General features: G+C 62.5%; 112 protein-coding genes (1 of these 112 running past the window's edge). 67 read left to right on the top strand and 45 right to left on the bottom strand.

What is annotated here, in order from left to right:
• From LB533_RS27445 to LB533_RS27420, 5 genes are all read left to right on the top strand, one after another.
• Positions 1-677: the end of a beta strand repeat-containing protein gene (locus LB533_RS27445; RefSeq protein WP_318012512.1), read on the top strand. 6,766 nt of this gene lie to the left of the window's left edge; the window shows 677 of its 7,443 coding nt (coding positions 6,767-7,443); its start codon lies off the left edge, out of view; its stop codon occupies positions 675-677.
• Between the two features lie 76 nt (positions 678-753).
• Positions 754-1,122, top strand: coding sequence for a hypothetical protein (locus LB533_RS27435; protein WP_140642681.1), 369 nt, complete (start codon positions 754-756; stop codon positions 1,120-1,122).
• A gap of 470 nt (positions 1,123-1,592) precedes the next feature.
• Entirely contained in the window at positions 1,593-2,792 is a 1,200-nt protein-coding gene (locus tag LB533_RS27430; RefSeq protein ID WP_140642680.1) for an ABC transporter substrate-binding protein, read from the top strand.
• A 30-nt stretch (positions 2,793-2,822) separates the two neighbouring features.
• Positions 2,823-3,521, top strand: a complete 699-nt coding sequence (locus LB533_RS27425) for a thermonuclease family protein (RefSeq protein ID WP_140642702.1) — start codon at positions 2,823-2,825, stop codon at positions 3,519-3,521.
• Positions 3,522-3,626: 105 nt separating this feature from the next.
• Positions 3,627-4,373, top strand: a complete 747-nt coding sequence (locus LB533_RS27420; RefSeq protein WP_140642678.1) for a GGDEF domain-containing protein — start codon at positions 3,627-3,629, stop codon at positions 4,371-4,373.
• Between the two features lie 122 nt (positions 4,374-4,495).
• On the opposite strand, the gene LB533_RS27415 is transcribed toward LB533_RS27420, so the two are convergent.
• The 5 genes from LB533_RS27415 to LB533_RS27395 form a co-directional block, all read right to left on the bottom strand.
• Positions 4,496-5,308 carry a formylmethanofuran dehydrogenase subunit C gene (locus LB533_RS27415; protein WP_140642676.1) on the bottom strand — a complete coding sequence of 271 codons (813 nt, stop codon included), beginning with the start codon at positions 5,306-5,308 and terminating at the stop codon, positions 4,496-4,498.
• Positions 5,305-6,213 (bottom strand): formylmethanofuran--tetrahydromethanopterin N-formyltransferase, encoded by a 909-nt coding sequence (gene fhcD, locus LB533_RS27410; protein ID WP_140642674.1) that lies wholly within the window; start codon positions 6,211-6,213, stop codon positions 5,305-5,307. The genes LB533_RS27415 and fhcD overlap by 4 nt, the downstream gene beginning before the upstream one ends.
• On the bottom strand, positions 6,201-7,832 hold the full coding sequence (locus tag LB533_RS27405; RefSeq protein WP_140642672.1) for a formylmethanofuran dehydrogenase subunit A: 1,632 nt from the start codon (positions 7,830-7,832) through the stop codon (positions 6,201-6,203). The genes fhcD and LB533_RS27405 overlap by 13 nt, the downstream gene beginning before the upstream one ends.
• Positions 7,826-8,914 (bottom strand): tungsten formylmethanofuran dehydrogenase, encoded by a 1,089-nt coding sequence (locus LB533_RS27400; RefSeq protein WP_140642671.1) that lies wholly within the window; start codon positions 8,912-8,914, stop codon positions 7,826-7,828. The genes LB533_RS27405 and LB533_RS27400 overlap by 7 nt, the downstream gene beginning before the upstream one ends.
• Before the next feature lie 118 nt (positions 8,915-9,032).
• On the bottom strand, positions 9,033-9,413 hold the full coding sequence (locus LB533_RS27395; protein ID WP_140642669.1) for a 4a-hydroxytetrahydrobiopterin dehydratase: 381 nt from the start codon (positions 9,411-9,413) through the stop codon (positions 9,033-9,035).
• A gap of 157 nt (positions 9,414-9,570) precedes the next feature.
• On the opposite strand from LB533_RS27395, the gene LB533_RS27390 reads away from it, so the two are divergent.
• The 7 genes from LB533_RS27390 to fae all read left to right on the top strand — a co-directional run bounded on the left by LB533_RS27390 (position 9,571) and on the right by fae (position 16,057).
• Positions 9,571-10,542: a beta-ribofuranosylaminobenzene 5'-phosphate synthase family protein gene (locus LB533_RS27390; protein WP_140642667.1), complete on the top strand. Its 972-nt coding sequence runs from the start codon at positions 9,571-9,573 to the stop codon at positions 10,540-10,542.
• 30 nt (positions 10,543-10,572) lie between these two features.
• Positions 10,573-11,466 carry an NAD(P)-dependent methylenetetrahydromethanopterin dehydrogenase gene (locus LB533_RS27385; protein ID WP_140642665.1) on the top strand — a complete coding sequence of 298 codons (894 nt, stop codon included), beginning with the start codon at positions 10,573-10,575 and terminating at the stop codon, positions 11,464-11,466.
• A 46-nt stretch (positions 11,467-11,512) separates the two neighbouring features.
• A complete protein-coding gene (locus LB533_RS27380) occupies positions 11,513-12,574 on the top strand; it encodes an ATP-grasp domain-containing protein (RefSeq protein ID WP_224557157.1) in 1,062 nt (353 codons plus the stop codon).
• Positions 12,571-13,527, top strand: coding sequence for a methenyltetrahydromethanopterin cyclohydrolase (gene mch / locus LB533_RS27375; RefSeq protein ID WP_140642663.1), 957 nt, complete (start codon positions 12,571-12,573; stop codon positions 13,525-13,527). The genes LB533_RS27380 and mch overlap by 4 nt, the downstream gene beginning before the upstream one ends.
• Positions 13,528-13,578: 51 nt before the next feature.
• Entirely contained in the window at positions 13,579-14,526 is a 948-nt protein-coding gene (locus LB533_RS27370) for a RimK family alpha-L-glutamate ligase (protein WP_140642661.1), read from the top strand.
• A 15-nt stretch (positions 14,527-14,541) separates the two neighbouring features.
• A complete protein-coding gene (locus LB533_RS27365; RefSeq protein ID WP_140642660.1) occupies positions 14,542-15,402 on the top strand; it encodes a triphosphoribosyl-dephospho-CoA synthase in 861 nt (286 codons plus the stop codon).
• 148 nt (positions 15,403-15,550) lie between these two features.
• Positions 15,551-16,057, top strand: a complete 507-nt coding sequence (gene fae / locus LB533_RS27360) for a formaldehyde-activating enzyme (protein WP_140642658.1) — start codon at positions 15,551-15,553, stop codon at positions 16,055-16,057.
• 135 nt (positions 16,058-16,192) lie between these two features.
• Here fae and LB533_RS27355 read toward each other — a convergent pair whose 3' ends face one another.
• On the bottom strand, positions 16,193-16,984 hold the full coding sequence (locus LB533_RS27355) for a HisA/HisF-related TIM barrel protein (RefSeq protein ID WP_140642656.1): 792 nt from the start codon (positions 16,982-16,984) through the stop codon (positions 16,193-16,195).
• Between LB533_RS27355 and LB533_RS27350 the strand changes: the two genes are divergently transcribed.
• A complete protein-coding gene (locus tag LB533_RS27350) occupies positions 16,934-17,980 on the top strand; it encodes a hydantoinase/oxoprolinase family protein (protein WP_140642654.1) in 1,047 nt (348 codons plus the stop codon). The two genes, LB533_RS27355 and LB533_RS27350, sit on opposite strands and share 51 nt — an antisense overlap.
• 21 nt (positions 17,981-18,001) lie before the next feature.
• Here the strand turns inward: LB533_RS27350 and LB533_RS27345 are convergent, their stop codons facing one another.
• Genes LB533_RS27345 through LB533_RS27325 form a run of 5 tightly spaced genes read right to left on the bottom strand, consistent with a single transcriptional unit; the run spans position 18,002 to position 22,609 of the window.
• A complete protein-coding gene (locus tag LB533_RS27345; RefSeq protein ID WP_140642652.1) occupies positions 18,002-18,586 on the bottom strand; it encodes a DUF447 domain-containing protein in 585 nt (194 codons plus the stop codon).
• Positions 18,587-19,981: a DUF6513 domain-containing protein gene (locus LB533_RS27340; protein ID WP_140642650.1), complete on the bottom strand. Its 1,395-nt coding sequence runs from the start codon at positions 19,979-19,981 to the stop codon at positions 18,587-18,589.
• Positions 19,974-20,525 (bottom strand): flavoprotein, encoded by a 552-nt coding sequence (locus tag LB533_RS27335; RefSeq protein WP_140515154.1) that lies wholly within the window; start codon positions 20,523-20,525, stop codon positions 19,974-19,976. The genes LB533_RS27340 and LB533_RS27335 overlap by 8 nt, the downstream gene beginning before the upstream one ends.
• A 3-nt stretch (positions 20,526-20,528) precedes the next feature.
• Positions 20,529-22,355, bottom strand: coding sequence for a (5-formylfuran-3-yl)methyl phosphate synthase (locus tag LB533_RS27330; RefSeq protein ID WP_224557154.1), 1,827 nt, complete (start codon positions 22,353-22,355; stop codon positions 20,529-20,531).
• A complete protein-coding gene (locus tag LB533_RS27325) occupies positions 22,352-22,609 on the bottom strand; it encodes a hypothetical protein (RefSeq protein ID WP_140642647.1) in 258 nt (85 codons plus the stop codon). The genes LB533_RS27330 and LB533_RS27325 overlap by 4 nt, the downstream gene beginning before the upstream one ends.
• Positions 22,610-22,647: 38 nt before the next feature.
• Between LB533_RS27325 and LB533_RS27320 the strand changes: the two genes are divergently transcribed.
• The 6 genes from LB533_RS27320 (at position 22,648) to LB533_RS27295 (ending at position 27,700) form a co-directional block, all read left to right on the top strand.
• Positions 22,648-23,877, top strand: a complete 1,230-nt coding sequence (locus tag LB533_RS27320) for an ABC transporter substrate-binding protein (RefSeq protein ID WP_140642645.1) — start codon at positions 22,648-22,650, stop codon at positions 23,875-23,877.
• Between the two features lie 21 nt (positions 23,878-23,898).
• A complete protein-coding gene (locus tag LB533_RS27315) occupies positions 23,899-24,870 on the top strand; it encodes a YVTN family beta-propeller repeat protein (protein ID WP_224678665.1) in 972 nt (323 codons plus the stop codon).
• Positions 24,871-24,899: 29 nt separating this feature from the next.
• The gene (locus LB533_RS27310; RefSeq protein ID WP_140642642.1) at positions 24,900-25,343 is read left to right on the top strand and encodes a hypothetical protein; all 444 of its coding nucleotides are present in this window, start codon (positions 24,900-24,902) and stop codon (positions 25,341-25,343) included.
• Positions 25,344-25,413: 70 nt separating this feature from the next.
• Positions 25,414-26,202 (top strand): ATP-binding cassette domain-containing protein, encoded by a 789-nt coding sequence (locus LB533_RS27305; protein ID WP_140642640.1) that lies wholly within the window; start codon positions 25,414-25,416, stop codon positions 26,200-26,202.
• A complete protein-coding gene (locus LB533_RS27300) occupies positions 26,199-27,074 on the top strand; it encodes an ABC transporter permease (protein ID WP_140642639.1) in 876 nt (291 codons plus the stop codon). The genes LB533_RS27305 and LB533_RS27300 overlap by 4 nt, the downstream gene beginning before the upstream one ends.
• The gene (locus LB533_RS27295; RefSeq protein ID WP_140642638.1) at positions 27,074-27,700 is read left to right on the top strand and encodes a hypothetical protein; all 627 of its coding nucleotides are present in this window, start codon (positions 27,074-27,076) and stop codon (positions 27,698-27,700) included. The genes LB533_RS27300 and LB533_RS27295 overlap by 1 nt, the downstream gene beginning before the upstream one ends.
• A 104-nt stretch (positions 27,701-27,804) precedes the next feature.
• Here LB533_RS27295 and LB533_RS27290 read toward each other — a convergent pair whose 3' ends face one another.
• Positions 27,805-28,737 carry a LysR family transcriptional regulator gene (locus LB533_RS27290; RefSeq protein WP_140642637.1) on the bottom strand — a complete coding sequence of 311 codons (933 nt, stop codon included), beginning with the start codon at positions 28,735-28,737 and terminating at the stop codon, positions 27,805-27,807.
• Between the two features lie 124 nt (positions 28,738-28,861).
• On the opposite strand from LB533_RS27290, the gene LB533_RS27285 reads away from it, so the two are divergent.
• From LB533_RS27285 to gph, 10 genes are read left to right on the top strand one after another with little or no spacing between them, the layout of a single operon-like run.
• Positions 28,862-29,908: a class 1 fructose-bisphosphatase gene (locus tag LB533_RS27285; protein ID WP_140642635.1), complete on the top strand. Its 1,047-nt coding sequence runs from the start codon at positions 28,862-28,864 to the stop codon at positions 29,906-29,908.
• A gap of 8 nt (positions 29,909-29,916) precedes the next feature.
• A complete protein-coding gene (locus LB533_RS27280; protein ID WP_140642634.1) occupies positions 29,917-30,789 on the top strand; it encodes a phosphoribulokinase in 873 nt (290 codons plus the stop codon).
• Positions 30,790-30,799: 10 nt separating this feature from the next.
• A complete protein-coding gene (gene tkt / locus LB533_RS27275; protein ID WP_140642632.1) occupies positions 30,800-32,806 on the top strand; it encodes a transketolase in 2,007 nt (668 codons plus the stop codon).
• 11 nt (positions 32,807-32,817) lie between these two features.
• Positions 32,818-33,897 (top strand): class II fructose-bisphosphate aldolase, encoded by a 1,080-nt coding sequence (fba, locus tag LB533_RS27270; RefSeq protein ID WP_140642631.1) that lies wholly within the window; start codon positions 32,818-32,820, stop codon positions 33,895-33,897.
• A gap of 21 nt (positions 33,898-33,918) precedes the next feature.
• Positions 33,919-35,412 (top strand): ribulose-bisphosphate carboxylase large subunit, encoded by a 1,494-nt coding sequence (locus LB533_RS27265; RefSeq protein ID WP_224678664.1) that lies wholly within the window; start codon positions 33,919-33,921, stop codon positions 35,410-35,412.
• A gap of 18 nt (positions 35,413-35,430) precedes the next feature.
• Positions 35,431-35,865 carry a ribulose bisphosphate carboxylase small subunit gene (locus tag LB533_RS27260; protein ID WP_140642627.1) on the top strand — a complete coding sequence of 145 codons (435 nt, stop codon included), beginning with the start codon at positions 35,431-35,433 and terminating at the stop codon, positions 35,863-35,865.
• 8 nt (positions 35,866-35,873) lie between these two features.
• The gene (gene cbbX, locus LB533_RS27255) at positions 35,874-36,812 is read left to right on the top strand and encodes a CbbX protein (RefSeq protein WP_140642625.1); all 939 of its coding nucleotides are present in this window, start codon (positions 35,874-35,876) and stop codon (positions 36,810-36,812) included.
• A 60-nt stretch (positions 36,813-36,872) separates the two neighbouring features.
• Positions 36,873-37,559, top strand: coding sequence for a ribulose-phosphate 3-epimerase (gene rpe / locus LB533_RS27250; RefSeq protein WP_140642623.1), 687 nt, complete (start codon positions 36,873-36,875; stop codon positions 37,557-37,559).
• 21 nt (positions 37,560-37,580) lie between these two features.
• Positions 37,581-38,138, top strand: a complete 558-nt coding sequence (locus LB533_RS27245; protein WP_140642621.1) for a thioredoxin family protein — start codon at positions 37,581-37,583, stop codon at positions 38,136-38,138.
• Positions 38,135-38,836 carry a phosphoglycolate phosphatase gene (gph, locus tag LB533_RS27240; RefSeq protein ID WP_140642619.1) on the top strand — a complete coding sequence of 234 codons (702 nt, stop codon included), beginning with the start codon at positions 38,135-38,137 and terminating at the stop codon, positions 38,834-38,836. The genes LB533_RS27245 and gph overlap by 4 nt, the downstream gene beginning before the upstream one ends.
• Before the next feature lie 48 nt (positions 38,837-38,884).
• Here gph and LB533_RS27235 read toward each other — a convergent pair whose 3' ends face one another.
• Positions 38,885-39,265, bottom strand: a complete 381-nt coding sequence (locus LB533_RS27235; protein WP_140498230.1) for a c-type cytochrome — start codon at positions 39,263-39,265, stop codon at positions 38,885-38,887.
• A gap of 598 nt (positions 39,266-39,863) precedes the next feature.
• Between LB533_RS27235 and LB533_RS27225 the strand changes: the two genes are divergently transcribed.
• The 5 genes from LB533_RS27225 (at position 39,864) to LB533_RS27205 (ending at position 44,371) form a co-directional block, all read left to right on the top strand.
• Positions 39,864-40,850 carry an ABC transporter substrate-binding protein gene (locus LB533_RS27225; protein WP_140642617.1) on the top strand — a complete coding sequence of 329 codons (987 nt, stop codon included), beginning with the start codon at positions 39,864-39,866 and terminating at the stop codon, positions 40,848-40,850.
• A 77-nt stretch (positions 40,851-40,927) separates the two neighbouring features.
• Entirely contained in the window at positions 40,928-41,674 is a 747-nt protein-coding gene (locus LB533_RS27220; protein WP_224557152.1) for an ABC transporter permease, read from the top strand.
• Complete coding sequence (locus LB533_RS27215; protein WP_140642699.1) at positions 41,643-42,383, top strand: ABC transporter ATP-binding protein; 741 nt, start codon at positions 41,643-41,645, stop codon at positions 42,381-42,383. The genes LB533_RS27220 and LB533_RS27215 overlap by 32 nt, the downstream gene beginning before the upstream one ends.
• A 65-nt stretch (positions 42,384-42,448) precedes the next feature.
• The gene (locus LB533_RS27210; protein ID WP_411970908.1) at positions 42,449-43,390 is read left to right on the top strand and encodes a quinoprotein relay system zinc metallohydrolase 2; all 942 of its coding nucleotides are present in this window, start codon (positions 42,449-42,451) and stop codon (positions 43,388-43,390) included.
• A 117-nt stretch (positions 43,391-43,507) separates the two neighbouring features.
• A complete protein-coding gene (locus LB533_RS27205; RefSeq protein WP_140642612.1) occupies positions 43,508-44,371 on the top strand; it encodes a quinoprotein dehydrogenase-associated SoxYZ-like carrier in 864 nt (287 codons plus the stop codon).
• Between the two features lie 42 nt (positions 44,372-44,413).
• On the opposite strand, the gene LB533_RS27200 is transcribed toward LB533_RS27205, so the two are convergent.
• Entirely contained in the window at positions 44,414-44,767 is a 354-nt protein-coding gene (locus LB533_RS27200) for a hypothetical protein (protein WP_140498241.1), read from the bottom strand.
• A gap of 812 nt (positions 44,768-45,579) precedes the next feature.
• On the opposite strand from LB533_RS27200, the gene LB533_RS27195 reads away from it, so the two are divergent.
• The 8 genes from LB533_RS27195 (at position 45,580) to pqqE (ending at position 52,996) form a co-directional block, all read left to right on the top strand.
• A complete protein-coding gene (locus LB533_RS27195; RefSeq protein WP_411908890.1) occupies positions 45,580-47,355 on the top strand; it encodes a methanol/ethanol family PQQ-dependent dehydrogenase in 1,776 nt (591 codons plus the stop codon).
• A gap of 176 nt (positions 47,356-47,531) precedes the next feature.
• Positions 47,532-48,056 carry a c-type cytochrome, methanol metabolism-related gene (locus LB533_RS27190; RefSeq protein ID WP_140515133.1) on the top strand — a complete coding sequence of 175 codons (525 nt, stop codon included), beginning with the start codon at positions 47,532-47,534 and terminating at the stop codon, positions 48,054-48,056.
• Positions 48,028-48,921, top strand: a complete 894-nt coding sequence (locus LB533_RS27185; RefSeq protein ID WP_140642697.1) for a substrate-binding domain-containing protein — start codon at positions 48,028-48,030, stop codon at positions 48,919-48,921. The genes LB533_RS27190 and LB533_RS27185 overlap by 29 nt, the downstream gene beginning before the upstream one ends.
• Positions 48,918-49,478 carry a PQQ-dependent catabolism-associated CXXCW motif protein gene (locus tag LB533_RS27180; RefSeq protein WP_140642608.1) on the top strand — a complete coding sequence of 187 codons (561 nt, stop codon included), beginning with the start codon at positions 48,918-48,920 and terminating at the stop codon, positions 49,476-49,478. Before LB533_RS27185 ends, LB533_RS27180 begins: the two co-directional genes overlap by 4 nt.
• A gap of 413 nt (positions 49,479-49,891) precedes the next feature.
• Positions 49,892-50,830, top strand: a complete 939-nt coding sequence (gene pqqB / locus LB533_RS27175) for a pyrroloquinoline quinone biosynthesis protein PqqB (RefSeq protein WP_140642606.1) — start codon at positions 49,892-49,894, stop codon at positions 50,828-50,830.
• Complete coding sequence (gene pqqC, locus LB533_RS27170; protein ID WP_140642604.1) at positions 50,827-51,585, top strand: pyrroloquinoline-quinone synthase PqqC; 759 nt, start codon at positions 50,827-50,829, stop codon at positions 51,583-51,585. The genes pqqB and pqqC overlap by 4 nt, the downstream gene beginning before the upstream one ends.
• On the top strand, positions 51,582-51,878 hold the full coding sequence (gene pqqD / locus LB533_RS27165) for a pyrroloquinoline quinone biosynthesis peptide chaperone PqqD (RefSeq protein WP_140642602.1): 297 nt from the start codon (positions 51,582-51,584) through the stop codon (positions 51,876-51,878). The genes pqqC and pqqD overlap by 4 nt, the downstream gene beginning before the upstream one ends.
• Positions 51,875-52,996, top strand: coding sequence for a pyrroloquinoline quinone biosynthesis protein PqqE (gene pqqE / locus LB533_RS27160; RefSeq protein WP_140642601.1), 1,122 nt, complete (start codon positions 51,875-51,877; stop codon positions 52,994-52,996). The genes pqqD and pqqE overlap by 4 nt, the downstream gene beginning before the upstream one ends.
• Positions 52,997-53,005: 9 nt before the next feature.
• Here the strand turns inward: pqqE and folP are convergent, their stop codons facing one another.
• Complete coding sequence (folP, locus tag LB533_RS27155) at positions 53,006-53,782, bottom strand: dihydropteroate synthase (protein WP_411908886.1); 777 nt, start codon at positions 53,780-53,782, stop codon at positions 53,006-53,008.
• Positions 53,783-53,838: 56 nt separating this feature from the next.
• Positions 53,839-54,198, bottom strand: a complete 360-nt coding sequence (locus LB533_RS27150; protein ID WP_224678662.1) for a hypothetical protein — start codon at positions 54,196-54,198, stop codon at positions 53,839-53,841.
• A gap of 139 nt (positions 54,199-54,337) precedes the next feature.
• Here LB533_RS27150 and LB533_RS27145 point away from each other — a divergent pair, with 139 nt between their 5' ends.
• The gene (locus tag LB533_RS27145) at positions 54,338-55,177 is read left to right on the top strand and encodes a hypothetical protein (RefSeq protein ID WP_140642597.1); all 840 of its coding nucleotides are present in this window, start codon (positions 54,338-54,340) and stop codon (positions 55,175-55,177) included.
• A gap of 112 nt (positions 55,178-55,289) precedes the next feature.
• Here the strand turns inward: LB533_RS27145 and LB533_RS27140 are convergent, their stop codons facing one another.
• A complete protein-coding gene (locus LB533_RS27140; RefSeq protein ID WP_224557149.1) occupies positions 55,290-55,913 on the bottom strand; it encodes a GNAT family N-acetyltransferase in 624 nt (207 codons plus the stop codon).
• A 61-nt stretch (positions 55,914-55,974) separates the two neighbouring features.
• Positions 55,975-56,871 carry a LysR family transcriptional regulator gene (locus LB533_RS27135; protein WP_140642595.1) on the bottom strand — a complete coding sequence of 299 codons (897 nt, stop codon included), beginning with the start codon at positions 56,869-56,871 and terminating at the stop codon, positions 55,975-55,977.
• A gap of 277 nt (positions 56,872-57,148) precedes the next feature.
• Here LB533_RS27135 and LB533_RS27130 point away from each other — a divergent pair, with 277 nt between their 5' ends.
• Both LB533_RS27130 and LB533_RS27125 read left to right on the top strand, forming a co-directional pair.
• Positions 57,149-57,883 (top strand): SDR family NAD(P)-dependent oxidoreductase, encoded by a 735-nt coding sequence (locus LB533_RS27130; protein WP_140524721.1) that lies wholly within the window; start codon positions 57,149-57,151, stop codon positions 57,881-57,883.
• A gap of 87 nt (positions 57,884-57,970) precedes the next feature.
• Positions 57,971-58,573, top strand: coding sequence for an NADPH-dependent F420 reductase (locus LB533_RS27125; RefSeq protein ID WP_140642593.1), 603 nt, complete (start codon positions 57,971-57,973; stop codon positions 58,571-58,573).
• A gap of 109 nt (positions 58,574-58,682) precedes the next feature.
• On the opposite strand, the gene LB533_RS29960 is transcribed toward LB533_RS27125, so the two are convergent.
• Positions 58,683-58,817, bottom strand: coding sequence for a hypothetical protein (locus LB533_RS29960; RefSeq protein ID WP_263487724.1), 135 nt, complete (start codon positions 58,815-58,817; stop codon positions 58,683-58,685).
• Positions 58,818-58,986: 169 nt separating this feature from the next.
• Between LB533_RS29960 and LB533_RS27120 the strand changes: the two genes are divergently transcribed.
• The 9 genes from LB533_RS27120 (at position 58,987) to LB533_RS27080 (ending at position 69,434) form a co-directional block, all read left to right on the top strand.
• Entirely contained in the window at positions 58,987-59,733 is a 747-nt protein-coding gene (locus LB533_RS27120; protein WP_140642591.1) for a FadR/GntR family transcriptional regulator, read from the top strand.
• Between the two features lie 51 nt (positions 59,734-59,784).
• A complete protein-coding gene (locus LB533_RS27115) occupies positions 59,785-60,768 on the top strand; it encodes a substrate-binding domain-containing protein (protein ID WP_140498327.1) in 984 nt (327 codons plus the stop codon).
• Between the two features lie 79 nt (positions 60,769-60,847).
• Complete coding sequence (locus LB533_RS27110) at positions 60,848-62,755, top strand: sugar ABC transporter ATP-binding protein (RefSeq protein ID WP_140642589.1); 1,908 nt, start codon at positions 60,848-60,850, stop codon at positions 62,753-62,755.
• A complete protein-coding gene (locus LB533_RS27105; protein WP_140642587.1) occupies positions 62,752-63,717 on the top strand; it encodes an ABC transporter permease in 966 nt (321 codons plus the stop codon). Before LB533_RS27110 ends, LB533_RS27105 begins: the two co-directional genes overlap by 4 nt.
• A gap of 15 nt (positions 63,718-63,732) precedes the next feature.
• Positions 63,733-65,688, top strand: a complete 1,956-nt coding sequence (locus LB533_RS27100; protein WP_140642586.1) for a hypothetical protein — start codon at positions 63,733-63,735, stop codon at positions 65,686-65,688.
• 38 nt (positions 65,689-65,726) lie between these two features.
• Positions 65,727-66,713 (top strand): D-erythronate dehydrogenase, encoded by a 987-nt coding sequence (denD, locus tag LB533_RS27095; protein ID WP_140642584.1) that lies wholly within the window; start codon positions 65,727-65,729, stop codon positions 66,711-66,713.
• A gap of 53 nt (positions 66,714-66,766) precedes the next feature.
• Complete coding sequence (gene otnK, locus LB533_RS27090) at positions 66,767-68,032, top strand: 3-oxo-tetronate kinase (RefSeq protein ID WP_140642582.1); 1,266 nt, start codon at positions 66,767-66,769, stop codon at positions 68,030-68,032.
• Positions 68,029-68,682, top strand: coding sequence for a 3-oxo-tetronate 4-phosphate decarboxylase (gene otnC / locus LB533_RS27085; RefSeq protein ID WP_140642581.1), 654 nt, complete (start codon positions 68,029-68,031; stop codon positions 68,680-68,682). The genes otnK and otnC overlap by 4 nt, the downstream gene beginning before the upstream one ends.
• Positions 68,682-69,434 carry a hydroxypyruvate isomerase family protein gene (locus LB533_RS27080; RefSeq protein ID WP_140642579.1) on the top strand — a complete coding sequence of 251 codons (753 nt, stop codon included), beginning with the start codon at positions 68,682-68,684 and terminating at the stop codon, positions 69,432-69,434. Before otnC ends, LB533_RS27080 begins: the two co-directional genes overlap by 1 nt.
• 93 nt (positions 69,435-69,527) lie before the next feature.
• Here the strand turns inward: LB533_RS27080 and LB533_RS27075 are convergent, their stop codons facing one another.
• From LB533_RS27075 to LB533_RS27035, 9 genes are all read right to left on the bottom strand, one after another.
• Positions 69,528-70,169, bottom strand: coding sequence for an HD domain-containing protein (locus LB533_RS27075; protein WP_140642577.1), 642 nt, complete (start codon positions 70,167-70,169; stop codon positions 69,528-69,530).
• A gap of 149 nt (positions 70,170-70,318) precedes the next feature.
• A complete protein-coding gene (locus LB533_RS27070; RefSeq protein ID WP_140642575.1) occupies positions 70,319-71,293 on the bottom strand; it encodes a GlxA family transcriptional regulator in 975 nt (324 codons plus the stop codon).
• Between the two features lie 355 nt (positions 71,294-71,648).
• Positions 71,649-72,086 carry a cupin domain-containing protein gene (locus LB533_RS27065; protein WP_140642573.1) on the bottom strand — a complete coding sequence of 146 codons (438 nt, stop codon included), beginning with the start codon at positions 72,084-72,086 and terminating at the stop codon, positions 71,649-71,651.
• Positions 72,087-72,241: 155 nt separating this feature from the next.
• The gene (locus LB533_RS27060) at positions 72,242-72,898 is read right to left on the bottom strand and encodes an HD domain-containing protein (RefSeq protein WP_140642571.1); all 657 of its coding nucleotides are present in this window, start codon (positions 72,896-72,898) and stop codon (positions 72,242-72,244) included.
• A gap of 73 nt (positions 72,899-72,971) precedes the next feature.
• Positions 72,972-73,961, bottom strand: a complete 990-nt coding sequence (locus LB533_RS27055; RefSeq protein WP_140642569.1) for an NADP-dependent oxidoreductase — start codon at positions 73,959-73,961, stop codon at positions 72,972-72,974.
• A gap of 823 nt (positions 73,962-74,784) precedes the next feature.
• On the bottom strand, positions 74,785-76,347 hold the full coding sequence (guaA, locus tag LB533_RS27050) for a glutamine-hydrolyzing GMP synthase (protein ID WP_140642566.1): 1,563 nt from the start codon (positions 76,345-76,347) through the stop codon (positions 74,785-74,787).
• 55 nt (positions 76,348-76,402) lie between these two features.
• Positions 76,403-77,071 carry a 5'-methylthioadenosine/S-adenosylhomocysteine nucleosidase gene (locus LB533_RS27045; protein WP_140642564.1) on the bottom strand — a complete coding sequence of 223 codons (669 nt, stop codon included), beginning with the start codon at positions 77,069-77,071 and terminating at the stop codon, positions 76,403-76,405.
• A 135-nt stretch (positions 77,072-77,206) separates the two neighbouring features.
• Positions 77,207-77,665: a PaaI family thioesterase gene (locus LB533_RS27040; protein WP_027146613.1), complete on the bottom strand. Its 459-nt coding sequence runs from the start codon at positions 77,663-77,665 to the stop codon at positions 77,207-77,209.
• A 128-nt stretch (positions 77,666-77,793) separates the two neighbouring features.
• A complete protein-coding gene (locus tag LB533_RS27035) occupies positions 77,794-79,083 on the bottom strand; it encodes an RsmB/NOP family class I SAM-dependent RNA methyltransferase (RefSeq protein WP_140642562.1) in 1,290 nt (429 codons plus the stop codon).
• Positions 79,084-79,402: 319 nt separating this feature from the next.
• Here LB533_RS27035 and LB533_RS27030 point away from each other — a divergent pair, with 319 nt between their 5' ends.
• On the top strand, positions 79,403-80,080 hold the full coding sequence (locus LB533_RS27030) for an MIP family channel protein (protein WP_140642560.1): 678 nt from the start codon (positions 79,403-79,405) through the stop codon (positions 80,078-80,080).
• A gap of 76 nt (positions 80,081-80,156) precedes the next feature.
• Here LB533_RS27030 and katG read toward each other — a convergent pair whose 3' ends face one another.
• Positions 80,157-82,355 carry a catalase/peroxidase HPI gene (katG, locus tag LB533_RS27025; protein ID WP_224557148.1) on the bottom strand — a complete coding sequence of 733 codons (2,199 nt, stop codon included), beginning with the start codon at positions 82,353-82,355 and terminating at the stop codon, positions 80,157-80,159.
• Positions 82,356-82,479: 124 nt separating this feature from the next.
• Between katG and LB533_RS27020 the strand changes: the two genes are divergently transcribed.
• Positions 82,480-83,388, top strand: a complete 909-nt coding sequence (locus LB533_RS27020; RefSeq protein ID WP_140642556.1) for a hydrogen peroxide-inducible genes activator — start codon at positions 82,480-82,482, stop codon at positions 83,386-83,388.
• A gap of 227 nt (positions 83,389-83,615) precedes the next feature.
• Here LB533_RS27020 and LB533_RS27015 read toward each other — a convergent pair whose 3' ends face one another.
• The 5 genes from LB533_RS27015 to LB533_RS26995 all read right to left on the bottom strand — a co-directional run bounded on the left by LB533_RS27015 (position 83,616) and on the right by LB533_RS26995 (position 88,943).
• The gene (locus LB533_RS27015; RefSeq protein ID WP_140642555.1) at positions 83,616-84,299 is read right to left on the bottom strand and encodes an SGNH/GDSL hydrolase family protein; all 684 of its coding nucleotides are present in this window, start codon (positions 84,297-84,299) and stop codon (positions 83,616-83,618) included.
• An 88-nt stretch (positions 84,300-84,387) separates the two neighbouring features.
• The gene (locus tag LB533_RS27010; RefSeq protein ID WP_224678661.1) at positions 84,388-85,341 is read right to left on the bottom strand and encodes an ABC transporter permease; all 954 of its coding nucleotides are present in this window, start codon (positions 85,339-85,341) and stop codon (positions 84,388-84,390) included.
• A 3-nt stretch (positions 85,342-85,344) separates the two neighbouring features.
• Positions 85,345-86,307 carry an ABC transporter permease gene (locus tag LB533_RS27005; RefSeq protein WP_224678660.1) on the bottom strand — a complete coding sequence of 321 codons (963 nt, stop codon included), beginning with the start codon at positions 86,305-86,307 and terminating at the stop codon, positions 85,345-85,347.
• 9 nt (positions 86,308-86,316) lie between these two features.
• On the bottom strand, positions 86,317-87,828 hold the full coding sequence (locus tag LB533_RS27000; RefSeq protein ID WP_140642549.1) for a sugar ABC transporter ATP-binding protein: 1,512 nt from the start codon (positions 87,826-87,828) through the stop codon (positions 86,317-86,319).
• A 68-nt stretch (positions 87,829-87,896) separates the two neighbouring features.
• Positions 87,897-88,943, bottom strand: a complete 1,047-nt coding sequence (locus LB533_RS26995) for a substrate-binding domain-containing protein (protein WP_411908889.1) — start codon at positions 88,941-88,943, stop codon at positions 87,897-87,899.
• A gap of 354 nt (positions 88,944-89,297) precedes the next feature.
• Here LB533_RS26995 and LB533_RS26990 point away from each other — a divergent pair, with 354 nt between their 5' ends.
• Complete coding sequence (locus tag LB533_RS26990; protein WP_140642545.1) at positions 89,298-89,948, top strand: SGNH/GDSL hydrolase family protein; 651 nt, start codon at positions 89,298-89,300, stop codon at positions 89,946-89,948.
• A gap of 57 nt (positions 89,949-90,005) precedes the next feature.
• Positions 90,006-91,100, top strand: coding sequence for an ROK family transcriptional regulator (locus tag LB533_RS26985; protein WP_140642543.1), 1,095 nt, complete (start codon positions 90,006-90,008; stop codon positions 91,098-91,100).
• A 70-nt stretch (positions 91,101-91,170) separates the two neighbouring features.
• Here LB533_RS26985 and LB533_RS26980 read toward each other — a convergent pair whose 3' ends face one another.
• Positions 91,171-91,962: a class I SAM-dependent methyltransferase gene (locus LB533_RS26980; RefSeq protein ID WP_140642541.1), complete on the bottom strand. Its 792-nt coding sequence runs from the start codon at positions 91,960-91,962 to the stop codon at positions 91,171-91,173.
• Positions 91,963-92,182: 220 nt separating this feature from the next.
• Here LB533_RS26980 and LB533_RS26975 point away from each other — a divergent pair, with 220 nt between their 5' ends.
• Positions 92,183-93,727 (top strand): alpha/beta hydrolase, encoded by a 1,545-nt coding sequence (locus LB533_RS26975; RefSeq protein ID WP_224557179.1) that lies wholly within the window; start codon positions 92,183-92,185, stop codon positions 93,725-93,727.
• 77 nt (positions 93,728-93,804) lie between these two features.
• Here the strand turns inward: LB533_RS26975 and LB533_RS26970 are convergent, their stop codons facing one another.
• On the bottom strand, positions 93,805-94,758 hold the full coding sequence (locus tag LB533_RS26970) for a DMT family transporter (RefSeq protein ID WP_224678659.1): 954 nt from the start codon (positions 94,756-94,758) through the stop codon (positions 93,805-93,807).
• Positions 94,759-95,018: 260 nt separating this feature from the next.
• Here LB533_RS26970 and LB533_RS26965 point away from each other — a divergent pair, with 260 nt between their 5' ends.
• From LB533_RS26965 to LB533_RS26955, 3 genes are all read left to right on the top strand, one after another.
• The gene (locus tag LB533_RS26965) at positions 95,019-95,975 is read left to right on the top strand and encodes an AraC family transcriptional regulator (protein ID WP_140642538.1); all 957 of its coding nucleotides are present in this window, start codon (positions 95,019-95,021) and stop codon (positions 95,973-95,975) included.
• Between the two features lie 130 nt (positions 95,976-96,105).
• Positions 96,106-96,807 (top strand): nitroreductase family protein, encoded by a 702-nt coding sequence (locus LB533_RS26960; RefSeq protein ID WP_224678658.1) that lies wholly within the window; start codon positions 96,106-96,108, stop codon positions 96,805-96,807.
• Between the two features lie 156 nt (positions 96,808-96,963).
• On the top strand, positions 96,964-97,881 hold the full coding sequence (locus LB533_RS26955; RefSeq protein ID WP_140642535.1) for an NADP-dependent oxidoreductase: 918 nt from the start codon (positions 96,964-96,966) through the stop codon (positions 97,879-97,881).
• A 193-nt stretch (positions 97,882-98,074) separates the two neighbouring features.
• Here LB533_RS26955 and LB533_RS29955 read toward each other — a convergent pair whose 3' ends face one another.
• Together LB533_RS29955 and LB533_RS26950 are read right to left on the bottom strand one after the other, a co-directional pair.
• The gene (locus LB533_RS29955) at positions 98,075-98,209 is read right to left on the bottom strand and encodes a hypothetical protein (RefSeq protein WP_263487723.1); all 135 of its coding nucleotides are present in this window, start codon (positions 98,207-98,209) and stop codon (positions 98,075-98,077) included.
• 67 nt (positions 98,210-98,276) lie between these two features.
• Positions 98,277-99,803, bottom strand: a complete 1,527-nt coding sequence (locus tag LB533_RS26950; protein ID WP_224678657.1) for a winged helix-turn-helix domain-containing tetratricopeptide repeat protein — start codon at positions 99,801-99,803, stop codon at positions 98,277-98,279.
• A gap of 148 nt (positions 99,804-99,951) precedes the next feature.
• Here LB533_RS26950 and LB533_RS26945 point away from each other — a divergent pair, with 148 nt between their 5' ends.
• Both LB533_RS26945 and LB533_RS26940 read left to right on the top strand, forming a co-directional pair.
• Complete coding sequence (locus tag LB533_RS26945) at positions 99,952-100,254, top strand: hypothetical protein (RefSeq protein ID WP_224678656.1); 303 nt, start codon at positions 99,952-99,954, stop codon at positions 100,252-100,254.
• Between the two features lie 57 nt (positions 100,255-100,311).
• Positions 100,312-101,160, top strand: coding sequence for a molybdopterin-dependent oxidoreductase (locus LB533_RS26940; RefSeq protein WP_224678655.1), 849 nt, complete (start codon positions 100,312-100,314; stop codon positions 101,158-101,160).
• Between the two features lie 470 nt (positions 101,161-101,630).
• Here LB533_RS26940 and LB533_RS26935 read toward each other — a convergent pair whose 3' ends face one another.
• From LB533_RS26935 to hisS, 4 genes are all read right to left on the bottom strand, one after another.
• Complete coding sequence (locus tag LB533_RS26935; RefSeq protein ID WP_224678654.1) at positions 101,631-103,403, bottom strand: AMP-binding protein; 1,773 nt, start codon at positions 103,401-103,403, stop codon at positions 101,631-101,633.
• 277 nt (positions 103,404-103,680) lie between these two features.
• Positions 103,681-104,379, bottom strand: coding sequence for an ATP phosphoribosyltransferase (hisG, locus tag LB533_RS26930; protein WP_140763359.1), 699 nt, complete (start codon positions 104,377-104,379; stop codon positions 103,681-103,683).
• Complete coding sequence (locus LB533_RS26925; protein ID WP_224678653.1) at positions 104,376-105,497, bottom strand: ATP phosphoribosyltransferase regulatory subunit; 1,122 nt, start codon at positions 105,495-105,497, stop codon at positions 104,376-104,378. The genes hisG and LB533_RS26925 overlap by 4 nt, the downstream gene beginning before the upstream one ends.
• Before the next feature lie 138 nt (positions 105,498-105,635).
• Positions 105,636-107,138 carry a histidine--tRNA ligase gene (hisS, locus tag LB533_RS26920; protein WP_224678652.1) on the bottom strand — a complete coding sequence of 501 codons (1,503 nt, stop codon included), beginning with the start codon at positions 107,136-107,138 and terminating at the stop codon, positions 105,636-105,638.
• Positions 107,139-107,388: 250 nt separating this feature from the next.
• Here hisS and LB533_RS26915 point away from each other — a divergent pair, with 250 nt between their 5' ends.
• A complete protein-coding gene (locus LB533_RS26915; protein WP_224678651.1) occupies positions 107,389-107,640 on the top strand; it encodes a hypothetical protein in 252 nt (83 codons plus the stop codon).
• A gap of 2 nt (positions 107,641-107,642) precedes the next feature.
• Here LB533_RS26915 and LB533_RS26910 read toward each other — a convergent pair whose 3' ends face one another.
• Positions 107,643-108,281, bottom strand: coding sequence for a DNA-3-methyladenine glycosylase I (locus LB533_RS26910; protein WP_224678650.1), 639 nt, complete (start codon positions 108,279-108,281; stop codon positions 107,643-107,645).
• A 214-nt stretch (positions 108,282-108,495) separates the two neighbouring features.
• Between LB533_RS26910 and LB533_RS26905 the strand changes: the two genes are divergently transcribed.
• Together LB533_RS26905 and LB533_RS26900 are read left to right on the top strand one after the other, a co-directional pair.
• Entirely contained in the window at positions 108,496-109,230 is a 735-nt protein-coding gene (locus LB533_RS26905) for a L,D-transpeptidase (RefSeq protein ID WP_224678649.1), read from the top strand.
• 254 nt (positions 109,231-109,484) lie between these two features.
• Positions 109,485-110,405: a bifunctional 5,10-methylenetetrahydrofolate dehydrogenase/5,10-methenyltetrahydrofolate cyclohydrolase gene (locus LB533_RS26900; protein ID WP_224678648.1), complete on the top strand. Its 921-nt coding sequence runs from the start codon at positions 109,485-109,487 to the stop codon at positions 110,403-110,405.
• 15 nt (positions 110,406-110,420) lie between these two features.
• Here the strand turns inward: LB533_RS26900 and glcF are convergent, their stop codons facing one another.
• Both glcF and glcE read right to left on the bottom strand, forming a co-directional pair.
• Positions 110,421-111,746 carry a glycolate oxidase subunit GlcF gene (gene glcF, locus LB533_RS26895; RefSeq protein ID WP_224678647.1) on the bottom strand — a complete coding sequence of 442 codons (1,326 nt, stop codon included), beginning with the start codon at positions 111,744-111,746 and terminating at the stop codon, positions 110,421-110,423.
• Between the two features lie 11 nt (positions 111,747-111,757).
• Positions 111,758-112,963, bottom strand: a complete 1,206-nt coding sequence (gene glcE, locus LB533_RS26890; RefSeq protein ID WP_224678646.1) for a glycolate oxidase subunit GlcE — start codon at positions 112,961-112,963, stop codon at positions 111,758-111,760.
• Between the last annotated feature and the right edge of the window lie 106 nt (positions 112,964-113,069).

Raw genomic sequence — 113,069 nt, 5'->3', positions numbered from 1 at the left:
CGACAGCCAATGCCGCGACACCGTTCGACATCTCGATCCCGGTCACCGCAACCGATGGCGATGGCGACCAGATCGCGGGCTCGGTCACGGCCCACCTCTCACCCGATGCCAGCACCTGGCAAGGTACTGCCGGCGCCGATACACACACCACAACGACCACGGAAATCGCCCTCTTCGGCGAAGATGGCAACGATATCCTGACCGGCCTTCCGGGACAGGCCGATTTCCTTGCAGGCGGGCGCGGAATCGACACGCTGTTTGGCGACACCGGGAACGACACGCTCTATGGCGGCTCCGGCAACGATACGCTCAACGGCGGCGGAGGCAACGACCTGCTGATCGGCGGTTCGGGTCAGGATACGCTGATCGGCGGCACCGGCGCCGACACGTTCAAGCTCGAGCATCTTGATATCAAGGATCTCATCAGCGACTACAGCGGCGGCGATGGTGACGTGATCGACCTGACGTCCCTCTTCAAGACCGGAGCCGGCAACGTCGCGGACTTCGTGAACTACGACGCGGCGTCGAAAACCCTGAGCGTGGATGCTGACGGCCTGGCCAATGGAGCCGCTTTCGTAGACGTGGCGACCTTCCAGACAACGCCCGTGACCAACACGATCACGCTGCTCTATGATGATGGGACAAGCACGCACACGACCACTGCAAATCTGGTCTAGCGGCATGGCGCAGCGGGACAAACACATGCTATGCATTAGCGAAATCTGTATTAGGGCTATTGAGGGGATTTTTATCATGACGCGTTCTGCAAGACTGCTGGTTTCGGCCGCGGCCCTGTTGTTGACGGCCGGGTCGGCCGGTTACGCCGCCGACATCATCGGCGCGCCGGTCGACTATTGCCGCACTGTGGGAACGTCCAATCTGGTGCTGACCGAAAACACGGCCGACCTCACCGAACAGGTGGTCAAGCTGATGGACGAGTCCATCGCCGTCGCCAAGGATCCGGCATGGATCAACTCGTCCCGGCCGGCCTTCGTCTGGGCTTCGGAGGCCAAGGTCGCGTGCGGCAAGGCCTATGGCTACCTGAAGACGAACTACCGTGACGAAGACTACCTCAACAAATGCGAGTGCTTCCACGATCGCATGGTCGAGTACATGCACTGACCGGATAGGCAACCTGCGCCTGTTGGCCACCATGGCAGCGGACGGATCAATCAATCTTGAAGGCGATCGCCGCAACGATCGCATGACCAGTTTGCCAGGATGTCACGCGGGCTTCTGCCAATGGGCTGGAAGCGCCCTCCATGGTACAATCTCCGTCGTCCGGTTCGGCGCCGTCGATCCACTATGACGCGGCCGCGGTGTGGAGCCGACAGACATTCAAGGTGTTCGCGAGCTGTCAGCCGGCCGTGCCGTTGCGGGCGGCGAGGTTCGGTGTTTCCGCGTTCTCGTCGGACCGCGATACCCGACATGCGCCAACTATAGGACCGCCGGACAAGCAAGACGGATCGGGGCACCGAGAGCCCGGCTTTTCGAGGGCTAAAGAACAACAGGACGGCGCGGCAAGTTCGCCGTAACATGAGCACAAGGCCAGACCGAGAGGATAACCCGGCGGCATACAGGGTGGGACGATCATGGAAGCTGGCCGGCAGGTCTACCGTCCGCGCAGTTGGGCAGTCACCTTCGCGCTCGCCGCGGCGCTGTCGGGCTGCCAGTCGAAGGGCAGCGTTACCGAAGCGCTCGATCCGGCGGCGATTGCCGTGCCTGCCGGGCAGGATGGCGCCGCGGGCGCCCTCCCGGCCCAGGCAACCCAGTCGCTGGGTACCGGTTCGACGAAAATCACGATGCTGCTGCCATTGTCCGCCCCGGGAACGGCGGGGGAAAATGGCCGCAAGATGCTCGATGGCGCCAAGCTCGCGATGACCGATATCGGCAATGGATTGCTTACGCTGACCGTGGAGGACACTAAGGGCGACAGCGCACAGGCCGGCAAATTGGCGCTGCAGGCCCTGACGACCGGCACGAAAGCCGTCATCGGCCCGACCGAACTGCCGGCCGCCCAGCATATCGCCACATTATCGGGATCGAAGCGGCCGCCCGTGCTGGCGCTTGCCGACAATTTCGCGGGCGGCGCCGGCGTTTATGCCGTGCGCCTCGGCGAAGCGGACAGTGCGGCGGCGGGCGCGGCGGGCATCGCCGCGAAAGGCGGAAAAAAATTCGTATTGTTTGTCGCGGGTGGCTCGAACGCCAGCGCGGTCGAGAAGCGGGTCGCCAACAGTCTCAGCATCTATGGCGCGACGCTCGCCGTCACCGTTCCATATTCGGCCGGCGACGGCGCCGCCAAGGCGGTCGACGAAATGGCCTCGCTCGTGGACACTCCCGACGCGGTCATCATTGCCAGCGGCGATGCCAGCCCCTCGCGTATACTTGCCGCCCTCAAATCAAAGGGCATTGCGGGCAAAGCGACCTCCGTCGTCGGAACCAGCCGTTGGCTGGAGCATCCCATGGAGCCGTCATTCGAGGGAGCCTATATCGCAGCGCTCGATCCGGGCGAAACGGGGCCGATCGCCGACCGCTTCAGGACGACTTACAACTATCCGGCCGACGTCAACGTAGCCTACGCTTATGATATGGTTGCGCTGACGGCAGGGATTGCCAGCGCGGTCGGACCTGACGGTTTCAGCAAACAGGTGCTCGAAAATCCGAGCGGATTTCGCGGATCGACCGGCCTGTTCCGCTTTCGCGCCGATGGATCCAGCCAAAGATCGATGCCATTCTATCGGATAGAAAAGGGTGCGCTCAAACTGGTTGCCAAATCGACCTCGGGATTCTGACCGCCCGGTAACGAACGCTGCGCTGGCGTGATGGTTGTGCCAGGGCGTATCCGCCTGGTTATTGCGGTCGGAGGTCTCGAGCTGCTGTTCGGGATTGCCCTGATCATGCATGCCGGAGCCTTGCTTGCGACCGACCGGCCTGCCCTTGCGACCCGTGTCGAGAATGCCGGGCAAGCAACCCGGTCGGAGACGACTGTTCTCGTCGGAAGATGGCGAGAAGCGCGCAGGGTTGCCGAGGATGTTGTCGCACCGCCGCCAATTGACCTGTCCGAGATCGAGCGGATCGAAGCCCGGCCCCCGCTCGGCGATCTCGGCCTCGCCGTGCCCCCTAAAACGCCGATGCCAGGCGATTGGGGTGAAACCCTGCTCTTCCGGCCAATAGCAACGTCATCGGCGACTTTCGAATCCATGGGACGCAAAGTGGCCGTCAGTGGTGTGGCCAGCATAGAACCGAAAGCCACCTGCTCGTTTCACGATGTCGCCTGGTCTTGCGGCCAGCGCGCACGCGCCGCCTTCAATTCCTGGCTGCGTGGACGCGCGCTGAAGTGTGTCGTGCCGCCGGAGATCGAGCGTTTTGCCATTGCCGCGCCGTGTAACCTTGGCAAGCAGGATGTCGGCGCCTGGCTCGTGTCCAACGGCTGGGCGATCGCGCTGCCCACCGGCATCTATGGCAAGGCGCAAGCAGTCGCCGAGGACGCGGAGGTGGGAATTTTCGGCCCGCCGCGATAGGCCAAAATCGATTCACGTTTCGCACATCGATCAAATTGTATGGTTTGCCGCAACTGAAATTGCGCTTGCCGGCGCTATGCTCGCCGATCTGACAGGAGATTGGTAATGGCACAAGCCGAAACGACCGCCACCGAGCCGGTATGGAAGGGTGTCGCGTGGCTCGCCTTCCTGGGGACCGTTGGCAGCCTTGCCCTCTCCGTAGGCCTCAATTACCTGCTGTTGTTCAGCGATGTCTTGACCCCGTTCGGGCGTAGCATGGTCACTGCCGTGCTGCTGCCTCTGATCATCGGTCTGCCGCTTTTCGTATTGATCGGCTTGAAGCAGGCCCAGATCCGCGGCTACCGGCGGGAGCTCAACAGGGCCGAGACCTACGACCGGGTGACAGGCTGCCTGAACGGTCCGGTTTTCACCTCGATGGTCGAGCGGCGCGCGGCGAGGCCGTCAGCGCCAGGGCCACGCTCGGGCGCCTTCCTGGTGATCCATGCCGAACACCTTCGCTCCATAAATCTTCGCTTCGGCCCAGATTGGGGCGATGAGGCCTTGCGGCTCGTCGCATCGGCCATTCAGTCTTCGGTCCGCAAGGAAGATATGGTCGGTCGCATAGGAACATCGATGTTCGGGGTCTTTCTTCCAGGTACGACCGAAGCGGAGGCCGCGGAAATTGGCGAGCGCATTCGAGCAAGCGTCGCGCAGGTCTATTTCGCGCCCAAGGGGACCGAGGACGCTCTGACGATCAGCCTGGGAAGCACCGTGTTTGAAACCGAGCTAGCATTCGAGGACATGTTTCGCTCAGCGGAAGCGCAATTATCCGCCCGCGCACCTGCCGAAACGCGCTCTACAGGTCTCCAGTAGCCCGGTGTAACGTGACGAAACCAATAACTGGCGGCAAATCGACGTTTGGACACATTCCTAAAGCTCGGCGAGCAGGGCCGCTCGACAGGCACAAGCACTTGATCGATCTCGTTGCCGGAACCTCACCGGCGCGGAAAAAGAACCTCGCCCATTCCAAGCACCGCGTTGTCGCCGCCATATTTATGTGGTGCGCTCCCCAGCAGCGGCCGTTTCAAAATGCCTTCGGCGATCAGATGACGATCGATGATGGTGGCAAAAACGCTCTCGGGCGCGCCACACTCGACGAAGCTCGGCGACAGATGTCCTGGCGCGCGATCAAGAAGGATCGAACCGCGGCGCATTAGGTAGCCGGGCATTTCACCGATGCCGCCGGCTACCACCAGCGTGCCCGCGATCATGCGGCTGCCTGCATGGTCGCCTGAGCCTTTCAGCACCGAGATCAGACCGCGCCGCATCCGGTCTGCGGCGAAGGCGCCCGCCCTGCCCCTGACGATCAGCACGCCGCCATTCATGCCGGCCAGTTCGCCGACGAGCGGCGCACCAAGGTGATCGCCGGCATTACCTGTTATCTCCAGCCTGCCGCCGCGCATGCCGGAGCCGGCGTGCGGCCCCGCATTGCCTTCGATCGTCAGCTTGCCCCCGCGCATGGCGCGCCCGGCCTGCGCGCCAGTATTGCCGATCACGCGAACCGATCCACCTCCCATGCCTTGCGCCACCCGGTCGAGGCGCGCGCTTCCACCTTCGAACACGATGCTTAGCGGATCGCTGCCGGCGAGGCGAAAAATGTCGCCCACCTTCGATCCGTGCTTCGACATGCCGATTCGGATTTTTTCGATATCCCGTGTTTCGCTCCCAGCAAGCCGCTCCGGCGTCAGCGGCGACAGGTCGAGGCGTTCAGGCGGTTCGGCAACAAGAGTGAAGGTCAGCGCCTTCATGGCAACATATCCTTCAGCGAATAGATGAACTTACCGAGCTTGCCGCCATAATTGCCGGCGCCGATGCGAACCGCGCCTTTCTTCGGTCCGAGCTGGACGACGGCCTTTATGCCGGCCTTCATCGCCGCGGCAACGGCATCATTCGTCTCACCATCAATGACGATTTCCAGGACGGCGTTGATGTCGGGGCCGAGTTCACTCGCAACCACGCCGCGCAGTGTCGGCGCGTAGGCTTCGTTGGCCGAGGCGATCATGCCCTTGTATTTGCCACCTATCTTGGAACCCGAACGGGCGATGCCGCCGGGGAACGGCACGATGGCACCGGGCACCATTCCGATCGCGGCGACCGCGGCCTCGGCCGCGACCAAAGCGTTGGCGCTGCTTTCGGCCATGACAAAGAAATTGCCGCCGCCGACGGCTTCCTTTGTCAGTCCGGTTGTTGCCTCGCAGAGGAATTCACCATCCATGACGGGAATGCGCCAGAAATGCCTGTCGCCGATCTTCTTGGAGATTTGCCACCCATCGCCGAAATAACGCAGCGCCGAACCGAGCTTGAGCTTAGCGCTGCCCTCCAGTCCGGCAAAGCAGGCGGAGCCCGGCGAAGTCAAGACACACTGCCCGACGCGATTGAGCAGTTGCTTCTGCAATTCATCGGTTCCCATCGCGAAGATCATCACGCGGCAGCCGGGCCGGCCATCCGGGGTGGCTGACGGCGGCAGGTCGGCATCGATTGCCGCTTCGCAGCCGCAACCGATTACCGAGGTGGCGAAGCCGGTCATCGTGATCGCCGCCTGCCGTGCCCATTTCCGGCTCGACGCAGTGATGATGATGGCGGTTGCCCGCATCCCGAAGGCTTCGGCAAAAGTATCGTCGATCGTTACGCCATTTACGCTCACGTTCGGCATGGCACCTCGCCGAATGGCTGTTCACGCGCAATCGCGGAATCCGGGAAATTGAACCAATCCAAGGACAGGCCGTAGCGCTGCTGGTGATAGTCCTCCAGACGCCGCACCATCGCCTTGTCCACAGGTGGATTAAGCCTGAGGGCCTTGCCCCAGCGGTAATGGATGATCTCCCCGTCCTGCACGACGAGATCGCCATCCTTGAAAACATACGCTGCCTGTCCGAGCATTTTCGCGATACTTTCGTTCCTGCGATAGACAGCGATGTCGGCTATCGCGCCGACACCGAGATGGCCTCGATCCGTCAACCCGAGCAGCCTGGCCGGCGCTGCACGCGTCATGATGGCGATTTCCTCGAACGTGTATTCGCGGTCGATTGCGGACAGGGTAGAGAGCGCTAAGGCGGATCGTGAAAGTCCGGCGGCCATTTCGGTGCGCGCTTCCCGCCTCATCAGCAGCTCGAACAGAGCCGGATAAGCGGTAAAGGGTGCACCGTTGGGGTGATCAGTGGTGAAGAACACACGCCAGGGATCGTCGATGAGGAGAAAAAGCTCGAGCCCGATCGCCCACTGCATCGTGCCATAGAAGTCCTTGCCATAGCTGTAGGGCACGATGCCGCCGCCATTGCCATCCCCGTCATGAATGACGGACTTTTTCGGATGTGCGCTGCCCCGCGCCGAGAACTGCCGCATGACGTCGGAGGAGACCGTGACCGTCTGACCGAACATCACCTGACCGATATCGATAGTGACTTCCGGAGTCGTGTTGATAAGCTCGGCAAGCCGCGCAGCGGCGGAGGAAAATCTGCGCTTTCCCTCCGTGCCATAGCCATAGAACTGGAGGTGGGCGAGATGCATCGGCAGCCCATCCGCCGCCGCAATCGTCGCGGCCGCCGTGTCCGCAGATCCGGGAATGCCCAGATTGTTGCAATGGACATGCAAAGGATGCGGCAGGCCAAGATTGTCGACGGCGGCCTGCAGCGTCTTGACGATGTTGCGCGAGCTGACGCCGTAGGACGGCACGACATCGTCCAGCGCGAACGTGCGTGCGTTTTCCTTGAAGGCGGCCGCTGCACCGGCGTTGATCACCTTGACCCCGAGCGCTCGCGTCGAGGCGACCGTCCAGGCGACATAGTCCTCGATCATTTGAGGAGTGGCGGCGTCACGGATCATTGACAGCAGGAAGTCGTCGTTGCCGAGAATGGCGAGCGTCGCCTTGTCGATGATCGGGATATCGGCCAGTTCGAGATGGGTGTGGAGTGCAGATCCCGGCGACATCGCCGGTTCGACGACCGTCGTGAAGCCCATCTTGGCGTAGAGACAGCCAGTCTGGAAGGTCGACCAGCCGGCATTTGAGAGCGGCGTCGTCGCCGGTCGCGCCTGATGGGCGGCATGCTGTTCGGGCAAGAGCAGCCGCGCGGTATTCACGTTACCACCGCCAATGTGGGAGTGGATGTCGATGGCGCCCGCCATCACGATGCAGCCGGCGGCTTCGATGGTCCGGTCGGCCACCCCCTCAGCCGGCGCAGCGACAATCTTGCCGTCCTTGATCCATAGGTCGCCCTTGCCGAGACGGTTGTTGACGGGGTCGATGATGTCGCCGTTGGCGATTTTCGTCAGCATGGCAATGCCTCGGCGAAAACCCGACTGGCGACCAGGCGAATGATCGTCGCGGCGGAGGGCAATTTCGAAGCAGCGCGGGTATCAGTCGACTTCAGCGAGCCGGTACGGCTGGAATAGACAACTGCATCGTGATCGACCCCAGCTTCGCCAATGGCGATGGTGACCGCGGCGCCTGCGACCGGCTCTTCCGTTTTAGCCAGCGCAATCAGTGTCATGCGCCCCCTTTTTCTCGGGAGTTGGGCAACCGTGGCGGAGATCCGCAGGTGCAGGTCGGCTTCGCCGGCGGCGATCATGCGCGCCACATCGTAACGCCAGGGATCGAATTCCGGGAAGCCCCGCGCAAAGCCCGTGCGCAATGGAAAACCTGTCATCCAGGTCGAGGCGAGCGCGCTTCCCCACCCGTTTTCGCTCGCCGGCAGATGAAGGCCAGATGCACGTGATTTGCGATTGAGATCGGCGATCAGCCCCTGCAGCATCTCCAACGCCAACCCATCGGTCGCATGGCCTGAAAACAGGAACACGGGAAAATGCGCAGCCGCCAGAGCCTTTGCGAAATCGTTGAAGTTCGACACCGGTCGCGATGTTTGCCGCCCCTTGTACTGCGCCCTCAGCGCCGCCAGCGTGGCGCCGAGGCTAGCCTGGCCACAGGAAAGGAGCGTTGCCTTGCGCCCGTTTTTCAACGGCGGCACGGACACCCCATTCGATCCCACCAGGAAGAACTCGCGCTCGCTCCTGGTCGAGAGATCGGGAACCGTGCCAGCGAGCTCCGCAACAAGATCATGATGGGTTTGTGCGAGCTCGCCCACGATCACCACGATATCGGCACGCCGGCGCGTCTCCCCAGGGGCGACGGTCATCGCGCCCTTGTCGGTAAAAAGCATGGTCTCTCGGGCAAGTGCCGCGCCGTCGGCGTGATCGTATGCCGCGCCAAGCCGCTCGGCCAGCGCGATCGCCGCCCTCGTGCCGTGTATATCCGTATCAAAGCTGAAAACCGGGCACCGGCTTGACGATAACAGCGACGCGGCATGCGCAGCCGCGCGCTCGACCAGCGCTTCCCGGTTGCCTATCCAAGCAACCGCCATTCGCTACACTACTTTCTGGTGCCAGCCCGATCCTAGACGAAACTGGATTGGCCGTGAACCCCGCTTGCCAGCAGATTAACGAATGTTTTCATACGCTATCAACAAACTCCGACCGCGCTTAATCATATTTGATGTAAGCGAAGCGTTGATCGGTCGCCGGAGTTCCCTCCAGCGCTCCGCCTTCCTTGGCCGGCTGCCACTGGACAACATCCTCGATCTTTCTCGCCAACTCGAAGTCCTTGTCGGTGATACCCTTCGCCGCGTGGTTCATCAGGCGTACCTCGACCCAGGCATAGGAAGCGGTGATATCGGGATGGTGCCACGCCGCCTCGGCGAGATGGCCAACCGTGTTGATGACCATCAGCGTCGACTTCCAGCTGTGGGTCTTGTATTTGCGCCGTATCCAGCCGTTTTCGTAGCGCCATTTCGGCAGCTCTTTCTCAAGCCGGTCGGCAATCTCGGCGTCCGAATAGATCTTCTCCTTGACCGTTTCGCTCATCTCGACCTCCCCGAATTGCTCGGTCCGTCAACACGACAGGCCAAAGCGGAAACATGAATGCACTCTCTTTGGCTTGCTCCCTCGACGAAAACAGTTATCATCGTGGCGGGCACCTAAACTTCCATGATGCATCCATGATGCACCCATCGGGGGGCAGATGTCGAATTTTGTTACCGTACGAGTGCCCGCTCGCCTTCACCTTGGCTTCCTCGATCTCAATGGCGATGCCGGACGTCGCTTTGGCAGCGTTGGGCTTCCGTTGAGTGAACCCGAAACCGTTGTCACCCTGTCGCGGTCCGGCGAGACCATAGTCGAAGGTTCCGAGAGCGTTCGCGCCGGTGAGCACTTGTCGACGCTCCGCAGGCATCTCGGCATTCGCGGCCAGCACCATTTGGTGATCGAACAGTCGATCCCGAGTCACGCCGGCCTTGGGTCCGGCACGCAGATCGCCCTTGCCGTCGCCTCGGCACTGCGAACGCTCCACAACCTGCCTCTCGATGTCGCCGGCGACGCGACCGTGCTCGAACGAGGCGGCCGATCTGGAATCGGCATCGCAAGTTTCGAAGACGGCGGCGTGATTGTCGACGCGGGCAAGGACGAGCGTGGCGGACCGCCTCCGGTCGTGGCGCGGCTGCCGTTTCCCGAAGAATGGCGCGTCATCCTCATCCTCGACCATGCCGGGCATGGACTGCATGGCGAGGCCGAGGTCGCGGCGTTCCGTTCACTGCCACCCTTCCCGACGGCGGGCAGCGGCGAGATCTGCCGGAGGGTGCTGATGGGTATCATGCCGGCCTTGGTCGAGCGCGATCTTGCGGCATTCGGCGCTGCCGTCACCGCGATACAGATGCTGATCGGCAGCCATTTCGCTCCGGCGCAGGGCGGCGTGTTCACCTCAAAGCGGGTCGAGATGGTCGCTCACCGTCTCAATAAAGCGGGCGCCGTCGGGATCGGCCAGAGTTCCTGGGGACCCACAGGCTTTGCCTTCGCGCCGTCGCATGACGCCGCGCTCAAATTCGTCGGCGCGGTTCAGAAGACAGCCGTTGAAGACGGCCTTCAGATCAAGATCGTCAAAGGCAGGAACTCCGGCGCGAAGATCAGTTCGACCGGACTCGGTCTCGTCGGCAGCTGACGCTTCAGATTCCAAGCAGAAAGGCGAGAAATGGCCCGCAAACATATCCTGCATATGCTGACGCCGTTGAAGCACATGAGCCCGTTCGACGTGAACATGGCGCTCGACGCGGGCTTCGACAGCGTCGTCCCCTATGTCGATGTTGGCCTTGGTGAGGTGACAGGCCTAGTTCAGGACGCGATCTTTTCGCGTCCGCCGGATGCCGGCGTCGATACCGGCATCTTTATCGCCGGGAAGGATGCTTCGTTGGCGCTCGACATGTTCGATGCCGCGAAAAAGGCGATGGTGCCGCCTTTCCAGGTTTCGGTATTTGCCGACCCGGCCGGCTCGTTCACCACGGCCGCGGCGATGGTGGCCAAGGTCGAAAAGGCGTTGGAGAAGAAATTCGAGCGCGGGCTGAAGGACACGAGGGTGGCTGTTTTCGGCGCCACCGGCGTGGTTGGCTTCTGCACCGCCGTCATCGCGGCAAGGGAGGGCGCCCGCGTCACGCTTGTCGGCCATGACGGCATCGAAAGGGTGAAACAGATCGCTGCCGAGATCAAAAGCCGATTCAAGATCGGTGTCGATGCGGCTGACGGATCGAGCGATGCCCGGAAAACCGATCTGGTCGAAGCAAGTGAGGTCATACTGGCTTGTGCGAAAGCCGGCGTCCAGGTGGTTTCAAAGGCCCAGTTGAGAGGCAGCGGCTTGCTTATCGCCGCCGACGTCAACGCGGTCCCGCCCGCAGGCATCGAAGGATTGGCCGTCAATGCCAATGGCGACCCGCTAGAAGCGGCAAAGGCCGTCGGGATTGGCCCGCTTGCCATCGGCAACGTCAAATATAAGGTCGAGTCCGGCCTTTTCAAAAGAATGATCGAATCCGAAAAAACGATCGCGCTCGATTTCCAGGAAGCCTTTTCCCTTGCACGCGAGACTGCCAAATAGCGCCAGATCTCTGCTGATCGCGGCGATTTCAGGCCGGGCATTGGCCATGGCTGCGCGGCGTGCGGGCTATCGCCCGTTAGTCGCTGATTTCTTCTGCGATACCGATACGGTTGCGGTGGCAGAACGAACGACCAAGCTGCCGCGCAACCTACAGGACGGCATCGACGGCGAGCGCATTATCGAGACGCTTCGGGACCTGGCCGGCGAAGACCGGCCGGTCGCTGTCGTCCTGGGCTCGGGTTTTGAGCGGATGACGGAGACTGTCGACGCCGTCGCTCGCCATTTTCCGCTTGCCGGCAATCGCGGCGCGGCGATCAGCAGGATCAAGGACCCGCAATTGCTGGCCGCGGATTGTGCCGAACTCGGTATCCCACATCCGGAATTCCGGTGGGATCGGCCGCCTGAGCCAGACAGCTGGGTGGCCAAGACCGTGGGCGGCGCCGGGGGTGGGCATATCAGACAGGCGGCCGGAGAAAGCCAGACCACCGGCCGCTATTTCCAACGTTTCGTCGCCGGACGCAGCGTCTCGGCCCTCTTCGTCGGCGACGGCCAGGCCGCGCGCATCGTCGGCTTCAGCCAACAATGGACTTCCCCCGTCTCCGCGGCACCCTATCGCTATGGCGGGGCCGTGCGGTTGAGACGCTTCGACCGCAGGCAGGCGGCGCTCATCGGCGGCTGGCTTTCAGCCCTGACGCGCCGTGCCGGCCTGGTTGGATTGTGCAGCGCCGATCTCATTCGCGGATCGGACGGCTACACGCTCATCGAGATCAATCCGCGGCCAGGCGCTACGCTGGACATTTTTGACGAGGACGAGGCGCCCCTGATCGAAGCACATCTGCGAGCTGCGGCCGGAGGAACCTTCCGTTTGCCACGCTTCGTCGATTCGATGGCTTCAATGGTGACCTACGCCGCGACCCCAATCGCCCGGTTTCCGTCGATTGTGTGGCCCGAATGGACTGCGGACCACCAGTCACCCGGCACCCGTCTGATTGCCGGCGACCCCGTCTGTACCATCTTCGCGCGCGGTCCGAATGCCGGTTTGACCAGGCGGCTCATCAAGGGGCAAGCCCGCCGGTTGCAACTCCAATGGGAAGGAGACCGGACATGAAGAACGGTTCGGCATTCCTGAACGACAATGCACAGCGCATCGCTGACGGCATGATCAGCGATGCCGAACGGTTGCGGATCGCCGCTTCCAAGGGAACCTTGGGCGAGCTCCTTATCGATGTCGGCGCCAAGGCGCTCGGCAGCGTCGAGGCCGGGCTGCGCATGGCGGAGGCAGCGATGGGTGGTCTCGGCAGCGTTTCGGTGTTCATGGACCGCACGGAGCGGAAATGGCCGTTCACCGTCGAGGTGCGCTCGTCGCAGCCCGTACTGGCCTGCCTAGGCAGCCAATATGCGGGCTGGAACCTGTCTGCCCAGGACTATTTCGCCATGGGATCGGGACCGGCGCGGGCACTCGCCCGCGTCGAACCACTGTTCGACGCGCTTTCCTATCGAGACACCGCATCGTCGGCCGTGCTTATCCTGGAGACTGCCAAACCGCCTCCCCCAGCAATCGTCGAGAAAGTGAGCAAGGCAACCGGACTGGCAACCGACAAGCTCACCTTCATCTACGCGCCGACGCAAAGCCTTGCCGGCAGCCTGCAGATCGTTGCGCGCGCGCTCGAGGTTGCCATGCACAAGGCCAACGATCTCAAATTTCCGTTGGAGAACGTTGTCGACGGCATCGGAGCGGCGCCAATCCCCGCCCCCCACCCGGATTTCCTGACCGCCATGGGCAGAACGAACGATGCCATCATCTATGGCGGCAGCGTCCAGCTCTTCGTAAAAGGGTCGGCAAAAGAGGCCAGCAACCTCGCGGAGAAACTTCCGAGCCGCGCCTCGCGGGACTACGGTCAACCGTTTGCCGAGATCTTCAAGCGGTTCAAGGGGGATTTCTATGCCATCGATCCGCTGTTGTTCAGCCCGGCCGAAGTGATCGTGACGGCGATCGAAACCGGCGATACGTTTCGCGCTGGCCGGCGTGATCCAAAGATGCTCGAACGGAGCCTCGGTTAGCATGGCGGCACAAAGAGACCCGTCCGTCGTCCGCCACATCCGAGGCGCCACATGATCCATCGCATCCTGATCGTCAGCGACAATTCGGACACCGGCTCCAAGGGCCTTGCAGCAAGGCTTGGTCGACGGGGTGCTATCGTCGCAACCGTGCCGCTGGCGGCGATCGCGTTCGACACCGGCAGCCCGAGCGGACTTTCGATCCCCGGTTTCGGCGGTGTGCTGCCCGATGCCGTGCTCGTCCGTTCGATCGCCGCCGGATCGTTCGAAGCGATCACCCGGCGCCTCGGGGTGCTGCACGCGTTGAGTCGGCTGTCGGTTCCCGTGTGGAATTCGGCGCAGGCGGTGGAACGCTGCGTCGACAAGTCGATGACGACTTTCCTCTTGAAAAATGCCGGCCTGCCAACGCCACCGACGTTCGCCGTCGAAGGCCTTGCCGCCGCCAAGGAGATCGCGGCGCAGGAGCTTCCGGAGGGACCGCTGGTTCTGAAACCATTGTTCGGGGCGCAAGGCCGCGGGATAAGGCTGATCCGTACGCTCTCCGACCTTCCCGCCGCAGACGAGGTGAACAGCGTCTACTATCTCCAGCATTATGTGTCGCGCGCCGGCCCGCCTTTCCGGGATTTCCGCGTTTTTGTCTGCGCCGGCGAAACCGTCGCGATGATGAGCCGCAGCAGCGACGACTGGATCACGAACGTCAACCGGGGTGGCATGCCGGAGCCGGTTTCGGGACATGGCGAGGCAGAACTGGCAGCGCTGGCTGTCGCCGCGTCGGCAGCCGTCGGCGCGGATTTCGCCGGCGTGGACATCGTGCGAGCCGACGATGGCAGCTTGTTCGTACTCGAGGTGAACAGCATGCCCGCCTGGTCCGGGCTGCAATCGGTGGTCGCTGTGAACATCGCCGAAGCGATCGCCGATGCCCTGCTGAAATTCCTGGCCGATCGCATCGAAGCGACCGCCGCGCCGCGGCCCTTCCGTTTCACCGCGCCGGCGAATTCGTGACGGAGCGGCGGCAGGATGACGTTATCGCGTGAACGCCTCCGGGCTAGCTACAAGGATGCCTGCCGGATGGAGATCGAAGCTCTGAAGCCAGGCAACGTCCACCTGTTCGCCGACGGACACGGCATGTCCGCCGCTCAGTTCATGATAAGTGCCGAAGTTTCGTCCGAGCCGCTGACCGATCCTCGCCTCTCGGCCGGGCAGCGCATGCTGGAGGCGGTGCGTGCAACACGTCTGGCCGTAGCAACCAATACAAATCTCGGTATCATCCTCCTGGCGGGGCCTCTGATATGCGCCGCCGAAATGAGGAGTGGCAGCTTGCAGGATAATCTCGACTCGCTGCTGCGCGCGTTGAGCATGGACGATACCAGGGCAGTGTTCGAGGCGATCGCCATGGCAGCGCCAGGTGGCCTAGGAGACGCCGCGAATGATGTGCGGCAGGAGCCGAAGGTTCATCTCTTGGAAGCAATGCGGGAGGCTGCCGACCGCGATATGATCGCACGCCAGTATGACACCTGTTTCGGCGACGTGTTCGGGGTCGGGCTGGCGGCGCTGGTAGGGGCGCTAGCACGCGGAGAAAGCGGCATGTGGCCGACCGTGTTCGCCTATATGGCGTTTGTCGCAGGCTTCCCCGACAGTCACGTGGTGCGCAATCACGGAATTGAAGTCGCAAATCAGGCGCGACAAGACGCTCTTGCCGTTCAGGCGGCGCTCCATGCCAACGGCGACGAGCCGTCACGCATTCGCCTGCTCATGGAGTTCGATCGCCGGCTGAAGGCGGACAAAGTCAACCCCGGCACCTCTGCCGATCTGACCGTGGCTACTCTTTTAGTCCACACCTTGGGCGCTCGCTTGCATAATCGCGGCGTTGGTGCTTGACTTCCAAAAGCGGGAGCTGTGCTTCCGCGGCTATCTAGCCAACCGGTCCGGGCAATCCGGGCGCTGCCAACAAGGATAGCTGTCCATCGAGCGCCTGCTCGGTTGCAGCGTCCGTGGACATCATAATTGTGTCTTGGAGGAAATTGGCATGGCAAAAATCTCGAAGGTAATGGTCGGTGAATCGCTGGTAGGGGACGGCAACGAAGTCGCGCATGTCGACCTGCTCATCGGCCCGCGAGGGAGCGCGGTCGAAACGGCATTTTGCAACGCGCTTACCAACAACAAGGACGGTTTTACCTCGCTTTTGGCGGTGATCGCGCCCAATCTTCAATGCAAGCCCAATACGGTGATGTTCAACAAGGTCACGATCAAGGGCGCCAAGCAGGCTGTACAGATGTTCGGGCCGGCGCAGCATGCCGTTGCAAAGGCCGTGCAGGACAGCGTCGCGGACGGGACCATTCCGGCTAACGAAGCGGACGACGTGTTCATATGCGTCGGCGTATTCATCCATTGGGACGCGACCGACGACGCCAAGATCCAGAAATACAACTACGAGGCGACAAAGGAGGCCATCCAGCGCGCTATCGCAGGAACCCCGACCGCCGCCGAAGCCACCGCTCAGCGCGACAACGTCAAGCATCCGTTCGCGGCCTAGACAAGAGACAGCCCCGCACAGGAAAAGCCATCTTCCGAAACGGATGGTCTGTTGCGCCGGTTGAAAAAGGTTCTGGGCTTTTGAAGCGACACTCCCGAAGGGCGCCCGCCTTTCGGGAGTGAGGAGCAACTATGATCAGGCGCCGAGCGACGCCAGGTGACCAGGTGTGAGCGTGGCGTTGTGCAGTGAGGTTGCGACCAGCGCTGCGGCGATGCCCATCGCTGACAACGCTCGTATATCGTTGTCATCGCGGACGCCGCCTGCCGCGATGACGGCGCGATTTCTCGCTTTGGCCTTGACCTCCTCCAGCCGCCTGAAATCCGGACCGGCGGCCGCACCGACTTTGGCCAGCGTCATGACGATCACCTTTTGCGGCCAAAGCTCGGACTCATCGAGAAGAGAACGCGGTCCGCAAAAATCATCGCCAAGGAAATCAAGGGACAGGATGAGATCGGGATGATCGCGAAAATGCCGGAGCAGCACATCGTCCTGCTGCGATTCGGAGCCCAACACGGGGTATACCGAACGTTCAGCAAGCGCCGCCGAAAGCGTTTTCCTGTCTGCTACGCCGGCATCGATCCAAAGCTCAGGCGGCTGCGTCATCGCCCTCAACCGGGCGAGTGCGTCGCTGTTTGGAGTCCCGCCTTCGATGGCGTCCAGATCGGCGATGTAGAAGGTCGAAAAGGGATAAAGTGTACGCAACCCTTCGGCGACGGCGACGACATCGGAACTTCGGCTGAGCGGCGTAACGATCGGCCGGTAGCGATCGCGTTTTCCTTGCTGGGCGCGAACCACCTCGCCGTCTTTCAAGTCGAGAACCGGAATGATGCGCAACGCTTTTCTCGCCGACCAACTGCTGTCATGAAAGCTTGAAGTGTGGAAAAAAGAAAGAGCATCATTGCGGGCTTCGACATTGGCGGCGCGCATCTGAAGGTGACGCGCGCGCAAGGCGGCCGCATCGTCGGCGCGGTAACGATCGCCACGCCGCTTTGGCAAGGGTTGCACAGCCTGACCTCGGCCCTCGACGAAACAGCCCCGATCTATGCGGAAGCCGATCTCAACGCGTTCACCATGACGGGCGAACTGTCCGACATCTTTGCGTCCCGGGATATCGGCGTGACGACGCTGCTGGATCAGATTTCCAACCGTTTTCCCAGAGGCGAAAAGCTGATCTATGCCGGATCATCCGGCTTTGTCGAGGTCGAGCAGGCGGCGCGGCTGAGCACCGATGTCGCCTCCGCCAACTGGCACGCGACAGCCTCTTTGGTGGCAAAACTGGCCGGCGATGCCCTGTTCGTCGATATGGGCTCGACCACCACCGACATTATCGCAATCAAGAATGGCGCCGTCGTCAATGAGGGCTACACCGATGCCGGACGGCTTCTGACTGGCGAACTGGTCTATACGGGATTTACCAGGACATTCCTGTTCGGCGTAGCCTCGTCTGCTCCTGTCCATCGAAGACTGACGCCATTGATGAACGAGTATTTCGCCTCGATCGCCGACGCGCACCGGATCCTGGGCGTGCTCGATGAGGAGGACGACATGCACCCTTCCGCCGATGGCAAGGAAAAGACCGTCCACGGTTCGATCGCGCGACTGGCGCGCATGGTCGGGCGCGACGCCGCTGAACTTTCGCCGCCGGAATGGGGTGAAGTCGCACGCTGGTTCAGCGAGCAGCAATTGCGGAAAATCCACGACGCAGCATCCCTGGTGGCCTGGGGTCTTGCTCAAGATGTTCCGATCGTCGGCGCCGGAACGGGCCGCTGGCAGATCAGGCGGCTGGCCGAGCGCATGGAACGTCGCTTTGTCGATTTCGCCGACATCGTCCCCGCTCATGACGCTGTTCGCGGCGAGGCCAGCCGCGCCGCACCAGCATCGGCGGTGGCGCTGCTGGCTGGATATCGATCACAAGCAGCGTAGCGGCGCTCGCGCCGTCATGGCTCACGCGTCCCCGCTGCTGGACCCTTTGGCGGCCAGGTGATCGCTGACACGCTGCATCAGCCAACCCCAGGCTTCCCGTTCGTCGGCGCCGGCTGTCTTTTCGATAGAGATCGAAAGATACGCGATCTCGGCCTCGATCTTGTCGCGGGATAGCATGCCGAGCCGGCTGACCAGGATGGCCAGTTCCAGAACAGCCGCCTTGGCTCGGTTAAGGCCGGTGAAGGGCGCATGCATTTCCTCTCGAACCACGCGGCAGAAATGGCGAGGCCGCACGCCATCATCGTCAACGCTCTCGACTTCGAGAACCGAATGCGCCAGCGCGGTCGCCAACCGGGGAACCAGAAAATCTTCGACGGGAACGGTCGGCCAGTCCTTGCGCCCGGTCAGGCATCCAGCGAAGACGCGCACGTCGTCGGTGTAGTTGGCGATGGCGAACGGCACCGCCGCCAGATTGTCGAGCGTAACCGAGGGACGAAACGGTGCGATGACCCAGCCGTCTTTTTCGGAGATTATGCCGATCGGTGCGATATGGATCTTTCCTGTCTTGTCGACAGTGGTGATGATTGTCTCGCGAATGTAAGGCACCTAGCCCTCCTTCTTCGCGCGAAGCGTCTCGCCCGGTTCGGCAAGACGGGTACGGTCGGTTTCGAGAGCCGGTGCGGCAACGCCCCATGCGAGCGGCTCGTCCTGAACATAGCGCTTGCCGAGGCGCCACGCGATCTCGGCTTTCGTCAGTTCCGCGCCCAGATAGAAAGCATGCGCACCGTCGGTCTCCACGCCAAGTCCGGCGAAAAATTCGAAGGCATCCTTAGCAACCGCGTGCCCTTTGCCATTGAGAATATGGATGCCGTCCTCCGCTGCAGCGATACGGTAGTTGGCGTCGCGCACCGCGGCCGCCAATGCAGCGATATCATCGGTCGAGGCCGTGAAAGGCTTGCGATCGTGGATCTGCAGCAAGCCTGGGTGATAGCTACGCGGCAGTGCACCGTCATTGCGGGCGGCAAACATCACGCGGCGGGCAATGTCGTGCTCCTCGATCGTCCGCACCGTGTGCGGGCTGACATGCACAGCTAGCACATTTCGAACCCCGAGCTCCGAGCAGAGGCCCGTTAGAACGGCCGTAACGCCGGAACTGTCGGCATCGGTAAGTTCGGTGAGATTGCCGGTGCCCATCAGCAATTCGGCCTCCGGCCAGCGGCGCCGCGCCTCGATGAAGCGGCCGATCGATTGGGCAAAGCCGAAGTGGATCGGATCCAACACGGGGTCCGCGATGAAGGGAATGCCAGCGCTTTGCGCCGCATCGATAGCGCGACCAAGCGAATCCAGATCGCCAGGGGCGGAAGGGATCAACACCGCCGTAGCGCCATGACCGAAGATCAACGGCAGCGTGTTCTCGTCGAGGCTGAGAAGATAGTCCGCGCCGGCGCGCGCACCGATCGACAGTTCGTCCGCGCTGGCCGAATCGACGCTGACCTGAAATCCCTGTGCCTTGAGCCCGCGCACTGCCTCCGACAGCAACGGAAATGGCGTTTCAGGCAGGCAGCCAAGATCGATGACATCGGCGCCGGCCGCAGCTAGCGTCCCCGCCCGCAGCATGAGCGCTTCGATCGACAGCATTGGCGCATCGACGATCTCGGCGAAGATGCGCATATCGTGTCGCGTAAGATCCGGCGGCTCGCCGACACGGCCGAGAAAGGCCGGCAGGTCCGCGATCTCGTCAGGACCGCGCGCAAAGGGCACGCCGAAATGGTTCGACAATTGCTCGATATCGCCGCGATAGCGCCCTGGTAGGATAAAGCGGTCAACGGCGTTGGGCGCGATGAGACGCCGCTTTATGATGTCTTCGGTCATCAGTGCGGCGACCTTGACACCTATGTCGACCACCTCCCACGAAAACTCCGTCTCGCCCAGACCGGATAGCAGCTTTTCCAACCGTGCCCTGGCCAGATGTCCTGTGAGAAAGACCAGCCGCTCAGCCATGGCCGGACAGCTCGGCCCGGCGTTGCTGGACCGCCGCGTTGAGGTCCGCGAGCGACTCGACGACCTGGGTTCGTTCGAACCCCTTCAGCCGCTCGGTGTTTTCCAGGTCAATCCTGCGCGGATAGACTTTGACCAGGCCATGCGGTGCCATGGTTTCGAGTTCGGGTGCGGTGTCGCAGGCAAAGACGATGATCGGCACGCGGCACTTTCCGGCTTGCGCAAAGACGTTGGTGGCAAGCGTATCGGAAATACCCCAGACGCATTTGGCAACCGTGTTGGACGAGGCAGGCGCCACCACGACCGTGTGGTAGACGCCGTGGTAAAATTCGCCGACGGGAATGGCGCTCGCCGTCTTGTCGTGCAGCACGCGCGTCGTCTCCGGAAAATCGAGTTTGAGCTTATACATGCGCAGCACTTCATTGGCGGCTTTCGACACGAAAACATCGCAATGTTCGAGTTGGCGAACAAGTGCGAAGCTCTCCGTGAAAAAATGCCCGGAGCCCGTCAAAACCCACGCCCAGCGCGGCACGTGCAGCTTCACCATCGGCTAGCCTGCCTTCTTTGCCGAGCGGGTCGAAGCCACGATCCCGATGCCGGGCAGCTTGCCCGATGCGAGTAGCGCGCCCGCCTCGGCGGCATCCTTCGGACCGGCGAGACGGAAATCGATGCCGTCGGGCAGCATGGCGGCAAAGCCTGCGTCGACAATGCCCCTGGCCTTCAGGCTGTCAGGGGTATCGTTGTCGAAGAATGCATCAGTCTGCTTGATAAGCAACAGCGCGTTCGCGCCAAGCTTCCCGGCAAGCCAGGCGGCCAGGGAATCGGAGGTAATGTCCCAAGAGGCCGGAACGTCCGGTGCCGGCAGCGCCAGTGACGACGGCAGCCACACCGGGACCTTCCCTTCGTCCAATGTTCGCACAATCTCCTCCAGCGATCGTGCCGGCGTCAGTCTTTCGTCCCGATCGAGGATGACGTGGCCGAACTGCTCCATGGCGAGGATCGCCATGGCATGTGCGGCGGTGTCGGAAAAATCCATGCGGGTCTGCGTCTCGCGCACCTGGTCGGCAAACAGGCCGCCGCCGGGCACGATGACGATCGGTAACCTGGAACCCGCCAGCGCCGCGATCCAGCTCGTCATTTCCGCCGCATGGGCAGTGCTGCCGCCAAGCTTGACGACGGCCCGCCCGAGGACGTCGGAGCCTTGCTGGCGCGGCCGGGAAATACTGCTTCTGTCTTTCCGGCCGGCAGAGCCGGAGGCGACACCGCGTCTTGCCGCTTGGCGCTTGCGTTCGATCTCGACGCCGACACCGCCAGGCCCGAGCTCGAGTTTTTCCACCCTTACCGTGACGCGCACGACGCGCTGGTTCTCCAGAACGTGCGCCGCCACTTGCTCGGCCAAAGCCTCGCTGAGCTGAATGTGTCCCCGCGCGACGATGGTGCGAATGCCATCCATGATGATGTCGTAGGAGAACACATGGCGCATGTCCTCGGGATGGTCGGTGACTTGCAGCACGTCGGCGATCACATCAAAGCGCACCTTTTGAGTATGGCCATGCTCGAAGCTGTAGGCACCGATCTGGACCGGCAGAACAAAATCCCGCACGAAAATCCTATCCGTGCCCAGTGTCGGATCAGTGCCCGGCGAATAGCCTCTCGCTGCCAACAGGCGATAGTCGATGCTCGATTTACCGCCTGTCCCAGGCTCTGCCGGGACCAATTCGCGAATCTGCGAGACCGCCTCGGCGCTGATTGAACCCGCGCGGCCGGCATCGCCACACAGCGCGCCGCGAAAGCCGAGGAAATCGGGAGCGAAAGGCAATAAGCGTGGAATATCCGGGGCTTCGAGCGATCCGCTCAGGCCAACCATCAGACCGAGCGACTTCGCTCGATCGACGAATCCCGGAATGCGCTCCGGTGGCAAATGGTCGAGCAGCCGGCCCTTCCCCTTCTGCGCCGTATCAACCATCACGCCGTGGAAGCGGTGCCTGCCGAACACCGGCAGGAACTCGAAGTCCGGTGCAAGATCGGCAAAGAGCACAGCGATCAACTTCGTTCGCGCGGCGAGCGGTTCCAGCGCCTCCGCGCAGGCAGGGATGTCAGCCGATGGGAAAAACCCGATCTTGACATAATCCACGCCGGTCGCCGCGATCTCTTCAGCCTTGGCGCGGATCGTTTCGGGTTCCATCGGCAGGTCGCCGCAGACCGCGCTGACCGGAGCCCGACCAGCGATGAACGAAATCGTTCGGCGGATGGTTTCGGTGGACACCGCGCCCAGCGCTCCCGCCTTCGGGTCCTTCAGATCGACGATGTCGACACCGCCCGAAAGAACGATCTCCGCCTCTTCGATACCGGTGACGCTGGCCAACATTCTGGTCATTTGAACAGTTTCTCCAGCTTGGAGGCCAAGATCTTTTTTTGTTCCTCGTCCGCGCGATTCTCACGCACATCGCGGATGACAAAGCTGCGAACGACCTCGAAATCGAAGGTGGCAATCTTTTCAGCCGCCATGGCATGTTTGTCAAAAAGACATCGAGCCAGGGCAGGCGCGAAAAGTCGTCCGATAGGGTTTGATAAATTTTGCGGGTCGGCTAAGTTGACCATGGGCACCTGGACTTGGCGCTGCTCCGACAACCGTCGGATCTCAGCGCGAGAATGGGTAATTACTATCGATGACGAGCGCGGTGCCGGGCACTCTCGCCGCCTTTTTGTGCTTTTTTTTCCTGACCGTCAACGCTCCGGGGGCGATAGCCCAGGAAGCGGCGGCGAAGCCGGAAAAAAAGATCACTGAAATCAAGATAGGTTATTTGCGGGCCTACGCGCCGCAACTGACGCTTTCCATGCTCGACCTGCCGCCGCGTGACGAAGGTGTCGCCGGCGCCAATGTGGCAATCGGCGATAACAACACGACCGGAAAGTTCACCGACCAGAAATTCAGCCTCGACGTGACCGAGATCAAACCCGAAGCCGACGCGGTCCAGGCATTCGAGGACCTGATCGCCAAGGGTGACCACTATGTCGTCGCGGACCTCTCGGCCAAACAATTGCTGTCGATCGCCGATATCGCCCGCGACAAGGGCGTGCTGATCTTCAACATCGGTGCCACCGACGACAGCCTGCGCGAGGAGGACTGCCGCATCAATGTTTTTCATATCGCACCGACGCGCAGCATGCTTGCCGATGCGCTGGCGCAGTATCTCATGGTGAAGAAGTGGCCGAATTGGGTGCTGCTCTACGGCTCGCATGAGCAGGATCATCTCTACGCCGACGCGTTGCGCCGCGCGGCAACCCGTTTTGGTGGCCAGATCGTCGCCGAGAAGGAATTCAAGGACACCGGCACGGCCAGACGTACCGATACCGGCGCCACGCAGATACAGCAGCAGATTTCCGTATTCACGCAGGATCTGCCGGAGCACGACATTGTGCTTGTCGCCGACGAAAGCGAGGTGTTTGGGACCTACGTGCCCTACCGGACCTGGACGCCGCGGCTGGTCGCCGGCACGGCCGGGCTTGTTGCATCGTCATGGCATCCCGCCAGCGAGCAATGGGGCGGCATCCAGATGCAGAGCCGCTTCCTGAAGACAGCGGGCCGGCGGATGCTTTCAAAGGACATGTCGGCGTGGACAGCAGTGCGTGCCGTCGGCGAAGCCACCACGCGCACCAAAGGCGACGATGCGAAAAAAATCAGCGACTACATCCGGTCGGGCGATTTCTCGGTTGCCGCCTTCAAGGGACAGAAGCTCACCTTCCGCAAATGGAACCTCCAGCTTCGCCAGCCGATCCTGCTTGGCGACACCAAGTCGGTCGTGTCGACATCGCCGCAGGAGGGCTATCTCCACCAATTCTCCGAACTCGATACGCTCGGTATCGATCAGCCGGAAACGAAATGCGTCCTCAAGTAGGGCCAATGGGGAGGAATTTGCGTGCAGACACGAGCTTGTGCATTCGCCATTCTCGCGGCCGGCCTCACGGCCAGTCCGGCATCGGCCTATACGGCCTACGTTTCCAACGAGAAGGACAACACGATGACGGTCGTCGACACGGCCACCATGCAGGTGGTGAAGACCGTCGAGGTCGGCCAGAGACCACGCGGCATCACCATCTCGCATGACGGCAAATTCGTTTATCTCTGCGCCAGTGACGACGACACGGTCGAAATCATCGACACCGCGACGCTGCAGATCGTCGGCACGCTGCCATCCGGCCCCGATCCCGAATTGTTCGTGCTCTCGCCTGACGGCAAGACGCTCTATATCGCCAATGAGGACGACAACCTCGTCACCGCCATCGACGTCGAGAGCAAGCAGGTCATGGCCGAGATTCCAGTCGGCGTGGAACCGGAAGGCATGGGTATCAGCCCTGATGGCAAGACCATGGTCAACACCTCGGAAACCACCAGCATGGCGCATTTCATCGACACTGGCACCCACGATGTAACCGATAATGTATTGGTCGACACGCGCCCGCGCTTTGCCGAATTCAAGCCGGACGGCTCGCAGGTCTGGGTCAGCGCCGAGGTCGGCGGCACCGTCAGCGTCATCGATAACGCCAAACGCGAAGTGGTGAAGAAGATCCAGTTCGCGATTCAGGGATTGCGGGCTGAGACCATCCAGCCGGTAGGCATCGCCATCAGCGCCGACAGCAAGAAAGCCTATGTCGCGCTCGGCCCGGCGAACCATGTCGCCGTGGTCAATACCGACACCTACGAGGTCGAGAAATACATCCTCGTCGGCCAACGCGTCTGGCACCTGGCCTTCACACCCGACCAGAAAACGCTGATCACGACGAATGGCAACTCCAACGACATCACGTTCATCGATACGGCGACCGACGAGCCGGTCCAATCGCTCACCGTGGGCCAGCAGCCTTGGGGTGTGGCCATTTCGCCCAAATAGCAGACATTGATCTAGGGGAGGATCGTGACATGAAATTTCGCCATAGGTTTATCTTCGCCGCGCTCGCCGGATTTGTACTTGCTCCGATCGGCGCAAGCGCGGATGACGCAACGCCAAAACCCTCGCGTGCCAGCAAGAACCTGCCGGAATTGATTATCGGCTCGGCCGATTCCACCTATGCCGTCAATCAGAAGGATTTCGAACTGATCGCCGGCCAAGGCTATCGCTGGAAGATCACCTCCAAGAGCGGTTTCGAATACAAGTTCGTGACCGACCTGTTCCGCAATGTGTGGATGGACCAGATCGTCATCGACGATCTGGAGGTGCATATGGACGGCGGACCGGCCTGGCTGGAATTCGACCACGCGGGAACGATCCAGGTGCAATTCCACACAGTTCGCCCGGGCGAATATACCTGGTCGGTTCCCGACCTCGCCGACAAGGGCCTGAAGGGCAAGATCACGATCAAGTGAGACCAAAGGCAACCAGGCGCGCTAGATAGCAGTGCGTCCTGCCAACGCGTCCTGAAGGAGCGATCCGGGCATGCAGCATGTGAGGACAAGCGGACCGGGAGACGAGGCGCCGGCGCTCGAGGTCAGTGCCGTCAGCCACTCCTATGGACCGAAGCGGGCACTCAACGAGGTTTCGTTCTCGATCTTGCCGGCGACGTTCACCGTCCTGCTCGGCCTCAACGGGGCTGGCAAGACAACGCTGTTCTCCCTGATCAGCCACCTCTACGACACGCGTCACGGGTCGATCCGCATCTTCGGCCACGACATCCGCAGCGCGTCGGGCGAAGCGCTCAGACGGGTCGGCATCGTGTTCCAGGCGCGCACGCTCGACCTCGATCTCAGCGTCTACCAGAATCTCTCCTACCATGCCTCGCTGCATGGCATTGGCGGACGCGAAGCCCGGCAGCGCATCGCCGCGCTGCTTGACACTGTCGACATGCAGGGCCGCCAGCATGACAAGGCGCGCAGCCTCTCCGGCGGTCAGATGCGGCGCATCGAGATCGCCCGGGCGCTGCTTCACCGACCTTCCCTGCTCCTGCTTGACGAAGCGACCGTCGGCCTCGACATCGAGTCGCGCGCCGGCATCCTCGCCACCATCCGCAAGCTCGTCGAAATCGATGGTATCGGCGTGCTCTGGGCCACGCATCTGATCGATGAAGTCGACGATACCGATCATGTCGTCGTGCTGCGGCGGGGTGACCTGGTCGCCAGGGGCAAGGTGTGGGATGTCGTCCAGGCAAATGGAGGAAATTCCATTCGCGATGCCTTTTCGAAGCTCAGCCGCGTCGACGCGGCAGGCATGGCGGAGACATCGTCATGAGCGCTCCTGCGATGCCCGGAAAAGGCGTCGGCATCAAACCGGTAGGGTCTGAACCATTCGGCCTCCGCCACTATCTCATTTGCCTGAAAGGCATCGTCCTGCGCGAGTGCCTGCGCTTCCTGCACCAACGCGAACGGTTCATTTCCTCACTGGTGCGGCCGCTCGTCTGGCTGTTCATCTTCGCCGCCGGCTTCCGCCAGGTGCTCGGCGTGTCGATCATCCCTCCCTACAAGACCTATGTGCTCTACGAGGTCTACATCACTCCGGGTCTGTGCGGCATGATCCTGCTGTTTTCCGGCATGCAGTCTTCGCTGTCGATGGTCTACGACCGCGAGATGGGCAATATGCGCATCCTGCTGGTCAGCCCATTTCCGCGCTGGTTCCTGCTGGTGTCGAAGATGTTGGCCGGCGTGGCCGTGTCGATCGTGCAAGTCTACGCATTCCTGATCGTCGCCTGGTTGTGGGGCGTCAGGGCGCCGCCGCTCGGCTATCTCTACGTGCTGCCGGCACTGTTTCTGTCGGGCATGATGCTTTGCGCGCTCGGCATGCTTTTGTCGTCCATGATCAAGCAGCTCGAAAACTTCGCCGGCATCATGAACTTCGTCATCTTTCCCGGCTATTTCGCGTCTCCGGCGCTGTATCCTTTGTGGCGCATCCAGGAGGCAAGCCCCCTGCTCTACAAGATCTGCCTCGCCAATCCGTTCACCTATGCCGTCGAACTGATCCGCTTCGCCTTCTATGGGCAGATCGACTGGCTGTCGCTGGGCGTCGTCGCCGGTTGCACTCTGTTGTTTCTGGGCGGCGCCATCATTGCATATGATCCTTCGCGCGGCCTGATGACCCGCAAACAGGACACGGGAGGAAACGGCTGATGGCGCGAATGAGACTTGTGCACACCCTGGTTCTGGTCGCCATGCTTGTCCCGATGGACGCCAGGGCGGCAAACACCGATCCCGACTGGCCCTGCATGCAGCGCAAGGTGCCGCAGCTCTCGCTCGGCCAGATCTGGAACGGGCCGGAGCTTCCCCCGGCGGCGAAGGATTGGTCGAAGGATTCGGGCGTCTCCGCGCTGGTCGAGGCGGTGGCGGCCCGACGGACGCCGATTGCCGAAGCCCAGAAGGAGATCAAGGACTTTGCGGCTTCTCTGCCGGCGGAGCAGGTCGCACCAAAGATGGCGATGCTGGTGCAGGGAATGTTCGATCACATGGACGCCGAGCGTTCGCACGTGATTTCCGGCATTTCCCGCTATGCCCACAAACAGCTCGAAATGGCGGCTGAATTGCGCAAGGAAGCATCCGACGTCGACGCCCTGCGTGCCAAAGCCGACGCCGATCCGGACGAAGTCGAACGGCGTACCGACCAGTTGAATTTCGCGACGCGCATTTTCAACGAACGTGTCCAGTCGCTGACCTATGTCTGCGACGTGCCGACGATCATCGAGCAGCGGCTCTATCAATTATCGAGGACCGTCTCGGAAACGCTCGGTCAGAAGAAATAGACCTTCAGTCGACCTCGCGACGGATTTAACGTCCCTTAGGCCATCGACACGTCTGGCGTCTCGCTCTGGTAGATCTGCGAGCGTCGTGCGGCAGCCCATCCCGCTCAGGTATCGGGATAAAGCTTACCGAACAGGGGCAGATACATCGCGCCCTTGCGCATCAGGAAATCGTTGAACGTAGCCATGGCCGGCGAGATTGCGTGATCGGTTCGTATCACCGAGAACCATTGTCGGCGGATCGGCATGCCGACAACGTCGAGGATGACAAGCCGGCCAGCTTCCGTTTCCGCGGCGATGGTGTGGGCAGAAATGAAGGCGATGCCCAGACCAGCCATCACCGCCTGCTTGATCGTTTCGTTCGAGCCCATCTCGACACCGAGTTCGTCGATGCGGCCAGGCACGTCGCTCAGGAATATTTCCAGCGAGATGCGGGTTCCGGAGCCGGGCTCGCGAATAAGGAAATGCTCCTCGGCGATGCGCTCCTTGGAGATATCGCGCGCCGCCGCCAGCGGGTGTTCGGGCGGCGCGATGATGACCAGCGGGTGATCGCCGAAGACCGAAGCACGCACCGGCACCTCTTTCGCCGGGCGCCCCATCAGCGCGATGTCGATGTCGTGATTCTTGAGGTTGTCGATCGTCTGGGCACGATTGCCGATGGCAAGCCGCATGTCGATGTCGGGATGTTCCTTCATGAACGCAGCCATCAACCGCGGCGCGAAATACTTGGCGGTGGAAACGACGCCGAGCCTCAAGCTACCGGTACGAACGCCCTTGATGGCGTCGATCTTGTCTTCGAGCAGACCGAGATGCTCCTCGATCGCCTGCGCCGCCTCAACGACGGCCAAACCTGCGGCAGTGGGACGCATGCCGTCAGACGTCCTGTCGAACAGAGCCAGTTGGAATTCTTCCTCCATTTGCCGCAACTGAATTGTCAGTGCTGAAGGAGACAGACCTAACGCCTTGGCCGCACTCACAATTTTTCCGTGCTTGATGATGGCCTGGATGGTCTTGAAATGCTTGAGCGTGAGGTTTCTCATGCCTGATACTAAATTATTTTTAGTATCAACGTAAAGTTATTGAATTTTACTTATCGAGTGTCGTTTGTTTTCATTCCCCCGATCCAGCCGATCCGAGGAGACGCAGCTGGATCGGGAGGTTACGATGCCAGCGGCAACGCTCGACGCTTTTCTGAACTCCTATCTCGGCCCGCCGGACGAACTCCGCTCCGCGGTCGTAACGACCGTCCGTCAGCTGACACAGGCCGCCAGCAAGGTCCGCAGTACCATCAATCAAGGTGTGCTCGGCGCCGCCTTTGCCGGGACCCGTGGCGCCAACGCCGACGGCGATGTCCAGAAGGATCTCGACGTCTTCTCCGACGAAATCTTCCTCGACGCCATGCGCCACGCTCCGGTCGCGCTTTACGCTTCCGAGGAGCTGGAGCAGCCGGTCCTGCTCGACAGGCAAGCACCACTCGCCATTGCCATCGACCCGCTCGACGGCTCTTCCAACATCGACACCAATGTGTCGATCGGAACGATCTTCTCGCTGTTGCCCATAAATGGCGCGCCGGATGCCGATCCGGCCGCCTCTTTCCTGCAGGCAGGCGCGAATCAGCTAGGCGCCGGTTTCTTCATCTATGGGCCGCAGCTGGCGCTCGTCCTGTCGCTCGGCAGCGGTACGCATATCTTCGTCCTATCGGCCAGGCTCGGCACCTTCGTCCAGGCCTACGAGAGCCGGATCATTCCGCAACGCACCCAGGAGTTCGCCATCAACGCCGCCAACTACCGGCACTGGGACGAGGCCGTGCGGCTCTATGTCGACGACTGCCTGGAGGGCACCGAAGGACCGCGAGAGAAGGATTTCAACATGCGCTGGATCGCCTCCCTGGTCGCCGACTGCTACCGCATATTGATGCGTGGCGGCGTGTTTCTCTACCCCGGTGACCGGCGCAAGGGCTACGGTCAGGGACGGCTGCGCCTGGTCTACGAGGCCAACCCGATTGCCTATCTCATAGAACAGGCTGCCGGTGCGGCCACGGATACGATCAACCGCATCCTGGACATCGAACCCGACAGCCTGCACCAGCGCGTGCCGGTGGTCTTCGGGTCGGCGCGGGAGGTCGCGCGCATCACCCGCTACCACACCGAGCCGAGCAACATCGGCGAACGAGCGCCGCTGTTCAGCCGCCGTGGCCTGTTCAGAGCCTGAGCAGCACCATGTCAGCCAAGCATCCCATCATCACCATCACTGGCTCGTCGGGCGCCGGCACCACCTCGGTCAAGCGTATCTTCGAGCTGATCTTCCGGCGCGAGAACATTGAGGCCGCGTTCATCGAAGGCGACGCATTCCACCGCTACGACCGCGCCGCGATGAAGGCAAAGGTGGCTGAAGAGGAGAAGGCCGGCAATCCGAACTTCACCCACTTCCATGCCGCGGCCAACGAACTCGGGATTCTCGAAGAGGTGTTCGCGGAATACGGCCGCCGGGGATCCGGAAGAACCCGCACCTACGTCCATGACGAGGAAGAGGAAAAGCAGTACGGCACGCCACCGGGAAGCTTTACCGAATGGCGCGAGTTCGCTCCCAGCGACCTGCTCTTCTACGAGGGGCTGCACGGCTGTGTCGTCACCGACACGATCAATTTGGCGAAGCATGCGGATCTCAAGATCGGCGTCGTGCCGGTCATCAACCTCGAATGGATCCAGAAGATCCATCGCGACCGTTCGACACGTGGCTATTCCACCGAGGCGGTGATGGACGTGATCCTGCGCCGGATGCCCGACTATGTCCGCTACATTGTCCCGCAATTCTCGCAGACCGCCATCAATTTCCAGCGCGTGCCGATTGTCGATACGTCCAACCCCTTCATCGCGCGCTGGATTCCGACGCCCGACGAATCGATGCTGGTTATCCGCTTCGCCAATCCGCGCGGCATCGATTTTCCCTATCTGCTGTCGATGATCCACGACTCGTTCATGTCGCGGCCAAATTCCATCGTGGTGCCAGGCAACAAGCTCGACCTTGCCATGCAGCTGATCCTGACGCCGCTCATCCTGCAGTTGATCGAACGCAAGAGCCGTGTGTCGTGAGGAGGACGCCATGACCAGCCAAACAGCACTGAAGCCTGCCGCCGCCGTCGTCTCGGAGCTCGACATGGCGAACGCCATTCGCGTGCTGGCGATGGACAGCGTCCAAAAAGCGAATTCGGGACATCCCGGCATGCCGATGGGCATGGCCGATGTCGCAACGGTGCTGTTCAACCGCTTTATCAATATCGATCCATCCAGGCCGGACTGGCCGGACCGTGACCGTTTCGTGCTTTCAGCCGGCCATGGCTCGATGCTGCAGTACGCGCTGCATTATCTGCTCGGCTATGAAGACATGCCGATCGAGGAGTTGCAGCGGTTTCGGCAACTGGGCAGCCGCACGGCCGGACATCCGGAATATGGCCACGCTCTTGGTGTCGAGACCACCACCGGCCCGCTCGGACAAGGCATTTCCACGGCGGTCGGCATGGCGCTGGCGGAGCGCATGCTTGCTGCCCGCTACGGTGCCGATCTGGTCAACCATCATACCTATGTGATTGCAGGCGACGGCTGCCTGCAGGAAGGCATCAGCCACGAGGCGATCGACCTCGCCGGCCACCTGAAGCTTTCCCGCCTGATCGTCTTCTGGGACGACAATGCGATCTCCATTGACGGGCCAACCTCCCTGTCCACGTCGATGGACCAGCCGGCGCGTTTCAAAGCCGCCGGCTGGGATGTCCAAACGGTCTCCGGCCACGACATGGAAGCTGTCGCCGCGGCTATCGAGGCGGCGCGGCGGTCGGATCGACCGTCGCTGATTGCCTGCCGCACTGTAATCGGCAAGGGCGCCCCCAACCTCGGCGGCTCGGAGAAGACGCATGGCGCGCCGCTGGGCGAGGCAGAGATCGCCGCGACGCGCGAGAACATCGGCTGGACCTTCGCGCCGTTCGAGGTGCCGGACGACGTGCTTTTCGCCTGGCGCGAAATTGCCGGCCGCGGCGAAGCGATGCGGGGCGTCTGGGAGCAGCGGCTTGCCGCCTCGCCGCAGCGAGAGGCCTTCGAGAACGCGGTCGACGCCAGACTGCCCGACGCGGTCTTCGAAGCGCTCGATGCCTTTCGCCGCGAGCATGTCGAGAAGGCAACCAAGGTGGCAACGCGAAAAGCTTCCGAAATGGCGCTGGAGGTCGTCAACGGCGCCACGGAGTTGACCGTCGGCGGCTCGGCCGATCTGACGCACTCGAATCTGACGATCACCAAGGGCATGAAACGCATTGCGCCGAGCGACTATGCCGGCCGCTATATTCACTACGGCATTCGTGAACACGGCATGGCCGCCGCCATGAACGGCATCGCACTGCATGGAGGCTTCGTGCCCTATGGCGGTACGTTCCTCTGCTTCGCGGACTATGCGCGTGGCGCGATACGGCTCTCGTCCCTCATGGGCCAGCGCGTCATCTACGTCATGACGCATGATTCCATCGGCCTCGGCGAGGACGGCCCGACGCATCAGCCGGTCGAGCACCTGGCGATGCTGCGTGCGACGCCGAACCTCAATGTCTTCCGCCCAGCGGATATCATCGAAACGGCGGAGTGCTGGGAACTCGCGCTGAAGAGCAGGGATCGGCCGAGCGTCCTGGTGCTGTCGCGCCAGAACCTGCCGATGCTGCGCGAGGCGCACAGCGATGCGAACCGCTCCAGCCAGGGCGCATACATCCTGCGCGAACCAGCCAGACACCGCGCCGTCACCCTGATCGCCACCGGCTCGGAGGTCGAGATCGCGGTTGCTGCCGCCGAAAGGCTGGAGACCGAGCATGGCGTCGCCGCCGCTGTCGTCTCGATGCCGTGCTGGGAACTTTTCGAGGAGCAGGAAAACGCCACCCGCAAGGCCGTTCTCGGCTCCGCGCCGCGCGTCGCGGTCGAAGCGGCAGCCCGGCTGGGCTGGGACCGCTGGGTCGGCGAGACGGGCGCTGTCGTCGGCATGGCCGGCTTCGGCGCCAGCGCCCCTGCCCCCGATCTCTACCGGCATTTCAACATAACGTCCGAAGCGGTTGCCGCGGCGGCGCTGAAGCTCATCGTCTAGGAGGACCCACAATGGCCCGCATCACCCTTCGCCAGCTTCTCGACCATGCCGCCGAGCATGGCTACGGCGTCCCTGCATTCAATATCAACAACATGGAACAGGGCCTCGCAATCATGGAGGCGGCCAAAGCCTGCGACGCGCCTGTCATCATCCAGGCCTCACGTGGCGCCCGGTCCTATGCCAACGACGTCATGCTGGCCAAGATGATGGAGGCATTGACTGAAATGCACCCGGCCATTCCGCTGTGCATCCATCAGGACCACGGCAACGACGAGGCCACCTGCCTTTCCGCGATCCGCCACGGCTTTACCTCGGTGATGATGGACGGATCCCTGATGGCAGATGCCAAGACGCCGGCAAGCTATGCCTACAACGTCGCCGTAACCGAACGCGTCACACGCATGGCGCATTGGGTCGGGGCTTCCGTCGAAGGCGAACTGGGCGTGCTCGGATCGCTGGAAACCGGCCAGGGCGAGGCCGAGGATGGCCACGGCGCCGAGGGCGCGCTCTCCCACGACCAACTCTTGACCGATCCCGATCAGGCGGTCGACTTCGTGGCCGCAACCCAGGTGGACGCGCTGGCGATCGCCTGCGGCACCTCGCACGGGGCCTACAAATTCACCCGCAAGCCGGACGGCGACATACTGGCCATGCAGGTGATCGAGGCGATCCACGAGAAGCTGCCCAACACGCATCTGGTCATGCATGGCTCTTCCTCGGTGCCACAGGAACTGCAGGACATCATCAACAAATATGGCGGCGAGATGCCCCAGACCTTTGGCGTCCCGGTGGAGGAGATCGAGCGCGGCATCCGCTACGGCGTGCGTAAGGTCAACATCGACACCGATTGCCGCATGGCCATGGCCGGGCAGTTCCGCCGCGTCGCGACGGAGAATCCGCGCGAGTTCGATCCCCGAAAATTCCTGAAGCCCGCCATGGACGCCTTGCACGATCTTTGCCGAGACCGCTTCGAGCGTTTCGGCACGGCGGGTAACGCCTCGAAGATCAAGGTCATCGCCATGGACGAGATGGCCAAACGCTATGCCGCGGGAAAACTCGCGCCACATATCGCAACCGCGAAAGCCGCCTGAGCAACAAACAGGAGACCTGTCATGAACAAGATCGATATGCTGCCAGCGGGCACGCTCAAGGAGGGCAAGGAGCGCTACAAGTCAGGGGTCATCCCTTACAAGAAGATGGGCTACTGGGAGCCGGACTACACGCCCAAGGAGACCGATCTGATCGCCATGTTCCGGATCACGCCGCAACCCGGTGTCGACCACGAGGAGGCAGCGGCCGCCGTCGCCGGTGAATCGTCGACCGCAACTTGGACCGTGGTGTGGACCGACAGGCTGACAGCGTGCGAGCTCTACCGCGCCAAGGCGTTCAGATCCGAGCCGGTTCCAAACACCGGTCCCGGCACCAAGACCGAGCAACAGTACTTCGCCTACATCGCCTACGACCTCGACCTGTTCGAGCCGGGCTCGATCGCCAACCTGACCGCATCGATCATCGGCAACGTGTTCGGCTTCAAGGCGGTCAAGGCGCTGCGGCTGGAAGACATGCGCATCCCGGTCGCCTATCTCAAAACCTTCCAGGGACCTGCAACCGGCATCGTGGTGGAGCGTGAGCGGCTCGACAAGTTTGGCCGTCCGCTGCTCGGCGCGACCACGAAGCCGAAGCTCGGTCTGTCAGGCCGCAACTATGGCCGCGTCGTTTACGAGGCGCTGAAGGGTGGCCTCGACTTCGTCAAGGACGACGAGAACATCAACTCGCAGCCCTTCATGCACTGGCGCGACCGCTTCCTCTACTGCATGGAGGCAGTGAACAAGGCTTCAGCTGCGACCGGCGAGGTCAAGGGCCATTATCTCAACGTCACCGCCGGCACGATGGAGGAGATGTACGAGCGCGCCGAATTCGCCAAACAGCTTGGCTCCTGCATCATCATGATCGACCTCGTCATCGGCTACACGGCGATCCAGTCGATGGCCAAGTGGGCACGCCGCAACGACATGATCCTCCACCTGCACCGCGCCGGCAATTCGACCTATTCGCGCCAGAAGAACCACGGCATGAATTTTCGCGTTATCTGCAAATGGATGCGCATGGCCGGCGTCGACCATATCCATGCCGGCACTGTGGTCGGCAAGCTGGAAGGCGATCCGCTCATGATCAAGGGGTTTTATGACACGCTGCGCGAGGAGCGCACGCCGCAGAACCTCGAGACCGGGCTGTTCTTCGATCAGGACTGGGCCTCGCTCAACAAGGTGATGCCCGTCGCCTCGGGCGGTATTCATGCCGGCCAGATGCACCAGTTGATCCATTATCTCGGCGAGGACGTCATCTTGCAGTTCGGTGGCGGCACGATCGGCCATCCCGACGGCATCCAGGCAGGCGCGACGGCCAATCGCGTTGCATTGGAAGCGATGATCGTGGCCCGCAACGAGGGACGCGACTATTTGCGCGAAGGAACCAAAATCCTCGAGCAGGCGGCCAGATGGTGCACGCCGCTGAAGGCGGCCCTGGAGACCTGGAAGGATGTCACCTTCAACTATGAATCGACCGACACGGCCGACTTCGTGCCAACCGCAACGCCCAGCTTCTAGAAGAAAGGAACCGTCGCCATGATGACCAACCCGGGAAACAAGGTCACGCAGGGACAGTTCTCGTTCCTGCCCGATCTCACTGATGAGCAGATTTCGGCGCAGATCAAATATGCGCTGAAGAACCACTGGGCGGTCAGCGTCGAGTACACGGATGATCCGCATCCGCGAAACACCTATTGGGAAATGTACGGCAACCCGATGTTCGACTTGAGAGACCCGGCGGGCATCCTGCTTGAAGTCAACGCTTGCCGGAAAGCCTGTCCGAACATGTATGTCCGGGTAACCGCCTTCGATTCGACCAAGGGATGGGAAGCGCCGCGCATGTCGTTCATCGTCAACCGGCCGCCCAGGGAACCCGGGTTCCGGCTGCTGCGCCAGGAGCGTGACGGCCGCAGCCAGGGTTATTCGATCGTGCCTTATGCGACCGACAGGCCCGAGGGCGAGCGGAGCTAGCCGAAACCATGCTGGACACGATAGCAAAGGGCGCTGGCGCGCAGGACGAATCGGTTGATCTGCAGGCCGAGTTCGAAGCGTCCAACATCGACGAGGTGATGGACAAGCTCGACCGCGAACTCGTTGGCCTGAAGCCCATCAAGAACCGCATCCGCGAGATCGCGGCTCTTCTCCTGGTCGACCGGCTTCGCCACAAGTTCGGGCTGACCTCGGGCGCACCGACGCTGCATATGAACTTTACGGGAAATCCCGGCACGGGCAAGACCACCGTGGCGCTGAGAATGGCCGAAATCCTGCATCGCCTCGGCTATGTCCGGGAGGGCCACATGGTCGCGGTGACGCGCGACGATCTCGTCGGCCAATATGTGGGCCACACCGCACCCAAGACGCGCGACGTGATCAAGCGTGCCATGGGCGGCGTGCTTTTCATCGACGAGGCCTATTACCTCTACAAGCCCGAGAACGAACGCGACTACGGCCAGGAATCGATCGAGATCCTGCTGCAATGCATGGAAAACAACCGTGACGACCTGGTCGTGATCCTTGCCGGCTACAAGGACAAGATGGATCGTTTCTTCGACAGCAATCCCGGCATGCGTTCGCGCATCGCCCACCACCTCGATTTTCCCGACTACGGCGTCAGCGAGCTGAAATCGATCGCCGAGATCATGCTGGCGGAGCAGAATTACCGCCTCAGCGAAGCGGCCGCCCAGGCGCTCGAAGAGTATCTTCCGATCCGCATGAGGCTGCCGCATTTCTCCAACGCGCGCTCGGTGCGCAATGGGCTGGACCGGGCGCGGCTTCGCCAGGCCAATCGGCTTTTCGCATCGCGAAGCCGTGCCCTGACCAAGGCAGACCTTATCACCATCGAGGAATCCGATATCCGCGGCAGCCGTGTATTCGCGGAAGGGAAGCTCGAAGGCGAACCGGAGACGAAGGCGCGCTGACAGGACGAAGCCGGCTGGCGGGCGACCCCAGACGAAAGACAGAAATTGGAGACGACGACCATGGTCACCAGGACAATCATCGCGCCCTCCGTGCTTTCCGCGGATTTCTCGCGGCTCGGCGACGAGGTCGAAGCTGTCGTTCAGGCGGGCGCCGACTGGATCCATCTCGACGTGATGGACGGGCATTTCGTGCCCAACATCACCTTCGGTCCGCCGGTCATCAAGGCGATCCGTGGCCGAACGGACAAGGTCTTCGACTGCCATCTGATGATCGCGCCGGCCGACCCCTATCTGGCCGCCTTCGCCGATGCCGGTTGCGACATCATCACGGTGCATGCCGAGACTGGACCGCATCTCGACCGCTCATTGCAGGCGATCAGGAATCTTGGCAAGAAGGCCGGGGTGTCGCTCAATCCGTCGACGCCGGAGAGTGTCATCGAGTATGTGCTCGACCGGCTCGATCTGGTGCTGCTGATGACGGTCAATCCAGGCTTCGGCGGCCAGGCTTTCATTTCAGCGGTCGTCGAGAAAGTCAAACGGATCAAGGCTTTGGTTGGCCATCGCCCGATCGACATCGAGATCGACGGCGGAGTCACGGCCGAAACCGCCCCGCTGGTCACGGCGGCTGGCGCCAACGTACTGGTCGCCGGTTCGGCTGTATTCAAGGGAGGCACCGAGGCAGCCTATCGTGCCAATATCGGCGCCATCAGACAGGCGGCCGATGGCGCGATCCGGAAAGCCGCGTAAACCGTTGTCGGGGAGACGAACATGGCTGCGGTCCCACCTGTATGCGATTTCGGCTGGCCCGCCATCGATGCCGTTTTGCCGGGCGTCGACGGCACGTCGCATTCCCTCTTCGGTCACGCCGGCCCGAATGGCCTGGTCGTGGCCTTCATCTGCAATCACTGCCCTTATGTGAAGGCCGTGATCTCTCGCATCGTGCGCGACGCCAATGATCTCAAGGCCGAAGGTATCGGCTTCGTCGCGATCAACTCCAACGATGCCGACGCCTACCCGGACGATTCCTTCGACCACATGAAGCGCTTCGCCATGACGAACGGCTTCAGCTTCCCTTACCTGCACGACGAGGCACAGACCGTAGCGCGCGACTACGCAGCCGTGTGCACTCCCGATTTCTTCGGGTTCAACAGCGAATTGAGACTGCAATATCGCGGCCGGCTGGACGCGTCGCGACGCGAATCCGGACCGCTCGGGCTGCGACGCGATCTGTTCGAGGCGATGAAGCAGGTTGCCCGAACCGGCGATGGCCCGTTCGACCAGATCGCCTCGATCGGCTGCTCGATCAAGTGGAAGGATGCTGCATGAATGTCGGCGCAGGTAGGTCGCTTCGACCGCCGAAGGCGATCCTGTTCGACCTCGACGGCACGCTGGTGGATTCGGCGCCTGATATAACGGTCGCCGTCAACGAGTTGCTGGCCAGCCGCGATCTGCCGCCGTTGCGCCTGGACCAGGTCAAGGCCATGATCGGTGGCGGCGTCAGGAAATTGATCGAGCGGGCATTCGCGGCGTCAGGAGCGCCGCTCATCGGCAACGCGCTGGATGAGGCCAACCGCGTCATGGCGCCGATCTACAGCCGACATCTGACCGGCCTGACAAGACTGATGCCTGGCGTCAGAGAGGTTCTCACACACTTCTACGCGAAGGGAATGGCCATGGGCGTGGCGACCAACAAACCGCAGTTGGCGACTCGCGAGATCCTGCTGCATTTCGGACTGACGGAATATTTCGGTGCGATCATTGGCGGAGACGCTGTGACATGCCTGAAACCCGCGCCCGATGCTCTGCTGCTGGCGCTCGCCCAGCTTGGAGTCGACCCCTGTGACGCGCTGCTGGTCGGAGACAGTGGCGCCGATGCAGGCGCCGCACGCGCCGCCGGCATGCCCGTCATTCTGCTGCGTGGCGGATACACCCATTTTCCTGTTGAAGAGCTTGGCGCCGACCAGGTTTGCGACAGCCTTTTCGACCTGCCTGCGGCGATGCAGGGGCTGCAAGCCGGTGCTTGATCGGGGCGAACGCCGGCCGGACGCACGTTCGAACGGCCGGCGACGCCGCTATTTCGAGAATTGCTTCAAATAGGCGATGACGTTGGCGATGTCTTGGTCCTGCTTGAGGCCGACGAACGCCATCTTCGTTCCTTTGACCATGGCCTTGGGATCGCGAAGATAAGTCGTCAGCGTGGGTTCGTCCCATTTGACGCCGGACTTGCCTGCCGCGACCATCGCTTGGGAGTAACTGAACCCCGGGTGTGTGCCAGCCGTCCGGCCGATGACGCCGTTCAACGACGGGCCGACCTTGTTCTTGTCCTGGTCGGCGACATGGCAGACCTTGCATTTGGCGAAGACCTTCTCGCCCGCCGCGGCATCCTGCGCCTGGGATTGGCTTGTGATAAAGGACACAGCAAACACGACTGCAAAAAATGCGATTGCGCGCATGGGATTTCCTCATGGATCGTCTGGGTGCCCTGGACGATTTTGCGCATGCCGATCTTTCATCCGTTGGCATGCACCTTACGCGGTGGAGTGGAGTATCCGCTTCCCCTTTGTGAAGCGACGCCGCGTGAATCGGAAAGCTAGTTGGCGTGCGGTGAAAGTCAATCGTATAAAGGTATAGAGCTTGGGTACCAGGGTACCGGTATTCGTCTTGTTGACGGCTATCGGGCGAATGCGTAGCTTCAAGACATCCGGTTTCTCCACTGGCACCTCGGGAATCCGGCAACTGGCGATTTTGTCCAGGCTCCTCATTGGGCCGGACCAATCGAGACAGGCGTCCCGGAGCGCAAGAGGTGCTAAATGGATATGGTTGATCTCATATTGACGGTGTGCCTCAGCACCAATCCGGGCAATTGCCGAGACGAACACCTCTATTTCGAGAGCCGCGGCTCTCTGCTCCAATGCATGTTCCTTGCGCCCAGCGAGATCGCGAAATGGTCTCAGGAGCACCCGACCCTCAAGGTCATGCGCTGGAAATGCGCATTTCCGAGCAAGGAACGAGCGATCTGATTGACGTCCTGGAACCCAGGGAGAAGGTGTCATGATGATTTCACGGCGCAACACGCTGCGTCTAGCGGTTCTCGGCACAGTTGCTGCTCTTGCCGCCAGGCCTGTCTTTGCAGCAGCCAGGATTCGCGTCGGTGTCCTGAAGTTTGGAACCGTGAGTTGGGAACTCGACACGTTGAGGCAACACAAATTCGATGTGGCGAACGGGATCGATCTAGAGATCATCGATTTCGCCGGGGAGGACGCGACCAACGTCGCGTTGCTGGCCGGTGCGATCGACATGATCGTCTCCGACTGGCTGTGGGTCTCGCGCCAACGCTCGGAAGGCGGCGACCTCACATTGGCCCCCTATTCGACCGCTGTGGGAGCGATCATGGTGAAGGAAGGATCGCCGATCCGGACGGTCGCCGACCTCAAGCACAGGAAGATCGGCGTCGCCGGTGGCCCGCTCGACAAGAGCTGGCTCCTGATACAGGCCCTGACCAGACGCGACTACGGGATCGACCTGTTGGCAACCAGCGACATCATATTTGGGGCGCCACCGCTGATTTCGGAAAAGGCCATGCAGGGCGAACTCGATGCGGTGCTGAATTTCTGGCATTTCTGCGCCCGTCTCGAGGCCAACGGCTTTCGTCGCTTGATCGGCGTGAACGATGCGACGCGTGCGCTCGGCGCCTTGGGACCTGTGTCGGCACTCGGTTACGTCTTCCATGACCAATGGGCGAACGAGAACCCGGATGCGGCCAGGGGCTTCGTCAGGGCCTCCGCGCAAGCCAAGGACTTGCTGGCGAGATCCGACGAGGAGTGGCTGCGCCTGGCGCCGATCATTCGCGCGGAAGGCAAAGAACTGGAAAAACTGCGCGACCGCTACCGCCAGGGCATCCCAAGACGGTCAGCTGCCGAGGAAGCGGCCGACGCCGGCAGGCTCTATCATGTGCTGGCGGCGATCGGTGGCGCGAAGCTGGTCGGCAGCGCGGCCGAGATGGCGCCCGGCACATTCTGGCAGGACCGCGCGAAATGACCGCACCGGAAACCAGCAACGGCACACGAGGTGCCCCGACGAGCATGTCCGGGCGATCCAGCTTGGCGACAACGCTGATGCCTGCGCTGACCGTGGCGGTTTCCTTGCTCGGGCTTTGCCTGCTGTGGAGCCTTGCGGCGAGTGTCTGGCGGAGCCGTGCCCTCCCGGGGCCGGGACAGGTCTGGCAGGTGCTCCTCAGGGAGGCTGCGAGCGGCGACCTCTTCTATCATCTCGGCGCGACCCTCGGCCGGGTCGCCGCGGCCTATATCGTCGCGATGATCATCGGATCCGTTATCGGCGTTTTGCTCGGCAGCTATCGTCGCGCCGACCGCTTTTTCAACCCATGGATAATTCTGTTCCTCAACATCCCGGCGCTGGTGGTCATCGTCCTCGGCTATATCTGGTTCGGGCTTAACGAGGCGGCGGCGATCGGCGCGGTGGCGGTGAACAAAATCCCGAATGTCGTGGTGACGATGCGTGAGGGCGCCAGGGCGCTTGATCCGAGCTACGCCGAAATGGCCACTGTCTATCGCTTCGGCCCTCTCGATCGCATCCGCCACATCCTGCTGCCGCAGTTGCAACCCTATCTAGCCGCCGCGTCACGATCCGGCATCGCCCTCATCTGGAAGATCGTCCTGGTCGTCGAACTGCTCGGCCGCTCGAACGGCGTCGGCTTCCAGATCCATCTCTATTTCCAGCTCTTCGACGTCGCCGCCATTCTTGCCTACACACTGGCTTTCGTGGCGGTGATGCTCGTCATCGAACTTCTTTTGGTGCAACCCGTTGAACGACATGCAACCCGTTGGCGCCGTCATCCCGCTTAGGGTCGATATCGCTGAAAAGACTTTCAGGTCCGCGCAAGGCGTCTCGATCACGGCGCTTCAGGACCTTTCCTTCGAGGTCCGGCAAGGCGAATTCGCCTGCTTGCTGGGACCGTCGGGCTGCGGCAAAACCACGACGCTGCGTATCCTGCTTGGATTGGACAAGGATTTTTCCGGATCCTTCCAGTTGCCGCAAGGAGGCTCCAGCCGCATCGCGGCCGTGTTCCAGGAGCCGATCTTGCTGCCGTGGCGAACGGTGGAGCAGAATGTCAGGCTGGCGTTGCCGAAAAGCTTGAGAACGAAGAACCTCGACGGTCTGTTTGAAACTCTCGGCCTCGCCGGCATGCGCTCGCTCTATCCTGCGGAACTGTCGCTCGGCCTTGCGCGCAGGGCAGCACTTGCCAGGGCGTTCGCTACCGAGCCGGCGATGCTTGTCCTGGACGAACCGTTTGTCTCGCTCGACCACCAGACCGCCGAGCGGCTTCGTCACCTGCTTCTGTCGGTGTGGTCGGCGCGGCCTACGACCGCCTTGATGATAACGCACGATCTGCGCGAGGCGCTGATGCTGTCGGATCGCATCATCGTGCTCGCGCCGCGACCAGCACATGTGCTCGGCGTGTTCGATGTGCGGCTGCCTCGCCAACACCGCAATTCACAGGTGATGAGCGACCTTCTGCGGTCGTTCCGTCAAAGGTTTCCGGGCGTCACCTGACCGCCCTGATGGCGAAATGCATATCGGAGGACCCCATGCCGATTGATCGGCTACGACGCAGGGTTATGAGTGGCTTTGCCTGCACCGCCGCCAGCGCCGCCTTGCTGCCATGCTGCCTCGGACGAGCCGCCCTGGCCGCGGCCGGCGGCCTGCGGTTCTCGGTCCGCCAAATCGCTGACGGCGTCTTCGCCTTTCAGGGCGTGGATGAATTGATGACCGCAACCAACGACGGTGCGATCTGCAATCTGGGCGTCGTCGTCGGCACCGATGCAGTTGCCGTCATCGACAGTGGCGGCAGCCTGATCGAGGCGCACGCCTTCCTCGCCGCGATCGGAAAGATAACCGCAAAACCGGTTCGCTTCCTGATCAACACCCACATGCATCCCGACCACATTTTCGGCAATGCGGCATTCCGGGAGATCGGCGCGACCCTCGTTGGCCATCGCAATCTGCCGCGTGCCCTCGAGGCGCGTGGCGCGTTCTATCTGCACAATTATCGCGAACAGGTCGGCGAAGCGCTTATGAAGGGAGTCGAGATCGTTTCGCCGGCGATGCTGGTCGACGATCGCCTGGAACTCGACCTCGGCGGGCGCATGCTCGAACTGCGGGCATGGAAGGCTGCGCACACCGACAACGACCTGACCGTCTTCGACCCCGAGACCAGCACGCTCTTTGCCGGCGATCTCGTGTTCATGGGCTCCTTGCCGACGCTCGACGGATCGCTGCTTGGCTGGCTCCGCCAGATGGATGCGCTCGCCGCGATCGGTGCCGCGCGCGTCGTTCCGGGTCATGGTACGGTACCGGCCAACTGGCCGCAGGCGCTGGCAGGAGAACGGCGCTATTTCGAGATTCTGGCGCGGGATATCCGCAAGGCGATCGCCGACGGGACGCCGCTCCGAGAGGCCGTCAAAACCGCCGCCGGAAGCGAACGGGGCAAATGGCACCTGTTCGACGAGTACAATGAGCGCAACGCAACGGCTGCTTTTGCTGAACTCGAATGGGAATAGACCACACCGACATGCGCCAGAGATCATGAAGTGGGGCGATTTGCCAACGCGTCGTCAAAGGCATATTCTAAAAGCAAGCCTGGGCACCACCTCTGTTGCATTGGTGGAGGCATCGAAATGCAAAATCACGCTTACGCGAGCAGGCAGTTCGCCTTGTCGCCTGCATCGTTCTTGGCCGCAATCATCTTGACCATCGGTACGCTGTTCGGCGTCTCCACAACCGCCAACGCACAGCAGACAACGGCTTCTTCGGAGAAGATCTGGGAAGACTTGAAAGGCGACGTGTTCGGCGACCGGGCTATTCTGGTCGATACCGGCGTCATCAGGATCGAAGCGCCAAAGCGGGCGCAAGATGCCGCCATCGTGCCTGTCGACATCTATGTCGACCCAGCCAAGGCTCCGGACGGCATCAAATCCGTGACCTTGATCATCGACGCCAATCCTGCGCCGGTGGCGGCAACGTTCCAGATCGGCAAGGACGCCGGCGTGACACATCTGTCGACACGCGTGCGCGTCAACGACTATTCCTATTTGCGTGCCATAGCGGAGACTCAAGGCGGCCAACTCCACATGGCTCAGACCTTCGTCAAGGCGTCAGGCGGCTGCTCCGCCCCTGCGGTCAAGAACCAGGACGAGGCCATGGCGACGATGGGGCAGATGAAGTTACGCCAATTCCCACCCCAGGAGACGATGAGCAAGGCAGAGGAGTTGCAGTTGATGATCCGCCACCCGAACAATTCGGGCCTGCAGCGGGATCCACTGACCCAGTATTTCATTCCCGCGCATTTTGTTCAGAAGCTGTCGATCTCGCAGGCCGGCCGGCCGATCCTCTCGATGGAAGGTGGAATATCGATTTCGGAAGACCCTAATTTCCGATTCGATTTCACGGCGCACGGCAATGGTGAAATCCAGGTCGAAGCGATCGACACGGATGGCAAGGTATTCCGCAATCAATGGCCGCTGGAGAAAACGGGACTCTGAAGTCTCGAAATACGGTATGCCGCGCTGCCATCGCGATGGGCTTTAGAAGCAACGCACGTCGGCTTCCGACTGCGCACGCTTCAGCTCTGTACGGGCTGCCTTCGCCGGTGCGCTTTCCCGAAACAGACCCGCGTTTTCCCCCGTCGTCAAAGACATGCTCTTGAAGGTCTCGGCCGTCTCATAGTGGTCGTAGGGAAGGATCGAGGCGATGACGTCGATCGAGCAGGAACAGCTTTCCAGCGCCTGACGCGTCTGGCCGTTCGTTCGCATGCAGCCGAGCACGTAGTCGACAACCGTTACTGTGGGATAGTCTCCCGCAGCACCCGCCGGGTTTGCGATGGCCAGTGTCGCGGTGAAGAGCAGCGGCAAGGTCGAAAATCCAACATATCTGATCATGAGGAACCTCCGGTTGGGCCGGGTTCGATGCGCCCGGACGGGATCGGCGTGCCAGTTGGCAACGCGCCGTAAAGCCAGTCAAGCACCCATGGGTTCCGTATACGACCAAAGGAGGAAAGGGCTGTCCACGAGCGATAGCTGTGCATGACGACTTGATGACCGGCTCCGCGCCCGGGCTCCCGCGACCGCTTCGTATCTCGCTCAATACCGGGGAACGACGAGACTTTTTACATGCCATCCAAGATGGGCAGTGATAAACATTAGCAAATAAACTCGGTGTATATTAAAATCAAAAGATCGATAGTAAGACTATTTTAATACGGCTCTCGGTCTCCGCGAGGGCGTAAAACACTTCATATTAAGCTTGTAGTTCTTTTCATTTCTGTATATTGCAGTGCATCATTTAGAATATTGCGGTGCAACAATGCACTAGGCCTTTTTTGCTTGCCTAGCCTTTTGGGATGACATAGCCTTTCCCTGTTTCCGGCTTCAAGGGCGTCACCGTCATTAGGGAGCGGCGACAGTCTTTCGTAGGCCAAAGTGAGGTGGGCAGTAACGGTGCCCTCTGCACATCTGGCTTAGGTCGTGACACGCTGCCGGAAATATTTCCCCCCCGTGAATCGCTTGGGCGAGCCCTTGTGGGCCTAACAGTCGATTCATCACTGTGAACCCCGGGAGGAATTCGGATGCGTGTACTTACGAAAGCTACGTATATTCTAACCACTGCGGCGTTTCTGTCGCTCGGCGCGGCCTATACGGCGTCGGCTAACGAGGATCTTGCAAAGCTCGCTTCGGATGCGAAGAACTGGGCGATGCAGACGGGTGATTACGCCAACACCCGCTATTCCAAACTCAACCAGATTACTGCGGATAATGTGAAGAACCTGCAGGTTAAATGGACCTTTTCCACCGGCGTGCTGCGCGGGCATGAGGGTGGACCGCTGATCATCGGCGATGTGATGTATGTCCATACGCCCTTCCCGAACAATGTCTTTGCGCTCGACCTCAAGAATGACGGGAAAATCCTCTGGAAATACGAGCCCAAGCAGGATCCGAATGTCATTCCGATCATGTGTTGCGATACGGTCAACCGCGGTGTTGCCTATGGTGACGGCAAGATCATTCTCAATCAGGCCGACACCACGGTCGTCGCCCTCGATGCAAAGACCGGCAAGGTCGTCTGGTCGGTCAAGAATGGCGACATGACCGACGGCGGCAAAGGCGAATCCGGCACGGCTGCCCCCGTCGTGGTCAAGGATAAGGTACTCATCGGCGTGTCCGGCGCCGAATTCGGCGTTCGCGGCTGGCTGGCCGCCTACAATCTGAAAGACGGCAAACTTGCCTGGAAAGCCTATTCGGAAGGTCCAGACGCCGACACCCTGATCGATCCCGAGAAAACCACGCAGCTGGGCAAGCCGGTAGGCAAGGATTCCGGCACCAACACCTGGGAAGGCGAGCAATGGAAGACAGGCGGTGGCACGACATGGGGATGGTATTCCTATGATCCCAAGCTGAACCTGGTCTACTACGGCACCGGCAATCCCTCGACGTGGAACCCGGTCCAACGGCCTGGCGACAACCGCTGGTCAATGACGATCATGGCCCGCGATGCCGATACCGGTGTTGCCAAATGGCTCTACCAGATGACCCCGCATGACGAATGGGACTATGACGGCATCAACGAGATGATCCTCGTCGATGGCATGGAGGTCAATGGCGCCAAACACGACGTGCTGGTGCATTTCGATCGTAATGGTTTCGCCTACACGATGGATCGCGCCACCGGCGAGCTTCTCGTCGCCAAGAAATACGATCCGGCGGTGAACTGGGCGACGGAAGTCGTCATGGACCCAAAGAGCGAACAGTATGGTCGCCCGCAGGTCGTGGCGAAATATTCGACCCAGCAGAACGGCGAAGACACCAACTCGACGGGTATTTGCCCGGCGGCGCTTGGAACGAAGGATCAGCAGCCGGCTGCCTATTCGCCGAAAACCGGTCTGTTCTATGTCCCGACCAACCATGTCTGCATGGACTATGAGCCTTACAAAGTAAGCTACACCGCCGGTCAGCCTTATGTTGGCGCCACCGTATCGATGTACCCGGCACCTGGCGGCGACGGCAGCATGGGCAACTTCATTGCCTGGGATGCGGCCAAGGGCGAGATCGTCTGGTCGAAGCCTGAGAAGTTCTCCGTGTGGTCAGGCGCATTGGCGACAGACGGCGACGTCGTCTTCTACGGTACGCTCGAAGGTTACATCAAGGCGGTCGATAAGGACGGCAAAGAACTTTACAAGTTCAAGACCCCGTCCGGCATCATCGGCAACATCACCACGTACGAACATGACGGCAAGCAGTACATCGCCGTTCTGTCCGGCGTCGGCGGGTGGGCAGGTATCGGTCTGGCAGGCGGTCTGCTTTCGCCTGACAACGCTGCTGCCTGGCATGGCGCCGTCGATCAGGGCCGTGCGCAAGGCGATCAGACCGCGGTCGTTGGTACCGCTGGTCTGGGTGCCGTCGGCGGCTATGCGGCACTTGCCGACTATACGACGCTGGGCGGTCAGCTCACCGTCTTCGGTCTCCCGGACTGACGGGCGGGGAACCTTAAGCACGCCTCAGGTCTTTTTGGACCGGAGGTTTGAAGAACGAGAGCCCGGATCATCCGAAACCATGGCCGGGCTCTCGATGCGGTTGCACCCCCGACACACCGATCAATGCCGGCCACGATAGCAAAACCGTGTCCACGGCAAATGAAGGAAGCGTTTGAATGTCCGTTCGCATTGTAATTTCGGCTTTCGTCCTGGCTCTGCTGCCTCTGGCAAGCTCAGGCGTGGCGTGGGCCGAGGACAGCATGGAAAAAGCCAAGGCGGTGAAGCAAGAAGGCGGCAAGTATTTGGATGCGGATGGAAATCCGACCTACAAGATCGAGAACGGAACCGTCGACTGGTACACGTTCAGCGGCTACCGCCGGTATCACTCCGATTGCCATGTCTGTCACGGACAGGATGCGACAGGTTCGAGCTACGCGCCGGCCCTGGTCAACAGCTTGAAAACCATGGACTACGCCACGTTCCTCTCGATCGTCGCCGAGGGCCGCAAGAATGTCGGCGGCGGCAAGGAAAACGTCATGCCTGCCTTTGGCGACAACAAGAACGTCTATTGCTACCTGGACGATCTCTATGTCTACCTGCGCGCGCGCGCCGATGGTGCGGCGCCACGCGGCAGGCCGCCAAAGCACGAAGACAAGCCGCAGGCGGCGAAGGATGCCGAAGCATCCTGCATGGGCGGATGACATGAACGGCTGCGGTGCATTGAAGCTGCGCGTCGTTCTGCCGATTCTCGGCGCGCTGGCCTTGTTGCCATCGAACGCGCAGGGGCAAGGCGCCGGCCTCGGCGCGGCGGGAGAACTGGTCGATCCCGACATTCTGCGCGTCTGCGCCGATCCTTCGAATATGCCCTTCACCGACAAGAGCGGCGAAGGCTTCGAAAACAAACTTGCCGAACTGGTAGCCGCGAAAACCGGACGGAAGTCCGTCGCCTATACCTGGTTTCCACTTGTCACCGGCTTCGTTCGCAACACGCTGGGGGCCAACCGATGCGACATCATCATGGGCTATGCCCAAGGCGATGAACTGGTGCAGAACACCAACGCCTATTATCGCTCCACCTATGTGTTGGTTTACCCGAAGGGCAACGATATGGAGGGCGTCGAAACGATCGAGGATCCCAAACTCACGGGCAAGACGATCGGAGTTGTCGAGCGCACGCCGCCAACCGCCAATATGGCCGCCAACAAGCTTCTGCGGACCGCCAAGATCTATCCGCTTGCGGTGGATACGCGTGTCACCCCCTCCATGGGGGAGGTCATGATCAAGGACATGCTGGCCCACAAGATCGACGCGGCGGTCCTGTGGGGGCCGATGGCAGGCTACTATGCCAAGCAACTTGGAGCCGATGTGGCGATTGTTCCGCTGGTAAAGGAAAAAACCGGCTCGCGCATGTCTTACCGCATCACCATGGGCGTACGTCCGTCCGACCAGGAATGGAAGCGGACGCTCAACCGGGTGATCCGGGAAAACCAGGCGGAGATCAACAGGCTCCTGCTGAGTTACAATGTCCCGCTGATAGATGAACACGACAATCCGATCACCCAATGAAGGGAAAGGAGGCGTTTTTGTTGCTGGTCGCTGCGAGCCTTATGGGTCTGGCCGAACCGACGCGGGCCGGCGAGATCGCCGAACCCAGCGGATACCGGATGGACGACTATCGGGCGCCGGTGCCGCCGACGTTGCGAGGCGCCAGGGTGGTGACGACGGCGGAAGCTGAAGTGCTGTGGCGAGCGAAGAAAGCTGTCTTCTTCGACGTGATGCCGAACACGCCCAAGCCGGCAAATTTACCGGCAGGAACGATATGGAGAGACAAGGTTAGAAAGGACATTCCAGGCAGTACATGGCTGGCCAACGTGGGATACGGCGCTATTTCGCAAGAGACCACCAGCTATTTTCGCCAAGGCCTCGAAGCCAAGGCCGGCACGGACAAATCGCGAGCGATTCTGTTCTATTGCATGACGAATTGCTGGATGTCCTGGAATGCCGCCAAACGGGCGATCGAGTGGGGCTACAGTTCGGTAATCTGGTATCCACTCGGCGCTGATGGGTGGGAAGGTGCAAATCTTCCGCTGGAGGTGAAAAAACCATATGAAACGAACAATTGAAGGAAGATTATGCAATTATTTCCGGTAGTTTTGCTTTTCAATTTTCAAAACCTACTTTTTCGTTTGTCCATTTTGAGACGTGAATGGACGAGCCATTGCTTCGGTGCCCTGCAATGGTTGGCTAACAACAGGGATCGGTCCCTTCGGACTGGTATAAGAGGAGAAATGTCATGAAGAAGAACTGGAAAAAACCGACCATGTGCCAGGTTGCTGCGGGCATGGAAATTTCCCGGTATCTGCCTGCCGAAATTACTCCCAAGAGGTAGGCCGCAGAGGTGCGTGTCCCTGGCAACAGGGGCACGCATCCCCGCAAGGGTTTTGGCGAAAGGTTTTGACGCGTGTAGGGCGCGCGCGGCACTTTTCAGGGCTGCAAATTGCCTGCTGGTCAGAGAAGCCGCGGGGCGGGCATTTTCATGCATTTGAGGATCATCGGATCGGCGGCAGGCGGCGGCTTTCCGCAATGGAATTGCAATTATCGTCTCAGTCGCGCGGCCCGCTCCGGGATGGCTGGCGTGCATTCACGAACCCAATCAAGTGTCATCGCCTCGGCGGATGGGATCGGATGGGTTCTTTTCAATGCCTCTCCCGACATTCGCCAGCAGATCGCGGCAACCCCTGAGTTGCAACCTGCGGGCGACGCGCCGCTGCGCTCGACCCCTATCCGCGCGGTGGTGCTGACCAATGCCGATGTCGATCATATCGCCGGACTGCTCAGCCTGCGCGAGCGGCAGCCTTTCGCCATCTACGCAACGGCGCAGGTCCTGGCGACGCTGGAGGCGAATTCGATTTTCAACGTTCTCGATCCGGCGGTCGTGCCGCGGCGCATCCTGCCGACAGCGAAAGAACTGGTCATCTGCGATGCCGAAGGCAGCGAGACCGGCGTGATGATCGAGAGCTTTCCGGTGCCTGGAAAGGTAGCACTCTATCTGGAGGACAAAGACCATCCAGATGCCAATTTCAGCTCCGACGCCGGTGATACGATTGGAGTCCGAATTGCGGGTATCGGCAGCCGCGATTCTGTCTTCTACATTCCAGGCTGCGCACGCATCGATGCGAGGCTGCGCGCCCGTCTTTGCGATGCAGCCTGTCTTCTGTTCGACGGCACTGTCTACACCGACGACGAGATGATCGTCGCTGGCGTCGGTCAGAAAACCGGCGCGCGCATGGGGCATCTGGCGATTTCGGGAGACGCGGGTTCCATCGCCAGCCTGGCCGATGTGAGGCTGCGCCGCCGCGTCTTCGTCCATATCAACAACACCAATCCGATCCTCGACGAGAATTCGGCCGAACACGCGGCAGTCAAGGCGGCAGGCTGGGAGGTCGCAGGCGACGGCATGGAGATGGAATTTTGAACAATTTCCGCGATGCGGCCAAAGGCGGCCTGTCCACGAGCGATCTCGAAGCCGTGCTGAGGCAGGTCGGCGCCGAGCGCTACCACAATCATCACCCCTTCCATCACAGGATGACCAGCGGCGCGCTATCGAAGGCCGAGATGAAGGCCTGGGCGCTGAACCGTTATTGCTACCAGGCTGTCATCCCGCGCAAGGATGCCATGATCCTCGCACATGCCGAGGATCCGGCGTTTCGCGCCGCCTGGCGCAAACGTATCGAAGACCATGATGGGGAGGACGGCTGGAGCGGCGGTATCGCGCGCTGGCTGCATCTGGCAACCTCGCTCGGCCTGGACGCCGAGGCCGTGAAGAGCGAAAGGCTGGCACTGCCGGCGACACGGTTCGCCGTGGGGGCCTATCTCTCCTTTTGCACCAACCGAACACTGTTCGAGGCGGTCGCGTCATCGCTGACCGAGATGTTCTCACCGCTTATCATCGGCGAGCGCGTACCGGCGATGCTGGCCAAATACGATTATATCACCGAGGATACGCTGGCCTATTTCAAGCAACGACCCGAACAAGCCTCGCGCGACGCCGACTTCGCCCTCACCTACGTGCTCAGCCATGCCGATACGGCGGAACGCCAGCAGCAGGCAATAGATGCGCTGGTGTTCAAATGCGATATACTCTGGGCCATGCTTGATGCGCTTCAACACGCCTATGGCGAGCCGGGAAACATACCGCCCGGCGCCTTCCGCCCCGAGGCAGCCCCATGATGATGCTGCGCGAAAGAGCCTTGGTGTCGCTGCGATCGGTACCCTTCCTGCCGAAGCATGTACGCATACAGTACGATTCCGTGCGGCAGGCATTTGCCGTGCTTTCACCGGAGAGAATATTCTGGCCGAACGATATCAGCCTCGACATATTGCGGCGCTGCGACGGACGGTCCACGGTCGGCGAAATCATCGCCGGCCTTGCCACGGATTATGAGGCCGAGGAGGCGGCCGTGGCGGCCGACGTCATCGCCTTCCTGCAAGAGTGGTCGGACAAGCTGCTGGTGAAGCTATGAGCACGCCCCTCCTCCCTCCTATCGGCATGCTGGCGGAACTGACACATCGCTGCCCGCTGCAATGCCCTTATTGCTCCAATCCGCTCGAATTGCAGAAGGCCAATCGCGAACTCGACACGCAGACCTGGCTCAGCCTGTTCTCGGAGGCCGCCGATCTCGGTGTTCTGCAGGTGCATCTGTCCGGCGGTGAACCGACGCTGCGCCGCGACCTCGAGCAATTGATCGCCGGACTTTCAGCGCGCGGCGTCTACACAAATCTGATTACCGCGGGCGTCGGCATCGCCGAGGGCCGCATCGAAGCATTTGCCGAAGCCGGGCTCGACCATCTGCAATTGAGCTTTCAGGGCGCACGGCCTGAGACCACCGAACGCATCGGCAACCACAAAGGCAGCCACGCCAAGAAGCTGGAGACGGCACGCCGCGCGCGAGCTGCCGGCTTGCCTCTCACCATCAACGCGCCGATCCATCGCCATAACATCGAGGAGGTACCGGATTTCATCGATCTTGCCCTTTCACTGGATGCGGAGAGGCTCGAGATCGCCAACGTCCAGTACGCTGGCTGGGCTTTGATCAATCGCGACCAGCTGATGCCCGAGCGTGCAGCGGTCGACCGGCAGGCGGAGATCGTCGCGGAAGCACGCGAGCGGCTGGCCGGCATTATCAACATCGATTTCGTGACACCGGATTATTTCGCCATCTACCCCAAACCGTGCATGGGTGGCTGGGCGCGTGACGCGTTCATGGTGGCGCCTGACGGCACCGTGCTGCCGTGCCATGCCGCGCAGACGATCCCGTCGCTCAGCTTCGAGCGTTTCAAACCACACACCCTGTCCTCGATCTGGGCCGATTCGCCGGCGTTCAATGCCTTCCGCGGCACGGACTGGATGCAGGAACCCTGTCGCAGCTGTGAACGGCGCGAGATCGACTGGGGCGGTTGCCGCTGCCAGGCGATGGCGATCGCCGGCGATGCCGCCGCAACGGATCCGGCTTGCGCGAAGTCGCCGATCCACGCGCGCATGGCGATGCTGATCGACGAAGCCAAGCGGACCGCGACAGTTCCTTCGGAGAACGAACCATTCACCTACCGGCGTATCGGCGTCGCGACCGAGCCCGCCTGACAGATTCTTTCATTCCGCCGTATTCTCGCGCTCGCGCACTGCGTCGGCGAAAGCCAGGGCATCGCGATTGATCCCGACATTGTGCACACGAAAAATCGAAGCACCCTTCAGTCGCAGGATGACGCTGGTTGCCGCTGTGCCAACGTCCCGCCCTTCGTCGCTTTCGCCGACCAGGTGATGGGCAAGGCGCTTGCGCGAGGTGCCGACGAGCCATGGAAAACCAAGAGCGCGCAGTTCGCCGAAGCGAGCCATGAGTTCAAGGTTCTCCTCTCCGCTCTTGGCGAAAGCGAAGCCTGGGTCCAGCACGATGCGGTCGTCCGGGATGCCGGCGTTGCGCGCGATCTCCAGCGATCTGTTCAGGAACAGGAACTGATCGGCGATTACATCGGCCAATTTTTCACGGTCGCGCCCGGTGTGCATGATGACGAGGCCAGCGCCGGTTTCCGCCGCGACGTGCGCGATGTCGGGTTCGCGCTGCAGGCCATGTACGTCGTTGACGATATGGGCGCCCGCCGCGACGGCGAGACGCGCCGTCTCGGCCCGGTAGGTGTCAACCGAAACGATGCAGTCGCCGTCCGACGACAGCGCCTCGATGATCGGGAGGATACGCGATTGTTCCTCAAGCGCCGAAACGCTGCCGGCGCCGGGCCTGGTCGACTCACCCCCGACATCAATGATCGCCGCGCCCTCGCCGATCATACGCCGGGCCTGTTCGAGTGCCCGCTCCGGCCGATCGAATTCTCCCCCGTCGGAAAAACTGTCCGGCGTAACGTTCAAGATCCCCATCAGTAACGATCTCGCACCAAGATCGAGATGCCGTCCATGAGCAAGTTGCCAGCGCGTCATGCGGCGAGCGCGGCGAGCATCGACGCCATGCCTCCCTGGTGATCGCTCGGACATAGTCTGCCGGGTGCATTCTCGCGAGGGATGCTCACCTCGGTGCCACGCAATACCGCAGTTGGTGTCGTGGTCATCGTCATTGTGGAATTCGTGTCGTATTCGATCTTTCGGTCGCCCAGGCTATCATAACCCCACAGTGCGAGAAGCGAATATTCGGGCACCGCAGATGTGCGAAAAGGCCCCGAGGAGGAACCCGCGGGATGGCAATTTCGATTTTCGGCTGGTGGCGTCAGTTCGCCAGAGACCAACGGAGCCATCGCCCCTAGGCGTGTGCCTTCGCGGGTATGGACGGCTTCACTCATGCGCAATATGTATGAGCATGAGGCCTGCCGTGGCGCTCACATTGTCGTCGCGTCGCTAAGGCAGGTAATGTACGTTCAACGAGGCTGCGCAGGCGGGTAACGCCACCCGCATAAGTGTCGATATCGGGGGATCTGGTCAATGACCGACAACAAGCCAGACGTTACCAAGGATTGGCAGGCGACGCAGGGCCAGAAGTCCTCCGCCACGCGTCTTCGCCTTTTCGCCGCACTCTCGTGGATTGTCGCCATTGGCGGCGAGATCTACGGTATCATGCTGCTTCGCCAGAACAAATTCGACCAGGGACACCTGCCGCTGATCATCGGCCTTCTGGTCGGCATCGCGATTTTCGCAATCGCCGGCAACTTGCTGTGGAAGGCGGCCAACAGGCACGATCCGGCCCGCGCATCCGACACGGCCAGGTTCTTCTTCCAAAACCAGCTCGGCGCAATCATCACGCTGATTGCCTTCCTCCCGCTGGTTTTCCTGATCCTCACCGACAAAAACATGGATCCACGGACAAAGAAGGTTGCCGGCGGCGTCGGTGCTGCGCTGGCCGTGCTCGCGACGGTCATGGGGATCAGTTTCAAACCCCCGTCGGTCGAACAATACACCCAGGACATGAACGCATGCGCAGCCCAGATCAAGTCTGGGCAGCCCACCACTGCCTGTTCGCCCGACGTCGCTGCTCAGGCGCAGGCGATCGCGGCGGACACCGCCGCGGTGGCGGCGGCGACGAAGGACGCGAGCCACCCCGCAGGTCAGGATGTCGTTTACTGGATCGCGCCCGAAAACGGAGCCGCGAAGTCCACCGAGCCGCATGTTTTCCACCTCTGCGCAGGCGTGAGTCCGCTGAAGGACAAGACCGTGAATAGTGGCTCCGTGACGGAAGCCTACGCACAGAACGCCGTCCGCATCACGAAGCAGATCGATATGGAACAGAAGCAGTGCGGCTTCACAGCCACAACCAGCACCAACTGAACGTGGCTGCGTTGGATCGCGTCCAGCCGTTGGTCTTGTCGAGAGAATGGCGCGCAAGCGCAGGTTCAGTATCGATTCGCCGGAGCAACGCTATTGGCCATGGCTCAGAGCCCTAGCAGTTCGGCATCGCGTTGCTCGCCAACAGTGACGGCCCGATGTCCGCGTCGAGCGTAAAGCGCTCGCAACGCTCGCCGTCGGACTCATCGATGAAGCTCTCGACATGTTTGAATCCAAGCTTCGCAAATATCCGCACCGAGGCAAAATTGCGCGCCGCCGCTTCGGCCGTCACCCGTTCAAGCGCCAGGGTTTCGAAAGCGTAGCGGAGAACTTCGCGCGCCGCCTCGCTGCCCAGTCCGTGCCCCCAATGCGCACGTGCGAGCACAAATCCCAATGCAGCTGCCTTGGCGTCGATTGCGCCGAAGGACAGGGTTATTGTCCCGACCGCTTCCGAAACTCCTACTTCATCTATGGACCACTGGATCGCCGTACCGTCAGCGAACCGCTGACGCGAACGGGCGAACCATCGCTCGCCCGCGCTTATGTCGTCGGGAACAGGATCGCCGGCAAGAGAGGCGGATTCGACATCCGTCGCGCGCGCAAACCATGCCGGGATATCCCGTTTTCTCGGCGCCCGAAGCACGAGCCTTGGTGTCGTGAGCCTGGGAAATCGGACAGTTTCCATCGAAGCATTTTCCACCTGAGGCGGCGCCAATGATAGCCGGAAAGCGCCGATCATAAGCAGCCGGCAAGCTCCCCAAGAAAGCCGTCGGCAAGGCAGGCCGTCAACCCGCCAAGGGTCAGTCGCGCGATATGGACAGTCCCGCAAGAAGCGGAGCGTACGCGGCGAGCCTGCGGGATACGAATTCCGTGAAGAGCCGCACGCGCTTCGTCTTGCGTGTCTCCCCCTGCGTGAGAAGCCAGAGCGTTCCGTACATGTGCAGGTCGGTGCCCGGCACCCTCACCAGCAGGGGGTCGGCATCTCCGACGAAGCACGGCAGTGTCGTGATCCCGAGCCCTTGCCGTACAGCAACGATCTGCGCCTCGGCGTCCGTGGTCCTGAATGGAACCCCCGTGGTGCGAACCTCGCCCTCGCGGGCCCAGTCCGGAATTCCATGAACGCTTATGACGATCCACCGGATGGGATCAGCCGCGCCCGCATGCCAGGCGGCCAGTCGATCGCTAGACATATAGACACCGCCGAACAACTCCGGCCCCTTCAGGCCGTGAAGATTGAGCGGCAGGGTTTTGCGGTCATAGACGACGCGGATCGCCACGTCGGCCTCTCGGTTGGTCAGATTTGCCAGCTCCCCGGACGACAAGACGTCCATCTCGATGTCCGGATGCAGACGCGCGAACTCGGCGAAATCCGGCATGAGCAGGTGTGTCGCGAGGGTCGGAGCCAATGTCACCCGCAGAAGCCCGCGCACGCTCTGGTCGCGCCCGAAGACGCGTGTCTCCAACTGGTGCGACGACGCTTCCATCTGGTTCGCGAGCTCGAGCACCTCCTCGCCCGCAGCCGTGAGGCGGTAGCCCGAAGGCAGCTTTTCGAACATCTGCGCGCCGAGGCGTTCCTCGAGCTGTGCAACGCGTCGCAGCACGGTCGAGTGGTTCACACCGAGGCGCTCGCCGGCAGCCCGCACCGAGCCTCCGCGCGCCACCGCCAGAAAATAGCGAACATCATCCCAGTCGATCATGGCGCGATCCCGCACCGCGCGGTGCGCTTTCCAAAGCCCGTATCCAACGCAGTGGTACAGCAGTGTGGGCAGTTATCATAGCTTAGGTCGACGAGCGCGACCCAGTTCCGAACGACGGACACCGATTCGTCGCGGCTGGCGGCAGTCGTCCGACCGGATCGATTTTGCACCACCGATGTGCGCACTTTCGCACTCAAAGCCTGACCCTTGCAGACTTATTTCCAGGCTCTCGGGGTTCTTCCCGAACGATCAAAGGCAGAGCCCGGAAGGAAAAGTCATGGGAAAGCTAAACGGTAAGGTTGCAGTCATCACGGGCGGCGCTACCGGCATCGGCCGCGCCGCGGCGAAGCGCTTCATCGAGGAGGGCGCCTTCGTCTTCATCTTCGGCCGCCGGCAGGAAACGCTCGATGCGGCTCTGGCCGAGCTCGGGCCCAATGCCCGCGCGGTGACGGGCTCGGTCTCGGATGAGGCCGACCTCGACCGACTCTACGCGACGGTGAAGGCCGAGCGCGGAACCCTCGACATCGTCTTCGCCAATGCCGGGGCGGGAAGCCAGCTTGCGCTCGGCGAGATCACCGCCGAGCACATTGACGAAACCTTCGACACCAATGTGAAGGGTACGATCTTCACTGTCCAGAAGGCGCTGCCGCTGATGGGCCAGGGCGGTTCGATAATCCTGACCGGATCGAGCGCCGGCACCACGGGCGCCGCGGCAATGAGCGCCTACAGCGCTAGCAAGGCGGCAGTGCGCAACCTCGCGCGGACCTGGGCGGAGGACCTGAAGGGCACCGGCATCCGGGTCAACGTGCTATCGCCCGGGGCGACCGCGACCGAACTCGCGAAGGAAGCGCTGGGCGAGGAGGGCCAGAAGGTCTTCGCTGCGATGACGCCGCTCCAGCGAATGGCCGATCCGGCGGAGATCGGGGCCGTCGCCGCCTTTCTCGCGTCGTCGGACAGCAGCTTCATGACCGCCAGCGAGGTCGCCGTCGACGGCGGCCTTGCGCAACTCTGAGGCGCCACGCCCGGCCGGTCACTCCATTCAATTGACCAGCGCCGTTGGGGGCCGGGAATCGACATCAACACGGATCGGAGAAGCATTATGAGCCACGCAATTGTAGGATTCGGTAAAATAGGCCAGGCCCTCGCCCACGCCTTCGCCCGTAAGAACATCAAGGTGGCCGTCGCGAGCCGCCGGCCGCCCGAGGCATTGGCGCCGCAGGCTCGGGCGATTGGACCCACGGTCATCGCCAAGTCGCTGCGGGATGCGCTCGAGGCCGACACAATCATCTTGGCGGTCCCGTTCTGGGAGCATCGCGAGGTCGCGAAGGCCCTGCCGAACTGGGAAGGCAAGACGGTCATCGACGCGATGAACACTTTTGGAGTTCTCCCCGAAGAGCTGGACGATCTCCCGTCCTCGGCCTTCGTCGCGAAGGCGTTCACCGGCGCCAAGCTCGTCAAAGGGTTCAACCACCTGGCTGCGGCAACCCTGGCTGCCGATCCGATCATCGAGGGCGGCCACCGGGTCGTCTTTCTGTCTGGTGACGACGAGGACGCGACCGCCCCCGTGGCGGCCCTGGCCAAACAACTCGGGTTCGCCCCCGTCAAGCTGGGAAAGCTCGACGAGGGTGGCGCGCTGGTGCACGCACGCGGCCGCACTTGGGGCCACCTCATCTTCCAGGATTTGTTCAAGAAGGAGCAGTAATCGATTTACGACCGCGTGATCGACGCCGAGAACTGGTCGCGCGCTAACTTCTTCGAGCAGCGCGCGACCGAATATTTGAGGACCACAAGGTCGCGAAGCTGGGGTGGGCCTAGCAGGCTGCTGTTGAAGAAGTCTGCCGTATAGCCTTGAGGATGGCCTCGTCGCCGTTGTGGTAGGTGAATGTGATCTCGATCGAGCCGTCATCGAGCAGTTCGGCGTGGCCGACGCCTGTGCGTTCGTCCATCTCGTCACATCCGGCCCATGTATGCGGGCTGAGTGCGTTCTCACGGCCCCCAAAGCAATATCTCTTGTCAACCGAGATTTGACGGCCGCGTCTCGCTATTGACGCACAGCTGAAGCAGGCCTACTGGTACATATACCGGACCACTAGACCTCTTAGGATGTAAGGACGGATGGATCTACGTGCGATTCTGACCGACGACGGGAGTGCGCTTGGCGGCGTGCCGAAGCATTCGATGAAGGACTTCGTCGTCCAGAAGATCGCGACATTCATTGCGACCGGCATTCTTGACGTAGGCGACCCGCTGCCAAGCGAGCGTGAACTTGCGAGCGCCTTGTCGGTGAGCCGCGAAACGGTGCGCGGTGCGATCCTGATCCTTTCCACAAAGGGCATCCTTTCCGTCGCCCAGGGCACGCGGACAGTGGTGGCCTCGACGGAAGTCGGAGAACTCGCGGTTCAATCGGCCCGCTATCGCGACATTTCCAGATACAGTCTTGACGACGTGCATGAGGCGCGGTTGCTGATCGAAGATCAGGTGGCGCGGGCCGCGGCCGTCCGGGTTGAAGCCGCGACGCTCGAAACCCTGCAAAAGTCGATCGAAGCGCAGGAAGCGGCGATCGACGATCCCGTTCGCTTCCTCATTTGCGATCGCGAATTTCACACGGCCATCTATCGGGCGGGCGGCAATACCGCGCTGGCGGATATCGCCGCCGATCTCTATTCCTACCTTCTCGACCATCGGCGGCGAGCAGTCGCCCAGCCTTCGAGCATCGCAACGAGCATCGCCGATCACCGTGCCATTCTTGCGGGACTTGAGGCGCGCGATTCCGACGCGGCCGCAAGGGCCTTCGCCGTGCACGAAACACGCATCTACACCACGACCAAGCAGCTTCTAACGCAGTCCGCTCGAAAGGGATAAGGATAGGGGCGGATTGCCGGGCAACCATGCAGCACAACAGGAGGAGTTTCCATGCTGACAAGACGCCTTTTTGCCACCGCAGCCCTCGCGGGCGTTGTCGCGCTGACCGGCATTGCCGGGACGGCGACCGCCGCTCTCGCCGAATCCAAGGAGTTGGTCTATTTGACTCCAGGCCTCGACCTTGCCTTCTGGCGATACCTCTCCAAGGGCATCGAGAATGTCGCAACCAAGGGAGGCTACACCTATCAGGCGCTGGATTCGGGCAACAATGCCCAGACCCAGCTTAAAAATGCCAAGGACGCGATCGCCCGCGGCGTCGCCGGGATCATCATCTCTCCGACGGACAGCTCGACCGCGCCGGCCGTGCTCGATCTCGCCAAGCAGGCAAATATTCCCGTGGTCATCGCCGACATCGGCACGGACAGCGGCGACTATGTGTCCTTCATCATCTCTGACAATTATCAGGGCGCGAACGGCGTCGGCAAAGCGCTGGCCGAGGCAATGAAGGCCGCCGGCAAGCAGGACGGCAGCGTGGGCATTGTCGGCATCAGCCAGGCCCGCCTCAACGGCCAGGCCCGCACCAAGGGCTTCAAGGACGCGATGACAGAGGCTGGCATCACCAAGGAAGCCGGGCTGCAGCAGATGCAGACCTACACCGCGGACGAAACCTTCAAGTTCACGCAGGATATGACGACCGCGAATCCGGACATGAAGGGCCTCTTCGTCCAGACCGACGGCCCGACGCTGGGCGCCTTGCAGGCAATCAAGGCGGCCCGCCTCACCGGCGACGTGCTGGTTGCCGGTTTCGACGGCGTGCCGGAATTCGTGCCGTTGCTGCAGTCGGGCGAACTGGTCGTTTCGGGCATGCAGCAGCCATATCTGATGGGTCAGGAATCGGGACGCGCGATGGTTGACCATCTCGGCGGCAAGACTCCCGAAAAGAAAATTCTCGTGCCGATCAAGATCGTGACCAGCAAGAACATCGAGCAGGAGCTTCCAACCATCAAGGAAACGGTCTTCGCCAACGAGATGTAATCGGGGCCTGGCCGACTAGGCCGTCCGGGGGCACGCTCCCCCGGACGCTTTATTCGTACCACTTGGAGTGTGTCCTCGGATGGTAGACAGCAGCAAGATTCCCGAGCCGCTTCTCGTGGCTCGTGGCGTCACCCGCCTGTTCGGGAACGCCTACGCGCTCAGCAACGCGTCGATAGCGCTCTGCCGGTACGAGATCTGCGGATTGCTGGGCGCGAACGGCGCGGGAAAATCGACGCTGTCACGGATCGTTTGCGGACACCTGCCGCCTTCGTCGGGCGAGATACTCTTCAAGGGTGCTCCCTTGACCGTCGGATCCGCGCGCGACGCGCTGCGTTCCGGCATTGCCCTCGTGGCACAGGAAACCAGCCTTGCGCCCGACATGAGCGTGCTGGAGAATATCTTCCTGCCCAGCTACGCGATGCCGGGCCGTCTGTCTTTCAGCCAGTTGCGACACAAGGCACAGACCATCCTGTCGGAACTTGGCCACGACCACGTACTGCCACTCGACATCGAGGTGCGCCGGCTCTCGGCAGCGCAACGCCAACTCGTCGAAATAGCCAAGGCGTTGGCCCTCAACGCCGACCTTGTCATCTTCGACGAGCCGACGGCCTCCCTCTCGCCGATCGAGGTTGACCGGCTGTTCGAGATCATGGGGCGGCTGAAAAACAGCGGGAAGGCACTCGCCTTCGTGTCGCATCGGCTCGAGGAGGTCTTCGCAGTCACCGATCGCGTCACAATCCTGCGCGAGGGCAAGACCGTGGCCGAAAGCGTGCCCACGGCGGGGCTCACGCAGGCCGACGTCATCCGCCACATGGTGGGACGCGACATCGGAAATGTGTATCGAAAGACCGTCTCGCGAGTGACCACTAACGAGCAGCCGATGGCTCTGGAGGTAACTGGGCTCAAAGCCCCACCTTTCGTGCGTGACGTCTCGTTCACGGTGCGCAGGGGTGAAATTCTCGGCCTCGGCGGGCTTGTCGGAGCTGGACGCTCGGAGAGCGCCGAAGCGATATTCGGACTGCGCCACCGCAGCCGCGGGCGCGTCCTTGTCGGCGGCAAGGAGATTGCCCCCAACAGCCCTATCGCGGCAATCCGCGCCGGTCTCGGAATGGTCGCCGAGGACCGGCGGGCCCAGAACATCGTGCCCGACATGACGGTCGGCGAAAATCTCTTCCTCGCCCAGATGGGCAAGCACAGGGGTTTCGGGCGGGGCCATTCGGCGCGCCGCAAGCAGGCCAACGAGCTGATTTCGCGTCTCGACCTTCCGACCGACCGCATGGATGCAAACCTTCTGCACTTCTCTGGCGGCATGCAGCAGAAGATCATCATCGCGCGCTGGCTGCTGATCGAGCCCGAAGTGCTCATCCTCGACGAGCCCACGAAAGGCGTCGACATAGGGACACGCCAGGCAATCTACGAACTGCTGCGCGAAGTGGCCGAAAGGGGGATAGCCGTAGTCGTGATCTCCTCGGATTTCCAGGAACTACTGGGGATCTGCGAGCGGGTCGTCGTGGTGAGTGACGGCTATACCATCGCCGACCTGCCCGCCTCGCGACTGAGCGAAGAGAGCCTGACGCTGCTCGCCGCGCCCCGAAGCTCAGCCGAGCGCAACACGGCATTCCTGCGCGATCTTGTCGCCGGCCACGGCGGCACGGCATTCTGGGGATTGATCGACGACGACCGGTTCGTCTGCCTCGCCCTCGCCGAGGGTACGCCGGCTGCAACGATGGGACTCGCGGCCGGGCATGTCTATCTTGCGCAGGAGACGGCAATCCCCCTCGCGCTTGGAAGGCGTCAACCCGGTATCGTGACCGAGAATGACGGCCGCTCTACCTTGCTTGCACCACTGTCCAATCGCCGGGGGCACAATCTGGGATGGATCGGGCTCAGCCTGCCGGCCGGCTCCGGGCTGCCGGACGCCGGGGCCCTGTCGGCCCGGATCGCCGGCCTGTTCGATACACCTCAAGACGAAAAGATCGACACATGAACGCGCCCACACGATCCTTTGCGACGCCCAGATTCGCCAGCACGCTTGAGTTCCGGATGCTCTGCCTCGCCATGGTGCTTGCGGTGATCCTGTCGTTCATCTCGCCGCACTTCTTCACCGAGCGGAACATGTTCAACATACTCGACCAATCGGTGGTACTTGGCATAGTTGCCGTCGGCATGACCCTGGTGATCCTGACTGGCGGCATCGACCTTTCCGTCGGGTCGGTAGCGGGCGTGACCGGCATCATCCTCGCCCTGCTCCTGAAGGAATTCCCCATTCCGGTGGCGATCGCGCTCGCCATAGGTTGCGGCGCCCTGATCGGGCTTTTCTCCGGCGTTCTCATCGCAGTGTTCGGCCTGGCGCCCTTCGTGGTGACGCTCGGGGTCATGGCGATGGGGCGCAGTCTCGCCTACATCGTGTCGGGACAGCGCTCGATTTCGGGACTGCCCATGGGGCTCCAGAATATCGTCTACACGAACCTGCTGGGCATCCCCGCCAACGTCATCTTCCTCATCGCGCTCTACCTCGCCACCTGGGCGTGGCTGACATATTCCAAGGGCGGGCGAACCATCTACGCGGTCGGCTCGAACATCGAAGCCGCCCGGGCGGCCGGCCTCAACACCCTCTTCTACTCGATCTTTCCCTACGTGGCGTCCGGTGCCCTTTCGGCGACGGCGATGACCTTTTCGCTGGCGCAGATCATGTCGGCTGACCCGATCGGGGGGAACCAGCTTGAACTCGACGCCATCGCGGCCGTGGTCATCGGTGGCGCGAGCCTCTACGGCGGACGAGGCACGATATTCGGCACGCTGATGGGGGTTCTGATCATGGTGATGATCCGCAATGGCCTCAACCTGCTCGGCGTCTCGCCGTTCTGGCAGGGGACCGCCATCGGCGCCATCATCATCCTCGCCTTGCTGGCCGAGCGCCTCATCACCTGGAAATCGCGCCGCGTTTGAGACCAGGAGAATCCTATGACACAGTCCGATCCTTCCCGCGCCGTCCGCCTCTACGGCACCGAAGAACTACCGGCAGAGGAGCGGCTACTGAGCGCCGGGCCCCTCAGCGTGCTTTTCGACGGCGCGAACCTGCGCGACTTCCGCATGCATGGCGAAGAGGTGATCCGCGCAATCTCGTTCGTGGTCCGCGACAAGGACTGGGCGACGCTCATTCCGAAAATCACCGACCTGGTCGTCGAAAAGGACGACGATCGCTTTCGTGTGGCTTATCGCGCAAGCGTTGCCAGCAAAGGCGAGACCTTCGGCTATGACGTGGCCATCGCTGGTACCGCGGCCGGCGTTCTGACCTATTCGGCTCGCGGAACCACGCCGACCGGGCTTCTCACGAACCGGACCGGCTTTGTCGTCTTGCATCCCATAGAGGGCATAAGCGGCGCGGCCGCCACGATCACGCACACAAGCGGCGAGAGGGTCGAGACACGGTTTCCTGTGGAGATCGATCCGGTGCAGCCGATGATGGATCTGCGTGAAATCTCGCACCGTACTCCCGGCGGGCTGGGGGTCAGCTGCCTTATGGAGGGCGACGCGTTCGAGATGGAGGACCAGCGGAACTGGACCGACGCCTCCTACAAGACCTATGTTCGTCCGCTCGCTCTGCCCTGGCCGTACAGGATCGAGCCCGGCGAGGTCGTCGAACAGAAGATCACCCTGACCGTCAAGGGCTCTCCCAAGGGTCCGTCGCGTCAACCGGGAGGCCTCGCCGCCCTGACGCTCGGCGAGGCGGCGGACGCGATTCCACCTCTCGGCGTCGGATTGCAGCCCGAGGACGCTTCGGCCGTATTGCGGCATGTCGAGACGCTTGCCCAGCTCGGCATCGCCCATGTCATCTGCCATCACGATCCGCGGCGCGGCCACGATGCCGAAACGCTGGCGAGGCAGGTCGAGGTCGCCATCGCAATGGGCGCCCAACCCTGGCTCGAAGCAGTGGTCGAGCATGTCGACGATGCTGGCGCCGCGGCGGAAATCGACTCCCTGGGCAAGGTGGCCGCGAGGCTCGATCATCGCTTCACGACGGTTCTGGTGTCGCCCGCACCCGATCTTAAATGCACGCTGCCCGGCAGCATCTGGCCGCCAGCGCCGGATGCGGCGAAGCTCTATACGGCCGCGCGCGCGGCCTTCCCCGGATCTCGCATCGGCGGAGGCATGTTCAGCTTCTTCACCGAGCTCAACCGCAAACGTCCCCCGGCCGAGGCGATAGACCTCGTGACATTCACGACGGCGGCGATCTTCCACGCTGGTGACGACCGCTCCTTGATGGAGACGCTCGAATGCCTGCCGCATATTGCCAGGACCGTGCCGGCGATCGCCAAGGGCCGCCCATATTCCGTTGGGCCGTCCGCAATCGGGTTGCGCGACAATCCCTATGGTGAAGCGCCGGTCGCCAATCCCGCCAACATCCGGCAGGCGGTCAATTTCAATGATCCGCGCCAGCGGGGCGTCATGGGAGCGGCCTGGAACCTCGGCTACTTCGCCGCCTTCGCGGAAGGCGGCGCGGCGGCCATCGCGCTCGGCGCCGCGGTCGGCCCGTTCGGCGTCCTCTCCGTGCCGACGTCGTTTCCGCAGCCCTGGTTCGAAGGCAAGGGCGAGTTCTATCCTGTCTGGCACATCGTGCGAGGCCTGGCGAAGCTCAAAGGCTGCCCGCTCCGTCCGCTGCGATCGTCGGTCCCTGGCGCAGTGCGAGGGATCGCGGCAGTTACCGAAAAAGGCACCGAGCTGTGGTTATGCAACCCCTCGCCCAACGCGCTGGAGGTGCGCCTCCCCGAGGGCTTCGCGCGCGCTGCAATTCTTGACGCCTCATCTTTCGTCGCGGCATCGCGCCAACCGGATCTGCTCGATCGGCTGACGCATGACGGAACGCAAACGCTGTCGCTCGAAGCCTACGCAGTCGTGCGCGCGCTCAGGCAGGTCTGAAGCGGCATCACAAACCAGTCCAAGAGAACGGAGCATCCATGCATATACTCATCATTGGCGCTGGTGGAATGATCGGCCGCAAACTCGCGGCCGAGCTTTCGCGGACAGCATCGCTTGGAGATCGAAAGATCGACCGGATGACGCTGGCGGACGTGACGGAGCCGCCGGTGCCAACCGGTGACATAGGTTTTGTCGAAGCCATTGCCGCCGATATTTCCGCTCCCGGCGCAGCGCAGGATCTGACCGCGCGCCGTGCGGATGTGATCTTCCATCTCGCGGCCATCGTGTCCGGCGAAGCGGAACGCGATTTCGAGAAGGGCTACCGGATTAATATGGACGGCACGCGCGCTCTTTTCGAGGCGATCCGGCTGGAAGGAACCCGGCGGAAATATATCCCGAGGCTGGTGTTCACCTCCTCGGTTGCTGTCTATGGCGCGCCTCTGCCTGACCCTATTCCCGACGACTACATCCTTGCCCCGCTGACCAGCTACGGCACCCAGAAGGCGATATCCGAGCTGTTGCTGGCCGACTACTCGCGCCGCGGCTTCCTCGACGGCGTCGGGATACGCCTCCCGACGATCGTCATTCGGCCCGGCGCTCCCAACGCGGCAGCCTCGGGCTTCTTCTCCGGCATCCTGCGCGAGCCACTCGCCGGGCAGCGCTCCGTGCTGCCGGTGAAGGAGACCGTCAAGCATTGGCTGGCGAGCCCGCGCTCGGCGGTAGCCTTCCTCATCCATGCCGCGATGCTCGATACATCCGCGCTGGGCGCCCGGCGCACGCTGAACATGCCGGGTGTCGCGGCCACGGTCTCCGACCAGATTGCCGCGCTCCGCCACGTGGCAGGGGCCGAAGCCGAGTCGTTGATAGACCGCAAGCCGGACGAGGCGATCGAGGCCATTATTGCCGGGTGGCCGAAATCCTTCACGCCCAGGCTGGCCACCAGTCTGGGCTTTGTGGCCGAAAGCACGGTCGACGAACTGATCGCGGTTTACCTGGCGGACGACGCCCCGAAGACCATCCCTTAACCGCTAGGGCATGGCCGCCAAAGTTCCGTGAAAGTTGAAACTGGGAAATTCCGATGCTTCTGGGCTGCATAGGCGATGATTTCACCGGGTCCTCCGACTTGGCCAACACACTCGCCAAGGGGGGCATGCGCACGGTCCAGTACAACGGCGTTCCCAACACCGCCTCCGACCGCTCGGTTGACGCGGGCGTCGTTGCCCTGAAGACCAGAACGATATCCGGCTCGGAGGCGGTGAAGCAGTCGCTCGCGGCGCTGGAGTGGCTTCGACGCCAAGGCTGCCGCCAATATCTGTTCAAGTACTGCTCGACATTCGACTCGACGCCCGAAGGCAATATCGGTCCCGTGCTGGACGCTCTTGGCGACGCGCTGGGAGCGGCACGCGCGATCGTCTGTCCGGCGTTTCCCGCAACCGGCCGGTCGATCTACCAGGGGCATCTTTTCGTCAACGATCGGCTGTTGAGCGAATCCGGCATGGAGAAGCATCCGCTTACGCCGATGACGGATCCCGATCTGCGGCGTTGGCTTTCGCGACAGACCAGGCGCGCGATCGGTCATGTCCCCTACAGCGTCGTGGCGGAAGGAAGCGGCCCGATCAGAGACGCGCTGGAGGCGGCATCCGCCAGGGGCTCTCGCTACGTCGTGGTCGACGCCATCCAGGACAAGGACCTTATCGCCATTGGCGAGGCTGCCGAAGCCGATGTCCTGCTCAGCGGCGGTTCGGGAATAGCGCTGGGACTTCCGGCCAACTTTCGTCTGGCCGGGTTGATCGGCACGGCGGCCACGCATTGGAAGGGAATACAGGGGCCAGGGGCCGCGCTTTGCGGTTCGTGCTCGACCATGAGCCGGCGCCAGATTGCCGAGCACCGGAAAAGTCATCCGACGCGCGTTGTGGAGGTGGATGCGGTCGTGGACGGCACGGCCAATTCTGTTGAATATGCCGAGTGGGCGATCGATCACCAGCACCACGGCTTGCCACTGGTGTTCTCGTCGGCCGAGCCCGAAGCCGTCGCCGCCGCACAGAACCGCTACGGGAAGGAGCGAGTCGCGACGGCGGTTGAAGGTTTTTTCGGCGAACTGGCGCGTCAGCTTTCGGCGCGTGGCGTACGCCGGCTGGTTACGGCGGGCGGCGAGACATCGGGGGCCGTCGTATCGGCGCTCAACATTTCGTCATTCGAGATCGGACCGGAGATCGACCCCGGTGTTCCGGCGTTGAAGGCCCGTGACCCGGATATGGTGCTCGCCCTTAAATCGGGCAATTTCGGCTCGGCCGGGTTCTTCGAAAAGGCAGCCGACGTCCTTACGGGAGGCGTTCTACGATGAGCGATGAAACAAGACTCAGGGATCAGATCTGCAGCATCGCTGCGTCCATGTTCGCGCGCGGCCTCACTGCGGGAAGCTCGGGGAACATCTCCGCCCGGCTCGGCGATGGTCGGCTGCTCGTGACGCCGACAGGATCGTCCTTTGGCGCGCTCGACCCCGCCCGCCTGTCGCTGTTCGATGCGCAGGGGCGGTTCGTGGACGGTGACAGGCCTACGAAAGAGATGCCGCTGCATCAGGCGTTCTACGAGACGCGCGGTGCGCGCACCGGAGCGGTCGTCCATCTTCATTCGACCCATTCTGTCGCGGTTTCGCTTCTGCCAGACATCGATCCCGACAGCGTCTTCAAGCCGCTGACGGCCTATTCGATCATGCGGCTGGGAAAGGTGAAACTGCTGCCCTACATCCGGCCCGGCGACCCGGCGATGGCAGACGCCGTGCGCGGACTCGCCGGGAAACGGTCGGCCGTATTGCTGGCCCACCACGGACCCGTCGTCGCCGGCAAGGATCTCGAAGCCGCCTCCTACGCGATGGAGGAACTTGAGGAAACGGCCAAGCTCACGCTTCTCACCCAGGGCTTGCGGCCCAGGATCCTCGCGGCTCCGCAAATTCGCGAGTTGGTGGAACACTTTGACGTGGAGTGGGACGACTGATGCAACTTTCGGCCAATCTGGGATTTCTCTTTCGTGACCTAGCGCTTCCGGATGCGATCCGCGCCGCCAAGCGGCGCGGTTTCGCGGCGGTCGAGATGCATTGGCCTTACGATACCGACGCATCGGTGGTCGCGGCGCTGCTCGCCGAAACCGGTCTTCCGCTGCTTGGCATCAACACGGCCCGGGGGGATGTTGGGGCGGGCGATTTCGGCCTCTCCGCGCTGCCGGGCCGTGAAACGGAAGCGCGCGCGGCGATCGACCAGGCGATTGAATGGGCAGCCGTAACAGGCTGTCGCAACATCCATGTGATGGCAGGAAAGGCAATCGGTGACGAAGCCTTCGCGACGTTCACCGGCAATTTGCGGTACGCTTCGAAGACGGCGGCACGGCACAACATCGGTATATTGATCGAGCCCCTGAACCCGCGCGATGCGCCGGGCTATTTCCTCGCCGACCTTTCCACTGCATTGCGTGTGATCGATGCGACAGACGGTGCGGTAAAAGTAATGTTCGACTGCTATCACATGCAGATCATTCAAGGCGATTTGCTTAACTCGGTAAGGCAATTTTCCGACAAGATCGGCCATATCCAATTCGCCGCCGTACCGGATCGTAGCGAGCCCGATCACGGCGAGGTGGACTATGGCTGGCTCCTGCGCGCAATCGCGGACGCCGGCTATGATGGCGCATTCGGCGCCGAATATCGCCCCACTACCGATTCCTTTGCTTGGATGAAGCGTTTCGACCACTAGGTCTGAGTGCGCGTCCTTGCTGGCCTGCAACGATTACGTGAGAAAAACACAGTTCGCGCCTATTTCAGCGTTCTTTGCTCGGCAACCAATAAGTCAACTTGGCCAAGCTGAGCCGAGGATGATCGAGCAGAAGTTTTGGCGGACATAGTTCATGTCCTTCAGCGCCAGCACGTCGGCCTTCACATTCCCGAACGTCGTCAGCGGTTTCCTGACAATGCCGTTGGCGAAGTGATCTATGATGTTCTCCTTGAAGTTCGTCTCGCGCGGATGATGCACGCAGACATGGTCGCGCTGCAGATGCGTGAAATCGTGATAGGCGATGCCGAGCACGTCCATTTCCACACCGGCGGTCACCAGCGCGATTGTTGGGCGCATATGCTCGGGGATGCCGGGCGTCGTGTGGAGCGCGATTGCAGTCCAGACGTCCTCGATATCACGCTCCGGCACGCCGTAGCTCTTCATGAAATCGCGCGCGGCATTAGCACCGTCGACCTCGAAGCGCAGGTCGGGGCTCGCATATTTCTCGGTGAGGCCCATGTCGTGGAACATGGCGCCAAGGTAAAGTAGCTCCGGATCATATTTCAGACCGAGTCGCTCGCCGGTCAGCGCGCCCCAGAAGAAGACGCGCCGGCTATGGTTGTAGAGCAGGTCGTCTTCTGTATCGCGCACGAGGTTCGTGGCCGCCCGCGCGATAGCACTGTCTGGCAGGCGGATGCCGGCGATGATCTCGGACATGGAACGCTCTCCTTAGTTGGGTAACCGGCCAGTGGACGTGCCGGTATTTCGCAGTAGCGCCCTGCTTCGGACAACGAACAGAATCCTTCGGATCAGGACAGCCGTACGTCGTTTCCTGACAAATGCCCGTCTGAACCTTCGCGGCAGATCTATTCCGAGTCAGTCCGCCGGAAGCTGGCGCGATATTGAACGGGAGTGACGCCAAGGCGAGTGCTGAAGACGATCCTCAGCCGGTCCGCAGACCCGAAGCCGCAATCGAAGGCGACGGTCTTCAGCGGCCGATCGGTTCCTTCCAGGATCATGCGCGCCGCATCGACGCGGGCGCGCTCGATGAATTCGTGGGGCGTTATCCCGGTCGCTTGCACGAAATGTCGGGCCAGGTTCCGGGGGCTCATGCCGACGACAGCGGCGAGCGACTCCAGCGTGTGGCGGCCCCCGATATTGGCCATGACATGGTCCTGGATGCGCGCGATCGGCGCCGCTGGATCGGCCGGTGCCGTGAGATAGGGGCTGAACTGCGACTGTCCGCCCTGGCGCTGGGCAACGACGACCAGCCGCTTGGCGACCTTGAGCGCGATTTCCGCGCCGTGCCGCTGCCCCACGAGCGCCAGGCCCAAATCTATCCCCGCAGTCACGCCTGCCGCGGTGATCAGCCGTCCATCGCGGACATAAATCAGATCCGGTTCGACTTTGGCTTTCGGGAACCTTTCGGCCAGCGCCTGCGCGTCCTGCCAATGGGTTGTGACCCGCCGATCGTCCAAGAGACCAGCATAGCCAAGGACAAAGGCCCCGGTGCAGATGGACCCATAAACGCTTGAGCGCCACGGCAACTCCTTGACCCACTGAACCAGACCCGGTTTGGGCTCCGCTTCCGGCGGCGTAGGTGTGCCGGCTACCAGAATGATGTCGAAGCCACCCGCCGCCTCGTCGAAGGTCAGGTCGGCCACCATGCGCATGCCGCTCGATGCACGCAGCGGGTTGCGGTGAGCGGCAATCAATACCGTCTCATAGCGATCGGCGCTGCCCAGAAAGGTGTTCGCCTCGCTGAAGACGTCCATCGGCCCGGCCACGTCGAGTGCCTGGACCCCCTCATAGACGACGATCGCGACAGCTTGTACTGGCACCCCTCACGGCCCCTCCAGTCTGGTGCGGTATTATGCAGGGAACGGGGATACGGTAAAAGGCCTGCGAGTGCGGATAAGCCGACCCTCGCGAGTTGGGCCAACAATGAGAGATGAACGTTGATCATCATTGGGCATGCGAATGGCGTCGCAGCCTCCCTAACTCGATTGCCTCGCGCCATTGACGGCGTCCGATCTCCGTGAATGTTGGCAAGCCGGGCGGCCGCTCATGCTACCCTCAAGTCCAGAATTGCTGTGGACCTCTGTCCTTGCCCGATTGGCTCTCATTACCACAATAAGTTATCTCGCGGCGACGAAGATCGACGCCGCGGGTGAGCTTATCGCCGCATGATCTTGATCACGGCGCCTTGTCCGGCAGCGTCAAGGAATTGTCCTTGGAGTCGACGACGAAGACTGCCAACAAGCTGGCTGGCTCCTTGTCGCTCGCGTTCTCGCTGACCCTGTGATGTGAGCCGGGCATTTCATAAAAGCTCTCGCCTGCGTGGTAGACCTTTGCAGGACCGTCGTCGACCTGACTGCGGACGGCCCCGGATAGCACATAGGCGTAGATGAATGCCGAAGCTGCGTGGTGATGAGCCAGCGACTTGCTCCCGGGAGAATAACTCACGACGACGGCGACTAACCTCTTGCCTTCGATATTCGGGAGTGCGTGCTCGAACGCCGGTCTCACTTGTTCCCGGTCATGCGCGATGGCAGGCGAGCCCCCCAGAGCGATCGCTGCTGCCAGCAGGGCAACTGGAGCCGGGCGCAGTGCTTTCGTCACTGCCTTCAACATATTGCCTGCAAGCTTCGTCGGAGCATGGAGCCAATGGCCCGATCCACTGACGGGTATCACCGCACCTACTCTCCCGGTGACCTCACCTACGCTATTGATATCGTCCGGGCTGCGGTATGTGCTAACGCGCATGGGAATGATCCTTCTCATGATGTTCAGCTTTGTGATGGAGAATCCGGGAACGGAGACGCGGCGATCAGATCGCAAGCGTTCGGGCTCTTGAACCCAGGGATGAAACGTTCGCAGACGCCGGCGTTGACCGTCCCGTAGGTGGTCGCGGGTTTGTGCGCGAAGCCCGCAAAATATTCCCGGACGAAGCCTTCCTTGAAGTTTATGCGCGGGTACTTGGCGACGATTTCCTCGCGGACCTCGGCTGGAAACTGGTCGAAGCCCACCCCCAGCACGTCGAGAAGAACACCCGAATTGAGCAGCGCCACTTCCGAGCGCATATGCTTAGGGATACCCGGGGTGGTGTGCAGCGCGATTGACTCCCAGACGGCCTGCACCTGGTCTTCAGGGACGTTGTGGGCGTTGAGAAACTGCCGCGCGGCATTCGCGCCATCCACCTCGAAGCGTTCGTCCGGGCTCGAGAACTCCTTGATGAGGCCGAGGTCGTGAAAGGCGGCCGCCACGTATAGAAGTTCGCTGTCGAAGCGGAATTTCGTTTGGCGACCTTGCTCAACCGCAAACAGGTAGACGCGGATCGAGTGATTAAAGAGCAGATCGGTGGAATGCTCGCGCAGTATGTCTGTCGCCTCTTTCGCGAGCACGGAATCGGGAATGACGAGAGCATTGGCGCGCGGAGTGGTCATTGTTTCGTCCTTTCCAGGGTGTGGACTAAGCGGGTAGCCTACGCTCTCCAGCGGAAGGAGAGGGCTCGATCCATCAACCCGCTTCCACGGCGAGCACGATCTTTCCCTTCGGCTGAGGCCGCACGCGTTCCAGCATGAGATGAGCCTCGCGCGCGTCCGCGAGGGGCAAGACGGCCCCCACCTTCGTCTTCAGTATTCCACCATCAAAGAGGCTAGCGATCTCCGCCAGGTACCGGCTTGTGACGCTGACCAAAAAAAAGCTGGCTTCTACGCCGTGGCGTTCCGCAAGGCTTTGATCCGGATGGGAGACGGCCGAAATCAGCTTGCCGCCTCGACGAAGAACCTGGAATGAGCGGTCTTGTGTCTCGCCCCCGACCAAATCGATGACGGCGTCCGCTTCCCGAACTTCTTCCTCGAAGCGTTGGGTCCGGTAGTCGATAACCATGTTGGCGCCGAGATCGCGCACGAAGGAGATATCATCCGCCGCCAGGGTTGCGATCGTTTGCACACCCGCGCGGCGGGCCAATTGAACCGCATAGGCGCCGACGCTTCCCGCAGCCCCGTGAATGACCACTGTTTGGCCCGCCTTGAGCTTAGCGTGATCGAACAGTGCCTGCCATGCCGTCACCGAAACGACAGGGGCGGAGGCAGCATCAACGTGGGTCAGCGAGCTGGGCTTGTTCGACACCATCTCCGCCGATGCTACCGCGTACTCGGCATACGCGCCGATGAACTGCGGGTTGGTAACGCCGTAAACCTGATCGCCCACGCGCTGTCCGGACACCCCCGGGCCAACCTCGACGACTTCACCGGAGAGATCAGAGCCAAGCGTGAGCGGAAGCGGTTGCGGCAGAACGCTCTTGCCGGCCCGAATCCAACCGTCCCAGGGGCCGATGCCAGCGGCTTCAACCTTGACCAGGACCTCACCTGGGCCAGGCTCAGGCCGTGGGACGCGCTCGAACATCATGACCTCCGGCGGTCCGAACTCGTGCACGCGCCAGGCCATCATCGTTGAAGGAATTTGCTCCTCATCGGCCTGAGGAACGATGCTGCTGTGGGTCATCTCGTTTCTCCTTGCGCTCAGTTTGTCATGACCACCGTCAACCCTCGCGGAGACTTGTTACCGACGACGTCCCTGATCCAGGCTTCTTCCGCGAAGCGGACTTTCTCAATCGAGTTCGCTTGGGCGATGGCGCGCCAGCGGCAGTCGCATGAACGTTCTCCAGGGCGATTGTCAGTTTGGCTTGTCCGTATGTAGCAACCGAGCCCAGCCTGGACCACGAACACGATCCTACGAATCGGGACAGCCGTGCGTCGTTTCCTGACAAAGGCCCGTCGCACCCTTCGCCCCGGCAGAGACGGCGGTCTTGAGTTTGCGGCGCCAGATCTTTTCCGGCCCCGTCAGGTGGCGGCACGCCAGTTGGACGGAGGGAACCTATGATGATTAGCGGTGACGATTCGCATCCCTGGAGGCCGATGCAAAGGGCTCAACCGAAGGTGACGATCTTCAGCGGCCGGGGGCGCTTCGCCTCACCCGCCGGAGGATGGACGCAGGTCAGATTGCGAATTTGGAGAGGTAGGTCACGCACCCCTAGGAAGTGAGAGTACAATGGCTGGCAGCTAGACGGCCGCAACGAAAAGACGCTACGCTATGGCCGCCGATTACCCCTCTCTCCCTCCCATTGTGACATCACGAGGCATTGATTTGCCAGTAATGGACCTCTCGGCAAGCTCGCCTCCGTTCTCAGTGGCGCCATCCGGCTATTGACCTGATCACACGGCCGAAAATCTGAAACGTGTAATGCAAAGGCTATCGATGACTATTACTTCGACCAGATTGCCGACGGTGTGCCATACTACCCCAGACCAACCTTTAATACGCCCCTCTACTCCCACTCGATTGTCCCCGGCGGCTTCGACGTCACATCATAGACCACGCGGTTGATGCCGCGGACTTCGTTGATGATGCGGGTGGCGGCGGCGCCCAGGAAGGCCATGTCGTAGTGATAGAAATCTGCCGTCATGCCGTCGACCGAGGTGACGGCGCGCAGCGCGCAGACGAATTCGTAGGTGCGGCCGTCGCCCATGACGCCAACCGTCTGCACGGGCAAGAGCACGGCGAAGGCCTGCCAGATGGCGTCGTACAGCCCCGCCTTGCGGATCTCGTCGAGATAGATGGCGTCGGCCTCGCGCAGGATCTCCAGCTTCTCGCGCGTGATGCCGCCGGGGCAGCGGATGGCGAGCCCCGGCCCCGGGAACGGGTGGCGGCCGATGAAACTTTCGGGCAGGCCGAGTTCCTTGCCCAGCGCGCGGACCTCGTCCTTGAACAGTTCGCGCAGCGGCTCGACCAGCTTCATGTTCATGCGCTCGGGCAGGCCGCCGACATTGTGGTGCGACTTGATCGTCACCGACGGTCCGCCGGTGAAGGAGACGCTTTCGATGACGTCGGGATAGAGCGTGCCTTGCGCCAGGAAATCGGCGCCACCGAGTTTCTTGGCCTCTTCCTCGAACACCTCGATGAACAGGCGGCCAATGGTCTTGCGTTTCTTCTCGGGGTCCGCCTCGCCTTCGAGCGCACCGATGAAGCGATCCGACGCGTTCACCAGAATGAGCGGCAAATTGTAATGCTCGCGGAACATCGCAACGACGCCGGCGGCCTCGTCCTTGCGCATCAGGCCATGGTCGACGAGGATGCAAGTGAGCTGATCGCCGACGGCCTCGTGGATGAGCAGCGCGGCGACCGAGGAGTCGACCCCGCCCGAGAGCGCGCAGATGACCTTGCCCTTGCCGACCTGCTTGCGGATCGCCTCGACCGCGTGCTCGCGGTAGGCGCGCATCGTCCAGTCGCCCTCGATGCCGGCGATGTTGTGGACGAAATTCCTGAGCAGCCGGGCGCCGTCGGGCGTATGCACCACTTCCGGATGGAACATGATGCCATACATCCTGCGCTCGACATTGCCGAAGATGGCGAAGGGCGAGCCTTCCGACTTGCCGAATACCTCGAACCCCTTGGGCAAGGAGATGACGCGGTCGCCATGGCTCATCCACACCTGGTGGCGCTGGCCGATCGCCCACAGGCCGTCGAATAGCGGACTTTCCTTCTCGATCTCGACGAAGGCGCGGCCGAATTCGCGATGGTTGGAGCTTTCGGCGACGCCGCCCATCTGTACGCACATGGCCATCTGGCCATAGCAGATGCCGAGCACCGGCACGCCGGCGTCGAAGACGATCTGCGGCGCCCGCGGGCTGCCGATATCCGTGGTCGAGGCCGGACCGCCGGACAGGATCACGGCTTTTGGATTGATGCGCTTGAATGCCGCCTCGGCCGACTGGAACGGCACGATCTCGGAAAACACGCCGGCTTCGCGGATGCGGCGGGCGATGAGCTGGGTGAACTGGCTGCCGAAATCGACAATCAGGACGGTGTCGGGTTGATTGGCTGTTTTCATGGCGAGCGTTTAGAGAAAGAAACGAGTCGGCGCAATGGGTTGCGAAGCCTGACTTTCAGACCGGTCCTGCCACGTCACCAGGAGAACCCTTCCGAAGCAAGCCCGATCCGATCGCCTGTTCGAGACGCATGACGGCATCCGCCAGCTTTTCGTCGATGACGTGCAGATATTCGGTCCAGTCGCCGACATGCCTGAGATCAGCAGCGCCGTCGGAAATGCCGCGCAGCCCAATCAGGGGCACGTCGAACAGCTGGCAGGCACGCAGGCAGGCGAAGGTCTCCATGTCGACCATGTCGGCGGCAATTGCATCAAAGGCCGCGCCGGTGATGATCGCACCGCCGGTCGACAGCGTCGCCTCCTTGACGTCAGGGATGCGCAACGGCAGCGGCACCGTAATCGGCAGGTCGAGGAACGGCGTCGCGCCTTTCTCGAAGCCAAGCGGCGAAGCGTCGATGTCACGATAGCTGACCGAGATGGCCTGATAGATCTCCGTCTGCTCCAAGGTCCGGCTGCCGGCGGAGCCGAGCGATACGACGAGGTCCGGCAGCGCCTCTTGCGACTTCAGCCAGGACAATTCGGCGCCAAGCCGGACGGCTGCCTCGACCGGGCCGACGCCGGTCATCAGCGGGGTGAACAGCCGCTGCAAGTGCGGCCCGTATTCGGCCTGCGCCGCCATGACGAAGAGGACATCCTTGCCGGACAGGCGCGACACTTTGTCGGTCATGATGATCTACTCCCTCCCTGTCCTGCAGACTTCACCGCCTGCCCGCCGGGACCCGCTGCCTGCGGCGGCTCCCGGCGTTCGTGACCTTTCATCGTGCCACTGGCACGATGAATTCGCCTGCGGCGAACCTGCCACTCACCCAGCAATCCCGTCGCGGCCCACCATCGTCATCATGGTGCCGGTCATGGTGGCGATCAACTTGGCTTCGCCGTCGGCGGCGAAGGCATAGGCCTGGCCGTCGGCGACGATGATGGTGCGGCCGGGCTTGGTCACCGAACCGCGGAACAGGAAGCGCTCGCCCCTGCCCGGCGCCAGCAGATTGACCTTGAACTCGATGGTCAGCACGCCGGAATTCTCCGGCATCAGCGAGAAGGCCGCATAGCCGCAGGCCGAGTCCAGCGCGGTCGAGATGACGCCGGCATGCAGGAAACCGTGCTGCTGGGTGAGTGCGGCCGAATAAGGCATCTCGATTTCGATGATGCCGGGCGTCACCAGCGTCAATTCAGCGCCGATGGTCGCCATCGCCTGCTGGCGCGCGAAGGACGCCCTGACGCGGTCCTCATAGTCCGGAGCGGGTACGATCTTTGCTGCCATGGCCGTCGCTGCTTTCACCTTTGCCGAAAAGCTTATTGCAGAGGCGTGACCGGCAAGCAATCATCCGATGCTGCACTGCAGCAATTTGACCCCGAGGGCGCGCAGGACGGCTTCGCTTTTCGCTTCATTCAGGCAGCCCTGCGCAGCGCGCAGACGTAGAAACCGTCGGTGCCGCTCAGCGCCGGCGACAGGCAGATGCCGCCCAAAGCGCCAAGCCGCATCGCGGTTTCATGGCCGGGAAAACGGCTGTCCCAGAGCCGGCGATGATCGACCGGGGCAAAACCGCCATTGCGCTGGCAAAACGCGGCGACCTGTTCGCCATTCTCCTCGTCGAACACCGAACAGGTGACGTAGACCAGCAGGCCCCCCGGCCTCACGAAGCTGCTGGCGGTATCGAGGATCGCCATCTGCTCGCCCTTGCGGGCGTCGAGCTGCCTTTGCGTCAGCCGCCATTTGGCATCCGGGCGCCGCCGCCACGTGCCGCTGCCGGTGCAAGGCGCGTCGACCAGAACGAGATCCATATGGCCGGTGAGCGGCGACAGTTCCGCCGGCCTGGTGACGATCTGCACGTTGCGGTTTTCCGAGCGGCGGATGCGGTCGAAGATCGGCGCCAGCCGCGCCTTTTCGGCATCATGGGCGAAGACCTGACCCGTATTGCCCATCGCCGCCGACAGCGCCAGCGTCTTGCCGCCGGCGCCGGCGCAGAAATCGAGCACCTGCATTCCAGGCTCGGCGCCGGCAAGAGCGGCGGCGATTTGCGATCCCTCGTCCTGGACTTCGAACCAGCCCTTCTGGAAAGCCGGCTCGGCCTGCAGGTTGGGGTGCCTGCCGTCGCCGCCGATCGGCGGAATGCGGATGCCTTGGGGGGCGATTTGGGCTGCCTTGGCGCCGGTTTCGGCAAGTTCCGCCAGCACTTTGGCCCGATCGGCCTGCAAGGTGTTGACGCGGATGTCGAGCGGCGGGCGGGTGGCGAGTGCCGCGCCCTCCTCCACCCAGGCCCCGCCAAAGGCGCGTTGCAAAAGCGGCTCGCACCAATCCGGTATGTCGGCGCGCACCGCGGGCGGCGCGTCGGCAACCCGCCGCTCTTCGGTTGCCTGGAGTTCCGTGGGCGTCAGCAGCGGCGGCGCGAACTTGTCGCCGTCGAGCGCTTCGTTGAGCGAGCGCGCGGTCTGGCCCCATTCGAGCAACAGGGCGCCGAAGCCGATGGCGCGCGGCGTATCCTCGCCCAGCAGCCAGCCTGCCGAGCGCTTGCGGCGCAGCGCATCGTAGACGATGTTGCCGATCGCCGCGCGATCGCCGCCGCCGGCAAAGCGGTGCGACAGGCCCCAGTCCTTCAGCGCATCGGCCACCGGCCGATGACGTCGGCCAATGTCTTCCAGCACTTCGATGGCCGCAGCCAGCCGTCCGCCTAGTCGCATTCTTCAGTCCACCAAATCGCGCGCATCATCTCGGCCTGCTCTTAGAGCCTTTCACGGTGAGATTGAACCCCGCCCCGTCTCGCGACGACAGGCAACCTGTCGGGCGATCGGCGAAAACCGCCCGAGCAGTAAATCTTCCGGTGCGGTCAACAGCAGATCGTCAATAGATGCAAGCTCTCTAATGTTCTTAACTGGCGGCTGCAAGCACGGTAGGGATGCGACAGCTCAGCTTTCCAAGTTTTTCGGTTGAGAATACTCTTGCCGCCATGATTCGCGGCGCGGAAAGCGTGGACCGGCGGATCGTCACGAGGAGAGGGTAATGAAGACTTATCTGGCGGAAGTTCTAGGCACATTTCTGTTGGTGTTCATCGGTACCGCGTCGGTGGTGACGGGCGGCTTCGGCGGCGCGCTGCCGCTGGGGCAGGAAGGCATCGGGCTGGCCTTCGGCATCGGCCTTATCGCGGCCGCCTACGCGATCGGCCCCATTTCGGGGGCGCATCTCAACCCGGCTGTGACACTCGGCGTTTTCCTTGCCGGCCGGTTGCCGGCCAAGGACGTCATCCCCTACTGGATCGCACAGATCATCGGCGCCATCCTGGCATCGCTGGCGCTGTGGATCATCGTCTCCGGCCAGGCCGGGGGGCACACTGGCGGCTTCGGCGCCAATGGCTGGGACGAGACGAAATGGGGTGTCTCTTCCGCGTTCCTGTGGGAACTGATCGGCACCTTCACCTTTGTCACCGTGATCCTCGGCGTTACCGCGGAAAGGCATGCGACGGCCTTCGCCGGACTGGTCATCGGCCTGACGCTGGCGGGTATCCACTTCGCCATGATCCCGGTGACCGGCACATCGGTCAATCCGGCTCGTTCCATTGGGCCGGCGCTGTTCTCGGGCGGCGCCGCGATCAGCCAGCTCTGGCTGTTCATCGTCGCGCCGCTGATCGGCGGCGCCGTTGCCGGCGTCGTCGCCAAGGCGCGCGTCTTCGAAAAGGACTGATTTCGAAAGCCTGAACAAGAAAAGGCGCGGGGCCGAGCCTCGCGCCTTTTTTGTCGGGTGGAAAAATCCGCCTGGATCAGGCGGCGATATCGAAGCGGTCGGCGTTCATCACCTTGGTCCACGCCGCAACGAAATCCCTGGCGAATTTCTGCCCGGCATCCGCGGACCCGTACACCTCCGACAGCGCACGCAATTGCGCATGCGAGCCGAAGATAAGGTCGGCGCGGGTACCGGTCCACTTGACCGCCCTGGTCTTGCGGTCTCGCGCTTCGTAGACCTCATCCGAACCGGCGGCCGGATCCCAGACCGTGTTCATGCTGAGCAGGTTGACGAAGAAGTCGTTCGTCAGCGTGCCCGGCCTGTCGGTGAACACGCCGTGCCTGGACTTGCCGGTATTGGCGCCGAGCACCCGCAGGCCGCCGACCAGCACCGTCATCTCCGGCGCGGTCAGCGTCAGCAACTGTGCCCGGTCGACCAGCATCGCCTCGACCGACATCGGCTGCGGGCCCCGGACATAGTTGCGGAAGCCGTCGACCTTCGGCTCGAGTGCGGCAAAGGAGGCGACATCGGTCTGTTCCTGCGAGGCATCCATGCGGCCCGGCGTGAACGGCACCTTCACCTCGTTTCCGCCATCCTTTGCCGCCTTCTCGACCGCGGCGACGCCGCCGAGCACGATCAGATCGGCCAGCGAGATCTTTTTCCCGCCGGTCTGTGCCGCGTTGAACGCCTTCTGGATGGATTCGAGCGTGGCAAGCACCTTGGCCAATTCAGCAGGCTGGTTGACGTCCCAGTCCCTTTGCGGCGCCAGCCGGATGCGGGCACCGTTGGCGCCGCCGCGCTTGTCGGAACCCCTGAAAGTCGAGGCCGAAGCCCAGGCGGTCGAGACCAGTTCGGAAACCGACAGACCCGAGGCCAGGATCTTGGCCTTCAGCGATGCGATATCCTGTTCGCTGACCAGTTCATGGTCGACGGCCGGGATCGGATCCTGCCAGATCAGCTCTTCCTTCGGCACGAGCGGGCCAAGGTAACGCACGACCGGGCCCATATCGCGATGGGTGAGCTTGAACCAGGCGCGGGCGAAGGCGTCGGCGAACTGATCCGGATTCTGGTGGAACCGCCGCGAGATCTTCTCGTAAGCCGGATCGACCCGCAGCGCGAGATCGGTGGTCAGCATGGCCGGCGCGCGGCGCTTGGAGGGATCATGCGCGTCCGGCACCGTGCCGGCACCGGCGCCGCCCCTAGGCGTCCACTGATGGGCGCCGGCCGGGCTTTTCGTCAATTCCCATTCGTAGTTGAACAGGTTGTCGAAGAAGTTGTTGCTCCATTTGGTCGGCGTCGTGGTCCAGGTGACCTCGAGCCCCGAAGTGATGGCATCGCCGGCAATGCCCGACGCGTGCTTGCTCGACCAGCCGAGGCCCTGCGCCTCGATGCCGGCGCCTTCCGGCTCGGCGCCAACCAGCGAGGCATCGCCGGCGCCGTGGGTTTTGCCGAAGGTGTGGCCGCCGGCGATCAGTGCCACCGTCTCCTCGTCATTCATCGCCATGCGGCCGAAGGTTTCCCTGATGTCGCGTGCCGAGGCAAGCGGATCAGGCTTGCCGTTCGGGCCTTCCGGATTGACGTAGATCAGGCCCATCTGCACGGCGCCGAGATGGCCGCGAAGTTCGCGGTCGCCGGAGTAGCGCTCGTCGTCGAGCCATTTGGTTTCCGATCCCCAATCGACGTCCTGCTCGGGTTCCCAGACGTCGGCGCGGCCGCCGGCGAAGCCGAAGGTCTTGAAGCCCATCGATTCCAGGGCGACATTGCCGGTGAGGATCAGCAGGTCGGCCCAGGAGATCTTGCGGCCATATTTCTGCTTGACCGGCCACAGCAGGCGGCGCGCCTTGTCAAGATTGGCGTTGTCAGGCCAGCTGTTGAGCGGTGCGAAACGCTGCTGGCCGGCGCCGGCGCCGCCGCGGCCGTCACCGATGCGGTAGGTGCCAGCGCTGTGCCAGGCCATGCGAATGAACAGCGGCCCGTAATGGCCGAAGTCGGCCGGCCACCAATCCTGCGAATCCGTCATGACATGGTGCAGGTCCTTGATCACCGCGTCGAGATCGAGGCTCGCGAATTCCTTGGCATAGTCGAAGTCCTCGCCCATCGGGTCGGAGAGGCTCGACTGCTGGTGGAGAACGCCGAGGTCCAGCTGGTTGGGCCACCAGTCACGGTTGGTCCTGGCACCAGGTCCATGCGCGACAGGGCATTTGCCCGCGCTGTTGTCGTCGGTTTTCGCGTCCATCTTGCACTCCAATTTTGCCGAGGTTCCGGGCAGCCAGCGCCGCCATCCTGGAATGATTCCAGACTAGGCCAGCCTGCCGATAAAAACAAATTGCCTTTCCTGTTCATTTCAATAGGATTTTCTTATGATAGGCCTAACCGTCCGGCAGATGCATTATTTCGACGCACTTGCGCAGACGCTGCATTTCGGGCGTGCGGCGAAACTTGCAGGCGTGAGCCAGCCGGCGCTGTCCTCGCAGATCGCGGAAATGGAGCAGCGGCTGAACTGTCGGCTGTTCGAACGCGGCGGCAAATCGGTGCGCATGACCGACGAGGCGGCAGCCCTTTTGCCGCGCATCGAACGCATCCTTTCCGACATACGCGAGGTCGAGACCATCGCCCGGCGTGGCCGCCCTGCCATGGGAGGGCGCTTCCGGCTGGGCATCATTCCGACCGTCGCGCCCTATCTTTTGCCGCGTGCGCTGCCCGAGCTGAAAATGCATTTCCCGGACTTGCTGCTCGAACTGCGCGAGGCGGTGACCGCCTCGCTCGTCGAGGACATCGCGTCGCAAAAGCTCGATGCCTTCATCGCCGCGCTTCCGCTCGACCATCCCGGCCTGATGACCGAGGCTTTGTTCCCCGACCGGTTTTTCCTGGCCGTGCCGTCAGGCGATCCGGCTTTCGCCTCGCCACCGGTGCCGCCTGAAAGCCCGGCACTGGAAAGGCTGATGCTGCTGGAGGAAGGCCATTGCCTGCGCGAACAGGCGTTGGCTGTCTGCGGCAATGTGCGGCCGGTGGCGATGGCAAGCTACGGCGCCACCAGCCTGACCACGCTCTTGCAGATGGTGGCGCACGGGCTCGGTGTGACGCTGATCCCCGAAATGGCCGCGGGACCCGCCGGCACTATCCCCGATCTCAAGATCGTGCCGTTCCAGGAACCCATGCCGCAGCGCACGATCTGCTTTGCCTGGCGGCGCAACAGCACCTTGCACAATGAGTGCATGGAGCTGGCGAAGATCATACGAGGGTTGGGAGCGGCGGTGCAGGCGGCGTGAAGCAGGAGGAGCCCAAGCTTACTATCGGCCCAGGCAAACCTCGAATGTGCGCTTGTTGAACGGCTTGAGTGGATAGATCGTCTTCATAAAAGCAAGTGGTCAAGTGCCACGGAACGTGTTGGGCAGAATTCCGGACCGAGCTCATCGTTGGGTCCATAATGGTATACAGGAAGAATGCGACACGCCTGCGAACCGGCCTGTTGCGCAAGCCGGCGCGCGTGGCGACTTCAGGCGGCAGTGCTGGCGCGGCTTGGCTCAAGAACAGACTTGACCTTGTCGGCGACCGCGCGCCCGAGATCGGCGTTATTGCCAGCGGTGAAATGGATGCCGTCGACACCGTCCGTGGTGACGAAATCGCCGGCATTCAGGAAGTCGATCTTCATGAAATCCGCCATCGCCTTATACTGCCTGGCCAGCTCCCTGGACTTTTCATGACCGCCGCCGAACATGCCCTCGAACCAGGGATCCGGCATCGGGGTCAGCGGCGGCGGCGCGATGACCAGCGCTTTCGGAGCCGGATAAGGCGTGCCGATGCCGCCGGCGCTCGTCAGGATTTGCCCGACCAATTTCGCCATTCCGTTGGCGATCTCGTAGGGTGTCCGACGAAAATAGGACTTCGTATCATTGGTGCCCAGCATAACGATGACGAGGTCCAGCGGCAGATGGCTGGCGATGGCCGAGGGCAGGTAATTGGCGCCGTTGAGGCGCGGGTCGTTGGGATCGTCGAGACAGGTCGTGCGCGCGCTCAAACCTTCTTCGATGATGTGGTAGCCCGCTCCCAGCGCCGCCGCCATAACACCCGTCCAGCGCTGATCATAGGGGTAGCGGTAGGTCGGCGACCCTTCCTTGACCGGAACCCAGCCCCAGGTCAGCGAGTCGCCGTAGCACATGATGTTTTTTGGCGGTGACATCCATGTTTCTCCATCTGTTTGCAGTTGTCTGAACGTGCAGATCTATCGATCCAGCCCTAACGCCGGCGCCGGCTTGCCTTGTTTCGATTCAGGAGGTTCGCACGCGCACTCCGTAGAAGATCGCCGCACCGAGGATGATGACGCCCTGGGCGATGAGCTTGCCGGGTTCGTCGATGCCGAGCACCGTCATCACAACGAACAAAAGCGCGAAGCACAGGGAGCCGAAGAAAGGCCCCCAGACGCCGCCGTCGCCGCGACCGAAGGCGACGCCGCCAAGGATCGTTGCCGCGACTGCCAGGATCGGCAGGTCGAGACCGACGCGCACGCTGCCGACGGCGATCGAACCGGTCTGCACCAGAGCCGCGATCGCCGCGATCAGGCCGGCGAGCGTATGCGCCAGGATAACCGTGCGCTGGACGGGCACGCCGGAAAAATGAGCGGCTTCGGCATTCTCGCCAACCGAGGCCACGTAGCGGCCAAATACGGTCTGCGACAGAAGCAGCCACACCGTGGCGGTCAGCATGATCCAGAACAGCACCGGCGTCGGAACCGACAGGAACTTCGTGTTGTAGAGATCGTTGAACAGTTTCGGCACATCGCCGGGTGGATTGCCGCTCGACAGGAACTGCACCAGTCCGACCAGGATGATGTTGACGGCCAGCGTGACGATGACGGCCGACACCCGCCGGATGCCTATCATGAAGCCGTTGAACAGGCCAATGACGAGGCCCGTGGCGAGCGCCAGTACGACGAAGAAGGGCAGCGACGCGCCCGGGAAACTGCCCGACGAGATGAAATAGTTGATCAGCAGGATGATGCCGCCGCCGGAGAGGTCGATCGACTTCACGCGCATGACGACGAGCTGCCCCAGCACGAGAATGCCAAGCGGAACGATCTGCCTGATGAAGATGCCCATGATGTTGAGGTTGAGCATGTTCGGCCGTGCGATCCACAGCGTGGCCAGAAGCACGAGGAAGACAAAGTAGGACGGCGGTATGCGAAGCAGACGCCGGGCGATCGGGTTTGCGAGAACGGCAGTCATCGCTCAGAGCCCCATCTTTTTACGGGATTGCAGCCCGACCACGGCCAAGAGGATGCCGCCCTTGATCGCCGTCTGGACAAAGGGCGAGACGTTGGCGAGATTCATGCCATTGGCCAGCAGTGCCATCACAAGCGCGCCGATCACCGTGCCGTGCAGGCTGCCGATTCCTCCTGAAAGCTGGGTGCCGCCAAGTGCGACGGCGGTGACCGTGTCGAGTTCGAAAAGCAACCCGACATTTGGATCACCCGACACGATGCGCCCGGCCAGGAAGACACCGGCAACGGCCGCGAAACAGGAGCAGACCACATAGGCGAGGATGATGTTGCGGCGATCGGAGACGCCGAAATTGCGGGCGGCGCTTTCGGCCCCCGACGCGATACCGCCGCCGATCGCAAACAGATGCAGGCCGTACCGCGATCCGTAGAGCAGCTTCCAGGCCAACAGTATCACGACGATTCCCCAAAAGACCGGATAAGGAATACCGAGGAAACTGCCTGAGACGGCAGCAATGACGATCTCCGGAACGGTGCCGCCGGAGACGGGACGCAAGATGCGCGTGATGCCAAGGACAATGTACTGCGTCGATAGCGTGGCGATGATTGGATGGACGTTGAAACGGGTGATCGCCAGGCCGTTGATCAGCCCGATGAATGCGGCCAGCACGAAGACCGCCGGGATCAGCACGATCGCCGGCTGGTCGAGCGCCAGCACCGCCGTCGTGAGACTGATGACCGAGCCGACCGACAGATCGAGCCCGCCGACGAGCACGACGACGAGTTGTCCCACCGCCGCGATGACCAGCGGCATCGCCTGCGCAACCAGGTTGAAAAGGTTTTCGGCCGTTGCGAACTGCGCCGTCTGAACCGACAGCCACAGCGAAATGAGCAAGGCAACCAACAATGGCAGACCCCATTGGCCCTGCCGTGTGTTCCGGCCACTCACGATGTTGGACACGCTACGATACATGGAGGGCCCCTAGTGCCGGCGCGCCGAGCCACCCGTCAGGGCCGCGTCGAGGATCTTGTGCTCCGTCGCCTGTGCTGCCGGCATTTCGGCCACGATTGTGTCGTGGTGGACGACATAGATGCGGTCGCACAGCCCGATCAGCTCGATCGTCTCGCGCGAGAGCACCAGCACCGCGCCACCCTTGCGGGTGAAATCGCGCAGCAGATGGTAGATCTCGGACTTGGAGCCGATGTCGACGCCACGGGTCGGCTCTTCCACCAAGAGAAGATCGAGATCCGCGGCGAGGTAGCGGCCGAGCAGCACTTTTTGCTGATTGCCGCCCGACAGCGAACCGACCGGAGCGGACGGCCCTGTCGCCTTTATGTTCATGACATCCATCATGCGGGCGATGACGCTTCGATAGGGCCGCGCCGGCGCAAGTTCGCGTCGCCTCGAATGCAATCCGATGGCGATGTTGTGGGCGATCGGCAAAGCGAGAAAGAGCCCCTCCTCCTTGCGGTCCTCGGGGACGAAACCGACCTTCAGCTGCTGCAAATGGCGAACGCCTGATGATGTCGAGAGCGGCATGTCGAGCGTTTTGCCGTTGATGGAAATCGTCCCGGCAGAAGGATGGTAGCGGCCGATGAGTGAGCGCAGGAAGCGCTGCTGGCCCTGTCCCTCAAGCCCGGCGAGGGCGACGATCTCGCCCTTGTGCAACGTCAGCGACAGAGGCTGCGATGTCTCGGTGATCCTGAGATTCTCGACGCGCAGGATTTCGCCGCCCCTCTCGCCCGTGCGATCTGGGAACAGGTCCTGGAGTTCGCGCCCGACCATCATGGCGATGAGTTCGTCTGTGGTGATCTCGGATACCGTCCTGGTGCCGACCAGTGCGCCGTCCTTCAGCACCGTCACAGTGTCGCACAGCTCGAAGATTTCCTCCATGCGATGCGAAATGTAGACGATTGCCTTTCCCCTATCGCGCAGACGACGGATGTTGCGGTTGAGCATATCGACATCGGCCGCGTTGAGCGCCGCTGTCGGCTCGTCGAGAATAAGCACGCCGGCGTCGGCCTGGATGCAATGCGCGATCTCGACGAATTGCCGCTCGGCAATGGTCAGGTTGGAAACGAGTTGCGAGGGGTCTAGCGTGAGACCGAGTTCGCCGAGTGCCTTGGCGGTTCGGCTGTTCATCACGGAATAGTCGATCGAGCCGAACCGGTTCGTCGGCTCCCGGCCGAGAAACATGTTCTCGGCGATCGACAGATTGGGCAGCAGCGAGTGTTCCTGGAAAACGGTCGAGATGCCGGCATCGAGCGCGGCGCGCGGTGACTTCAGATCGAGCTTTTCCCCATTCATGAAGATCTCGCCGGAATCGGGCTGATACACGCCCGCCAGGATCTTCATCAAGGTCGATTTTCCGGCGCCGTTCTCGCCCATCAGGGCGTGAACGGCGCCGGCCTTCAGATCGAGGGAAACGGAGTGGAGCGCCTTGCTCCCCCCGAATGCCTTCGAAATGTGCGACATCTCGATAAGATTGGCCACGAAACCCTCGCTTCACCACTGGAAGGGCCCGCGGGGACGCTTGTCCACTCCCCGCCGGCCACGGCGTGTCACTTCTTGCCGTAATATTCCTTGAGCTTGTCTTCGGGGAGTTCGCTCGGCCACCAGACATTGGCCGTCAGGTCGTCGCGATAGTATTTCGCGGCCTTGTCCTTGTCCCAGCCATCAGGGTTGTAGACATAGCGCTTGTGGAGTTGCTTGCCCTCGAGCAGGGCTACAGCGGCGCGCACGCCGGCAGCACCCTGGGCCGGGCTGTATTCCGGAGAGATCGACTTGAATCCGTCCGTGATCCACTGGCCGAAATAGCCATTGTTGCCCTCGCCCGAAATCGGCGGGATCGGCGTGCCGAACTGCTTGAAGACATCGACGCAGGCGCGCGTCATGTCGGCGCCGGACGACCAGATGCCGTCGACCTGCGGATTGTTCAGATAGAGGGTCTCGCACAGCTTCTTGGCCTTGTCGTACTGCCAGTCGCCATGCTCCTCGGCGATGATCTGCACATGCGTGCCCTTGAGTGATTCCAGCAGCCCGTTGTAGCGGTTGGTGTCTTCCGGGTGGCCGGCAAGGCCACGCAAGACCCAGATCTTGCCGTTGTCGCCAACGGTCTTCACCAGCCAGTCGCCCATTACCTTGCCGAAGTGCTCGGCTCCCCCTTGGATTTCGGTGGTATAGGCATCGGAATCGATGCGGCCGGTGTGAAGGATGACGGGGATGCCGGCGGCGACCGCCTTGGCGATGCTGGCGTTGGCCGACGTGCTGGTCACCGGCTGAACGATGATCGCGTCGACATGCTGGGCGATCAGATCCTCGATATCGGCTACCTGCTTCTTCTGATCGAAGCCGGCATCGAGCAGGATGAACTTCGAGATGCGCTTGTCCTTTGCCGCGGCATTTTCCGCCTCATGCGCGACCTGCACGGTCCAGGTGTTGGCGTTGACGCCGAAGTCGCTCATTCCGATGACCCAGGGGGGGTCCTTCTTGAATGCGCCGGCCTCGATCATGCGCGTGTCGTCGGGACGCGGGGCGACGCCGTCCATCAGCTTGACATCTTCCGCGTGCGCCAGGGACGTTACGGCAAGCGCTGATACAACGAGCATCCCCAGCCCGACGGTTTTCAGCAATCCTAACATTGAACTCCTCCTTGTGGTTGCTCCGGCCGTACGGACGCGCACGGGCCGCGAGACGCTCTCCCGATGCATGCTTGCCGTCGCGACCGACCTATGCACGCAATTTTCCCGCCCCCGAACACATGTGTGTCGAGGCCCAATTCCCGCTGGACGTTGATGACGGTCGAGAACTCCTCCGGGCACTTTAGAAGCACAGTGGATTTGACCTGTCAATAGTTAGTCATGTTGAATGACTATTCCTTTGCTTGCCTTTCGCCCCTCCGCTATTCATCATGAAGAGCGCTCGTCCTGCACCGGCGCGCGATCAGTCCCGGCGGGAAAATCATGCGATCAGTCTTGTGCTACGGCGACTCCAATACACACGGCCAGATCCCCGGCAAGGGGCCGCTCGAGCGTTATGGTCCGGCTGAGCGCTGGCCGGGGATACTGCGCGCTCAGCTAGGCCCCGACTGGTATGTCATCGAGGAAGGATTGAGCGGTCGAACCACCGTCCACGACGATCCGATCGAGGGGGCACACAAGAACGGCAGAACCTATCTTCGCCCCTGTCTGCAGAGCCATGCGACGCTCGACCTCGTCATCATCATGCTCGGCACCAATGACCTCAAGATCCGCTTCAACAAACCGCCGTCGGAAGTGGCTATGGGCATCGGCTGCCTTGTCTACGACATCAAGGAACTGGCGCCCGGTCCGGGCGGCACCACACCCGAAATCATGATCGTCGCACCGCCGCCGATGCAGGACGACGTCAAGGAATGGAAGTCTATCTTCGCCGGCGCACCGGAGAAATCGCGGCTGCTGGCGCTCGAGTTCGAGGTGCTGGCGGATTCGCTCGAACTGCACTTTTTCGATGCCGGCTCGGTGGTGTCCTGCAGCGAAGCGGACGGATTTCACATCGATGCCGAAGCGCACAGACTGCTTGGCACCGCACTCGCCCGCGCGGTCGATGCGATCGGCTGGAGCCGCTCGACATGAGCAACCATACCGCCGCCAGGCAATGCGCTCTTACCGATGGGGCGACCCTTGCCTGACATGAGATTCGCACCACCCAATCCCTTGCGCATCGCCGATCGTGCGAGCGGGCTGAACGCGTTGAGCGTGCGCAGCTACAACGAGCGTCTGGTGCTGTCGCTGCTGCTTCAGAACGAGGGCATATCGCGGATGGAAATCGGCGAGAAGACCGGTCTGTCGGCGCAGACGGCCTCGGTCATCGTCCGCTCCCTCGAACAGGAAGGCCTGGTCTCGCAGGGCGAGGCGCAGCGCGGCCGTGTCGGCCCCCCCACCATCCCGCTTTCACTCAATCCGGAAGGCGCCTACGCGGTCGGCGTCGGCTTCAGCCGGCGCAGGATCGACATCGCGCTCATCGACTTCATCGGCACTGTGCGCTTCCACACGCAGTTGCCCGCGGATGAAGCCAATCCGTTTCCGCAAAGCAGCGATTTGCTTGCGACGATCAGGCAAGCCATGACGAGCCTGCCGGTCGAGGCGCGCAGCCGGGTCGCGGGTATCGGCCTGGCCGTTCCCGATGAGGTCGACGCCATGGCTGCAACCCGCAACGGATCGAGCACATCCCTGAAGGCATTGCAAAGCGAGATCGAAGAGCAGACCAAGCTGCCGGTCTTCGTGCAGAACGACATCACCGCGGCGGCAGGCGGCGAGAGCATGTTCGGCGTCGCAAAGCCGCTGAACGACTATTTGTTCTTCTATCTAGGGGCTAGGCTGCAGAGCAGGCTCATCCTCAACCACCAGATCTATAAGGGAAACTCCAGCGCCAGCTTCGATCATGGCCTCATGCGCCTGGAAAGCGAACTGGCCATGCGCGGACGCTCGTCCGAAATCATCTGGAGCAGCAGCCCTGAGTGGCCTGATCTTGGAGAGGCCTACACCGAATGGCTGGGGGAATGCTCAAACCGCCTGAAAGCATCGATCTCGGCGCTGACCCAGTTTGTCGAGTTCAGGACGGTCCTCCTGTCCAGCTATGCGCCGCAGAAAATCGCCAGGGCCTTGTGCGCCGATATCGGCCGGGAATTTGCCGCTGTCCAAGCGTTGCCGGCGCGGGTGACCATCAGCCCGAAAGCCGTCGGCGCGGCCAGCCTGCCGTTCAGCTCGCGGTTTATGATTCAATGATCGGAACGCTAAGAACAGAAGGGTTGCAAAGCCCCATCTGAGACGTGGATGCACCCCGTTTGAATGTCGGCTAACTCCGATGCGAGAAGCTGTCCCCATGCCATCTTCTGTGGCCTCGCGCATCAGGAACGGGATGCCGGCGACCGTCATCGGCAATTCCGCGCGGAATCGGATGTGCGTGGGACCTTGTAATGCACGATCTGGCCTGCGGCAACGACTCGGCCGCCTGTCGGGGCACCGCGACGCCGGCGTAGTGGCTTCCCAATTGCCAGAAGGGCAGCGGGAACCGCCCGCGTTCCTCTTCAACGATGCGGAAGCCCGCCGCGCGGATCAAGTGCAGCGGTTGGCGGTTGAGATGACAGCCGCCGGCGAGCCGTCCCCACGGCTTGTTCAGCCGCTCCTGCCATCTGCGGCCGCGCGGCCCCTCGGCCTGGCCGTGCTCGATGAAGATCAGCCGGCCCATGGGCTTCAGGATGCGCCGGATTTCGGTCAACGCCGCGTCAGGGTCGGGAATGGTGCAGAAGGCATAGGTGACGACGACCGTGTCGGCGAGGCCATCGATCAAGGGCAGCCTTTCGCCGCTGGCCCGGATGCAGTCGACGTCGAACGGCAGCGAACGAATCTTCGGTTCGGCCAGGCCGAGCATCGTGCCGTCGGGATCGATGCCGACCAGCCGCTCCACCCTTGCGGCGTCGTAATAGGGAAGGTTCAGGCCGGACCCGAAGCCGACTTCGACGACAATTCCCTGCGCCCGCGGGATCATGCGCCTTCGCATACGCGCGAACACGTTTGCCGAACAGCCGGCATGGACGAGATAGGGGGCAATGCAGCGTGCGTACCAGGAGAGACAGGATTGGCACATGTCTCAGCCTCCTTGCCCTGCGTTCTTGACGCCGATGGGGACGCCACCCCCGGCAATGGCCTCGGACGTGCAATGGCGGGTGAGAGTATTGACCGGTGACATTTCTCGCTCCAAGGAGTCTCCTGATCGGGCCCGATCGGCCCGACGTCGTGGGGGATGGATAGAAGGCCGGCGTCCCCTGAACGTCCTCTCAATATCCCAGGGCGGCGCGTGCAGGTCGATGGAGCGATTGGAGTTCCGACTTCTGGGGTTTCCGGAGTTCCGCCTGAACGGGCGGCGGGTGGAGCTCGCCTTGCGCAAGGCGGCCGCGCTTCTCATCTATCTCGCCGAGGCCGGTGGGCCCGTGGCGCGCGAAGTCGCCGCCACGCTTCTGTGGCCCGAAACCGACGAAGAGGCCGCACGAGCGCGCCTCCGGCGCACGTTGCATAAAATCCGCGTCGCGTTCGGCACGGAGGTCATCGCCGCCGCGGGCGCATCCCTCAGCCTGCACCCGGCGCTTGCCGTCGAGCTCGACTCCAAGGTTTTCGAGCATGCCTGCAACGTCGGCCCTCTCGACGAGGCGTCCGACATCTATAGGGGCGATTATCTCGGCGGCTTCTCACTCCCGGATTGTCCGGAATTCGACGAATGGGTCTTTTTCAGGCGCGAAGCCTTGCGTAGCCGGTTGGTGCAGGCGCTGGAGCGTACCATCGAAGCGAAGATCGCCGGCGGCGAGCCACGCAGTGCCGTCGTGCATGCGACGCGCCTGGCGGCACTCGACCCCTTGAGCGAAAGTGCGCACCGTCACCTGATCCGTGCCCACCTGGCGGCCGGAGACAGGGCGGCAGCCGAGCGCCAGATCGAAAGCTGTGTCCGGCTGTTACGAGACGAACTCGGCGTAGGGCCGGACCCGGCCACGCTTGCCCTGGTGCGGGAGCCAACTCAAGATGTCACTTTGGATGTGCCGAGGACGCGCTATGTCGAAGTGGACGGCATCCATCTCGCGTACCAGACCGTCGGCAGCGGACCAACGGACATCGTGCTTGTTCCCGGCTTCATTTCGCATGTCGAGCGTATCTGGGAAGACAGTCGCTGCCGTGCCTGGATATCAGCGATTTCGCGCATGGGTCGCCTGATCCTGTTCGACCGGCGCGGCATGGGACTTTCCGACCGCGTCGGCGTGCGCCCCACCGTCGAAACGACAGCGCAGGACATCTTGGCGGTCATGAATGCGGCCGGCAGCCGCCGGGCCTTGCTCATCGGCGCGTCGGAGGGCGGGCCTGGTTGTGTCCGTTTTGCTATCGATCATCCCGATCGGCTTATCGGCCTTGTTCTGTGGGGTTCGCTCGCGAAAGGCAGCCGCGCGTCGGACTATCCCTTCGCCCTGACCGCCGCGCAATACGATCTGTGGAAGCAGCGGCTGATCGCCGGCTGGGGCGGCCCGGCGGAAATCGAGACGTTCGCCCCGGGCCTCTCCGGAGACCGCCAGGCGGAGACGTGGTGGGCGGGATTGCTCAGGGCGGCCTCCAGCCCCGGCGCGGTCGCGGGCCTGCTCGAAGCGCTGCGTGATACCGATGTCCGTTCCCTGCTCGCAAGGGTCTCGGCCCCGACGGTTGTCCTGCACCGGTCCGGCGACCGCGCCGTGCGCGTCGAAGCGGGGCGGCTTCTGGCAGCCGGAATCCCAGGCGCCCGGTTCATCGAGGTCGCCGGTAACGACCACTGGTTTTGGGTCGGCGACCAACAGCCGCTGCTCGACAGCATCGGCGCGCTTGCACGAAGCAGCTGATGTGCGATGCGGCGTCAGCCGCCGTCAGTTCCGCGCATGGGCGGCTCCAGGCGCAAACGGCTCCGCCATCAATTTGTCTACGCCACGCGTGGTTGAGCTGGCCTGGGTTTGACCACGGTGGCGAGTACGATGCCGGTGACGATGAAGGCCGCGCCGACCAGATCGTAATCGTGCAAGCCCTCGCCGAGCAGCAGATAGGCTAGCACGGCGACGAACACCGTCTGCAGGTAGAGCAGCATGCTCGCTCGGCTCGCGCCGAGCGTTTCCACGCTTTTGTTGTAGAAATAGTACATCAAGGCGCCGCCCGGACCGGCCAGATAGGCGAGCGCGAGAATGCTGTGGACGTCCATGGCGGAGCGTTCGTCGTTGAACAATTCCCAGACATGGAACGGCAAGGCGACAAGGGCACCGGCGCCGAGCAGCAGCACGACCATCGGCAGGAGTTCGATGCCGAATTTGGCACGCCGCAAAAGCACGGTGTACAGGCCCCAGCAGAACGCGCTGCCGACGATCCAGAGCTCGCCGGCGTTGAACTTGAGTTGCAGCAGCGCCGTCAGGTTCCCGTGGGCAACGATGAAAATCATCCCGGCGAGTGCAACCAGCGCGCCTAGCGACTTCCACAGCCCGAGCGGCTCGCCAAGCACGAAACGGGCGAGCACCATCGTCATGACAGGCGACAGCGCCATGATGATGCCAGCCGTGGTGGCGTCGGTGTCGTTGAGGCCATGGTAGATCATACCCTGACATAGGGTGAGGCCGATCGCCCCCACCGCGACGACCTCCACGGCGCGCGTTCGCAACAGCCCGATCATCGCGTCGTGGTGACGGTGCACGATCGGCAGCAGGATGGCGCAGGCAAGCGTCAGCCGCCAGAAGCAGAGGCCCCAGGGCGGCATTTCAGGCGCCACCCATTTGGCCGCGATATAGACGCCAGCCGAAAGCAGCCAGCACAGGACGGCGGCCGGATAGCCGGTCACGGAGGGCACGACCTCGGGTTGCGCGACGTGATGCGCTATCGGCATTGCCTGCATGTCATGCCCTCCCCTTCGATGACGTCGGCCCGATGGGAGCAATATAGCCTGCGCGATTGGGTCATGCATCCGTTTTGAAAGGCGAAAGGAATCTGCACTCGACCACGCGCCTGATACAGGCCCTGTTCAGATCGTGGGGCGCTCGGTGGCTCGCTCGCGAACCAGGCGCGAGCGGAGCCGGGTTTGGAAATGTGAGCGACAGATGGAACCAGTGCACAATTGCGATAAGATGTTTCACCATTTTCGGTTTTCGAGGTCCAATGTCTGAAGTGGACTGGCTCAGCCATCTCTTGCAAATCATTACCGTTACCGGCCAGCTCGAGGTGCGCTGCGCCTACGGTGCGCCGTGGCGCATTGCCTGGAGCAAGGCTGCCGCCAACGAAATTCCCTACCATGTCATAGTCAAGGGCCGGGCCATTTTGGAGGACCCGGACACGAGGGCAGCAAAGGAGCTGGTGAGCGGAGATATTGTGCTGCTGCCTCACGGCGCGGCGCATGTATTGCACGACGGCAGCGGGCAAACACCAATCCCTACCCAGCAACGCCGAGGGGCTGCCGGATGGATGCTGAGCGAGAATGATGGCCAGGGCGAGCAACTGGATCTGCTGTGTGGGCGATTTTTTATCGCGCCGCCCCATGATCGGCTGGTCCGCAACTACCTGCCTGCGGATCTGGTGGCGCGGTCGATGGACGGCGATGAAGAAAACGGCATCGGCTCCGCCTCCAGCCAACTGGCCGGCCTGGTGATGCTGATGCGAATGGAGTCCGCCGGTGACAGAGCCGGAGGACGCGCCATTCTCAACGCGCTTTCTTCGGCCCTGTTCACACTGGTGCTGCGTGCGGCCAGCCAATCCGGGAAAGCTCCCGAAGGCTTGTTGGCCCTGGCCGGCAATCCACGGCTTGCTCCAGCCATTTCCGCGATGTTCGCCGATGCGGCACGGCCCTGGAAACTGCCCGATCTGGCCGATTTGTGCGGGATGTCGCGCGCTACGTTCATCCGCCAGTTCCAGGACAAGCTGGGTCGCTCCGCCCTGGATTTGTTGACCGATCTCCGCGTGAGTCTGGCCGCCAACGAGTTGAAGAAGCCGGCGATCAGCACCGAGGCCGTGGCCGAGACCGTCGGGTATCAATCCGTCTCGGCATTCCGGCGCGTCTTCGCCGAAAGGATGGGGATGACGCCGGGGGAGTGGCGGCGACTGGCGCACAAGGGCGAGTAAGACGCGCAGTCTGGTATCTGGAAGGCGCAATTTGATCCTTTTACGCATCATATTGAGCTTATTCAGTCTCGAAATAATCACGCATCTCCGTAGATTAGGCTTCGCAATCACTTGATAAGGGAGCCATCCAATGAACTGCCTCGCCACCACCGGACCAGCAACCCGCGTAGCCGCCCAGATCTTCACGCAAACCGGGAAGAGCGAAAACGCTTTCGCAACGAATGCCGTCATCGAAACGATCCTGAGCCGCAGTGCCGCCAAGTACTACGACCCTTCTGCCACCCTGAGCGACGAACAGATCCGCGACCTGGTGCGTATCGGCACGTCCGCGCCAACCTCCTTCCACCTGCAGAACTGGCGCTTCATCGCCGTACGCTCGCCGGAAGCCAAGGCACGGCTGCGCCCGATCGCCTGGAATCAGCCGGCGATCACCGATGCGGCCGTGACCTTCATCATCGTCGGCAGGCTGGCCGATGCCAGCACCGTGCCCGACCGCCTGGCGCCCGTGGTGGAAGCCGGCATCATGCCGGCGCACCTGGTGCCGGAGTGGGAGATCCCCGCTCGCGGTCTGTATGACGATCAGCCGCAGCGCCAGCGCGACGAGGCGGTACGCTCCGCGACCTTCGGCGCCGCGGCGATCATCTACACGGCCCGGTCGCTGGGCATGGGTTCGACACCGATGATCGGTTTCGACGCCGAGGCGGTGCACCGCGAGTTCGGCCTGGCCGAAGACGAAGTGCCGGTCATGCTGCTGACCGTCGGGCCGGAGCGAGCCGGCAACTGGCCGCAGAAGCCGCGCATGCCGGTGGCCGATGTCCTGGACTTTGCATAATCCCCAGCAACTCCAGATCTTACGGAGACAAGGATGGCAAGAACTGCCGCTCTCGTGGAAGGCACCGCGCCAATGGCTGACTGCGTGAGAGATCGAAAAGTCCTTCCACGCCCGTAAATTAACCCGAACCAACAAATATCCGAGGAGACAATTCCCATGAAAGCGATCGTAGTGACGGACCAGGCAGCAGGAACGGCCGGGATGAAATTGGTGCAGCGGCCCGAGCCGCAGGCGGCGATAAACGATGTCGTTATCGAAATTCATGCGTCGGGGTTCGTCCCGACCGAGCTGACGTGGCCCTCGACCTGGACCGATCGCGTCGATCGCGACCGGACGCCATCGATCCCCGGGCACGAACTGGCCGGGGTGGTCACCGCCCTGGGCTATGGTACGACAGGCCTGTCGGTCGGACAGCGGGTGTTCGGCCTCGCCGATTGGTATCGCGACGGCACCCTGGCGGAGTATATCGCCATCGAGGCTCGCAACCTCGCGCCATTGCCGGGCGATGTCGACTTCACGGTGGGCGCTAGCCTGCCGATCTCGGGCCTGACCGCGTGGCAGGGACTGTTTCAGCACGGCCGTCTTCAGGCGGGACAGAGCGTCCTCGCGCATGGTGCGGCCGGCGCCGTCGGGTCGATGGTGACGCAGCTCGCACGAGAGGCCGGCGCCTACGTCATTGGCACCGGACGCTCTGCCGACCGCCAGAAGGCGCTCGACTTCGGCGCGAACGAATTCGTCGACCTCGAGAACGACGCCCTGGAAGACGTGCGCGGCGTCGATCTGGTGTTCGATGTCATCGGCGGCGACATCCAGAAGCGGTCCGCTGGCCTGATCCGAGCCGGAGGCACGCTGGTGACCGTGGTCGGACCGGCCGAGGCGCGCCCCTTGGATGGCCTTGCGGTCGACTTCGTTGTCGAGTCCGACCGTGCCCAGCTGAGCGAGATCGTCCAGCGGGTGCGGGACGGACGGCTGCGGACGAACATCGGCAAAGTCGCGACCCTCGACGAGGCGATCGCCGCCTTCAACTCGACCGAACGACGCGCGGGGAAAACGGTCATCCGTGTTCGCCCGTGAGGACTTGGGGGAGAGAGGACGGTTCCTCTCTCCTCGATTTTCGTCCAGGCGGGCGGCTCGGGATAGGCAGCGAGCAGCGAGATCTCATGTCGAACCCGCCGGTTTCGGTGTCGCATTCTGTTGGCCCGCCGACCGCCGACCGGCAGACATACTCAGGATGGCAATTCCGGGCGGGACGAAGATGTTCGTCTCGCTATTCGAGATACGGCGTCAGCACATCTTCGACCCATTTCATGAATGCGCGGACGCGGCGCGACAGATTGCTGCGATGTGCTACGACGAAGGACACGGGGATCGCCCGGCGACGCAAATCGGGCATGAACTCCATCAGCGCTCCATGCCCCGAAGGTCGCGTCTTCCCTTGGCGACTTCCCAACGCGTAGCACCTGCTAGGCCTACAGCGGCAAACCTGCCTTGACATAACCGTCAACGAAATGTTGTCGGTCCTCATCGCGTCTAAAGGACTGCGTAGTTGCCCAACGAGATGCGCGGAAGCCAGGATTTATCTCGAGGAACCGTTGGGCTTCCTCTTGAGCTTGGGTGAGCTGACCGAGTTGCGCCAAGCTCGCAGCAAGAATGCGCTTTGCCGGTAGCCGGCCAACCTCCTCCTTGCGGAGAACCCTGACCGCCTGGGTATAATGGCCTGCAGCATAGTACGCGAACCCAAGGTCCCAGTAGTACCAACCCGGCGGATAGGGGTTGAGCCGAAGAGCATTCTCGGCCAGTTCGACGGCATCGTGGGGCCGGCCTTGCAGGACCCTCAAGCCCGCCATGTTCACCATTGTGTCGGCATGGTTCGGATTGATCCGCAGCGCCGTTTGGAGTGCGGACTCCGCCTCTTCGAGCATACCCTCGCAGAGCCGAACAAACCCAAGAACGCTATGCGCCATCGGATCGCTCACATCGATCGACATAGCCTTCTGAGCGTAAGCGAGCCCGAGGGCCTGGTTCGTGTTAAAGTCCTCTCCGTATTGAATCGCCGCGTTGTAGTGCGAGACGGCGAGCCATGCGTAGGCCTCTGCCAGATTCGGATCGAGCTCGGCGGCCTTGGAAAGGAGAATACGAGCAAGATCATTTCCGGCGGGCGACTGCATAACAAGAACGCGACCGCGAACGAGGAAGTCATACGCCTCGATCGTCATCCGGCGCCGTGGCCCATCGAGCACTGGGCCAAGCGGCAGCACGTTGGCCAAAGCTGCGACGACCCTGCGCACGACTTGGTCCTGCAGATGAAAGACGTCGACCAGATCGCCATCAAAGCGCTCGGCCCAAAGACATCTGTTCATCGTCGCCTCAGTGAGACGAGCCCCAATTCTGACCTGGCCTGCGACGCGGCGCACGCTGCCCTCCACGATATATTGGACGCCGAGTTCCTTCGCGATCGATTGCGTATCGGTGAACCTTGCTTTGAGAGCGAACGATGAATGGCTTGCGGTCACCAGGAGGCCAGGAACCTTCGAAAGGTCGGTGATCAGATCGTCCACCAAACCGTCGGCGAAATGCGCCTGCTCCGGATCGGCGCTCATGTACGCAAAGGGCAAGACAGCGAGAGAAGGGTTCGCTTCGAGCGGCAGGCCGGCGTCGACGACTGGAGCCTCGCGCTCCGCGACGGTGAGCGGGCCCGCAAACCGATAGCCCACCCGCGGGAAAGTCGCGATCCATTCTTCCCCGTCGGGTGAGACCCGCAGCCGCCTGCGAAGGGCGGCGATCTGCACCGTCAGATTGCTTTCTTCCACGTTGGTGTTCGGCCAGGCAGCGTCCATCAAAGCCGCCTTGCGCACCACTTGGCCGCGCGCTTCCACCAAGGCCTTCAGAAGCGCGAGGGATTTGCTTCCAATCGCAACAGGCAGGCTGTGCTCGAATAGTGCGCTGCTGCCAGCGTCAAGCACAAAGGGGCCGAATGCGAAGCGCAGGGACACCATGGCCGATCATACGACTTTCGGAACAATTTTGCGATCAATTCGGAGTTTTTTCAGGATCGGCGCCACGAAATCACCGATGCTCTCCACCGCAGACCAGCCTGAACGGAAACTGTCAGTGGCTTGGCTCCGTACCACGGGAGCTAATGATATGGCGAAACTAGCTCTAGCGATGAGTGTGCTAGCCGGCGTGACCGCGCTTTACGGCGATGCCGTGGCGGAATCCTCAGCGGTCGGTCCCACCTACATCGGGGATCGGGCGGCGGACCCAGAGGACGAGACGTTCGGCTACCTGGTGAAAACTGAAAGCGATCGCCCGCTCGCTTTCATCGGTCCAGCCCACAATGTCGGTCCCCTCACGGGGGACGTGGAGAAGGACACGATAGCGTACCAGCCGCTGTTGGGAGTGCAAAGCGACGGCCTTTGGTCATTCGTGCTCGTGCGCGGGTGGTGAGGTTTCAAATGCGCGATGGCTATGGAGTGCCGCCTGCCGCCGCGGGGAGGAAGTTCTATGCCCAAGATCAATCGTCGAGAAGTTATTGCCACCGGCAGCGCCGCCCTCGCGGCCTATGCCCTTTTGCATCGCTTTGCCCAAGCTTTTCCATCGCGGCCGGGCGAAAGCGTGGTGCCGTGGCTGGACCAGATGGCGCCCAATCCTGTCCCTGACATCATACAAAACCAGCTCCATTGGGAAGATCTGGATTCGTGGATCACGCCGAACGAGAAGTTCTTCTCAATCGCCCATTTCAATCGGCCGAAGATCGACGCAGGCGCGTGGAAGCTTGAAATCGATGGAATCGTGAAGAAGCCGATGGCCCTCACCCTCGCTGACATTAAGCAACGTCCGAAACAGGAGGTGACCTTCACCGTCGAATGTTCCGGCAATCATGGCTTGCCCTTCTTCCATGGCGGAATCGGCAACGCGCGCTGGGCTGGAACGCCGCTCGCGGCGGTTCTCGAAGAGGCGGGCATCGCCGGAGGCGGCATCGAAGTGGTGTTTTGGGGTAGCGATGTGGGCGACGTCGCACTGAAGGACATGTTTCGCGATGTGAAGATGCACCAGAACTTTGCCCGCTCCATGTCGCTCACCGATGCGATGGATCCGAAAAATCTACTCTGCTACGAAATGAACGGCTCCGATCTCCCGCCCGCCAATGGCTACCCGCTGCGGCTCATTGCGCCTGGCTGGTACGGTATCGCCAACGTCAAGTGGCTGAAGCGCATCGAAGTCCGCGGCAGCAGATTCATGAACCAGTTCATGGCGCGGGACTATGTCACGATCCGCGAGGAGGAGCACAATGGCGAAACCGTCTGGGCGGAAACCTCGGTTGGCCGGCCATCGTCAGTCGAACAAGATTAGATCCGGCAATGTCATTCAGCGCGAAGGTTGACCCGGGTCCCGACCGCCCCAAATACGTGATTTTACGGGCAAATTCCAATCTTCGGTGGGTCATTGTCGGCGCCGGTCGTGACCCCGCCTCTCCTCAAGATTGTGACTCCAGATCAAGGCGTTACGTTCGCCCGTGAGGGGATCAACCTTCAGCGCTTATTCACAGTGGGACGGCAGCTCCCCACCTTCCCCCGCCGAAGCTGCCTGTTTGCTCCCGGACTCGCTCAAGCCGGCAATCGGGACCCGAACGGCAAGTTTTGGGTAACGAAGCCAAACGGCGAGGAAGGGGTCGAAGGCGGACCGGCAGGTTTCCTCATAATCTGCAATCGGGACCGTAAAACCTGACGGTCTGTTCCCAGCCCCAAAGCCGCCATTTCACAATCGTCTCGATAACCGCGCCTTCTGCCCCACGCAGCCAAACCCGCCGCGCCGAAACGCCCTCAGGCCGTCTTCTGCGTCACCAGCCCCAGTTCCTCCACCATCGCCTGGCGCATGAGGAATTTCTGCGGCTTGCCGGTCACCGTCATTGGCAATTCGGCGCGGAAGCGGATGTGGCGCGGGACCTTGTAATGCGCGATCTGGCCGGCGCAGAAGGCCTTGATCTCCTGCTCGGTGGCGATCTGGCCGGGCTTGAGCACAATCCAGGCGCAGAGCTCCTCGCCATATTTGGCGTCGGGAATGCCGAACACCTGCACCTCCCTCACCTTGGGGTGTCGATAGAGGAACTCCTCGACCTCGCGCGGATAGACATTCTCGCCGCCGCGAATGACCATATCCTTGACCCGGCCGACGATGTTGCAATAGCCCTCCGCGTCGATGGTGGCGAGGTCGCCGGTGTGCATCCAGCCGTCGCCATCGATCGCCTCGCGGGTCTTGTCCTCGTCGTCCCAATAGCCCTTCATCACGGAATAGCCGCGCGTGCAGAGTTCCCCCGGCGCGCCCACCGCGACGGTGGCGCCTTCGGCATCGATGGCCTTGACCTCGACATGGGGATGGATGCGCCCGACGGTCGAGACCCGCTTTTCCAGGGGATCGTCGACGCTGCTCTGGAACGACACCGGGCTGGTCTCGGTCATGCCGTAGGCGATCGTCACCTCTTGCATATGCATCAGCGAGACCACCTTCTTCATCACCTCGATCGGGCATGGCGAGCCGGCCATGATGCCGGTGCGCAGGCTGGACAGGTCGAAGGCGGCGAAATCGGGATGGTCGAGCAGGCCGACGAACATGGTCGGCACGCCGTAGAGGCCGGTGCAGCGTTCCTGCGCCACGGCGTTCAACGTCGCGCCGGCATCGAAGCCCTCGCCGGGAAAGACCATGGTCGCGCCCTTGGTGACGCAGCCCATCGTGCCCATCGACATGCCGAAGCAATGGTAGAGCGGCACGGGAATGCAAAGCCGGTCGTCGACCGTCAACCTGATCGCCGAGGTGACGAAATTGCCGTTGTTGACGATGTTCAGATGGGTCAGCGTCGCGCCCTTGGGCGCGCCGGTGGTTCCGCTCGTGAACTGGATGTTGATGGCGTCGTCCGGCTTCAGCCCTTCGGAGATGCGGTCGAGACTGTCATGCTCGTCGCGCCCCGCCATGGCCAGCACATCGGCGAAGTTGAACATGCCGGGCGAGTTCTCCTCGCCCATGCGGATGACGATCCGGAGCGCGGGCAGTTTCTGTGCCCTGAGCTTGCCGGGCGTCGCCGTCGCGATCTCCGGCGCCAGCGTCTCGATCATGCCGAGATAATCCGAGGTCTTGAAGCTGGCCGCGGTGACCAGAGCCTTGCAGCCGACCTTGTTCAGCGCATAGTCCAGCTCGGTGAGTCGGTAGGCCGGGTTGATGTTGACCAGGATCAGGCCGATGCGGGCGGTGGCGAATTGCGTCACCAGCCATTCCCAGCGGTTGGGCGACCAGATGCCGACGCGATCGCCCTTTTCGAGGCCCAGCGCCAGGAAACCGGCGGCCAGCGCGTCCACCGTGTCGGACAGTTCGCTCCAGGTGAAGCGCTTGTCCTGGCCGACGAAGACGGCGGCATCGAGCGTGCCGTATCTGCTGGCCGTGTCGGAGAACAGCGCGGGGATGGTCTTGTCGAGCAGCGGCACGCCGCGCTCGCCCGAGACATGCGCCTTGCCGTCGACGGGCGCGACAAAGACACTGCCGGCGTGCGCGCCGCGTCCGCGCAGATTGGTGGCGTTCTTCAGTTCGTCGAGATTGACCGGCATCGCTCTCTCCTCCCAGAACATCCGAGCCTATCAGCCTGCCGGGACGGTGGAAATCCCGCCGAAGGTAGGGCGGGCTTCGGAAGGCGGGCCGCGCCGCCTTCCATGGTCATGAGAATGGCAGGGTCGTGAGAATGGTGCAGAAACGAAAAACCCGCCTCGACGGGCGGGTGGCGCAAATCATCACCATACCGATATTCGTAGCATAGTTGCCGGCACAAAGCAAGAACAAAATTTGTCCGCCGCTTGGCACGACGATCGCCGAGGCATGCTGGACGGGCTATCCCTTCACCGAGGCCATGCTCGCCGCGATGTCGCGCAGCATCGTCTCGTCGGCCGTGGAACGCGTCTTTCGCGACGCGACAAGACACGCCTGCGACCGCAGCACGACGCCGTCGGCCAGCACCTTGAGATGATTGGCGCGCAGCGTCGAGCCCGTGGTGGTGATGTCGACGATGACGTCGGCAAGGCCGGCCGCCGGCGCGCCTTCGGTGGCGCCCAGGCTCTCGACGATGCGATAGACCTGGATGCCGTGCTTCTGCGAGAAGAATTGCTGGGTCAGCCGCCAGTATTTGGTGGCGATCCTGAGCCGCCTTCCATGACGCTGGCGGAAATCGGCGGCGACATCATCAAGGTCGGCCATGGTCTCGACATCGAGCCAGATGTCGGGCACGGCCACCACGACATCGGCATGGCCGAAGCCGAGACGGGCGACGATTTCGGCGCGCGCCTCCCAGTCGGCGAGGTTCTCGCGCACGAGGTCCTCGCCGGTGATGCCGAGATCGACGGCGCCTTGCCCGATCTCGCCCGATATTTCGGACGCGGACAGGAAAACGACCTCGACATTGTCCATGCCTTCGACGCGGGCGTGATATTTGCGCTCGTCACCGGGCAGGCTGATGGCGAGGCCGGCTTTCGCCAGCACCTCCAGCGCCTGCTCCTTCAACCGGCCCTTGGACGGGATCGCCAGCGTGATCATCGCGCGCGCTCCCGCAATGCCTCGATGCGGTCGAGCCAGACCGAGAAGCCGACGCCGGGGATCGGCGTCTTGGCGCCGAGCAGGGTCAGCAGCCGGTCGTAGCGGCCGCCGCCGGCCAGCGGCCTGTCACCATCTTGCGCCGCGATCTCGAAGACCACGCCGGTGTAGTAGTCGAGCGGGCGCCCGAAAGCGGCATCGTAGCGGATTCCTTGCGCCGGCAAGCCATGTGCCTCGATTGCCCTGGCGCGCGCCGCGAATTTTTCCAGCGCGGCACCCAGCGATAGGCCCGCGTCGGCGGCAAAGCTCTCCAGCGCCCGTGTCGCCGCGCCGAGCGGCACGTCGATCGCCAGAAAGGTCTTCAGCGCCGCGAAGGCTTCGTTGGACAGCCGCACGCTGCGCAGCTCGGCTTTTTCGATCAACCGCCGCGCGATATCGGCCGGCGCGCGTCCGGCCGAAGCCGACAGGCCGGCCTCTTCCATGCCGCCGGCTATATGCGCGGAGAGACCGTCCAGGTCACCGTCGAGCACAAGTGCGGCGACCGGGCCGGAGAGCTGGCTGTTGCGCGGCGGATTGGCGAGATCGGCAAGGGCTGCCTCAAGCATCGGCGCCGAGCCGAAGGCGCGGGCGAGCCGCATGCGCCAGCCGCGCGGCAGGCCGAGCGCCGCCAGCACCGCTTCGAAGATGGCCTGGTCGCCGAGCGTGATCGCCAGCGCCTGGCCCGGCAGCGCCAGGGACAGCAGCGCATGCGCGTCGGCCACCGAACGGGCATCGGCCGCGGCCGTGTCGCGGTCGCCGAGATCCTCGATGCCGGCCTGGAAGAACTCGTTGCCGCCTTCGCGGCGCTGGCGGAAAACCTCGCCCAGATAGGAGTAGCGACGCGGCGTACCGGCCTGGCTGGCGATATGGTCGAGACAGACGGGAATGGTGAATTCCGGCCGCAGGCAGAGCGTCTGCCCGGTCTCGCTTTCGGTCAGGAAGATGCGGCGGCGTAGATCCTCGCCCGCCATGTCGAGGAAAGGGTCGGCCGGCTGCAGCACCGCGACCTCCACTGCATGCGTGTCGCGGGTCGCGAACAGGCCGGCGATGTCGGCCGCGATGGCGGGGTAGCGGGAGGTCAATTTGCCGACCTCAGTGATTCACGACCCTCTGGTCCCAAACCAGAGGGTCTCCAAGCGGAAGCTGGCGCTTTACGGCGCCCCCCTCTGTCCTGCCGGACAGTCCGGCAGGACAGAGGGGGGCGCGACAGAACGCGGCCTCTACTTACCACGCGCTCTCTCCTCGGCCTGCGCGGCGAGTATCTTCTTCACCTCGGCGACCAGCTCGCCTTCCGCCACCGTGACCTGTGCCGGGCGGGCGGCGCGCCATTCGGCGTTGTCGGTGATTTCCGCCGACAGGCGCGCGCCTTCGATCAGGTCCTTGATCTGCAATTCGCCCTTGGCGCGCTCGTCGCCGCCCTGGATGATTGCGACCGGGCAGCCGCGACGGTCGGCATATTTGAGCTGCGCCTTCATGCCGGCGCCGCCGAGATACATTTCGGAGCGAATGCCTGCGGCGCGCAGCTCGCTTACCATCTGCTGGTAGCGGCCGAGGCTTTCGGTGTCCCTGTCCATGACCAGCACGACGACCGGCGCGATCACGTCGGCGCTGTCGAGCTTGCCGAGGTTCTTCAGCGCCGTCATCAGCCTGGAAACGCCGATGGAGAAGCCGGTCGCCGGCACTGGCTCGCCGCGGAAGCGCGACACCAGCCCGTCATAGCGGCCGCCGCCGCCGACCGAACCGAAGCGCACGATCTGGCCATCCTCGTTGGGGATCTCGGCCAGGAGTTCGGCCTCGAAGACCGGACCGGTGTAGTATTCGAGGCCGCGCACAACGGAGCGGTCCATGGCGACGCGATCTTCGCCGTATCCCGCCGCCCTGACCAGGGCCTCGATGGTCGCGAGCTCGCCAACGCCCTCCTGGTAGACGGCATTCGCACTGACGCTGGCATCCCGGCCGGCCTGCGCATTGCGCGCGGTCGCCTGAAGAACCGCCTCGGCTTGCGCATCATTCAGGCCGGCGCCCTTGGCGAAGTCGCCCTCGCCTTCCTTGCCACCGTCCCAGCGTCCCGGGCCAAGCAGTAATCGCACGCCTTCCGGCCCGAGCTTGTCCAGCTTGTCGATGGCGCGCAGGACCGTCAGCCGGCGGCCCATATTCTCTTCGCCGCCGAGGCCGATCGCCTCGAGCACGCCGTCGAGCACCTTGCGGTTGTTGACGCGAATGACGTAGTCGCCGCGCTTGATGCCGAGCGCTTCCATCACGTCGGCCATCATCATCGCCATCTCGGCGTCGGCGGCGACGCCGGGCGTGCCGATCGTGTCGGCGTCGAACTGCATGAACTGGCGGAAGCGGCCGGGACCAGGCTTCTCGTTGCGGAACACCCAGCCGGAACGGTAGCTGCGATAGGGTTTCGGCAAGCGCTCGAAATTCTCGGCGACGAAACGCGCCGTCGGCGCGGTCAGGTCGTAGCGCAGCGACAGCCACTGGTCGTCGTCGTCCTGAAAGGAGAACACGCCTTCGTTCGGCCGGTCCTGGTCGGGCAGGAATTTTCCGAGCGCATCGGTGTATTCGATCAGCGGCTGGTCGGCGGGTTCGAAACCGTAGAGTTCATAGACCGAGCGGATCGTCGCCATCATCTTCTCGACGGCGCGGATATCTTCGGCGCTGCGGTCGGCAAAACCGCGCGGCAGCCGCGCTTTCGTCTTTTCCGATTTGTCGGCCATGGGATTCGCCCGGTATTTCGTGATGCTTGAAGGTCAACAATGTTGCGATTTTCGCAACGCGCGTGTCCTAACCGAAGCAGCTTTGTGCGGCAAGGGCCGGCGCCTCGGCCTTCGCCCTACGGGAGAAGCGGAGAGGAGGCCGGATCTGAAACAAAAACGCACCGAAAATGAAACAATCCCGCCATCGGCGCGGCATCGTGCCGACATAATCGAGGTCGATACAGCGCACCGCAATGAAGGGGTTCGGGACATGATCAGCGCGGTGGAATTTCATGACAACAGGGATGCGGGCGACATGCCGGCACGCCTGCGCGCGGCAGACGTCCATGCTTCCAGGATGATCGGCCAGCCGGCCGGATCCTTCGAGGTTTCCGCCGACGCCGGCAAGGGGCCTTCCATGCGCGAGACATTGGTGACCGGCCTGCTGGTGATCTATCCGACGGTCGCCACCGTGGTCGCGATCGTCGCCGGCCTGTTCCTGGGAAGTGCCAACGGCACGTGAGGCTATTTCGGCCGTTTGAAAGCCTTCCGTTCTTTCTCGACCTGCTTGCGGCAAACACACCCCTCGAGATGATCGTTGACCAGGCCCATCGCCTGCATGAAGGCGTAGACCGTGGTCGGGCCGACGAAGGTCCAGCCGCGCTTCTTCAGGTCCTTGGAGATACGGATCGAGACCGCCGTGGTCGGATTGGCGCGCAGATGGGCGAGGTCGACGACCTGCGGCCGTTCCTCCTTGCCGGGTTCGAACTTCCAGAACCAGGCAGCGAGCGAGCCAAATTCATCTGCCATCTCGCGGGCGCGTTTGGCGTTGTTGATAGTCGAGACGATCTTGCCGCGATGGCGGATGATGCCAGCATCGCCGAGCAGGCGCTCGACGTCCTTCTCGGTGAAGGCGGCGACCTTGTCGAAATCGAAGCCGGCGAAAGCGGCGCGAAAATTCTCCCGCTTGCGCAGGATCGTCAGCCAGGACAGGCCCGACTGGAAACCTTCGAGACAGATCTTCTCGAACAGCCGGCGGTCGTCCGCCACCGGGCGGCCCCATTCATGGTCATGGTAATGCAGGTAGTCGGGCAGATTGCCGTGCCAGAAGCAGCGCGCGACACCGTCGGGTCCGGCGAGAAGGCCGGTTCTTTCCTTGTCCATGGCGAGAATTCCATTCGTTAACGCGCTGGTTGCGCTGCTTTACCTTGGCTTTACCAGATTCCTGAACGCGGCGGTAACCACACCGAAAGGTTTACCGACAGTTCCGCATTTTACACATTCCGATTCATGTTTCGGTTGCTGTTCCCGCGCCAATGATCGCTGAACCGGGAGGTCGTTTCCACCCGGTTTGTCAGACGATCAAGGTGCTTTCCCGATGAAGAGAGTTTTGTTTCCCGTGCTCGGCGCCGTGGCTGCGTTTGCTGCCGGCGTCACACCTTCCACGGCCGGAGACCGCTACGCCGACAGACCGCCGGTGATGGTGAGCCCCGACCTTTCCGCCCCTTGGGTGCTGCAGCTTGGCCACGCGCCGGGCATCGTGCGGCAGAACCGGCAGATCGCGCAGCAGCCGCGCCCGCGTTATGCGCAGCCCGACCGCGTGCAGACGGCGGCCGTGCAGGCCCCGGCCAAGCGCATGGTCGCGCGCGCCCAGATCAACCCGATCTACCTGCCGCAGGAAGTCGCCTATGACGGCCCGCAGAAGCCGGGCACCATCGTCATCGATACGACCCAGAACTTCCTCTATCTGGTCGAAAAGAACGGCAAGGCGCGGCGCTACGGCGTCGGCACCGGCAAGCCGGGTTTCGAATGGTCGGGCACGCACAAGATCACCAACAAGCGGGTCTGGCCGGACTGGCGCCCGCCGGCCGCGATGATCAAGCGCGAGGCCGCCAAGGGGCGCTACCTGCCGACCTACCTGGCCGGCGGCATGGAGAACCCGCTCGGCGCGCGCGCGCTCTATCTCGGCAGTACGGAATATCGTATCCACGGCACCAACCAGCCCTGGACGATCGGCGGCGCCGTGTCGTCGGGCTGCATCCGCATGCGCAACGAGGATGTCGTCGACCTTTATGAACGGGTCGATGTCGGAACCACTGTCGAGGTGATATAATAGTTGCTGCGAATCACCCGCTCCGGAAGCGCAGCGCTTCCCGGATCGGAAGGAAAATAACGGGGGACGGGCCGTATGGGGATGCGGCCGGTCAGAAAGGGCGGCACGGGAAACCGTGCTGCCCTTTCCGTTTCGGACGAAGCACTGCCGCGCCCGCACGTCGCGCAAAAGGCATGACGGTTCGCATTCGTGCTGCCATTGCCGCTGTTCTTTTGCTATGGCAAAGGCAACGCTCAGGTCAGAAGAGTCCGATCATGTCACTGTCCGACGACAGCCGCTATCTCAAGGGCGGCCCGGTTGCCCGGCGCATCATCGCCGCGGTGCGCGATGATGCGGCGATCGCACGGGCCGAAGGGTTCCCGCCCAAACTGGTGTCGATCACCGTAGGCGATACGGCGGCGGTGGATGTCTATGTACGCAACCAGCGCGCCAAGGCGGAGCTGGCGGGCATCGATTTCGAAGAACGACGCTTTCCCGCCACCATCACCGCGGGCGAACTGGAAGCGGCGATCCACGGCCTGAACGCCGATCCGCGCGTTACCGGCATCATCATTCAGCGGCCGGTGCCGGCACATATTCCGATCAGGACGTTGCAGGCGGCGGTGCATCCGCTGAAGGACGTCGAAGGCATGCATCCGGCCTCGATCGGCAACATCGTCTACAACCAGCTCGATCTGGCGCCCTGCACGGCGGCCGCCTCGGTCGAGTTGCTCAAGGAAACCGGCCTCGACCTCAAGGGCCTGGAAGTGGTGATCGTCGGCCACTCCGAGATCGTCGGCAAGCCGATCGCCTTCCTCTTGATGAGCGAAGGCGCGACGGTCACGGTCTGCCACCACATGACGCGCTCGGTCGCCGCGCACGCGCGCCGCGCCGATGCGCTGTTCGTCGCCGTCGGCAAGCCGCGCCTGATCAAGGCCGACATGGTAAAGCCCGGTGCGGCCGTCATCGATATCGGCATCAATTCCGAGACGCTGCCAGACGGTTCCAGCCGTATCGTCGGCGACGTCGACACCGACAGCGTGAAGGACGTTGCCTCCTGGATCACGCCGGTGCCGGGCGGCGTCGGCCCGATCACCGTTGCGACCCTGCTGCGCAACACGATGGTGGCGCTCAGCCGCCAGCGCGCGCTCTACGAGGCGACCTACGGCACGATCGACAGGCTGGCGGCGGAATAAACGCCGGGGCGGCCCCTACTCAGCGGCGATCAGGCCGGATTCCGCAACGCCTTCCGGCCTCGGCCCGCCATAGGCCCAGTCGAGCAGCTTGATCGTATGCACCACCGGCAGCTTCGCGGCAGACGCGATCTGCGTTATGCAGCCGATATTGCCGGTGGCGACGACCGAGGCGTCGGTAGCCTCGATGTTCTTCACCTTGCGATCGCGCAGCCTGGCCGAAATATCCGGCTGCAAGATGTTGTATGTGCCGGCCGAACCGCAGCACAAATGCCCTTCGCGCGGCTCGCGCACGATGAAGCCGGCTTTGGCCAGCAATTCCCTAGGCTGTCGGGTAATCTTCTGGCCGTGCTGCATCGAACAGGCCGAATGATAGGCGACGACCGTGCCCGGCTTGCGCACCGGTTCGGGCAGGTCGATGGCGGTCAGATATTCGGTAACGTCCTTGGCCAGCATGGAGACACGTGCAGCCTTTTCGGCGTAGGCCGGATCGAGCCGCAGCATGAAACCGTAATCCTTGATGGTCGTGCCGCAGCCCGACGCGGTGATGATAATGGCATCGATCCCGCCTTGTTCGATGGCGCGGGTCCAGGCATCCACATTTTGCCTTGCCGAAGCAAGGGCGGCTTGCTCGCGCCCCATGTGGTGGACGAGCGCGCCGCAACAGCCCTCGCCCGGCGGCACCACGACCTCGACGCCAAGCCGCGTCAGCAGTGAAATGGTCGTGTCGTTGATGGCGGGATCGAGCACCGATTGCGCGCAACCGGTGAGGATGGCGACGCGGCCCCTCTTCGCCCCCTGCCCGGTATGGATGCCCGGCGAAGCCATCGGCGATGCTCCCGGGATCGATTCCGGCGCGAGCTTGAGCATTGCGCCAACCGGCTTCAATGCCGGGATCTTCTCGAACAGGCCGATGAACGGCTTGCCCAATTTCGCCAATTTGAGCGCGGCGCGAAAACGCCGGGGATAGGGCAGGACGAGGGCCAGTATTGCGCGGATCAGGCGATCGAGCAGCGGCCGCCTATAGGTCTGCTGGATATGGGCGCGGGCATGGTCGACCAGATGCATGTAGTTGACGCCAGACGGGCAGGTGGTCATGCAGGCCAGGCAGGACAGGCAGCGATCGATATGGGTGACGATCTCCTTGTCGGCGGGGCGGCCGTTTTCCAGCATGTCCTTGATCAGGTAGATGCGCCCGCGCGGTGAATCGAGCTCGTTGCCCAGCGTCACATAGGTCGGGCAGGTAGCGGTGCAGAACCCGCAATGCACGCATTTGCGCAAGATCTTCTCCGATTCCGCGACGTGCGGATCGGCAAGCTGTGCGGGCGAGAAATTGGTCTGCATCTCTTGATGTCCTAGGCCATGCGGCCGGGATTGAGGATGTTCTTGGGGTCGAATTCCTGCTTCAGCCGCTGGCTGAGCGCTGCCAGCGCCGGAGCCTGCGGCTCGAACACCGGCAGGGCGGCGCGATGCGAAGGAGCCGCGCGCACCAATGTCGCATGGCCGCCGCCATGTTTTCTCAGAAGCCCACGCAGCAGCGCGGCTTCCGGATCGCCCTCTTCCATGCGCAACCACACCAGCCCACCCTGCCAGTCATAGAAGGCGCTGACGGCGGCCTGCATGCGCAGCGTCAGCACCATCTGGTGCGCCTGCGCGGGTGTCATCGACACGCGCCAGACCGGTTTTCCGCTGCCGTCGGCGAGCGGCCTGCAATCGCGCACATCACGCCACAGGGCGGCCGACGCTTCGCTGGAAATCTCCTCCAGGGGCCCGGCATCTCCGAGCAACCTCTTCAGCGCGGCGATGCGATAGGCGACGGAGGGGCCAAAACCTTCCACCCGCAGCAGCGTGGCCGCATCATTGCCGAGCGCACCTGCGGCAACCCGTGCGGCAATCCGCTCCGGCAGGTGGGCGGCGCTCGATACTTCGGCACTGGAGCCGAGCGCCAGTGCCATCGCCGCGGCGGCCGCATCGTCGAGCAGGCCGCGGACGGCGAGCGTGACCTCGGTCTCGGCCGACGGCAGCACCTTGAAGGTGACGTCGGTGAACACGGCCAGCGTGCCCCAGCTGTTGGCCATCAGCTTGGACAAGTCATAACCGGTGACGTTCTTCACCACGCGGCCGCCAGACTTGAAGGCCTCGGCCCGGCCGGAAACCACCTGGATGCCCAGTATATGGTCTCGTGCTGCCCCCGCCTTCAGCCGCCGCGGGCCGGAGAGGTTCGCCGCAAGCGCACCACCAAGCGTGCCCTTGCCCGGCTCGCCGCCGAGCAGAGGGCCGTAATCCATCGGCTCGAAAGCGAGTTGCTGGCCGTTTTGCGCCAGCAGCGTCTCGATTTCGGCCAGCGGCGTGCCCGCCTTTGCCGACAGCACCAGTTCGGCTGGTTCATAGAGCGTCACCCCGGCGAGCCTCGACAGGTCGAGCGTGTGCTCCGTCTGCAGCGGGCGGCCGATGCCGCGCTTGGAGCCATGGCCAAGGATTTCGAGCGGCGTTTCTTCCGCCGCCGCCCAGGCAACGATCGAGAGGACTTCGGTTGATGTGGCGGGGGTGAAGGTGGTCATGTTCGCGCCCAGTTCCTCTCCCCCGCAAAGCGGGGGAGAGGAACCCCCGTTCTGATAGGCCATCCTCAAAACCTCGGAATGTCCGGAAACGCCACCCGTCCGCGAT

Origin of the sequence: Mesorhizobium sp. BR1-1-13, from assembly GCF_020165515.1 — a bacterium.
Lineage (GTDB): Bacteria > Pseudomonadota > Alphaproteobacteria > Rhizobiales > Rhizobiaceae > Mesorhizobium.
This window is presented reverse-complemented; position numbering and strand designations above follow the sequence as displayed.

Coding starts and splice junctions, on each gene's coding strand:
- LB533_RS27435 (WP_140642681.1), top strand. CDS start 754: ATGACGCGTTCTGCAAGACTGCTGGTTTCGGCCGCGGCCCTGTTGTTG.
- LB533_RS27430 (WP_140642680.1), top strand. CDS start 1,593: ATGGAAGCTGGCCGGCAGGTCTACCGTCCGCGCAGTTGGGCAGTCACC.
- LB533_RS27425 (WP_140642702.1), top strand. CDS start 2,823: ATGGTTGTGCCAGGGCGTATCCGCCTGGTTATTGCGGTCGGAGGTCTC.
- LB533_RS27420 (WP_140642678.1), top strand. CDS start 3,627: ATGGCACAAGCCGAAACGACCGCCACCGAGCCGGTATGGAAGGGTGTC.
- LB533_RS27415 (WP_140642676.1), bottom strand. CDS start 5,308: ATGAAGGCGCTGACCTTCACTCTTGTTGCCGAACCGCCTGAACGCCTC.
- fhcD (WP_140642674.1), bottom strand. CDS start 6,213: ATGCCGAACGTGAGCGTAAATGGCGTAACGATCGACGATACTTTTGCC.
- LB533_RS27405 (WP_140642672.1), bottom strand. CDS start 7,832: ATGCTGACGAAAATCGCCAACGGCGACATCATCGACCCCGTCAACAAC.
- LB533_RS27400 (WP_140642671.1), bottom strand. CDS start 8,914: ATGGCGGTTGCTTGGATAGGCAACCGGGAAGCGCTGGTCGAGCGCGCG.
- LB533_RS27395 (WP_140642669.1), bottom strand. CDS start 9,413: ATGAGCGAAACGGTCAAGGAGAAGATCTATTCGGACGCCGAGATTGCC.
- LB533_RS27390 (WP_140642667.1), top strand. CDS start 9,571: ATGTCGAATTTTGTTACCGTACGAGTGCCCGCTCGCCTTCACCTTGGC.
- LB533_RS27385 (WP_140642665.1), top strand. CDS start 10,573: ATGGCCCGCAAACATATCCTGCATATGCTGACGCCGTTGAAGCACATG.
- LB533_RS27380 (WP_224557157.1), top strand. CDS start 11,513: ATGGCTGCGCGGCGTGCGGGCTATCGCCCGTTAGTCGCTGATTTCTTC.
- mch (WP_140642663.1), top strand. CDS start 12,571: ATGAAGAACGGTTCGGCATTCCTGAACGACAATGCACAGCGCATCGCT.
- LB533_RS27370 (WP_140642661.1), top strand. CDS start 13,579: ATGATCCATCGCATCCTGATCGTCAGCGACAATTCGGACACCGGCTCC.
- LB533_RS27365 (WP_140642660.1), top strand. CDS start 14,542: ATGACGTTATCGCGTGAACGCCTCCGGGCTAGCTACAAGGATGCCTGC.
- fae (WP_140642658.1), top strand. CDS start 15,551: ATGGCAAAAATCTCGAAGGTAATGGTCGGTGAATCGCTGGTAGGGGAC.
- LB533_RS27355 (WP_140642656.1), bottom strand. CDS start 16,984: ATGCGCGCCGCCAATGTCGAAGCCCGCAATGATGCTCTTTCTTTTTTC.
- LB533_RS27340 (WP_140642650.1), bottom strand. CDS start 19,981: ATGGCTGAGCGGCTGGTCTTTCTCACAGGACATCTGGCCAGGGCACGG.
- LB533_RS27335 (WP_140515154.1), bottom strand. CDS start 20,525: ATGGTGAAGCTGCACGTGCCGCGCTGGGCGTGGGTTTTGACGGGCTCC.
- LB533_RS27330 (WP_224557154.1), bottom strand. CDS start 22,355: ATGACCAGAATGTTGGCCAGCGTCACCGGTATCGAAGAGGCGGAGATC.
- LB533_RS27320 (WP_140642645.1), top strand. CDS start 22,648: ATGACGAGCGCGGTGCCGGGCACTCTCGCCGCCTTTTTGTGCTTTTTT.
- LB533_RS27310 (WP_140642642.1), top strand. CDS start 24,900: ATGAAATTTCGCCATAGGTTTATCTTCGCCGCGCTCGCCGGATTTGTA.
- LB533_RS27305 (WP_140642640.1), top strand. CDS start 25,414: ATGCAGCATGTGAGGACAAGCGGACCGGGAGACGAGGCGCCGGCGCTC.
- LB533_RS27300 (WP_140642639.1), top strand. CDS start 26,199: ATGAGCGCTCCTGCGATGCCCGGAAAAGGCGTCGGCATCAAACCGGTA.
- LB533_RS27295 (WP_140642638.1), top strand. CDS start 27,074: ATGGCGCGAATGAGACTTGTGCACACCCTGGTTCTGGTCGCCATGCTT.
- LB533_RS27290 (WP_140642637.1), bottom strand. CDS start 28,737: ATGAGAAACCTCACGCTCAAGCATTTCAAGACCATCCAGGCCATCATC.
- LB533_RS27285 (WP_140642635.1), top strand. CDS start 28,862: ATGCCAGCGGCAACGCTCGACGCTTTTCTGAACTCCTATCTCGGCCCG.
- LB533_RS27280 (WP_140642634.1), top strand. CDS start 29,917: ATGTCAGCCAAGCATCCCATCATCACCATCACTGGCTCGTCGGGCGCC.
- tkt (WP_140642632.1), top strand. CDS start 30,800: ATGACCAGCCAAACAGCACTGAAGCCTGCCGCCGCCGTCGTCTCGGAG.
- fba (WP_140642631.1), top strand. CDS start 32,818: ATGGCCCGCATCACCCTTCGCCAGCTTCTCGACCATGCCGCCGAGCAT.
- LB533_RS27265 (WP_224678664.1), top strand. CDS start 33,919: ATGAACAAGATCGATATGCTGCCAGCGGGCACGCTCAAGGAGGGCAAG.
- LB533_RS27260 (WP_140642627.1), top strand. CDS start 35,431: ATGATGACCAACCCGGGAAACAAGGTCACGCAGGGACAGTTCTCGTTC.
- cbbX (WP_140642625.1), top strand. CDS start 35,874: ATGCTGGACACGATAGCAAAGGGCGCTGGCGCGCAGGACGAATCGGTT.
- rpe (WP_140642623.1), top strand. CDS start 36,873: ATGGTCACCAGGACAATCATCGCGCCCTCCGTGCTTTCCGCGGATTTC.
- LB533_RS27245 (WP_140642621.1), top strand. CDS start 37,581: ATGGCTGCGGTCCCACCTGTATGCGATTTCGGCTGGCCCGCCATCGAT.
- gph (WP_140642619.1), top strand. CDS start 38,135: ATGAATGTCGGCGCAGGTAGGTCGCTTCGACCGCCGAAGGCGATCCTG.
- LB533_RS27235 (WP_140498230.1), bottom strand. CDS start 39,265: ATGCGCGCAATCGCATTTTTTGCAGTCGTGTTTGCTGTGTCCTTTATC.
- LB533_RS27225 (WP_140642617.1), top strand. CDS start 39,864: ATGATGATTTCACGGCGCAACACGCTGCGTCTAGCGGTTCTCGGCACA.
- LB533_RS27220 (WP_224557152.1), top strand. CDS start 40,928: ATGCCTGCGCTGACCGTGGCGGTTTCCTTGCTCGGGCTTTGCCTGCTG.
- LB533_RS27215 (WP_140642699.1), top strand. CDS start 41,643: ATGCAACCCGTTGGCGCCGTCATCCCGCTTAGGGTCGATATCGCTGAA.
- LB533_RS27210 (WP_411970908.1), top strand. CDS start 42,449: ATGAGTGGCTTTGCCTGCACCGCCGCCAGCGCCGCCTTGCTGCCATGC.
- LB533_RS27205 (WP_140642612.1), top strand. CDS start 43,508: ATGCAAAATCACGCTTACGCGAGCAGGCAGTTCGCCTTGTCGCCTGCA.
- LB533_RS27200 (WP_140498241.1), bottom strand. CDS start 44,767: ATGATCAGATATGTTGGATTTTCGACCTTGCCGCTGCTCTTCACCGCG.
- LB533_RS27195 (WP_411908890.1), top strand. CDS start 45,580: ATGCAGACGGGTGATTACGCCAACACCCGCTATTCCAAACTCAACCAG.
- LB533_RS27190 (WP_140515133.1), top strand. CDS start 47,532: ATGTCCGTTCGCATTGTAATTTCGGCTTTCGTCCTGGCTCTGCTGCCT.
- LB533_RS27185 (WP_140642697.1), top strand. CDS start 48,028: ATGCCGAAGCATCCTGCATGGGCGGATGACATGAACGGCTGCGGTGCA.
- LB533_RS27180 (WP_140642608.1), top strand. CDS start 48,918: ATGAAGGGAAAGGAGGCGTTTTTGTTGCTGGTCGCTGCGAGCCTTATG.
- pqqB (WP_140642606.1), top strand. CDS start 49,892: ATGCATTTGAGGATCATCGGATCGGCGGCAGGCGGCGGCTTTCCGCAA.
- pqqD (WP_140642602.1), top strand. CDS start 51,582: ATGATGATGCTGCGCGAAAGAGCCTTGGTGTCGCTGCGATCGGTACCC.
- pqqE (WP_140642601.1), top strand. CDS start 51,875: ATGAGCACGCCCCTCCTCCCTCCTATCGGCATGCTGGCGGAACTGACA.
- folP (WP_411908886.1), bottom strand. CDS start 53,782: ATGGGGATCTTGAACGTTACGCCGGACAGTTTTTCCGACGGGGGAGAA.
- LB533_RS27150 (WP_224678662.1), bottom strand. CDS start 54,198: ATGAGTGAAGCCGTCCATACCCGCGAAGGCACACGCCTAGGGGCGATG.
- LB533_RS27145 (WP_140642597.1), top strand. CDS start 54,338: ATGACCGACAACAAGCCAGACGTTACCAAGGATTGGCAGGCGACGCAG.
- LB533_RS27140 (WP_224557149.1), bottom strand. CDS start 55,913: ATGATCGGCGCTTTCCGGCTATCATTGGCGCCGCCTCAGGTGGAAAAT.
- LB533_RS27135 (WP_140642595.1), bottom strand. CDS start 56,871: ATGATCGACTGGGATGATGTTCGCTATTTTCTGGCGGTGGCGCGCGGA.
- LB533_RS27130 (WP_140524721.1), top strand. CDS start 57,149: ATGGGAAAGCTAAACGGTAAGGTTGCAGTCATCACGGGCGGCGCTACC.
- LB533_RS27125 (WP_140642593.1), top strand. CDS start 57,971: ATGAGCCACGCAATTGTAGGATTCGGTAAAATAGGCCAGGCCCTCGCC.
- LB533_RS29960 (WP_263487724.1), bottom strand. CDS start 58,817: ATGGACGAACGCACAGGCGTCGGCCACGCCGAACTGCTCGATGACGGC.
- LB533_RS27120 (WP_140642591.1), top strand. CDS start 58,987: ATGGATCTACGTGCGATTCTGACCGACGACGGGAGTGCGCTTGGCGGC.
- LB533_RS27115 (WP_140498327.1), top strand. CDS start 59,785: ATGCTGACAAGACGCCTTTTTGCCACCGCAGCCCTCGCGGGCGTTGTC.
- LB533_RS27110 (WP_140642589.1), top strand. CDS start 60,848: ATGGTAGACAGCAGCAAGATTCCCGAGCCGCTTCTCGTGGCTCGTGGC.
- LB533_RS27105 (WP_140642587.1), top strand. CDS start 62,752: ATGAACGCGCCCACACGATCCTTTGCGACGCCCAGATTCGCCAGCACG.
- LB533_RS27100 (WP_140642586.1), top strand. CDS start 63,733: ATGACACAGTCCGATCCTTCCCGCGCCGTCCGCCTCTACGGCACCGAA.
- denD (WP_140642584.1), top strand. CDS start 65,727: ATGCATATACTCATCATTGGCGCTGGTGGAATGATCGGCCGCAAACTC.
- otnK (WP_140642582.1), top strand. CDS start 66,767: ATGCTTCTGGGCTGCATAGGCGATGATTTCACCGGGTCCTCCGACTTG.
- otnC (WP_140642581.1), top strand. CDS start 68,029: ATGAGCGATGAAACAAGACTCAGGGATCAGATCTGCAGCATCGCTGCG.
- LB533_RS27080 (WP_140642579.1), top strand. CDS start 68,682: ATGCAACTTTCGGCCAATCTGGGATTTCTCTTTCGTGACCTAGCGCTT.
- LB533_RS27075 (WP_140642577.1), bottom strand. CDS start 70,169: ATGTCCGAGATCATCGCCGGCATCCGCCTGCCAGACAGTGCTATCGCG.
- LB533_RS27065 (WP_140642573.1), bottom strand. CDS start 72,086: ATGTTGAAGGCAGTGACGAAAGCACTGCGCCCGGCTCCAGTTGCCCTG.
- LB533_RS27060 (WP_140642571.1), bottom strand. CDS start 72,898: ATGACCACTCCGCGCGCCAATGCTCTCGTCATTCCCGATTCCGTGCTC.
- LB533_RS27055 (WP_140642569.1), bottom strand. CDS start 73,961: ATGACCCACAGCAGCATCGTTCCTCAGGCCGATGAGGAGCAAATTCCT.
- guaA (WP_140642566.1), bottom strand. CDS start 76,347: ATGAAAACAGCCAATCAACCCGACACCGTCCTGATTGTCGATTTCGGC.
- LB533_RS27045 (WP_140642564.1), bottom strand. CDS start 77,071: ATGACCGACAAAGTGTCGCGCCTGTCCGGCAAGGATGTCCTCTTCGTC.
- LB533_RS27040 (WP_027146613.1), bottom strand. CDS start 77,665: ATGGCAGCAAAGATCGTACCCGCTCCGGACTATGAGGACCGCGTCAGG.
- LB533_RS27035 (WP_140642562.1), bottom strand. CDS start 79,083: ATGCGACTAGGCGGACGGCTGGCTGCGGCCATCGAAGTGCTGGAAGAC.
- LB533_RS27030 (WP_140642560.1), top strand. CDS start 79,403: ATGAAGACTTATCTGGCGGAAGTTCTAGGCACATTTCTGTTGGTGTTC.
- katG (WP_224557148.1), bottom strand. CDS start 82,355: ATGGACGCGAAAACCGACGACAACAGCGCGGGCAAATGCCCTGTCGCG.
- LB533_RS27020 (WP_140642556.1), top strand. CDS start 82,480: ATGATAGGCCTAACCGTCCGGCAGATGCATTATTTCGACGCACTTGCG.
- LB533_RS27015 (WP_140642555.1), bottom strand. CDS start 84,299: ATGTCACCGCCAAAAAACATCATGTGCTACGGCGACTCGCTGACCTGG.
- LB533_RS27010 (WP_224678661.1), bottom strand. CDS start 85,341: ATGACTGCCGTTCTCGCAAACCCGATCGCCCGGCGTCTGCTTCGCATA.
- LB533_RS27005 (WP_224678660.1), bottom strand. CDS start 86,307: ATGTATCGTAGCGTGTCCAACATCGTGAGTGGCCGGAACACACGGCAG.
- LB533_RS26995 (WP_411908889.1), bottom strand. CDS start 88,943: ATGCTCGTTGTATCAGCGCTTGCCGTAACGTCCCTGGCGCACGCGGAA.
- LB533_RS26990 (WP_140642545.1), top strand. CDS start 89,298: ATGCGATCAGTCTTGTGCTACGGCGACTCCAATACACACGGCCAGATC.
- LB533_RS26985 (WP_140642543.1), top strand. CDS start 90,006: ATGAGATTCGCACCACCCAATCCCTTGCGCATCGCCGATCGTGCGAGC.
- LB533_RS26980 (WP_140642541.1), bottom strand. CDS start 91,962: ATGTGCCAATCCTGTCTCTCCTGGTACGCACGCTGCATTGCCCCCTAT.
- LB533_RS26975 (WP_224557179.1), top strand. CDS start 92,183: ATGGAGCGATTGGAGTTCCGACTTCTGGGGTTTCCGGAGTTCCGCCTG.
- LB533_RS26970 (WP_224678659.1), bottom strand. CDS start 94,758: ATGCAGGCAATGCCGATAGCGCATCACGTCGCGCAACCCGAGGTCGTG.
- LB533_RS26965 (WP_140642538.1), top strand. CDS start 95,019: ATGTCTGAAGTGGACTGGCTCAGCCATCTCTTGCAAATCATTACCGTT.
- LB533_RS26960 (WP_224678658.1), top strand. CDS start 96,106: ATGAACTGCCTCGCCACCACCGGACCAGCAACCCGCGTAGCCGCCCAG.
- LB533_RS26955 (WP_140642535.1), top strand. CDS start 96,964: ATGAAAGCGATCGTAGTGACGGACCAGGCAGCAGGAACGGCCGGGATG.
- LB533_RS29955 (WP_263487723.1), bottom strand. CDS start 98,209: ATGGAGTTCATGCCCGATTTGCGTCGCCGGGCGATCCCCGTGTCCTTC.
- LB533_RS26950 (WP_224678657.1), bottom strand. CDS start 99,803: ATGGTGTCCCTGCGCTTCGCATTCGGCCCCTTTGTGCTTGACGCTGGC.
- LB533_RS26945 (WP_224678656.1), top strand. CDS start 99,952: ATGGCGAAACTAGCTCTAGCGATGAGTGTGCTAGCCGGCGTGACCGCG.
- LB533_RS26940 (WP_224678655.1), top strand. CDS start 100,312: ATGCCCAAGATCAATCGTCGAGAAGTTATTGCCACCGGCAGCGCCGCC.
- LB533_RS26935 (WP_224678654.1), bottom strand. CDS start 103,403: ATGCCGGTCAATCTCGACGAACTGAAGAACGCCACCAATCTGCGCGGA.
- hisG (WP_140763359.1), bottom strand. CDS start 104,379: ATGATCACGCTGGCGATCCCGTCCAAGGGCCGGTTGAAGGAGCAGGCG.
- hisS (WP_224678652.1), bottom strand. CDS start 107,138: ATGGCCGACAAATCGGAAAAGACGAAAGCGCGGCTGCCGCGCGGTTTT.
- LB533_RS26915 (WP_224678651.1), top strand. CDS start 107,389: ATGATCAGCGCGGTGGAATTTCATGACAACAGGGATGCGGGCGACATG.
- LB533_RS26910 (WP_224678650.1), bottom strand. CDS start 108,281: ATGGACAAGGAAAGAACCGGCCTTCTCGCCGGACCCGACGGTGTCGCG.
- LB533_RS26905 (WP_224678649.1), top strand. CDS start 108,496: ATGAAGAGAGTTTTGTTTCCCGTGCTCGGCGCCGTGGCTGCGTTTGCT.
- LB533_RS26900 (WP_224678648.1), top strand. CDS start 109,485: ATGTCACTGTCCGACGACAGCCGCTATCTCAAGGGCGGCCCGGTTGCC.
- glcF (WP_224678647.1), bottom strand. CDS start 111,746: ATGCAGACCAATTTCTCGCCCGCACAGCTTGCCGATCCGCACGTCGCG.
- glcE (WP_224678646.1), bottom strand. CDS start 112,963: ATGACCACCTTCACCCCCGCCACATCAACCGAAGTCCTCTCGATCGTT.